This is a genomic window from Chryseobacterium sp. MYb7, from assembly GCF_002979455.1.
Lineage (GTDB): Bacteria > Bacteroidota > Bacteroidia > Flavobacteriales > Weeksellaceae > Chryseobacterium.
Genome location: NZ_PCOU01000017.1, coordinates 1 through 114,765, shown reverse-complemented (window position 1 = coordinate 114,765; position 114,765 = coordinate 1). Strand labels below are relative to the sequence as shown.

General features: G+C 35.1%; 108 protein-coding genes and 2 tRNA genes. 71 read left to right on the top strand and 39 right to left on the bottom strand.

The features are described 5' to 3' along the window. The first annotated feature begins 157 nt into the window (after window positions 1–157). From CQ046_RS14540 to CQ046_RS14485, 11 genes are all read left to right on the top strand, one after another. A complete protein-coding gene (locus tag CQ046_RS14540; protein WP_123906629.1) occupies window positions 158–1,573 on the top strand; it encodes a hypothetical protein in 1,416 nt (471 codons plus the stop codon). A gap of 17 nt (window positions 1,574–1,590) precedes the next feature. Continuing rightward, window positions 1,591–2,742, top strand: coding sequence for a hypothetical protein (locus CQ046_RS14535; protein ID WP_105702967.1), 1,152 nt, complete (start codon window positions 1,591–1,593; stop codon window positions 2,740–2,742). A gap of 46 nt (window positions 2,743–2,788) precedes the next feature. Then, the gene (locus CQ046_RS14530; RefSeq protein WP_165790528.1) at window positions 2,789–3,694 is read left to right on the top strand and encodes a hypothetical protein; all 906 of its coding nucleotides are present in this window, start codon (window positions 2,789–2,791) and stop codon (window positions 3,692–3,694) included. Window positions 3,695–4,311: 617 nt separating this feature from the next. After that, window positions 4,312–4,623 (top strand): XAC2610-related protein, encoded by a 312-nt coding sequence (locus tag CQ046_RS14520; RefSeq protein ID WP_105702964.1) that lies wholly within the window; start codon window positions 4,312–4,314, stop codon window positions 4,621–4,623. A 295-nt stretch (window positions 4,624–4,918) separates the two neighbouring features. Further along, window positions 4,919–5,953, top strand: a complete 1,035-nt coding sequence (gene mutY / locus CQ046_RS14515) for an A/G-specific adenine glycosylase (protein ID WP_105702963.1) — start codon at window positions 4,919–4,921, stop codon at window positions 5,951–5,953. Between the two features lie 44 nt (window positions 5,954–5,997). Continuing rightward, a complete protein-coding gene (gene gldD, locus CQ046_RS14510; protein ID WP_105702962.1) occupies window positions 5,998–6,555 on the top strand; it encodes a gliding motility lipoprotein GldD in 558 nt (185 codons plus the stop codon). Window positions 6,556–6,582: 27 nt separating this feature from the next. Further along, window positions 6,583–7,506: a PfkB family carbohydrate kinase gene (locus CQ046_RS14505; protein WP_105702961.1), complete on the top strand. Its 924-nt coding sequence runs from the start codon at window positions 6,583–6,585 to the stop codon at window positions 7,504–7,506. An 86-nt stretch (window positions 7,507–7,592) separates the two neighbouring features. After that, window positions 7,593–8,960: a peptidylprolyl isomerase gene (locus CQ046_RS14500; protein WP_105702960.1), complete on the top strand. Its 1,368-nt coding sequence runs from the start codon at window positions 7,593–7,595 to the stop codon at window positions 8,958–8,960. 63 nt (window positions 8,961–9,023) lie between these two features. Beyond that, a complete protein-coding gene (locus tag CQ046_RS14495; protein ID WP_105702959.1) occupies window positions 9,024–9,521 on the top strand; it encodes a hypothetical protein in 498 nt (165 codons plus the stop codon). A 72-nt stretch (window positions 9,522–9,593) separates the two neighbouring features. Beyond that, complete coding sequence (locus tag CQ046_RS14490; RefSeq protein WP_228406960.1) at window positions 9,594–10,583, top strand: NAD(P)H-dependent flavin oxidoreductase; 990 nt, start codon at window positions 9,594–9,596, stop codon at window positions 10,581–10,583. Between the two features lie 15 nt (window positions 10,584–10,598). Next, a complete protein-coding gene (locus tag CQ046_RS14485) occupies window positions 10,599–11,375 on the top strand; it encodes an alpha/beta fold hydrolase (RefSeq protein WP_105702958.1) in 777 nt (258 codons plus the stop codon). 83 nt (window positions 11,376–11,458) lie between these two features. Here CQ046_RS14485 and CQ046_RS14480 read toward each other — a convergent pair whose 3' ends face one another. Beyond that, the gene (locus CQ046_RS14480; RefSeq protein WP_105702957.1) at window positions 11,459–12,076 is read right to left on the bottom strand and encodes a hypothetical protein; all 618 of its coding nucleotides are present in this window, start codon (window positions 12,074–12,076) and stop codon (window positions 11,459–11,461) included. Window positions 12,077–12,104: 28 nt separating this feature from the next. Beyond that, on the bottom strand, window positions 12,105–12,404 hold the full coding sequence (locus tag CQ046_RS14475; protein WP_105702956.1) for a rhodanese-like domain-containing protein: 300 nt from the start codon (window positions 12,402–12,404) through the stop codon (window positions 12,105–12,107). Window positions 12,405–12,568: 164 nt separating this feature from the next. Between CQ046_RS14475 and queG the strand changes: the two genes are divergently transcribed. The 13 genes from queG to CQ046_RS14410 all read left to right on the top strand — a co-directional run bounded on the left by queG (window position 12,569) and on the right by CQ046_RS14410 (window position 29,295). Next, window positions 12,569–13,507 carry a tRNA epoxyqueuosine(34) reductase QueG gene (gene queG, locus CQ046_RS14470; RefSeq protein WP_105702955.1) on the top strand — a complete coding sequence of 313 codons (939 nt, stop codon included), beginning with the start codon at window positions 12,569–12,571 and terminating at the stop codon, window positions 13,505–13,507. Between the two features lie 360 nt (window positions 13,508–13,867). Next, on the top strand, window positions 13,868–14,551 hold the full coding sequence (locus CQ046_RS14465) for a TIGR02117 family protein (RefSeq protein ID WP_105702954.1): 684 nt from the start codon (window positions 13,868–13,870) through the stop codon (window positions 14,549–14,551). A gap of 3 nt (window positions 14,552–14,554) precedes the next feature. After that, window positions 14,555–15,202, top strand: coding sequence for a murein L,D-transpeptidase catalytic domain-containing protein (locus CQ046_RS14460; RefSeq protein ID WP_105702953.1), 648 nt, complete (start codon window positions 14,555–14,557; stop codon window positions 15,200–15,202). 39 nt (window positions 15,203–15,241) lie between these two features. Then, a complete protein-coding gene (locus CQ046_RS14455; RefSeq protein ID WP_105702952.1) occupies window positions 15,242–15,694 on the top strand; it encodes an SRPBCC family protein in 453 nt (150 codons plus the stop codon). Between the two features lie 872 nt (window positions 15,695–16,566). Then, the gene (locus CQ046_RS14450) at window positions 16,567–17,040 is read left to right on the top strand and encodes a hypothetical protein (RefSeq protein ID WP_228406959.1); all 474 of its coding nucleotides are present in this window, start codon (window positions 16,567–16,569) and stop codon (window positions 17,038–17,040) included. 5 nt (window positions 17,041–17,045) lie between these two features. Then, window positions 17,046–23,681, top strand: coding sequence for an RHS repeat-associated core domain-containing protein (locus CQ046_RS14445; protein ID WP_105702951.1), 6,636 nt, complete (start codon window positions 17,046–17,048; stop codon window positions 23,679–23,681). A gap of 5 nt (window positions 23,682–23,686) precedes the next feature. Continuing rightward, window positions 23,687–24,289 (top strand): hypothetical protein, encoded by a 603-nt coding sequence (locus CQ046_RS14440; RefSeq protein WP_105702950.1) that lies wholly within the window; start codon window positions 23,687–23,689, stop codon window positions 24,287–24,289. A gap of 520 nt (window positions 24,290–24,809) precedes the next feature. After that, window positions 24,810–25,337 (top strand): hypothetical protein, encoded by a 528-nt coding sequence (locus tag CQ046_RS14435; protein ID WP_105702949.1) that lies wholly within the window; start codon window positions 24,810–24,812, stop codon window positions 25,335–25,337. 7 nt (window positions 25,338–25,344) lie between these two features. Next, window positions 25,345–26,070 carry a hypothetical protein gene (locus CQ046_RS14430; RefSeq protein ID WP_123906628.1) on the top strand — a complete coding sequence of 242 codons (726 nt, stop codon included), beginning with the start codon at window positions 25,345–25,347 and terminating at the stop codon, window positions 26,068–26,070. A 73-nt stretch (window positions 26,071–26,143) separates the two neighbouring features. Beyond that, a complete protein-coding gene (locus CQ046_RS14425; RefSeq protein WP_123906627.1) occupies window positions 26,144–27,028 on the top strand; it encodes a hypothetical protein in 885 nt (294 codons plus the stop codon). A 10-nt stretch (window positions 27,029–27,038) separates the two neighbouring features. Then, the gene (locus CQ046_RS14420; protein ID WP_123906626.1) at window positions 27,039–27,743 is read left to right on the top strand and encodes a hypothetical protein; all 705 of its coding nucleotides are present in this window, start codon (window positions 27,039–27,041) and stop codon (window positions 27,741–27,743) included. Window positions 27,744–27,847: 104 nt separating this feature from the next. Continuing rightward, entirely contained in the window at window positions 27,848–28,699 is an 852-nt protein-coding gene (locus tag CQ046_RS14415) for a hypothetical protein (RefSeq protein WP_123906625.1), read from the top strand. Between the two features lie 86 nt (window positions 28,700–28,785). Then, a complete protein-coding gene (locus tag CQ046_RS14410) occupies window positions 28,786–29,295 on the top strand; it encodes a hypothetical protein (protein ID WP_123906624.1) in 510 nt (169 codons plus the stop codon). A gap of 18 nt (window positions 29,296–29,313) precedes the next feature. Here CQ046_RS14410 and CQ046_RS23620 read toward each other — a convergent pair whose 3' ends face one another. After that, window positions 29,314–29,469 (bottom strand): hypothetical protein, encoded by a 156-nt coding sequence (locus CQ046_RS23620; protein ID WP_165790527.1) that lies wholly within the window; start codon window positions 29,467–29,469, stop codon window positions 29,314–29,316. Window positions 29,470–29,533: 64 nt separating this feature from the next. Here CQ046_RS23620 and CQ046_RS14405 point away from each other — a divergent pair, with 64 nt between their 5' ends. The 9 genes from CQ046_RS14405 (at window position 29,534) to CQ046_RS14365 (ending at window position 38,732) form a co-directional block, all read left to right on the top strand. Then, window positions 29,534–30,190, top strand: a complete 657-nt coding sequence (locus CQ046_RS14405; protein ID WP_105702943.1) for a hypothetical protein — start codon at window positions 29,534–29,536, stop codon at window positions 30,188–30,190. Between the two features lie 9 nt (window positions 30,191–30,199). After that, complete coding sequence (locus CQ046_RS14400) at window positions 30,200–30,715, top strand: hypothetical protein (RefSeq protein WP_105702942.1); 516 nt, start codon at window positions 30,200–30,202, stop codon at window positions 30,713–30,715. A gap of 258 nt (window positions 30,716–30,973) precedes the next feature. Further along, the gene (locus CQ046_RS14395; RefSeq protein ID WP_105702941.1) at window positions 30,974–31,573 is read left to right on the top strand and encodes a hypothetical protein; all 600 of its coding nucleotides are present in this window, start codon (window positions 30,974–30,976) and stop codon (window positions 31,571–31,573) included. A gap of 297 nt (window positions 31,574–31,870) precedes the next feature. Then, the gene (locus tag CQ046_RS14390; RefSeq protein WP_105702940.1) at window positions 31,871–32,086 is read left to right on the top strand and encodes an EndoU domain-containing protein; all 216 of its coding nucleotides are present in this window, start codon (window positions 31,871–31,873) and stop codon (window positions 32,084–32,086) included. 4 nt (window positions 32,087–32,090) lie between these two features. Next, on the top strand, window positions 32,091–32,414 hold the full coding sequence (locus CQ046_RS14385; RefSeq protein ID WP_105702939.1) for a MafI family immunity protein: 324 nt from the start codon (window positions 32,091–32,093) through the stop codon (window positions 32,412–32,414). 253 nt (window positions 32,415–32,667) lie between these two features. Continuing rightward, on the top strand, window positions 32,668–33,000 hold the full coding sequence (locus tag CQ046_RS14380) for a hypothetical protein (protein ID WP_105702938.1): 333 nt from the start codon (window positions 32,668–32,670) through the stop codon (window positions 32,998–33,000). Between the two features lie 60 nt (window positions 33,001–33,060). Then, window positions 33,061–34,149, top strand: a complete 1,089-nt coding sequence (locus CQ046_RS14375) for an efflux RND transporter periplasmic adaptor subunit (RefSeq protein ID WP_105702937.1) — start codon at window positions 33,061–33,063, stop codon at window positions 34,147–34,149. 28 nt (window positions 34,150–34,177) lie between these two features. Continuing rightward, complete coding sequence (locus tag CQ046_RS14370) at window positions 34,178–37,300, top strand: efflux RND transporter permease subunit (protein ID WP_105702936.1); 3,123 nt, start codon at window positions 34,178–34,180, stop codon at window positions 37,298–37,300. Beyond that, the gene (locus CQ046_RS14365; RefSeq protein ID WP_105702935.1) at window positions 37,281–38,732 is read left to right on the top strand and encodes a TolC family protein; all 1,452 of its coding nucleotides are present in this window, start codon (window positions 37,281–37,283) and stop codon (window positions 38,730–38,732) included. Before CQ046_RS14370 ends, CQ046_RS14365 begins: the two co-directional genes overlap by 20 nt. A 370-nt stretch (window positions 38,733–39,102) precedes the next feature. Here CQ046_RS14365 and CQ046_RS14360 read toward each other — a convergent pair whose 3' ends face one another. Continuing rightward, on the bottom strand, window positions 39,103–39,525 hold the full coding sequence (locus CQ046_RS14360) for a cold shock domain-containing protein (protein ID WP_105702934.1): 423 nt from the start codon (window positions 39,523–39,525) through the stop codon (window positions 39,103–39,105). A 694-nt stretch (window positions 39,526–40,219) separates the two neighbouring features. Here CQ046_RS14360 and CQ046_RS14355 point away from each other — a divergent pair. Then, window positions 40,220–40,975, top strand: coding sequence for an SDR family oxidoreductase (locus tag CQ046_RS14355; protein WP_105702933.1), 756 nt, complete (start codon window positions 40,220–40,222; stop codon window positions 40,973–40,975). Window positions 40,976–41,053: 78 nt separating this feature from the next. Here CQ046_RS14355 and lgt read toward each other — a convergent pair whose 3' ends face one another. After that, the gene (lgt, locus tag CQ046_RS14350; RefSeq protein WP_105702932.1) at window positions 41,054–41,890 is read right to left on the bottom strand and encodes a prolipoprotein diacylglyceryl transferase; all 837 of its coding nucleotides are present in this window, start codon (window positions 41,888–41,890) and stop codon (window positions 41,054–41,056) included. A 248-nt stretch (window positions 41,891–42,138) separates the two neighbouring features. Between lgt and CQ046_RS14345 the strand changes: the two genes are divergently transcribed. Further along, window positions 42,139–42,456: a low affinity iron permease family protein gene (locus CQ046_RS14345; RefSeq protein ID WP_105702931.1), complete on the top strand. Its 318-nt coding sequence runs from the start codon at window positions 42,139–42,141 to the stop codon at window positions 42,454–42,456. A 15-nt stretch (window positions 42,457–42,471) separates the two neighbouring features. On the opposite strand, the gene CQ046_RS14340 is transcribed toward CQ046_RS14345, so the two are convergent. After that, complete coding sequence (locus tag CQ046_RS14340; protein WP_105702930.1) at window positions 42,472–43,476, bottom strand: LacI family DNA-binding transcriptional regulator; 1,005 nt, start codon at window positions 43,474–43,476, stop codon at window positions 42,472–42,474. Between the two features lie 163 nt (window positions 43,477–43,639). On the opposite strand from CQ046_RS14340, the gene CQ046_RS14335 reads away from it, so the two are divergent. The 18 genes from CQ046_RS14335 (at window position 43,640) to CQ046_RS14245 (ending at window position 62,965) form a co-directional block, all read left to right on the top strand. Further along, on the top strand, window positions 43,640–45,076 hold the full coding sequence (locus CQ046_RS14335; protein ID WP_105702929.1) for a mannitol dehydrogenase family protein: 1,437 nt from the start codon (window positions 43,640–43,642) through the stop codon (window positions 45,074–45,076). Between the two features lie 7 nt (window positions 45,077–45,083). Beyond that, window positions 45,084–46,430 carry an MFS transporter gene (locus CQ046_RS14330; protein WP_105702928.1) on the top strand — a complete coding sequence of 449 codons (1,347 nt, stop codon included), beginning with the start codon at window positions 45,084–45,086 and terminating at the stop codon, window positions 46,428–46,430. Window positions 46,431–46,516: 86 nt separating this feature from the next. Continuing rightward, a complete protein-coding gene (locus tag CQ046_RS14325) occupies window positions 46,517–47,242 on the top strand; it encodes a hypothetical protein (protein WP_105702927.1) in 726 nt (241 codons plus the stop codon). A gap of 60 nt (window positions 47,243–47,302) precedes the next feature. After that, window positions 47,303–48,223 carry a carbohydrate kinase family protein gene (locus CQ046_RS14320; RefSeq protein WP_105702926.1) on the top strand — a complete coding sequence of 307 codons (921 nt, stop codon included), beginning with the start codon at window positions 47,303–47,305 and terminating at the stop codon, window positions 48,221–48,223. An 80-nt stretch (window positions 48,224–48,303) separates the two neighbouring features. Next, the gene (locus tag CQ046_RS14315) at window positions 48,304–48,999 is read left to right on the top strand and encodes a VIT family protein (protein WP_105702925.1); all 696 of its coding nucleotides are present in this window, start codon (window positions 48,304–48,306) and stop codon (window positions 48,997–48,999) included. A gap of 245 nt (window positions 49,000–49,244) precedes the next feature. Continuing rightward, complete coding sequence (tssD, locus tag CQ046_RS14310) at window positions 49,245–49,658, top strand: type VI secretion system tube protein TssD (protein WP_105702924.1); 414 nt, start codon at window positions 49,245–49,247, stop codon at window positions 49,656–49,658. Between the two features lie 233 nt (window positions 49,659–49,891). Continuing rightward, window positions 49,892–51,751: a type VI secretion system Vgr family protein gene (locus tag CQ046_RS14305; RefSeq protein ID WP_123906623.1), complete on the top strand. Its 1,860-nt coding sequence runs from the start codon at window positions 49,892–49,894 to the stop codon at window positions 51,749–51,751. 333 nt (window positions 51,752–52,084) lie between these two features. Further along, window positions 52,085–53,200, top strand: coding sequence for a DUF2931 family protein (locus CQ046_RS14295; RefSeq protein ID WP_105702922.1), 1,116 nt, complete (start codon window positions 52,085–52,087; stop codon window positions 53,198–53,200). Window positions 53,201–53,222: 22 nt separating this feature from the next. After that, window positions 53,223–55,058, top strand: coding sequence for a phospholipase effector Tle1 domain-containing protein (locus CQ046_RS14290; RefSeq protein ID WP_105702921.1), 1,836 nt, complete (start codon window positions 53,223–53,225; stop codon window positions 55,056–55,058). A 5-nt stretch (window positions 55,059–55,063) separates the two neighbouring features. After that, complete coding sequence (locus CQ046_RS14285) at window positions 55,064–55,759, top strand: hypothetical protein (protein ID WP_105702920.1); 696 nt, start codon at window positions 55,064–55,066, stop codon at window positions 55,757–55,759. Beyond that, the gene (locus CQ046_RS14280) at window positions 55,747–57,060 is read left to right on the top strand and encodes a glycoside hydrolase family 19 protein (RefSeq protein WP_105702919.1); all 1,314 of its coding nucleotides are present in this window, start codon (window positions 55,747–55,749) and stop codon (window positions 57,058–57,060) included. The genes CQ046_RS14285 and CQ046_RS14280 overlap by 13 nt, the downstream gene beginning before the upstream one ends. Continuing rightward, complete coding sequence (locus tag CQ046_RS14275) at window positions 57,050–57,880, top strand: tetratricopeptide repeat protein (RefSeq protein ID WP_105702918.1); 831 nt, start codon at window positions 57,050–57,052, stop codon at window positions 57,878–57,880. Before CQ046_RS14280 ends, CQ046_RS14275 begins: the two co-directional genes overlap by 11 nt. Window positions 57,881–58,080: 200 nt before the next feature. Then, on the top strand, window positions 58,081–58,455 hold the full coding sequence (locus CQ046_RS14270) for a hypothetical protein (protein ID WP_105702917.1): 375 nt from the start codon (window positions 58,081–58,083) through the stop codon (window positions 58,453–58,455). Window positions 58,456–58,528: 73 nt separating this feature from the next. Further along, window positions 58,529–58,966: a hypothetical protein gene (locus CQ046_RS14265; RefSeq protein ID WP_105702916.1), complete on the top strand. Its 438-nt coding sequence runs from the start codon at window positions 58,529–58,531 to the stop codon at window positions 58,964–58,966. Window positions 58,967–59,033: 67 nt separating this feature from the next. After that, window positions 59,034–59,717, top strand: coding sequence for a hypothetical protein (locus CQ046_RS14260; protein WP_105702915.1), 684 nt, complete (start codon window positions 59,034–59,036; stop codon window positions 59,715–59,717). 104 nt (window positions 59,718–59,821) lie between these two features. Next, entirely contained in the window at window positions 59,822–60,766 is a 945-nt protein-coding gene (locus tag CQ046_RS14255) for a hypothetical protein (RefSeq protein ID WP_105702914.1), read from the top strand. Window positions 60,767–60,913: 147 nt separating this feature from the next. Continuing rightward, window positions 60,914–61,159, top strand: coding sequence for a hypothetical protein (locus CQ046_RS14250; protein ID WP_123906622.1), 246 nt, complete (start codon window positions 60,914–60,916; stop codon window positions 61,157–61,159). 90 nt (window positions 61,160–61,249) lie between these two features. Beyond that, complete coding sequence (locus CQ046_RS14245) at window positions 61,250–62,965, top strand: S41 family peptidase (RefSeq protein WP_105702912.1); 1,716 nt, start codon at window positions 61,250–61,252, stop codon at window positions 62,963–62,965. Window positions 62,966–63,002: 37 nt separating this feature from the next. Here the strand turns inward: CQ046_RS14245 and CQ046_RS14240 are convergent. Next, window positions 63,003–63,082: transfer RNA gene (locus CQ046_RS14240), tRNA-Leu, on the bottom strand. Window positions 63,083–63,175: 93 nt separating this feature from the next. Further along, window positions 63,176–63,943 (bottom strand): MBL fold metallo-hydrolase, encoded by a 768-nt coding sequence (locus CQ046_RS14235; protein WP_105702971.1) that lies wholly within the window; start codon window positions 63,941–63,943, stop codon window positions 63,176–63,178. Between the two features lie 54 nt (window positions 63,944–63,997). On the opposite strand from CQ046_RS14235, the gene CQ046_RS14230 reads away from it, so the two are divergent. Together CQ046_RS14230 and CQ046_RS14225 are read left to right on the top strand one after the other, a co-directional pair. After that, window positions 63,998–65,425, top strand: a complete 1,428-nt coding sequence (locus CQ046_RS14230) for a nicotinate-nucleotide adenylyltransferase (protein ID WP_105702911.1) — start codon at window positions 63,998–64,000, stop codon at window positions 65,423–65,425. A gap of 12 nt (window positions 65,426–65,437) precedes the next feature. After that, a complete protein-coding gene (locus tag CQ046_RS14225) occupies window positions 65,438–65,887 on the top strand; it encodes a GAF domain-containing protein (protein ID WP_089693849.1) in 450 nt (149 codons plus the stop codon). A 53-nt stretch (window positions 65,888–65,940) separates the two neighbouring features. On the opposite strand, the gene CQ046_RS14220 is transcribed toward CQ046_RS14225, so the two are convergent. From CQ046_RS14220 to CQ046_RS14205, 8 genes are all read right to left on the bottom strand, one after another. Beyond that, window positions 65,941–66,408, bottom strand: a complete 468-nt coding sequence (locus CQ046_RS14220; protein ID WP_105702910.1) for a cupin domain-containing protein — start codon at window positions 66,406–66,408, stop codon at window positions 65,941–65,943. 53 nt (window positions 66,409–66,461) lie between these two features. Continuing rightward, a complete protein-coding gene (locus CQ046_RS14215; protein WP_105702909.1) occupies window positions 66,462–67,202 on the bottom strand; it encodes an ABC transporter substrate-binding protein in 741 nt (246 codons plus the stop codon). A gap of 26 nt (window positions 67,203–67,228) precedes the next feature. Then, on the bottom strand, window positions 67,229–68,551 hold the full coding sequence (mgtE, locus tag CQ046_RS14210; protein ID WP_105702908.1) for a magnesium transporter: 1,323 nt from the start codon (window positions 68,549–68,551) through the stop codon (window positions 67,229–67,231). Window positions 68,552–68,715: 164 nt separating this feature from the next. Then, complete coding sequence (locus CQ046_RS23615) at window positions 68,716–68,877, bottom strand: hypothetical protein (RefSeq protein WP_165790525.1); 162 nt, start codon at window positions 68,875–68,877, stop codon at window positions 68,716–68,718. Between the two features lie 19 nt (window positions 68,878–68,896). Then, window positions 68,897–69,046 carry a bacteriocin-like protein gene (locus tag CQ046_RS23610; RefSeq protein ID WP_165790524.1) on the bottom strand — a complete coding sequence of 50 codons (150 nt, stop codon included), beginning with the start codon at window positions 69,044–69,046 and terminating at the stop codon, window positions 68,897–68,899. A gap of 148 nt (window positions 69,047–69,194) precedes the next feature. Further along, window positions 69,195–69,341: a bacteriocin-like protein gene (locus tag CQ046_RS23605; RefSeq protein WP_156106370.1), complete on the bottom strand. Its 147-nt coding sequence runs from the start codon at window positions 69,339–69,341 to the stop codon at window positions 69,195–69,197. A 30-nt stretch (window positions 69,342–69,371) separates the two neighbouring features. Beyond that, window positions 69,372–69,512 (bottom strand): bacteriocin-like protein, encoded by a 141-nt coding sequence (locus tag CQ046_RS23600; RefSeq protein WP_165790523.1) that lies wholly within the window; start codon window positions 69,510–69,512, stop codon window positions 69,372–69,374. 274 nt (window positions 69,513–69,786) lie between these two features. Next, window positions 69,787–70,335, bottom strand: coding sequence for a pyruvate decarboxylase (locus CQ046_RS14205; protein ID WP_105702907.1), 549 nt, complete (start codon window positions 70,333–70,335; stop codon window positions 69,787–69,789). A 173-nt stretch (window positions 70,336–70,508) separates the two neighbouring features. Between CQ046_RS14205 and rpsO the strand changes: the two genes are divergently transcribed. Then, the gene (gene rpsO, locus CQ046_RS14200; protein WP_034692246.1) at window positions 70,509–70,778 is read left to right on the top strand and encodes a 30S ribosomal protein S15; all 270 of its coding nucleotides are present in this window, start codon (window positions 70,509–70,511) and stop codon (window positions 70,776–70,778) included. Window positions 70,779–71,081: 303 nt separating this feature from the next. On the opposite strand, the gene CQ046_RS14195 is transcribed toward rpsO, so the two are convergent. Both CQ046_RS14195 and CQ046_RS14190 read right to left on the bottom strand, forming a co-directional pair. Next, window positions 71,082–71,441, bottom strand: a complete 360-nt coding sequence (locus tag CQ046_RS14195; protein WP_105702906.1) for a DUF4260 domain-containing protein — start codon at window positions 71,439–71,441, stop codon at window positions 71,082–71,084. Window positions 71,442–71,564: 123 nt separating this feature from the next. Beyond that, complete coding sequence (locus tag CQ046_RS14190; protein ID WP_105702970.1) at window positions 71,565–72,986, bottom strand: sugar MFS transporter; 1,422 nt, start codon at window positions 72,984–72,986, stop codon at window positions 71,565–71,567. A gap of 441 nt (window positions 72,987–73,427) precedes the next feature. Between CQ046_RS14190 and CQ046_RS14185 the strand changes: the two genes are divergently transcribed. After that, window positions 73,428–75,686, top strand: coding sequence for a polyribonucleotide nucleotidyltransferase (locus tag CQ046_RS14185; protein WP_105702905.1), 2,259 nt, complete (start codon window positions 73,428–73,430; stop codon window positions 75,684–75,686). 126 nt (window positions 75,687–75,812) lie between these two features. Here CQ046_RS14185 and CQ046_RS14180 read toward each other — a convergent pair whose 3' ends face one another. The 6 genes from CQ046_RS14180 to CQ046_RS14155 form a co-directional block, all read right to left on the bottom strand. Further along, window positions 75,813–78,230: a TonB-dependent receptor gene (locus tag CQ046_RS14180; protein WP_105702904.1), complete on the bottom strand. Its 2,418-nt coding sequence runs from the start codon at window positions 78,228–78,230 to the stop codon at window positions 75,813–75,815. A 6-nt stretch (window positions 78,231–78,236) separates the two neighbouring features. Beyond that, window positions 78,237–78,677 carry a MarR family winged helix-turn-helix transcriptional regulator gene (locus tag CQ046_RS14175; RefSeq protein ID WP_105702903.1) on the bottom strand — a complete coding sequence of 147 codons (441 nt, stop codon included), beginning with the start codon at window positions 78,675–78,677 and terminating at the stop codon, window positions 78,237–78,239. 119 nt (window positions 78,678–78,796) lie between these two features. Then, window positions 78,797–82,015: an ABC transporter permease/M1 family aminopeptidase gene (locus CQ046_RS14170; RefSeq protein WP_105702902.1), complete on the bottom strand. Its 3,219-nt coding sequence runs from the start codon at window positions 82,013–82,015 to the stop codon at window positions 78,797–78,799. 2 nt (window positions 82,016–82,017) lie between these two features. Further along, on the bottom strand, window positions 82,018–82,890 hold the full coding sequence (locus CQ046_RS14165) for an ABC transporter ATP-binding protein (protein WP_105702901.1): 873 nt from the start codon (window positions 82,888–82,890) through the stop codon (window positions 82,018–82,020). Between the two features lie 240 nt (window positions 82,891–83,130). Beyond that, window positions 83,131–83,334 (bottom strand): helix-turn-helix domain-containing protein, encoded by a 204-nt coding sequence (locus CQ046_RS14160; RefSeq protein ID WP_002980904.1) that lies wholly within the window; start codon window positions 83,332–83,334, stop codon window positions 83,131–83,133. 1 nt (window position 83,335) lies between these two features. Next, window positions 83,336–83,851: a DUF2975 domain-containing protein gene (locus tag CQ046_RS14155; protein WP_105702900.1), complete on the bottom strand. Its 516-nt coding sequence runs from the start codon at window positions 83,849–83,851 to the stop codon at window positions 83,336–83,338. A 341-nt stretch (window positions 83,852–84,192) separates the two neighbouring features. Here CQ046_RS14155 and CQ046_RS14150 point away from each other — a divergent pair, with 341 nt between their 5' ends. After that, the gene (locus CQ046_RS14150) at window positions 84,193–84,534 is read left to right on the top strand and encodes a TfoX/Sxy family protein (RefSeq protein WP_105702899.1); all 342 of its coding nucleotides are present in this window, start codon (window positions 84,193–84,195) and stop codon (window positions 84,532–84,534) included. A 203-nt stretch (window positions 84,535–84,737) separates the two neighbouring features. On the opposite strand, the gene CQ046_RS14140 is transcribed toward CQ046_RS14150, so the two are convergent. From CQ046_RS14140 to CQ046_RS14130, 3 genes are all read right to left on the bottom strand, one after another. Next, on the bottom strand, window positions 84,738–85,832 hold the full coding sequence (locus CQ046_RS14140; protein WP_105702969.1) for a DNA polymerase beta superfamily protein: 1,095 nt from the start codon (window positions 85,830–85,832) through the stop codon (window positions 84,738–84,740). 1 nt (window position 85,833) lies between these two features. Further along, window positions 85,834–88,815: a TrlF family AAA-like ATPase gene (locus CQ046_RS14135; protein WP_105702897.1), complete on the bottom strand. Its 2,982-nt coding sequence runs from the start codon at window positions 88,813–88,815 to the stop codon at window positions 85,834–85,836. Window positions 88,816–88,923: 108 nt separating this feature from the next. Beyond that, window positions 88,924–89,676 (bottom strand): DNA polymerase beta superfamily protein, encoded by a 753-nt coding sequence (locus CQ046_RS14130; RefSeq protein ID WP_105702896.1) that lies wholly within the window; start codon window positions 89,674–89,676, stop codon window positions 88,924–88,926. Window positions 89,677–90,093: 417 nt separating this feature from the next. Between CQ046_RS14130 and cobT the strand changes: the two genes are divergently transcribed. Next, on the top strand, window positions 90,094–91,101 hold the full coding sequence (gene cobT, locus CQ046_RS14125) for a nicotinate-nucleotide--dimethylbenzimidazole phosphoribosyltransferase (RefSeq protein WP_105702895.1): 1,008 nt from the start codon (window positions 90,094–90,096) through the stop codon (window positions 91,099–91,101). 59 nt (window positions 91,102–91,160) lie between these two features. Here the strand turns inward: cobT and CQ046_RS14120 are convergent, their stop codons facing one another. Next, window positions 91,161–92,144, bottom strand: coding sequence for a hypothetical protein (locus CQ046_RS14120; RefSeq protein ID WP_105702894.1), 984 nt, complete (start codon window positions 92,142–92,144; stop codon window positions 91,161–91,163). A gap of 178 nt (window positions 92,145–92,322) precedes the next feature. Between CQ046_RS14120 and CQ046_RS14115 the strand changes: the two genes are divergently transcribed. Further along, window positions 92,323–93,105 (top strand): adenosylcobinamide-GDP ribazoletransferase, encoded by a 783-nt coding sequence (locus tag CQ046_RS14115; RefSeq protein WP_105702893.1) that lies wholly within the window; start codon window positions 92,323–92,325, stop codon window positions 93,103–93,105. Next, window positions 93,090–93,644 (top strand): alpha-ribazole phosphatase, encoded by a 555-nt coding sequence (cobC, locus tag CQ046_RS14110; RefSeq protein ID WP_105702892.1) that lies wholly within the window; start codon window positions 93,090–93,092, stop codon window positions 93,642–93,644. Before CQ046_RS14115 ends, cobC begins: the two co-directional genes overlap by 16 nt. A 57-nt stretch (window positions 93,645–93,701) precedes the next feature. Here cobC and CQ046_RS14105 read toward each other — a convergent pair whose 3' ends face one another. The 4 genes from CQ046_RS14105 to CQ046_RS24055 all read right to left on the bottom strand — a co-directional run bounded on the left by CQ046_RS14105 (window position 93,702) and on the right by CQ046_RS24055 (window position 98,110). Next, window positions 93,702–94,907: a hypothetical protein gene (locus tag CQ046_RS14105; protein ID WP_105702891.1), complete on the bottom strand. Its 1,206-nt coding sequence runs from the start codon at window positions 94,905–94,907 to the stop codon at window positions 93,702–93,704. Window positions 94,908–95,058: 151 nt separating this feature from the next. Continuing rightward, window positions 95,059–96,813, bottom strand: a complete 1,755-nt coding sequence (locus CQ046_RS14100) for a hypothetical protein (RefSeq protein ID WP_105702890.1) — start codon at window positions 96,811–96,813, stop codon at window positions 95,059–95,061. 242 nt (window positions 96,814–97,055) lie between these two features. After that, window positions 97,056–97,164: transfer RNA gene (locus tag CQ046_RS23595), tRNA-OTHER, on the bottom strand. 145 nt (window positions 97,165–97,309) lie between these two features. Next, entirely contained in the window at window positions 97,310–98,110 is an 801-nt protein-coding gene (locus tag CQ046_RS24055; protein ID WP_410493418.1) for an RtcB family protein, read from the bottom strand. A 742-nt stretch (window positions 98,111–98,852) separates the two neighbouring features. Between CQ046_RS24055 and CQ046_RS14090 the strand changes: the two genes are divergently transcribed. The 3 genes from CQ046_RS14090 to CQ046_RS23590 all read left to right on the top strand — a co-directional run bounded on the left by CQ046_RS14090 (window position 98,853) and on the right by CQ046_RS23590 (window position 100,509). After that, window positions 98,853–99,188, top strand: coding sequence for a HopJ type III effector protein (locus tag CQ046_RS14090; protein WP_105702888.1), 336 nt, complete (start codon window positions 98,853–98,855; stop codon window positions 99,186–99,188). Between the two features lie 57 nt (window positions 99,189–99,245). Continuing rightward, complete coding sequence (locus tag CQ046_RS14085; protein WP_105702887.1) at window positions 99,246–100,265, top strand: helix-turn-helix transcriptional regulator; 1,020 nt, start codon at window positions 99,246–99,248, stop codon at window positions 100,263–100,265. 106 nt (window positions 100,266–100,371) lie between these two features. Continuing rightward, the gene (locus CQ046_RS23590; RefSeq protein ID WP_165790522.1) at window positions 100,372–100,509 is read left to right on the top strand and encodes a hypothetical protein; all 138 of its coding nucleotides are present in this window, start codon (window positions 100,372–100,374) and stop codon (window positions 100,507–100,509) included. A 318-nt stretch (window positions 100,510–100,827) separates the two neighbouring features. On the opposite strand, the gene CQ046_RS14080 is transcribed toward CQ046_RS23590, so the two are convergent. Then, the gene (locus CQ046_RS14080; RefSeq protein WP_105702886.1) at window positions 100,828–102,012 is read right to left on the bottom strand and encodes a DUF1501 domain-containing protein; all 1,185 of its coding nucleotides are present in this window, start codon (window positions 102,010–102,012) and stop codon (window positions 100,828–100,830) included. Window positions 102,013–102,204: 192 nt separating this feature from the next. Then, window positions 102,205–103,584, bottom strand: a complete 1,380-nt coding sequence (locus CQ046_RS14075; RefSeq protein ID WP_165790521.1) for a DUF1800 family protein — start codon at window positions 103,582–103,584, stop codon at window positions 102,205–102,207. A 382-nt stretch (window positions 103,585–103,966) separates the two neighbouring features. On the opposite strand from CQ046_RS14075, the gene CQ046_RS14070 reads away from it, so the two are divergent. The 6 genes from CQ046_RS14070 (at window position 103,967) to CQ046_RS14045 (ending at window position 109,325) form a co-directional block, all read left to right on the top strand. Continuing rightward, a complete protein-coding gene (locus tag CQ046_RS14070; RefSeq protein WP_105702884.1) occupies window positions 103,967–104,530 on the top strand; it encodes a hypothetical protein in 564 nt (187 codons plus the stop codon). A 116-nt stretch (window positions 104,531–104,646) separates the two neighbouring features. After that, window positions 104,647–105,696, top strand: coding sequence for a glucokinase (locus CQ046_RS14065; protein ID WP_105702883.1), 1,050 nt, complete (start codon window positions 104,647–104,649; stop codon window positions 105,694–105,696). Between the two features lie 143 nt (window positions 105,697–105,839). After that, on the top strand, window positions 105,840–106,406 hold the full coding sequence (locus tag CQ046_RS14060; protein WP_105702882.1) for a YceI family protein: 567 nt from the start codon (window positions 105,840–105,842) through the stop codon (window positions 106,404–106,406). 78 nt (window positions 106,407–106,484) lie between these two features. Beyond that, window positions 106,485–107,111, top strand: a complete 627-nt coding sequence (locus tag CQ046_RS14055) for a YceI family protein (protein WP_105702881.1) — start codon at window positions 106,485–106,487, stop codon at window positions 107,109–107,111. 121 nt (window positions 107,112–107,232) lie between these two features. Then, on the top strand, window positions 107,233–107,874 hold the full coding sequence (locus tag CQ046_RS14050; protein WP_105702880.1) for an alpha/beta hydrolase: 642 nt from the start codon (window positions 107,233–107,235) through the stop codon (window positions 107,872–107,874). A gap of 107 nt (window positions 107,875–107,981) precedes the next feature. Next, entirely contained in the window at window positions 107,982–109,325 is a 1,344-nt protein-coding gene (locus CQ046_RS14045; protein WP_105702968.1) for an ammonium transporter, read from the top strand. A 60-nt stretch (window positions 109,326–109,385) separates the two neighbouring features. On the opposite strand, the gene CQ046_RS14040 is transcribed toward CQ046_RS14045, so the two are convergent. Beyond that, window positions 109,386–110,009 carry an FMN-dependent NADH-azoreductase gene (locus CQ046_RS14040; protein WP_105702879.1) on the bottom strand — a complete coding sequence of 208 codons (624 nt, stop codon included), beginning with the start codon at window positions 110,007–110,009 and terminating at the stop codon, window positions 109,386–109,388. A gap of 60 nt (window positions 110,010–110,069) precedes the next feature. After that, window positions 110,070–110,648 carry a Crp/Fnr family transcriptional regulator gene (locus tag CQ046_RS14035; RefSeq protein WP_105702878.1) on the bottom strand — a complete coding sequence of 193 codons (579 nt, stop codon included), beginning with the start codon at window positions 110,646–110,648 and terminating at the stop codon, window positions 110,070–110,072. A gap of 181 nt (window positions 110,649–110,829) precedes the next feature. Here CQ046_RS14035 and CQ046_RS14030 point away from each other — a divergent pair, with 181 nt between their 5' ends. Further along, window positions 110,830–112,248: an L-serine ammonia-lyase gene (locus CQ046_RS14030; protein ID WP_105702877.1), complete on the top strand. Its 1,419-nt coding sequence runs from the start codon at window positions 110,830–110,832 to the stop codon at window positions 112,246–112,248. Window positions 112,249–112,359: 111 nt separating this feature from the next. Here the strand turns inward: CQ046_RS14030 and CQ046_RS14025 are convergent, their stop codons facing one another. The 3 genes from CQ046_RS14025 to CQ046_RS14015 form a co-directional block, all read right to left on the bottom strand. Further along, window positions 112,360–113,202 carry a prephenate dehydrogenase gene (locus CQ046_RS14025; RefSeq protein ID WP_105702876.1) on the bottom strand — a complete coding sequence of 281 codons (843 nt, stop codon included), beginning with the start codon at window positions 113,200–113,202 and terminating at the stop codon, window positions 112,360–112,362. Window positions 113,203–113,415: 213 nt separating this feature from the next. Continuing rightward, complete coding sequence (locus tag CQ046_RS14020; RefSeq protein ID WP_123906621.1) at window positions 113,416–113,997, bottom strand: hypothetical protein; 582 nt, start codon at window positions 113,995–113,997, stop codon at window positions 113,416–113,418. A 24-nt stretch (window positions 113,998–114,021) separates the two neighbouring features. Then, window positions 114,022–114,648 (bottom strand): hypothetical protein, encoded by a 627-nt coding sequence (locus CQ046_RS14015; protein WP_105702874.1) that lies wholly within the window; start codon window positions 114,646–114,648, stop codon window positions 114,022–114,024. Between the last annotated feature and the right edge of the window lie 117 nt (window positions 114,649–114,765).

Genomic DNA, 114,765 nt, shown 5'->3' with positions numbered 1-114,765 from the left:
AGAACTATCCGCAGAATCTCAGAAATTCGGGGTAAATTCGGAGGGCTTGATGGAAGTGGAGAAGGTGAAGAGTGCGGTGGGGGTGCAGAAAACACAAGCCCCAAAGCCGGAAACTGGAAAATGTCCGAATTGCGATAAAGATATTACATTAGATCAGATGAAAAAAATATTCCCTGACTGTAAAGATGAAACTAAACTTAAATCAGTCATGGAAGCATATAATAAGTATATGTCAAAATTTCAAATGAATACATGTTGGAATAAAGCTCACTTTTTTGCACAAACTAGGATAGAAGCAGGAACATCTTTACACATTAAAGATGAAGGATTGAATTATTCTGTCAAGAGATTAATTGAAGGTGATAGATATAAGGGTAAAAATTGGGTTAAGGGTGATCCTATCGAAAAAACAGGAGGTTATTATCTGGATGGAGAATTTAAGAGTCGACCTTTTTCATATTTTGACACTCATAAAGAAGATGCGAATAAATATGGTCGAAAAGACTTAAATAAAGCTAATGATAATGGTATACAAAAAGCTAATCAGGAAATGATAGCAAATTTAGTATATGATGATAAAAATCGTCCTGCTAAAGCAAAATTAGGAAATACAAAGCACGGGGATGGCTGGAGATATCGGGGAAGGGGATTCATTCAACTAACAGGTAGAAATAATTATACGGCAGCTAGTAAATACACTGAAAAATATGCTAATATTGAAATTATATCTGATGAAGGAGCTAATAAAGTTGGTACTAGCGCAGAGGTTGCAATGCTAGCTTGTATGGGATACTGGGTTACGGATGAAAGAACTATTCAGAAAAAAGCTAACGGAGAAAAAAATGTAAATTTAATTTCGAAATTAATCGGAACAGATGTAGATTGGAAAGGAAAGAAAAAATCATTCGATGAAATAACATCTATTTTATTTAAAGTAAATGAATGTATATATGGAAAGAAAAATAATGACACAGAAAAAGGAGATAAAAATCAATATGATATTAATGTAGATACTTTTGAAGTTAAAAAAATAACCACAAAATCTGATAGTAATGATTATGAATATAATATTTACAAATCAGGGCAAAAAATCAAAACCTATACTATTCAAAAAAATAGTCATAATCTTTTACCTTTTCCTGAAACAGGGCCTAATTGGGGTAGATTTGGGACAAGAGATAAAGCAGGAGATAATTGGGTAAATGAAAAAGTTTGTGCTGCATTATTAGGTTTCTTTTACTCTTTGCCACTAAATAAGTATTCAAAAGCATTATATTTTAATGATATTTCGGCTAACGATGGAAGAAATATTGGACATGCTGGCCATAACATAGCTGGAAATGACGTTGATATTAGATATCCTGGTAGCACAAATGGCGTACAAACACTTTGGAGGGATGCTATGAAAACATACAAAAATGAAGAGGCATTCATAAAAGAGTTGGAAAACATATTAGACGTAGCTGTCAAATGGAAATTTATAAAAAACTATGCATATAAAAAGGAAATAAAGAATACAACTGGAAAAGCGACCAGTGTTCATCAAGATCATTTTCATATTGGGTATAGATAATTTAGTAATAATAAAACATGAAAAAATTTGTAATAATTTTCTTTTCAGCAACAAGTCTTATTTGCTGTCAAAATAAAGAGAAAAACAAAACAGCCGAAAATATAAATAAAGATATAGATTTAATAAAAAAACATATGAAGCTTCAAGAAAAAATTGAGCTTTCTGAAAATGATACAAATACATTAAATCAGTATAAGCTAACAGATAAAGACCTAGAATTAGGTGGAGAATTAACTCTGCAAGGATTGAAAGAAAATGGCTATCAAGTCCCTGAAAACAGTTCTTTTTCAAAGCAAATTAAAGATGTTTTTGAAACCCAGGAAGATTGTTCGTGTACCTCAATAAAGGAGCATCAAAATTTCACTACCTATTTTGTCAATCCATCACAGGAACAAAATATTAAACAAACAGAATTTGATTATACTTATGACCATATATATGTTTATTCAAATCTTAAAATTTTATCTGATCTACCTCTTTTAAATGATATTGCGGAAATAAAAAATAATAATTTAAAAATAAATTTAAATCAAAATATTATTGCTAGAAACAAATATTTATTTAATAATAGTAAAGGAGACTTAGCTTGGTTATTAATTCATGATAAAGATTTCTTAAAAACATTACTTATAAATTTTGGTTTTGATAAAGAAGAAAAAATAAATGAAATAATTCTAAATGATTTATTTCAGGAATATTCCAAAGAAACACCGGAATCTTCTCAAAAAATAGGAAATATTTTATTTGTAAAAAATTGTGAAGGAAAACTAAGCATTAGAAAAAATTTACTTAAGTATATAGAAAAAAATACATCTAAAAATAATGATAAATACATCTCTGCTTTATCAAATTATGTAATTGATATACTTTATAATGATAGTATAAAATCTCCATTTTCACCTGATGAGAAGGCTGAGATTATAGCAAATATCTCCAATATAGAGATCCCTGCATTCAATCAATACAAAGGATTAAGCACAGATTCTTGGAATTCACAAGCTACTACCCTATTCTATCTTCAAAATAAAAACACTATGAATCACCCTGAAGTACTAGAGATTTTAAAAAAACACAACTATTTTGGTTATCCATTTTTAAAAAAATATATTGAAAGTGGTGATCTACAAAACGAGAGCACAACTCCGCCTCAAGATGATGATTATCAATAATATTATTTAAATTATTAATAGGTAATTTGTACTAGCAAACCAAATGATGAAAAGCTTTTTAATTCCAATATTGCTATTTTCCCTTAGTTGTAAAGAAAATAATACAAAAGCCATTAATGGTGATAAAATAAATTTAAAAGATTCAATGATAAAAGTATCTGATAAAAATTTTATTGATATATCAGGTAAATGGAAATATGTTAAAAAGGATCAAAATTCAACTGTTCCTGAAGAAATGTTTACATTAAATATAATTCAAACCGATAATAATATAAAAGCTCAATATTGCGCAATTGCAAATAGTGGTGGAAAAATAGATTGTGAAAATGACATAGAATATAATGTTAAAGGAACTGTAAATAGAGGAAAAATTATTGTTGATTTTTATAGTTTTTTCAGTAGTCAAAATGATAAGGGAAAAGCAGAAATTATAATTAATAATGACGGTACTTTAAAATGGAAAATTATTAAGTCTCCACAAGGACAATTTTATAGTCCTGATGAATGTATATTGCAAAGAGAAAGTAAGACAGAAAACGCGCAGACAAATTCAGCATCAAAACAACTACTACCATTTGATTATAAAGATATTGGGACTAAAATCCAATTAGAGGCAAAATCTGAAAAAAATATTGAGATATTATTTAAACAAAAATATCAGTTAGGTATAGATGCTATGACCAAACTTCCATCGAACGGTAACTATGACTTATATATCATAAGTAATATTAGTGGAGATAGTGAATTAATGTATCTAATTACAACAAAAAATGGCAAATTAATAGATGGCTTGGAAATAAGTAATAGCAATGGAGTTAGTGAAGAAGTTAAGGTCTTTTCTATTAATGAAAACTATGAAGTTTCTATTTATTCCGAAAAAAATAGCACTAAAAAATTAACAGAATTGTATCTTTTAAATGATAAGGGTGTTTTCAATAAAAAAACTAATTAGAATACTTCTGAGAGCAAATGATGAAAAACTTTCCAACATTACTACTTTTTATATTCTTCTTTTTCAATTGTAAAAGGGAAAACAAAGTTTTTAGCAGTGCTACTGCAAATAATAAAAGAAAGCTCCCTGAAGTGTGGCGCTGGAAGTCAGAAGACAAAAGTCAAGAGTTCACGTTGAAAATTCTGAAAATAACAAGACTCATTATTCGCACAATATTGTGCAGTATACAACAATGGGCAAAAACTTGACTGTGATTTCGAAGAAAACATTAATATAAATGCAGCTTTTAACAAGATCCAAGAAGCATATATTGGTAATTTTTAGAGTTTTTTTTCAATTCAGGAAAAGGAACATGTTTTATAAAAATATAAACCCAATCTTTTTATAATAGAAAAAAAATAGCAAGTATTGAAAATAAAACCTGTCAGCCAGACGCTAAATCATGCGAGTTCAAAAACCTATCAAATAAATATAAATTTATTTTAGAAGCCGAAGAATATAAAAATGAGAAGGAACAAAAATATTCAACTTCAGCGTGGATTATTGTAAAAAATAAAAAGAATGGTAAATCACAGGAGATTCATTATGAACCAAATTCATGGACATCTTATCAAGATTTGCCGTGTACCAACTTTTTTGTAAAAGATTTTAATTTTGACGGTTTAGAAGATTTTGCAATTGTTTGGGATCAGGGGGGCGTCGAAAAGTTATATGAATATTATCTTCAAGATAAAAACGGAAATTTTTCTGCTGTAGCATCTTTCCCTTTACAGCATGGAATTTTAGCAGAAAATATTGATTTAGTAAACAAAATAATTACAACACAAAGTATTATAGGATGTTGTCATGTTAATATAAATAAATATAAACTTAATTCTAATACTACTTGGGATATTTCTTCGGAACAGCAGGAACTAAAGAAAAAATAATTTATAATATATGAAATATGATTAGAAACTGATCAAATTCTTTTTGACTTTATGATTATTTATATTTTTCTATATTCAAGGAAGTAGGGAGAGATAAAAGCAAAAAAATATATAATAAAGGATTCACGGTCAGGACATTTTCTCCATAAATCTATTTTTTATGAAATAGGGGCAAAAATCTGTTTCCAAAATCAAAACAGGTAAAAAAATAAAATAAACCTATCTTTGCACATTGAAACAATGTTCAGGATGAAGAGAAAATCATCTCTTCAATGATTTAAAACAAGATTGGTTTTTGGAAAAAAATAAAACAGCCTCAGATTTTCTGCATATTGGCAGCAAAATCCTTGAGTGGTATAAAAATAATGCAAGAGATCTGCCTTTCAGACAGACCAAAGATCCGTACAAAATCTGGATCTGTGAAATCGTATTTCAGCAGACGAGAATCAATCAGGGATTAAATCATTATAATAATTTCATTAAAAGATTCCCTGATGTAAAAACGTTGGCAGAAGCTGAAGAAAATGAAGTTTTGCTTTATTGGAAAGGTTTGGGCTATTATTCAAGAGCCATCAATATTCATAAAGCTGCTCAACAGATCATGAACGATTATCTGGGTGTCTTTCCTGACCAATACGAAGAAATTCTAAAATTAAAAGGAGTTGGGAAGTATACTGCTGCAGCGGTGTCAAGTATCTGTTTTGGTGGAAGAATGCCTGCTGTTGACGGTAATTTCTACCGTGTTTTGAGCCGTCTTTTTGCTGATGACTTTGATATTTCGAACTCAAAAGCTTTTGCCTATTTCTCTGAGCTGGCTGCTTTGGTCATGCCGGAAAATGTTGGGGATTTTAATCAGGCGATGATGGATATTGGTTCAGAGATCTGTAAACCAAAAAATCCACTGTGTGGAAAATGTCCTCTGAATAAAGATTGTTTGGCATTTTCCACTCAAAAAGTCTCCGCTTATCCCATAAAAACAAAAAAAGTAAAAGCAGAAGATCTGGCTCTGACCTATTATTTTGTTCACAGAAACAGACAATTTTTGATCCGTCAGAGAGCAGATGACTTCATCTGGAAAAAATTATTTGAATTTCCTGATACCATTTCTTCAGATATGGAAACCTTTATTACAGGTTCAAAAACAGTTAATCATAAACTGACCCACAAGAACTTAAGTATTGAAATATTGAATGTTGAGGTCAATTCTGAGAAGATCTGGAATGATTTTATCACTGAAAATCAGTACGAGATTACAGATGTTGAGGGTTCTCATGAAAAATCGTTTCCCAAGCCTCTGGAAAATTACATTCAAAACTCTCTGAAAGACTGAAATTTGTCTTCCGAAATCTGAAATCTAATTTGTACTTTTGCAAAATGATTAAAAAAGTCATTTTTATTTTTGTATCACTGCTTTTAATTTCATGTGGAAAAGACCCTTCACCAAAACCTTATGGAGAACTGCGTCTTGAATATCCTGCACCGAAATACCAAAAGTTTGAAAACGATTGTGCCTATACCTTCGAATATTCGGAATTTGCATCAATAGCACCAGCAAAAAAGCCTTGCTGGTTCTATCTGAATTATCCTAAAATGAAGGCAAAGCTTTTCGTTACCTATTACCCTATACAAAACGACTTTGCAGATCACATCAAGGAAGCAGAAAAAATGGTATACGAACATACCATTAAAGCCAGCTCCATAGATACAAAATCCTTCGAATACCCTGAAAAGAAAGTATACGGGAACTTCTATGAGCTGAAAGGGCAGAGTGCTTCCAATCTTCAGTTTTACATTACAGACAGTACGAAACACTTCGTTACTGCTTACTTATACTTTAATACGAGACCGAAACCGGATTCTCTTGCCCCTGCAGTGAACTATATCAAAAATGATATGAAGCATCTGCTGGACACTTTTGAATGGAAAAAATAATTACTTTTAATATACATTGAAAAATATATGAAACTTTTAGTTGTAGGAAGTGTTGCATTTGATGCAATTGAAACACCATTTGGTAAAACGGACAAAATTTTAGGAGGTGCAGCCACTTATATCGGAATCACTTCATCAATTTTAGGCGTTAAATCCGGAATTGTTTCTGTAGTAGGAGGAGACTTTCCACAAGAACATCTTGATATGTTCACCAACAGAGATGTAAATATCGAAGGAATTGAAATCGTAAAAGAAGGAAAAACGTTCTTCTGGTCTGGAAAATACCATAATGACCTGAACACAAGAGATACTTTGGCTACAGAAGTAAATGTACTGGAGAATTTTGATCCGAAAATCCCGGATTCAATGCAGGATGCCGAAATTTTATTACTTGGAAACCTACATCCTGGAGTTCAGTTATCAGTCCTTGAAAAAATGAACAACCGTCCTAAACTGGTTATCCTTGATACCATGAATTTCTGGATGGATTCTGCATGGGATATCTTAATGGATATGATTGCTAAAACAGACGTTATTACCATCAATGATGAAGAAGCAAGACAGCTTTCAGGAGAATATTCTTTAGTAAAAGCTGCTAAGAAGATTCACACAATGGGTCCTGATTACGTAATCATCAAAAAAGGAGAACACGGAGCTTTACTTTTCCATGATAATAAAGTATTTGCTATTCCTGCACTTCCGTTGGAAGATGTTTTTGATCCAACAGGAGCTGGTGATACATTTGCAGGAGGATTTGCTGCATACCTTGCTAAAAAAGAGAAAATTGATTTCGAAACAATGAAATCTGCTCTTATCGTAGGATCTGCAATGGCTTCTTTCACCGTAGAAAAATTCGGAACAGAAAGAATAGAAGAAGTAAGCGAAGCAGATATGTTCAGCAGATTGAGACAATTCAAAGAATTGACCACTTTTGATATTGAACTGCAGTAAATAAGTCTTTTTAAGAAATATTTATAATAAAAAATTGAGTGAAATTCGTTAAGAATTCTAAATTTGCAACTTGTTAAAATAGTAAAATGACAAATAAACTAAAAATCACTTTTCTCCTTGGGATTTTCATCATGATATTCTCTTCAAATATGATGAATGCCCAGCTAAAACAAGGAGATTTGGTGGATGGTATTGCAGCTGTTATCGGGAATGAGATTGTTTTGGAATCTGATGTAAACGAGCAGATGAATTATGGAAAACAACAGGGAGCTGCAAATACAGACAAATGTGAGTTCCTGGAAAATCTTATCAGCAACAAGCTTCTTGTATACGAAGCAAAAAAAGATACCTTAATTGAAAACCGTTCTGCAGCAATCAAAGAACAGGCTAATGCAAAATATCGTCAGATGCTTTCTCAATTTCCGGATGAAAAGACAATGCTTGCAGCCTACAAATTCAGAAATGCGTATGAATTGAAAAATGCTATTGAAAAAATAGATACAGACGACTATTATGGGAAGTCAAAATACGGTATAGTTACTGCTAAAGCAGACGTAACTCCAAATGAGGTAACTGATTTTTATAATATGTATAAAACTCAGCTGCCACAGGTAAAAGACGAAGTTACCCTGGCTCAGATTATGATCTATCCTACATTAACGGAAGCTCATAAACAAGATCTGATCAACAGGTTGAAAAAAATCAAGAAAGATATTGAAGGAGGTGAAACTTTTGAAAGCCAGGCAAGAATTTATTCTGAAGATGAAGGGTCTGCTGCCAACGGAGGTTTATATAAGAATATCAACAAAGGACAGATGGTTAAGCCATTCGAAGCCGCTGCGCTGAACCTTCAGGAAAATGAAATTTCAGATCCTATCGAATCTGAATTCGGATTCCATATTATTCAATTGCTGAAAAGATCAGGTAAAGTATATGACGCAAGACACATCCTGTTGAAAGCTACCCCTACTGATGAAGAGATCAAAACTGCCAAAGCAAAATTAGACAGTATCAGAGGGCTTATCATGGATGGAAAGATCACATTTAAAGATGCTGCTTTTAAATTTTCAGATGACAAAAGAACAAAATTCAACGCAGGAGTAATTCCTGGTGCTGATGGTTCTGATAAAATTGAAAGAGAAAGTATTCCGGGAACAATCAGCTACGAATTAGCAGGATTGAACAAAGGAGACATCACTACCGCTTTCGAAGATGAAGAAAACAAAAGAAAGCAGATCAAGATCATTAAAATTGAAGAGGTGATTCCTTCTCACCAGATTACACTGGAAACAGATTTCAGTAGAATGAAGCAGATGGCACTGAACAAAAAGAAAAGTGAGATGCTTGAAAAGTTTGTCAATTCTAAGTTGCCAACCACTTTTATTTCAATCGACAAACGTTACGGGAGTTGTAACTTTAAGTCGAACTGGAACAAACAATCCATGGCAAAATAATAAAAAAAACCTTCAGAACTTCTGAAGGTTTTTTTTATTGATATATTTACAAAAACTGAGCATATGGATTATACTCTTTACCTTGAAAAATTTCATCTTGCTGCATCTGAAATTCCTGAAGAAACACTTAGTAAATACAGACTGAAATTATCTGTTGGTACCATTTTAGAATCTGTAGCACTTAAAGTTTATAAACCGGAATGGTCCGGAGATCTTTTGTCGCCTTTAGATGCCGAGGGACGAATTTTCTTTTCGGTTTGGGTAAATGATGAGACGATCCGGGAAAATAAGATCTATTATAACATTCATGCCCTTAAACTAAGAGCTTTGAAAGACTATAAAATACCCGCCAGAGATTTTGCTCAAAATTTCAGGAAAGAGTTTTTATTATACCAGAAAGACTGGCCTAATGTAAGTGTAGATTATGGCCCACTGACATTGATGCAGGGCTGGATAGAATTAAACATTGATGATATAGAAAAGAACATTCATGAACTTGCTCAAAAATTTTTCAAAATAAGTTTTATAATCGACAGCATTTTAGAGCGGTACAAAAAATAATAATGTGAGGTTTTCTGTATATTTTTTAATCATGAAAGGCTCTGGAAATCGTTGTTTTTATTATTTTTACACATGAGCAATTTTATAGATTTTAACGCTGCAAAAAAACTTCATGACATGGAGGCAACCCAAAATAGAATTTCACATCTTTTTAATATTAAATATCCAATTATCCAGGCAGGTATGATCTGGCACTCAGGATGGAGACTTGCTTCTGCTGTTTCCAACTGTGGTGGATTGGGGATCATAGGAGCAGGAAGTATGTATCCTGACATTTTGAGAGAAAATATCCGGAAATGTAAACTGGCAACTGATAAACCGTTTGGTGTAAATGTACCGATGTTGTATCCTAATATTGAGGAAATCATTCAGATCATTCTTGAAGAAGGAGTGAAAATTGTATTTACATCAGCAGGTAATCCAAAAACCTATACGGAAACCCTTCAGAAAGAAGGAATAAAAGTAGCTCACGTGGTTTCGTCTACCAAATTTGCTGTGAAATGCGAAGATGCAGGAGTAGATGCCATCGTTGCGGAAGGCTTCGAAGCAGGAGGTCATAACGGAAGAGATGAAACAACCACCTTCTGCCTTATTCCGAATGTAAAAAAACATATTTCTAAACCCTTAATTGCTGCAGGTGGAATTGCCTTAGGCTCACAGATGAAAGCCGCAATGATTCTTGGGGCAGACGGTGTACAGATTGGTTCCCGTTTTGCAGCTACTACAGAAGCAAGTGCCCATGAAAACTGGAAAAAGAAAATCACAGAATTACAGGAAGGCGATACCCATCTTACTTTGAAAGAACTGGCACCTGTAAGAATGGTTAAAAATAAATTTTTCAATGAGCTGGAAGATATTTATGTGACCGGAAGAGATAAAGAACCTTTGATTGCCTCTTTAGGAAGAGCTAGAGCAAAACGTGGAATGTTTGAAGGTGATATGGAAGATGGAGAGCTGGAGATAGGCCAGGTTTCTGCTTTAATTGATGAAATTCTTCCCGTAGAAACTGTTTTTAGCCACCTTTTAAAAGAATTCGAAGAAACAAAAATGCCCACTTTTTAAATATATTTTTATTCAATGGAAGGAAGAATAATTGATGTAAAGGGAAATAAATTATATATAGAACACCATACCCCGTTTGGGGGCAGACCAACCATTGTTTTTCTGCACGATTCACTCGGTTCAGTACAACTTTGGAGAGATTTTCCTGCTAAGCTGTCTGAAGTTACAGGATGCAATGTTTTGGTGTATGACAGGTTAGGATATGGAAAATCTTACCCTATGCTTACCCATGAAAGACCAGTAAATTACATGGAGCTGGAAGCAGATCTTTTGAATGAACTCTTGCTTGAAATTGAACCTGATATTGAGGATGTTATTTTATTTGGACATAGTGATGGAGGAACAATCGCCCTGATGATGGCAGCTGTTTATCCGGAATGGGTGAGAGCCGTTATTTGTGAAGCTGGACATATTTTTGTGGAAGACGTAACGTTGAAAGGAGTTTATGACGCATGGGATGCTTATAAAACTACTAATCTTCCGGAACGTTTACAGAAGTACCATGGGGATAAAGTAGAAATGCTTTTCAGAGCCTGGACGGAAACCTGGACGCGGGATGACTACAGAACCTGGAATATTGAACACCTTTTGAAACATATTACAGCTCCATTGTTATTTATTCAGGGAGAATCCGATGAATATGGAACATTAGACCAGGTCGAAAAAACAGTGACCCAAGTGAGCGGAAGTGCTGAAAAATATATCATTCCCGGAATAGGGCATACTCCTCATAAAGAAGCTCCAGAGCTTGTATTGAAGAAAGTAGCAGAATTTATCAGTAAATTTTTTTAATATAGAATGAGCGGTAACAATATTTATAAGACATCTTGCAATCAGGATGCCTTTATTTATAGGAAAGATGAGTGAATTTACATTTAAAGTAGCCTAAGCTCAGCGGCAATATTTTCCTTTGCCTGAGCTTCATATTTTCCCTTAAAATACTCTGTTTTAAAGATACTTTCAAGCTCCAGAAAATGCTTAAGCACTTTTTTTCTTCCCGGTTTATAGAGGAAGTCAGGATAAATAGAGTATTCTTTTCTGATATTCTGTGTGTATTCCAGATAGGTTTCAAAATCTTTCCCCAGTACAGAAAGATCAGCATCCAGGATATAATTAGTGTCTTGCTGATCAGAACGCTGATGAAATTTTGTAGCCAAAATCTGTGCAGAGATTATTGAAATTGTATCTTGATGAATATGAAGTTCTGCAAGCCTTTTTACCGCCTTAGCAGCACTTTTTTCTTCATTAGCTTTGGAAGTTGCATCATAGATCACATCATGATAGAATACAGAAAAAGAAAGAGCAGTAAAATCTGAGATATTTATTCTCACTTCTTCAAGCTCCCGGAACATATTTTCAAGATGGAGAAGGTTATGATAATGTCTGCCATTTTCAGAATATTTGGTTTCAATCTCCTTCCAAAGATTGGCGATTAATTGCCCATCTTCTGTAAAAGGAGAACAGAGCTCTTCAAATTGACTTTTCAGATTCATAGAAATAAGGGTATAAAAAAAGGAACTTTTAAAAAGTTCCCTGATTTGCTTCCAGAACAGCCTTCAGATCAGCCCATCCGCCGCCGTTATAACCGTCCTTTAATCCTTGAGCAGTAAGATAATCCAATGCTTTTCCGCTTCTGTTTCCACTTCTGCAGAATAAGATTACCGGTTTTTCAATAGATAGAATTTCATCCTGTCTATCTTCTACTTCACCTAGAGGAATATTCTTAGCACCATCTATATTACCGTCCATTTCAAGCTCCATTGGCTCGCGAACGTCAATTAATTCATAGTTTCCGGATTGTATTACTTCTATTAAAGACATAGTTGTAGAGTTTAAATATTAAATTAGAAACGAAATTACGTAATTTTTTTTTGAAAAAAATCCTAATGAAAACATAATTTTTCAGAAAAGAAACCTGTTGTGGTATGAAGTTCCTCCAAAAACAGAAGATTGGTAAAATAATCTTAATTTTGCAGTGTGAAATTATGAATGCAGGCGCTGAAAAATATTCCCAACTGATAAAATCCAAGGCAAAAAGTTTTGGGTTCCAGAATTGTGGAATTTCCAAGGCTGATTTTCTGGAAGAAGAAGCACCCCGTCTTGAAAAATGGTTGAAGAACAACTATAACGGCGAAATGAAATACATGGAAAATCATTTTGACAAAAGACTTGATCCACGGCTTTTGGTGGAAGGCTCCAAATCTGTCATTTCACTTTCCTACAACTACTTTCCTGAAGAAAAAATTTCAATATTAGAGAATTATAAAATCTCAAAATATGCTTATGCAGAAGACTATCACGAAGTTATCAAAGAAATACTCCGTGAAATGGTTGTCGAATTGCAGGAAGAAATAGGAGAGTTCGGATTCCGGGTTTTTGTAGATTCTGCACCGGTTTTAGAAAGAGCCTGGGCTAAAAAATCAGGAATAGGCTGGGTTGGGAAAAACGCCAATCTTATTACCAAACAAAGCGGTTCTTTTTATTTTCTGGCCGAAATTATCTGTGATCTGGAACTTATTCCCGATCATGCCACTACAGATCACTGCGGAAGCTGCAGAAAATGTATTGATGCATGTCCTACAGATGCCATTGTTTCTGAAAAAATTATAGATGGGAGCCGCTGTATTTCTTATGCAACCATAGAATTGAAAGATGAAATTCCAGCTCATTTCAAAGATAAAATGGAAGACTGGATGTTCGGCTGTGATATCTGCCAGGATGTTTGCCCCTGGAACCGCTTCTCAGCACCTAACAAACAGAGCCGTTTCCAACCCAATGAAGCCTTGAAAAACTTCAAAAAAGGAGAATGGAAAGAACTTACACAGGAAATTTTCTCCGAAATTTTCAGAAAATCACCTGTAAAAAGAACCAAATTTGCAGGGCTCAAGAGAAATATTGAATTTTTGGAGAAGTCTTCTGACTGATTTTTCCCTAAACTTTTGGTGACAATTCCTCCTTCGGAATTTTTGATAGTTCCAAACCAGAGCGGATAGTCGACCATTCCTTAAATTTTTAGCTTTAAGGAGGTAAAGATTTACATCAATAAGTTTCTTGAAAAGCCTTTCCTATAAAGAAAAATTGATCTTCAGGAGATTAAAATCTCACCGAAAATCAACGTTTTTTTTGTATTCTTTTAGGAGCAGTTTTTACTCTTACTTTAAATCTTTTTTGGGATTTAGTATTTTTACGCATATTTGTGAATATTTCGTAACTAAATATAGCCAATTTTTCGATTAAAACAAATACTTTTACTAAAAATTAAAGATTAAATTTTAGTAAAAAACATGACTGTGAAAACTGTATTAATGTATCTCCTGAAAGTCATAGGAATTATTTTGGGAATTGTGATTATTTATGTCATCCTTGGGTTGTTGATTCCCTATATTCCCGTGTCTGCAAAAGATGATGGACAGAAGAAAGAAATTCCAATTTATATTTATACCAACGGAGTGCATACTGATATCGTAATGCCTGTGAGAAATGACCTTCAGGACTGGAGTCAGAAAATTCCTTTTAGTAATACAAAATCAAAAAAGACAGATTATCAGTACATCGGAATAGGATGGGGAGATAAAGGATTCTACCTTGATACACCTACCTGGGCAGATCTGAAATTTTCAACAGCTGTAAAGGCTGCATTCTGGCTAAGTGATTCTGCGATGCACTGTACTTATTATAATACGATGAAAGAAGGAGACGACTGTAAAATGATCATGATCAGCAGAAGCCAGTACGAAAATCTTGTAAAGTATGTAGAAGATAAATTTGACAGAGATCAGAACGGAAACTTCATGCTGATCCCAACAAATGCTGTGTACAGTGATAATGACGCTTTTTACGATGCTAAAGGTACTTACAGCTTTCTGTATACATGCAATACCTGGTCAAATAACGCGTTAAAAGCTGCAGGACAGAAAGCAGCATTTTGGACCCCTTCAGATTTCGGAATTTTTCAACACTATAAATAATACATGAAGAGGATTTATCTGTTTTTCATTATCTTTTGGATATGTTCATGTTCTCAGGAAAGAAAAACCAATACAATAAATGCAGCAGTAACACCAGTCGTTGCAGAACAACGACCGGAAGCCGATCTTTCCAAGCTCAAAATAAAAGCAGAAGAAGCGTTGAAATTCTGTGCTTCAAAGAACCTTAATAAAGATTTCTGTATTCTGATTGATATGAGTCTTCATTCAGGGGTTAACCGTTTTTTTGTCTGGGATTTTAAAAATAATAAGGTTTCAAAAAAATATCTGGTAGGGCATGGCTGTGGTTCTAATGCCTGGAGTAAAGATGACTCCAAAGCAAATCCGGGATTCAGTAATGAAGATGGAAGCCACCTTTCATCCTTAGGAAAATATAAATTGGAAGGAAGAGGCTACAGCGATTGGGGAATCAATATCAAATATCTGATGCATGGCCTTGAAGAAACCAACAGCAATGCATTAAAAAGATTTATTGTTTTCCATTCCTGGAATATGATGAGTGATACTGAAACTTTCCCGAACGGATCTCCAGAAGGATGGGGGTGTCCCACCGTTTCCAATAATGCGATGAAAGAAATTGATCCGATGATTCAGAAATCAGGAAAACCTGTACTGATGTGGATCTATAATTAAATCTTTGTCATACATTTGTTTCATACAATCTTCGGACTTATGAAACATACCCTTTTCCGTGAACAACAGCTCAATTGTGATGTAGAAACTGCATGGAAATTCTTTTCCTCGGCCAACAATCTTTCAGAAATTACTCCGAAAGACATGGGCTTTATTGTATTAACGGAAATGGAAGATGATGAAATCTATGAAGGAATGACCATCGATTATTATGTTTCCCCATTATTCCGAATTAAAATGAAGTGGCAGACCGAAATAACTCAGGTTGATTTCCAGAAAAGTTTCACCGATTTTCAGAAAAAAGGCCCGTACAAACTATGGAACCACCACCATGAATTTATTCCCAATGCCGAAGGCGTTCTGATGAGAGACACTATAGATTATGAACTTCCCATGGGGTTTCTAGGTGAAATTGCCCACGGCCTTTTTGTAAGAAAAAAACTGGAACATATTTTTGATTATCGATTCAGAGTACTCAGTAAACTGTTCTAGATATTCAATAGAAACGGACCATTATCCTGAGCCTGGATGAAGGAAGTCCTGTTTAAAAACGATAATCAAAATTCCATTGGCTTTAGCCAAAATTTTTAATGATTTTACGGTTTCCCTCACTAGGGGTTGAAAAAATATTTATATATTCGCACCTAAGATTTTAACGAAATAAAAAAGCGTAAGCTATCAGATTGGTTAAAGAAAACTGCGAATCTTCTTTGACAACCAAATTTTGATAGGCTTACGCCCATGTTCTTATATGGGCACGGGCGGAGTCTTTCTGGTTGTCGGGTTCTTCGCAGTACCTCTTTAACGGATTGACTTCTGTCGCGTGCCTTTCTTATTTTTATAATTTCAAACAAAAAAAGTATTCTTAATTATAATACGACACAGTTTGTCGCTATAAAGGGATAGCTTTGTTATTAGAAAAAAGCAAATAAAAAAACACCAATACAAATAAAAAAAATATGAAACTACTTTATTTTATTTCCCCGCATCGAGATGTAAAATACCGTGATTTTACGGATTGTTTAAAAAACAGATAGTACCTAAGTTCGCTGTCAGAAAAACAATAACAAATGAGAGAAAAGAAATTATGTTCCCTAACTTAATTTCTTGTATGCACTGTATAAGGAAATTTTTCTTATTATTTCCGTGTAGGGCTTTAAAGCCTAAGGTCTTTGTGACTATATTAAACAAATCTTGATTTTTTAATCAGGTTATATCACCATTTTTAAAAATAAACCTATATGAAAACATTCTATTTATCAGGATAACTCTATTCTGTCGTACAAAATTGTATTAATAAATCCGGTATATCCCTTACCGAGATTAAATTTATTTTAAGCCAAAAAATACAAAATTTCAAATCAATGAAAAAAAATTACTTAAGTGCAATATTTTTATGCACTACACTGAGTACATTGTGTGCCCAGCAAACAGAAGTCTACTTCAAATATGACGAATCAGGAAGCCAACGTTACAGAGGTCCTGAAAATGACCCTAAGGAAAAAACAGAAGCCCTATCAAAAGCTATTTCAAAAAAATCATCAATAGCACAGACTCCGATTATGGATGAAGAAACATTCTGGAAGCAGATTCGTTTATATCCGGTTCCGGTAAATGATGTTCTTACCATCGACTGGACAGAAGAAACAGACAAATTGATAGAATCGGTCTCCTTATATCAACACAGTACAGTCCACTGGAAATTTCAGGAGCAAAATATTCCCGAGCTTAACAGGCAGCTTAAAATCAATATGACCGGATATGATTGGGGAGTTTACATTATTCGTTTTACTCTAAAAGACGGACGAATTTTTAGTAAAAACATCACTAAAAGATAATAGCTATGAAAAAGTACAATCATAAGAAAATACAGGTATTTTCATCATTCCTATTATCTCTTATATCTGTTCTAGGGTTTTCACAATCATGGATTCCACCGAAATTTCATGATACTAAAGGAAGTATAGACGTTACTGGGGCGGGACAACTTCAGTATACACTTCCTATTGATCTTCCTCCGGGCATTAAAAATGCAGCTCCCAATATCAGCCTTCTTTATACAAGTGGTGCGGCAAACGGGCTTGCAGGATATAGCTGGAATATTTCAGGAATCAATGCAATTTCAAGGGTGGGAAAAAATCTTGAAAAAGATGGTATCACAAAGGGGGTACAGCTTGACTACTCCGACTATTACAGCTTTAATGGACAAAGATTAATCTTAAAATCCGGAGAATATGGGAAAGATGGAGCAGAATATGTAACTGAAAAATATTCCAATATTAAAATTAAATCTGTAGGAAGCATTACCGGACAAAGCTGGCAAGGTCCTGAATATTGGGAAGTTACTTCACCAGACGGCTCACAGGTATGGTACGGGGCTTCAGCATCAGGCAATAGCTCTGCCAGAACTCCTGTAGATTATAATATTGTAAAGTCAAAAGATATTAATGGCAATTATGTGACTTACAATTATACTTCTGAAGGTAACGTATCGGTCATCAGCAGTGTTCAGTGGGGAGGAAATGAGGTGAAGGGAACCCAGCATATGAATAAAATTGATTTTAATTTTGTGGTAAGACCTTTTCAGGAAACCGCCTATATCAAAGGAGTTTTATTTACACAGTCTAAGCAGCTTGAATCCATTGTGGTTTCAACCCTGGGTGAACAATACAAGAAATATAAAATTTCTTACAGGGATCTGCCCCAAAACCAATACAGGTATTTGGAAAAGATTACAACGTTAAACAGTAATAATGAAGAGGCCAATCCGGTAGTATTTACTTATGAAGACTCTGCCTTTAAAAATAACAGATGGAGCCATAGCTATACGCTAAGGCCGAATCCGGATACCGATGTGGTGGGTGACTTTGATGGTGACAGTAATCTTGATATATTAAGGTATCATGCTCAGACATCAGCCAAAATACCACAGGTAGGATTATATCTTTACAGTAATTACGTTGATTTCTATAATCTAAGTGGGGCTTACTATAATGACGGGTTGCCCATATTTGTAGGAAATTCTGTATCGGGAGTTAAAGACGCTGTTGTTGTAAATTTAAAAAAGGGCAATCTTGTCCGTAACCGTCAGGGATTTGTACTTAAAAAAAAGATGCTCAATTCCTCCACTACCCCATCAGATCTTCAGCTCTCTTTCTATGGGCTTACAGAAGATAATCAGTTGGTTTTGGATTACACTAAAACGATTCCAGCCGCAGATTATGATAATACAATGGGAACTATAAGTAACGGTGTACAGACTACCGTTACAGGATTAAAAAGTGTTGACTTCAACGGGGATAGTCTCAACGAGCTTGTCCTGGTTCTCAATGATAAAGAATGTCATCCTACAGTAGATATTAGTACCACTGCTAGACCACCCCAGGAATGCAGCAGTACTAAAAGATATTATGTGGTAGATCCCGATGAGTCCATTCAGGGTAATGGATGGTATTATCCATTGGAGCTTTATCCTGACTATGATCAGATAGACAGCGATGTGTTTGCATTGTACAGAGCAGGAGATTTCAATGGTGATGGGATCTTTGATTTCATTAAATTAAGCCAGGACCAAAAACCTTTACTGATCTCTTTTAAGAAAAATGTACAAGGACAGTATGAATCATTTATAGCTCCTTTTAATCCGGCTAATGATGAAACAATAAAAGGATATTGGAAAGACAGCCTTGTAGGAGATTATAATGGTGATGGGCTAAGTGATTTAATGATGCCCGGAACCCCTACTTCCGCTATCTGGTATCTCTATACTTCCAAAGGAAATGCCTTTAAAGAAGAAACTAAAGTATTTTACCGTCCTGAACCAACCAGAAGAATTACTAAAGATGCCTATGAACATATCAATGTGGCAAATCCAAGAACTTTTGTAGCCTATGATATTAATAATGATGGGAAAACGGAGCTTGTTATGCTAGAAGGCGGCAGATATTACCGTAAGCAGGATACACAGGATAGCGGGCAGGGTGTAAAATACATAAAGAATTACACCGCAAAAGCTTATATATTCTCTGCTCTTTCAGGGGAATTACCATCAGTAGGGGGCGGTTATGGTCTATTAGATGAAGTCGTTTATCTCAATGGCAGCAATATTAATCAGGAACTTGCTCAAACCCGAAGAGATGTTATGGGACTTTCCGTTGATCAGTGGACAGGTGGTATGATAAGGCGTTTTGCAATGGTTTCTTTACAGGGTGAAACGTATGGTTTTGGGAACGAACAGGACCTCGCATCTAGTCCCTATATAGATGCAACAGGGGAAGCCCGTATTAAAAAAATAGTTCAGGGGGGAGTTACCACTGAAGTCACCTATTGGAAATTAAATAAAGCTGATGGCATCTATGATAAAGCTAAAACAGAAAATTATCCTTATGTAGAAATCAATCAGTCACACGGAATGTATGTGGTTTCAGAAATGACACAGACACAATGGAAGCCGGAAGATCCTTTATCAAATGTCAAATTAATACAAAATTTTAAATACAGAGGCCTTACTGCTAATATTCTGGGTAAGGGGATGGTAGGTTTTAGAAAAATGGCAAGATCTTCCTGGTATTCTAATGCGTTTGAAAATAACACCACCAATACCATCATATGGTCAGGAATAGAAATAGACCCTGTAAATGATGGTATTCCTTTGAAAGAATGGACTACCAAACAGTATGCAGCTATTTTTCCTGACGATCTTTCTGAAAATAACACCCAGCTAATAAGTTTAAAAACCAATACTTATCAAACCGTAAAGCTCTTGAACGGCCAGGTAGTCAATACAGTTTCCGATGCCGACAAGCCAAAAATCGTAACCGCTATTTTACCTGCAAAAAGCAGAACTAAAGACTTTTTAACAGGAACCATTGCAGAAAATAATATTATTTATGGACAGTATTACCTGCCTACCTTGTCTATTTCAAAGGTTAATGACTCCTATGGAATGACAACTTCCGGATTTGAGTATGAACATAATCCTTCAGGAACAGGAAGCGGATATTATATAGGCCGCCTGAAATCTAAGACCGTAACTCAGAAGGCCTACGGAGACAGCCAAACTGGTAAAGAGGAATATACCTACGAAAATAGCAGAATAAAAAGTCTAAAAAAATGGAACAGGAATAATACAGGCTATATTCTGGAAACCTATGCGTATGACGGGTTTGGAAACATAGCCGGGAAAACGCTTTCTAACAGTATAGATTCTCAGGTTCGTACAACCACATCACAGTATGACCCCACGGGAAGATTTATCATTAAGAAGACAGATCACTTAGGATTAGATACCCAGTTTTCTTATAATGACTGGGGACAGCTGACAGGTCAGACAGACCCATTAGGAAATACCCTTGAAAATAATTATGATAATTGGGGCAAGTTAATGGTCTCAACTAATAGTATTCAAGGAAAAACTATTTATAATTACGAGAGGGATACCAAAGACAATGTTACTGTAATAAAGACGAGTCCGGATGGTAATGTATCCAAAACATTTACCAACAAACTGGGGCAAGTATACAAAACAACGACTAAGGCTTTCGCGCAGGGTCAATTTGTATCCAAAGAAATCCAGTATGATGTTCTGGGAAGAAAGATTAAGGAGTCTGAACCTTATTTTGATGGGCAAACTGCGAATAAGTGGAACACAATCACGTATGATGATTCCGTATACCCTGCTAAGGTAAAGGCTACAGCATTTACAGGTAAACAGACCGAAACTGCTGTATCAGGCCTTACAACAACGGTAAAAGAAACCCATACTGATGATTATGGAAGAACCACAATCAAAACGGCAGATGCTTTAGGAAACACCATTGCTTCTACAGATAAGGGAGGAACCATAAAGTTTTCTTACAATGCAGCTGGAGAGCAGCTGAAAGCTCAGTATGCTGAAAATACCGTCACCACAGTGTATGATGTATGGGGAAGGAAATCTGAATTTAACGACCCTTCAAACGGATTGTATAAATATGAATATGACGGACTGGGACAGCCTAAGAAAACCATTAGCCCTAAAGGAACTAAAGAATATATTTACAATAATCTGGGGCAGCTGGTTTCTCAGAAAGAACTTTCTACTGGTGACGGAGGCGCTGCAACTAATAAAGATATTACTTTCACATATGATAGTAAAGGGTTGCTTATTAAAAAATCTGGTACAGCAAATGGCAATGCATTCAGTACAGAATATGAATATGACCCCCAGGGAAGGATTGTTTCTGCAATAGAGAACAGCAACGGGAGAACCTACGCCAATAAAGGCATTACATATGATGATAAAGGAAGGGAGATTTCTTATGTAAAGCAGCTGTCTTCCTCCGGGATGTTTACCGAAGTTCAGATAGAGAACGTTTATAATGATTGGAACGGGGAGCTTTACCAGATCAAAGATCAGCAGCAGGACAAGGTTCTTTGGGAACTTTTGGAAACTAATGCAAAAGCACAGGTTCTTGGAGAAAGGTTAGGATCTGCAAGTATTATTAATTCCTATAATGATGCTACAGGAATGCTTACGGAAATTAAACATAGTTCTTCCCAGCACCCATCTATCCTGAATATTCAATATGGTTTCAATGTCATCAGAAATGAGTTGAAATCCAGAAAAACATTCGGAGATTTTAATATCATTGAATCTTTTGAATATGATGACAATAACAGGCTTCTTAACTGGACAAATCCTGTAACTGGTCAGCTTTCCAAAAACGGGTATGATGAAAAAGGAAGGATCAGACAGAATGACCAGGTAGGCGAGATAAAATTTGATAATTCATCAAAAATTTATCAGCCTACAGGAATGAGCCTTAATAATAATGGAGTACAGAATTATACAGGTGATCTTATCCAGACTGTTGTTTATAATGAGAATAATGACCCGGTACAGATTCAGGGAGAAAAGGCTCAGATTAATTTCGGGTATGGGCTAGGCAATATGAGACAAAGAGTTGATATTGCAGAACAGACTGGGAACATAGATAAGCCTAACTGGGAAAATCGTTTCAGCAAATTTTATAATGAAGATGGCAGCTTTGAAATCGTAAAAAATTCATCTGCAGGTCAGGAAAAGCATATTATCTATATTGAGGGTACTCCTTATGAAAGTAATATTGTATATTTGAAAGACTTTGAACAGAGCAGCGGATCTTATAAATTTTTACACAAAGATTATTTGGGCAGTATACTGGCAATCTCTGATCAAGACGGTAAGAGACTGGAGCAGCGACATTATGATGCATGGGGTAACCTTACCCACCTGAAGATTGGAACCGGAGTGATTAACACTAACAAGGATGTCATCCTGAGCTTGTCGAAGGATCTTCTTGTAGACAGAGGATATACCGGACATGAGCATTTTATGAAAGTGGGAATTATTCACATGAATGGTAGATTGTATGATCCATTATTAAGAAGGTTCTTAAATGCTGATGAGAATATACAAGATCCTGCCAATACCCAAAACTATAACAAGTACGGGTATGTGATGAACAATCCACTGATGTACAATGATCCGAACGGGGAATTTTGGATGTGGCTTGCCGGAGCTTTTGCAGGTGGATATTTAAATGGTGTTGCAGCTAATAATGGTAACTGGAATCCCGGAAAATGGGACTGGCAGAAGTCATGGAGTGCTGTATTAGGCGGTGCTATTGGTGGAGCAGCAATCTCAGGAACCCTTGGGAATATTGCAAATAATGTAGGAGCCATTAAGTTTGTACTGCCAAGTATTGTTTCTGGAGGGTTAAACTCTGCGTTTACTGGATCTAATCTATTAGGTGGTGCTATTGGAGGATTATCTTATTCTGGGAATTTGTCTGGTAATAATATAACTTCTACAGACGGTATTAGCGCTGCTTATAAGTATATCATTTCTCCAGATTATGGTAACGATGAGGTGGCAGATGATTGGATAGCGCCATTTGGGAAAAAATTCAAAACAATTGATAACGTTTTGAAAGGTGATAAATTTGAATCTTATGAAGAAAATGGTAATGTTTGTTTTAGGGCAGCAAAAGCTCAAACAATCAATGGAGGCGGAAATCCTTCTGGTCCATTAGAAGCTTTGCAAACATTTATTGATAACCCTTACCAAGCAAAACATGGTGGAGATCAATTGAAGCTTTCATATGTGGTGGCTATTAATACTCTTATGAATGAGTTGAATAATAGCAGACCTATAACAATTGGTGTAACTTATGCTAGGAACGAAGTTGGAAATCATAACAGAATTACAGACCATTTTATTACTGTAGTTGGTATGGGATATGATTATAACGTAAATAGAAATTTTTTCTCTTTTTACGATAATGTTGGAAATACAACTAATCTCCAAATTAATAGATTGTATGTTTATCCAAACAGAACAGTAACAGGTCAAGGTTATGGTAATAATACATATTACATGACTGAGGTGAGACCCAATATGCCAAAACCAAATTTATTTAATTCAAAAAATATTTATTATTATAAACAATACCCTTAATTATTATGAAAATGTTAATTCTTATTTTATTGACCATAATATCATGCTCTAATAGCGAACAAAAGAAAGTTTTAAATAAAACATATAGTAAAGAAATGGAAACGTCCAAATTAAAAAGTTTTGATTTTGATAATATTGAAAATAATTTTGTAGACAAAACAAGTGATTTGAAAGATGATATTACTAAGATTAATAAGTCTGTATTGATCCCTTATGATGTTATTTCTAATAGATTCTTATATCCGGTAAATGAAACTATTTATGAGAAGTCTTATATAAAAAGCAAGTATTATGCTGGTTATAAGCTAAAGATTGCAGATAATATATGGATACTGTGTTACTTGCATCATTTCGATTTACATAGCGAAGAACTGATCTGGACAATTTATGATTCCAAGAATAAACAAGTCAAATCAAATCTAGTAATAGCAAGTTGGAATGAAAATACGGAAAAGAAAGTTAATTATTTTGATGGTAAAACAATCTCTATATCAACTACTTATAAAAGAAATTTTGAAAATGGTTTAGAGGGAGATACTAGCAAACCTCTTCAAGTAGTAGATAATTTTGAGATTGATAAAGATTCTAGATTTATACACAAAAAATAGTGAAAACAAGATTTTAATATCTACCATTACGTAATGATGGCAATCGTTTTTACATTCAATATGATTACCTTAAGCAAAAGCAGGAATTCCTGCTTTTGCTCTATTAATATAACAATCAATCCGCGTAAAATGGGACTGGAAAAAAATATAGAGTGCTGTATTAGGTAGTGCTATTGGCTGAGCAACGATTTCACGAACACTGGGAAATATTGCAAGCAACCCCGGAGCCATTAAGTTTGTACTGCCAAGTATCGTTTCAGGAGGACTGAACTCAGCTTTTGCAGGAGGTAATTTCTTAGGTGGTGCTGTTGGTGGGTTATCTTATACAGCTAACATAGCGGGTAATAGTATAACTTCTACAGATGGGATTAGTGTTGCGTATAGATATATTGCAGCTCCTGAAGAAGATTATTCTGGAGGAGGATGGGATGATTTAACGAAGAGCATATTACTCAATTATGTTAAAAATAATTTTTGTCCTGCTTGTTCTACTGGTGCATTACAGCAAAAAGCTGGAACAATGTTCGAAAATGCTTTTAATTCAATAATGGGTTCAGATTTAGCAGCATTTAATTATACAGGTAATGATCGGAAAATTGAGGGAATGTATAAAGGAAGACCTAGAAATACAATCCCTGATGGGGTATTTGATTTGGTAAGAGACAATTATTATTCATTAATAGTGGGCGCTTATGAAATACCAACACCATTCCCTAAGGACTCTAGAAGATATCCTGGCGTTCAGTTCGCAGAGGTTAAAGCAATGGACGGTACATTGTATACAAGCTCTAATCAAGGCCAGCTAGCCGCTATGATTAACTCTATGCATACTAATAGTGGTGTTAATAGATTTGGAGGTCAGTTTATAATAGGAACTACTTCTGATACTTTTATTTCTCCAAGTATTTATACATTAGGAGCCAGTTTTGGTAATAGCGCAATTAATATTGTCCATCTGAAAAGCCAATATAGAATGATCTCCGGAGCCATGCAGGTGAGGTTTTCCCAAGGATGGTTCGGTACAACTAGTGCAGCTTATATTAAATAACAATACAATGAAAAATATTTTTTTTTTAATTCTGATCTTAAAATTTAATAGTATGGTGAGCCAAAAATATATAACTATTGATAAAAATGAAATTTTTAATAAATTTTCTTTAGAAATATTAAGAAAGGTAGAGAAACAATCAGAATTTAATCTTGCAACAGCAACCAAGGTTGAAGATAACCTATATTTAATTGAGCCTATGCAGGGTGCACAAAGTATCTTAGTCTCAAACAGCGTGTATAAGGAAATGTTTTCAAATAATAGTTTCCCACTATTTCCAGAAAATGATACTCCATATTATAGATATAGGGAACTGATGAATAAAGAGGACTTTTCAAAAGAAAACATGTTGAAAATATTAAGTGAGTTAAATTTCAATTATCAAGAAGATACATTTTATGCAGATGCAGAAAAATTTGTAAAGGAGCTCTCTTTAGATAATAAAAAGAAGTTTTTTATTCCAGCACTATACTTTATTGGTGAAGATTTACACAAACTTTGTCCTAATGCAAAATGGGATTTTAATATTCTGTATTATTTTCAGCCATTTTCTGATGTAGGTCTTTATTATGAGAAACGAAATTTTTCATTTTATGATTTAAATTTATTATTAGAAGATAAACTGTTCAATAATAAGAATATAGCATTTAAACGCATTTATCAAAAAATTGAAAAAAAATTGAAAAAAGATAAAGAGTTATGGTGGGACTTTGGAAATGTTAAAGGTGATTAATCTCTTTTATACCATATAGTAAGCAAAAGCAGGGATTCCTGCTTTTGTTCTATTAACAATGAAGCCTTGTAAAATGGGACTGGCAGAAGTCGTGGAGCGCGGTATTGGTGGTATGGCTATTTCAGGAACACTGGGAACGATCGTCAGCAACCCCGGAGCCATTAAGTTTGTATTGCCAAGTATCGTGTCAGGAGGGCTGAACTCAGCTTTTGCAGGAGGTAATTTCTTGGGTGGTGCTGTTGGTGGGTTATCTTATACAGCTAACATAGCGGGTAATAATATAACTTCTACAGATGGAATTAGTAGTGCATATAAATATATTATTTCTCCTGGTTACAATGATATTGAAAATAGCCAAAACAATTGGGGAGATTATTTACCACTCACTAAAGAAATTTATGCACAATATATTTTAGGACGTGGAAGAGGTCAACTAACCCCGAATGATCAAATTTATTTAGGCTACTTATTTGAAAATCAATTTATAGAATGGGGTTCAAAGAATATCCATAATGGATTTGCAAAAAATAGTATCAAGTTCAATAATACAATTCCTGATGGTGTAGAAGCATATTCACTTACTAAGGAAGTTATTTTATCACCTTTTAGAGTAATACCAGCCTTAAACTTTTATGAGATGAAATGCAGTTTCAACAATATTGGTTGTGGTACAGCTCAGGTTAAAAAAGAAATAACTGGATTAAGACGAACAAATGTTAGTCTTGGGGTTCCTGACGAACCTTATGTGGGAAATATGTATATCGTAACTCCTTATAACGTTGGTCTAACAAAAGGATTGAAAAATTTTGCTGAACAGAATAATATTGATTTAATACAATACAAATCTGTTTATCAAATTCGTGGAAGTTCAATGTACATGAACTTTATATTGGATGGAAGGCCGATTAGTACTGCTTCATCTAATATACCAGTTCCAGTGTATAGAAGTGGTAATTAAAATATCAACTATGAGAAATTTTTTTTTAACTTTATTAATATTTTTAAACCTATCAGTAATGGGGCAAAAACCTTTAAAAATAATCGAATGGGATAGTGATGAGCATCATCCTAATGAATTTGCATTTTTTTCTTATAATGAAGGAACTTCTAGGACGTGCACAAAACATAAAACAAAGGAAATTTATTACGTGAGAACTTTGCTTGGAAGGTATGCTCTTTATGTTTATGACAAGGAAGAAGCACTGAAAATTGTGAATTCTAGTGAATCAATTGATTTAGGAGGTATTTTAGAAACGAATGCTCAGGAAGAAATTGAAAAAATAACTCCACAGAACATTGATCAAAAATCAGTAGAGTTTTTAGAACGTTTCAATAAAAATTTCAAATTGAATGTCAACTATACTCCTAGCGAGAAAGAGATGGATTTTATAGATGAGCGAATGAGGAAAACCGTTTGGAATAAAGAAAATGTTTTTCTATTGAACTTCTATTGGATGGAGGCTACTAGAAGAAAGTTTAATTTTAGTTGGACTTTTGATAAAGTAATGACTTTCAATCCCTTTTATATTCCTGAATACATAAATCGCGATGGCCTTGGAAGTTCATATTATACTTTCCTAAAACCTTCCGCGAAAAAATTTATATCAATAAAATGGGCATTAGGAATAATTACTTCAAAGGAAATGATGGATAATAATAGAATGCCTTTATAATATGATACAAAAGCAGGAAACTTCCTGCTTTTGTTCTATTACGCAATGAAACCCTGTGAAATGGGACTGGCAGAAGTCATGGAGTGCGGTATTAGGTGGGGCTATTGGAGGGAGCAGCGATCTCAGGAACACTGGGAAATATTGCCAGCAATCCAGGTGCTATAAAGTTTGTACTGCCAAGTATAGTCTCAGGAGGATTAAATTCTGCATTTACAGGATCTAATCTATTGGGTGGTGCTATTGGTGGAATATCCTATTCAGGAAACTTATTCGGTAATAGTATAACTTCTACTGATGGAATTAATGCAGCATATAAGTATATTATTTCTCCGGAGGAAGATAATTTTGCTGGCGGATGGGATGATTTGACAAAGAATATATTACTTAATTATGTTAAAAATGGCTTTTGCCAAGCTTGTTCTTATGGTCAATTACAGCAAAAAGCAGGTACAATGTTTGAAAATGCTTTTAACAGGATTATGGGAATAGATTACTCTTCATTGAATTACGAAAGTAATGACACTAAAATTGCAGGCAAGTATAAAGGGAAATTGAGAAATACAATTCCTGATGGGATTTTTGATTTAGTTATTGATGAATATTATTCTATATTTAAAGTACCAACACCATTTCCTAAAAGTTCAACAAGGTATCCTGGTGTTCAGTTTGCAGAGGTAAAAGCAATGGATGGAACTTTATATAGTGGTTCAAATCAAGGACAAATTTCATCCATGCTTTATGCAATGAGTATAAATAATGGAGTGAATCAATATGGAGGTCAATTTATTATAGGTACCACCTCGGACACAAAAATTTCACCTAATATTGTGGCTCAAGGATTACTACATAATATACAAGTTGTACATATAACAGCTCAGTATAGAATGATAAATAAGTTTATGGAAGTGAGATTATATAATGGTGGTGCAAGTCCCAGTACAACATTTATTAAATAAAATAAATAATGATTATTAATTATATGAAAAGTATTCTTATTGTAGGACTAACTTTTTTAAGTTTAATTTTATACAGTCAAAATAATATGAACGAGCAATTAAATAAGTTATTTTTAGACTTGGATCTTACGTCAAATCCCCAAGCTATGGCTAATAAATCATCGCTAAAGTTTGAACATGTAGTGAGAAAGGGAATCAGTTGGGGAAATACCGGAGGAAATATAAATAATTTTGTCGCCAGCTTTAGTAAACACCCATTAATTCAATCAAGAATAAAGGAAGGTCAAATTAGTATAATCCAGAAAGAGGAAGATGTACAATTTAGCAATTTTTCAGTTAATGAGAGAATCTCATTTAACGATGAAAAAGATATGATAAGTGAATATAAACAATTGACTGAATCTTTTGAAAAATTAGGATACAGAGTTAAAAGTTCAACAATTCAAAATGAAAATTTTGAAATAAAATCTGAAAATACTGAAATCTTAATGGAAGATAATTCTAATAAATCTAAATTAACTATTGGTTATTATACACCATCAAAAGATGAAAGGAATAAGGAATATTTTCTTGCATTAGTTTTTACTAATTATTAGATAAAATATAAATTTAAATTACAAAAGCAGGAGTTCCTGCATTTGTTCTATTACGCAGTGGAACCAAGGTAAATGGGACTGACAGAAGTCATGGAGTGCTGTATTAGGTGGTGCTATTGGTGGAGCAGCGATATCAGGAACACTTGGGAATATTGCAAATAATGTAGGAGCCATTAAGTTTGTACTGCCAAGTATTGTTTCAGGAGGACTGAACTCAGCTTTTGCAGGAGGTAATTTCTTGGGTGGTGCTGTTGGTGGGCTATCTTATACAGGGAACTTATTCGAGAATAAAGTAACATCTACAAACATTGTTAGTAATGGATATAGGTACATTATTTCCCCAGATTATAACAATGAAGGAGAGGAATCTTATAGTTTCAATCCCGAAGAGCCTGTTAGTTTCTTTGGGAAAGGAGACGAGGCCGTTTTTCATCAGGTATATAAACAAATGTATGAGATGTTTAAAAATACTAAAGGAGATGGAATCTTTAGAGCCTATGGACACGGTAATTTTGAAACATTATTTAATGGTGAGGAAAGAATAAGAGATGCTAAAACCTTTGATTCCGTAATGAGTTCAAAAAATAAAAATTGGAAGAATGTAGATAATATGAAAGATCCTATTTTAATCATATACGCTTGTTTATCGGGAACAGAGAACAATGGAAGATTAGTTCCTATGGGAAAACAAATATCTCAAGCACACCCTAAACTTACCGTTTTTGCATTTAATGGCTTTGTCACTTATGATGCAAGTGTAAGTGGTATAAAAAATAGTAATCTTAAACAAAATTCCGGAGATGGGAATGGAATTATTAAAGTGTATTATGGCGGTAAGGCCATTGCCGCATATCAATACAAAGAATTTCTTAAACATTATCCAGCATTTAAATAATAATAAAATATGAAAAATATAATATTTTTATCATTTTTTTTATTCCTAGCATGTAATAAGAATGTAGATAAAAAAAATGACTTAAAGGATAACCAAAAGTCTGAATTAGAAAATATTCTTGAGAAAGAAAATACTAATACAGAAGAGTACACACAATACAAAGACAACAAGTTTGATTTTAATGATAAACAACTTTATGAAAATTTAAAGAAGGCAATATATGAGGGGGATACTCTCGCATATAAATCAGCTTCTAAACATTATATCATTAACGGTCGATATAAAGAATTTTTATATTATGCAATACTCATGGCAGAAAAGAATAATTATAAAGAAGCCTATTGGGATATATCAAGTATTTTAGCCTCAGGACAGCATGAACTATACGCTAGTCAGTATGAAACTTATTCTTTACTAAAATCATATGAAATGGGCGATAAAGGTGCTAAACAATCCGTAAAAAATATCTATATAGATAAAGGTAAAAAAATACCTAAATCTAGCTCAATTTATTGCTCTAAATAAAAAATTGTGACATTTATATAAATTAAACTAATTCAACTCTCTTGGCTAAACTCAAGAGAGTTTCACGTTATATGGAATATATTATTTTTAGGGGGTGGCAAAAACTTAATCTAAACATGGAATCATTTAATACTGACGCATTTTATGATAAATCCCTGGAGGGTTTAATGAATAAAATAAATCCTATTTTTAATAATTATTTAAAAAATACCTTAAAATGATAAAATACATATATATATATATATATTAATTGGCTTTGTGCTTCTTTTCTCATGTAAAGAACAACATAAAAACACATTAAATTTAACGTATATAAAAAATAATCAGGAGATATGTCTTCAATTTAAAAATGATACAAGTAAAGATATTATATTCTTAGTACCAAATTCTTTAGAATTTGGTGATAAAAATTTTGCAAGTTATTCTACACGAGGAAGTAGGGAGGAGGATTATCCTCTAAATGTCTATGCTGTAATTGAACCAGGACAATTCTCGGAAAGTTTTCAGAAAAAATTAGATAGTATTCACGATAGCTATCTAGCTGAAATTGGCAATAGTGCTTTTATAGGAGGCGAAAGATCTAGTGACGGAAATTCTGCATTATATTTAAAAAGCAATGATATTATAAAAGTAAAATATAAGCTAACTGTCAAACAAACTCTCCCAATAGAAAAATATTCTTCAAAATTTAAACAAAATTATTATCCTTATGATAAAGTATTGAAAGGAAATTATCCTGAAGCAGAATATTTAAGGAGATTTTCAAAACTTAATTTCGGGAAAGCTAAATTTATAGCACAGCCTATAATAGAGGACAGTTTGTTTTTGAAAATCACAGAAAATGATGCTAATAAATAGCAATTACCTAAAATTGTAAAAATTTCTATTTTTGCCCCTACTATAAACGGTAGGGGCTTTTTTGAAAATGAGGTCTTTACACTCAAAATGGTACAAAATGCACATTTTTTACTTGTAACAAAATAGTTCTTTATATGCGATAAATTACCCTGATGGCGAATTCTCGATTTGGTTTGTATCAATTTAGAATGTTTCGGAAGAACTTTACATATTATAGCAGGATATGCTACTGACAATGGCACGTTTGGTTTGGGAGCTTAAAAAGTTTTTACTAATGGGATAGCTCGTGCTAAAAGTATGTTCCCTGCTACATGGAGTAATTCTAAAATTATGCATGCAGTATCTAATGTTGCAATAAACAATCAATGGGTACAGCAAACAGGTAGGGCTGGAGCAGCGCTTACAAGAAGTGGTCACCCAGTAAGGTTTGTTGTTGAAGGTATTTATGAAGGTACAAAAATTAGAGTAATAATGACACATACAGAAATTATAACAGCTTTTACAATAAGATAATAATATGAATAAACTTAATGACACCTTGAATAGATTAATTGAAATTTCTAAAGTTTTAGGGTTAAATGATATAGATTTAAATAGTGCTAGAGAATATGTGATGCATAATGAATATGGTTTAAGTTTTGATACTTTAATAACACAGTTGTATGAATATGACATTGAAATTAATATTGAATTTTACGAGTTATTAGTGCAAATTGGGAAAGTGTTAAACTTAGATGAGAATTCCTATTCTTTTATGAAAGAATTAATAAGAGATGGAAAAACTATTCCTAAGACTGTAAAAGATGAATTATCAATAGTTATAACAAGTTTGAAGAAATAGAATATAGAATTAGAAATATTTCAATAAATTCTTAAAAGAAGCAGGTAATCTAAATAGTTACCTGTTTTATTTTTGCCAATAAAAGGCACCTAAATGATGACTAAGACTTATGAATGTTCTTAAATTCCAATCAATAGAATCATTCCCCCATTGTTTAAGTTTTTTTAACAGTCCAATGACCCAATTTTCCAGTAGAAATCCCTATTTTTGCACCACTATCGTTTTTTACTGAAAAACTAATGTTCTGGTTGACATGGCAAGTCTGAGGTCATTTTTCTTATTTTATATCCTGTTGGTTTTTACCCTTTTCAATTCGAATTGGGCAGAAAAATCATGGGAGAATATTCCTCACGTTCCTCATGTAAACAACATTCACGTTCTGGATGTGTACGAAGAGGCAGATATGAATACGCATGCATTGCCTGCTGCTGCCAAAATTGTAAAACATTCAGTTAAGAAAAACGATCCTGCAATTGCAGATTTTTCAGGAATATTAAAAGCTATTCCGAAAATTACCCTTCCGGAGATTGCAGTCTCTACTATTTGTGGCGTTAAGTCATTCCTCCATCTCCTCCAGTTGTACTAGTTGTAAGATTCTGTAAACCAAATCATTTTAACGGAATTTTTATAACCTAAACATTTAAAAATGTATTTTAAAACTGTAATAATTTGCATAGTTGCAACATTATTCGCTGTGTCATGCAGTAAAGACAAGGAGAAAAACAATAAAAGAGATAAAGAAGTTCCCGTACTGGAAATCAAGGAAAAAGATACACTGGTGAGTAACCAGTTTGTTACCGATATTCAGGCTAAAAAGAATGTTGAAATGCGTTCCAGAATCGGAGGCATTATACAGCATATCTATGTCAACGAGGGACAGTTTGTGCATCAGGGACAGGCTTTATTCAAAATCAATGATGCTGAACTTCAGATGGAACTTCTGAAAGCGAATGCGACTTTAAAGCAGGCTGAGGCAGACGTTCGTATTGCAGAAGTAGAACTGAAACAGATTCAGAGTCTTCATGCTAAAAAATTTGTTGCCAATAACGAATTGGAAATGGTGAAGGCAAAACTTTCCTCTGCCAAAGCAAAACATGCATTTGCTGATGCAGAAAAAAGAACGGTTCTGCAGAAAATAAGCTTTACGAGAATCACTGCACCTTTTGATGGGGTAATTGACGTGATTCCCCATAAAGACGGGAGTTTGGTGGAAAATGGAACACTATTGACCACACTTTCCCAATTGAACGAAGTATATGCCTATTTCTCTATTCCTGAAAACTTATATTTTGAGCTTTTGGCCAATGATAAGATCGGAAGCCATCAGAAGATTGAACTGACACTTCCCAACGGAGTTAATTACCAGTTCAACGGAGCTTTGAAAACAGCAGAAGGAGAAATCGACAGAACTACTGGTTCCATCCGCTATAAAGTACTTTTCCCGAATCCTGACCATTTGATAAAGCACGGAACTTCCGGAAAACTTATTATTTCAGAACATCAGGCCAATGCGATCCTTATTCCACAGAAATCTACCTTCTCCATTCAGGATAAGACCTATGTTTTTGTCGTGAATAAGCAGAATAAAGTGAAAATGACCAGCATTAAGATCGGAACTACTTTAAGAGATTCTTATATGGTAGAAAGCGGTCTTAAAAAAGGAGATTTAATCATTTATGAAGGGACTCAGTCTTTGAAAGACGGTGATATTATCAAAATCAAAAAGAAGTATTAACCTTTCATAATCTTTAAATCAATTAACTATGGTAGAAATGTTTATAAGACGAAAGGTTCTTTCGTTGGTTATTTCCATATTGTTTGTTTTGCTGGGAATTATGGCTTTGTTGAAAATGCCGATCACTCAGTTTCCTGATATTGTACCGCCTTCAGTAACGGTAACTGCAAAATATACAGGAGCGAATGCCGAAGTATCCGCCAATGCGGTAGCGCTTCCTCTGGAACGTGCGATTAATGGAGTACCGGGAATGACTTATATGTCGACGGTAACCTCCAATGACGGTCTTACGCTTATTCAGGTTTTCTTTGAAGTAGGAACAGATCCTGATGTAGCAGCAGTAAATGTTCAGAACAGGGTAACTACGATTTTGGATGAGCTTCCTGAAGAGGTAATCAGAGCGGGTGTAACTACTGAAAAAGAGGTGAACAGTATGCTGATGTATCTTAATATCACAAGTACAGATCCGAGCCAGGATGAGCAGTTCATCTATAACTTTACGGATATTAACGTTCTTCAGGAGCTGAAACGTATTGAAGGAGTAGGACGTGCTGAAATTATGGGGCAGAAAGAATACTCAATGAGAGTTTGGCTGGATCCACAGAAAATGGCAGCCTACAATATCTCAGCGGATGAAGTCATTACTTCGCTTCAAAAGCAGAATATTTCCGCAGCACCCGGAAAAGTGGGAGAAACATCTGGAAAAACCTCCAGCCAACTTCAGTATGTCATCAAATATAAAGGGAAGTTTTTTGAGCCTAAACAATATGAAGAAGTTCCCATCAGATCTGATGTGGACGGAACTATTTTAAAGCTAAAGGATATTGCCAAAGTGGAATTTGGAGCGATGAACTACGGAATGGTTTCCAAAACAGACGGAAGACCTTCTGCATCGATCATGATGAAGCAGCGTCCTGGTTCCAACGCTTCCGAAGTGATTGAAAGTGTAAAGGCAAAAATGGAAGAATTAAAGGTCACTTCTTTCCCTCCCGGGATGGAATATAACATGGCTTATGATGTTTCCAGATTCCTGGATGCTTCCATCAGTGCGGTATTGACAACCCTTATTGAAGCCTTTATTCTGGTCGGAATTGTGGTATTTATCTTCCTTCAGGACTGGCGTTCCACATTGATTCCCGTACTGGCTGTACCGGTAGCGTTGGTAGGAACATTTGCCTTCATGAATATGCTGGATTTCTCCGTTAACCTTTTAACGTTGTTCGCTTTGGTTCTCGCCATCGGAATTGTGGTGGATAATGCCATTGTCGTCGTTGAAGCCGTCCATGTGAAAATGGAAGAAGGAATGAATGCCATGGATGCCACTATCAGTGCCACCAAAGAAATTGCAGGAGCAGTAGTAGCGATTACGATTGTAATGTCTGCCGTATTTATTCCAGTAGCGTTTCTGGATGGTCCTGTAGGAGTATTTTACCGCCAGTTTTCATTAACGCTGGCCATCAGTATCGTGATTTCCGGAGTAAATGCATTGACGCTTACTCCTGCACTTTGCGCCATTATTTTAAAGCCCCATAATCATGATAAAAAGAAAACCATTATCGACAGGGCTTTCCAGAGTTTCAATATTGGTTTTGAAAAACTGACCAATGGTTATGTCGGTATTTTATCAAAATTTGCGACAAGAACTACAGTGACTTTCGGATTGCTGTTTTTATTTGTCGGACTTACTTTTGTGACCAGTAAATTCCTGCCGACAGGTTTTATTCCGATGGAGGATCAGGGAATGGTATATGTAAGTGTAACCACTCCACAGGGAGCAACGGTAGAAAGAACAGAAAAAGTACTGGATGAGGTTACCGTTATTGCCAAGAAAATTAATGGAGTAGAAAATGTTACCACACTTGCAGGATACAGCATCGTAACAGAAATTGCAGGTTCTTCTTACGGAATGGCAATGATTAATCTTAAAGACTGGAAAGAAAGAAATATTTCAGTGAATGATCTCATTGCAGAGCTTTCTGATAAAACAAAAAGCATTGCAGATGCTCAGATTGAGATTTTTGCTCCGCCAACAGTTCCAGGTTTCGGTAATACCAGCGGCTTTGAATTGCGTTTGCTCGACAGAACCGGAGGAACCATCGAGAATACGGATAAGATCACGAAGGATTTTGTCAAAAAATTAAACGAAGCTCCGGAACTGCAGAACAACTTTACCAGCTTTGATGCTACTTTCCCGCAATATATGATCAATGTAGATTATGATATGGCAGCGAAGAAAGGAGTATCAGTAGACAATGCGATGTCTACACTACAAACTATGCTGGGATCTTATTACGCCACGAATTTTATCCGCTTTAGCCAGATGTATAAAGTGATGGTGCAGGCAAGTCCGGAACACAGAGATACCCCTGAAAGTATTCTGAATTTATATTTAAAAAATGACAAAGGCGAAATGGTGCCTTTCTCCACATTTATTACGATTGAAAAGGTATATGGACCTGAAGTTTTGACGAGGTATAATATGTATATGTCTGCTATGATCAACGGAGAGCCTGCAGATGGTTACAGTTCAGGAGACGCCATTACAGCTGTAGAACGTGTAGCCAAAGAAACACTGCCAAGAGGATTCGATATAGAATGGTCGGGGATGACAAGAGAAGAAATCTTATCCGGAAACCAGACGGTTTATATCTTCGCGATATGTCTTCTGTTCGTGTATCTTTTATTAGCAGCGCAATATGAAAGTTTCCTTCTTCCAATGCCAGTATTATTAAGCCTTCCGACAGGAATCTTCGGGTCTTACATTGCATTGGTAATAATGGGGCTGGACAATAATATCTATGCGCAGGTAGCATTAGTCATGCTGATCGGGCTTCTGGCCAAAAATGCCATTCTGATTGTAGAATTTGCCGTGGCAAGAAATAAACAGGGATATGATATTATTCCGGCCGCTATTGAAGGGGCAAGACAGCGTCTGAGACCTATTTTGATGACTTCTTTTGCATTTGTGGCAGGACTTATTCCGTTATGTATTGCATCAGGAGCGGGAGCAATTGGTAACCGTTCCATTGGTACCGCTGCAGCTGGAGGAATGCTGATTGGAACTATTTTCGGATTGGTGGTGATTCCCGGATTGTATATATTCTTTGCAAAACTTGAAAATAAGAAGAAAGATGAAAAGATTAAATCATAGAAATATATTGTATGGAATAGCTTCACTTGCCCTGGTTTCGTGTGCTGTTCCCAAAGTAACAGAGCTGAAAAAAGCTCAGGAATTACCGGAGGAGATCATCAAAGCTGATAAAAATAAATCTACTGATGAATTCCAACAGATTAATCTGAAGGCCTATTTTACAGATCCGAACCTGCTGGAACTTTTTGATAAAGTGGTTCAGGCTAATCCGGATTTCCAGATTGCCCAGCAAAGAGTAGAAATTGCCAACAGTTTCCTTCAAAGATCAAAAATGGACTTACTGCCTTCCCTTGAGGTAGGTGTTGAAGCTTCAGGAAACCGTTATGGGAAATATACGATGGAAGGCGTTGGAAACTATGATACCAATCTTTCGCCTAATATTACAGAAAATCAGAAAATCAACAGAGATTTTACGCCTAATTACTGGGTGGGAGCAAGAAGCAGCTGGGAAATTGATGCGTGGGGAAAACTGAAGAATAAGAAAATTGCTGCCCAGAAGAAATTTCTGGCTTCCGCAGAAGGACTGAGATTATTACAGGTAGAGCTTTTTACGGATATTGCCAATCTGTATTATCAGTTGGTTGCCCTGGATAATCGTCTTGCGATTTATCAGAAAAATTATAAGCTTCAGCAAAGAGCTTTTGAGATTGTTCTGGCACAACGTGAAGTAGGAAAAGCTACAGAATTGGCGGTTCAGCAGTTCAAAGCACAGAATAACAACTGGCTGGCAGAGATTGAACACATAAGAGTGGAAATTGTCACGGTAGAACAGGCGATTACAACATTAACAGGAAGCTACGGCGGAGATGTAAAACGCGGGAGAATCCTGATGCCCACCAATATGGAAGTGTTAAATAAAACCATTAATGTAGAAAATGTGATTCATTCCAGACCGGATGTTGCTGCCAATTATTATGTTTTGGAAGCTTCTCAGGCTGATGCAAAGGCTGCAAGAGCTGCTTTTTATCCCAAGATTGATTTGGGGGCCGGCTTTGGGCTGAATTCTTTTTCCGTTGAAACATTCTTTAAACCAAGTTCACTGGCCGGGCAATTGTTGGGTGGATTAATGGTTCCTGTTTTCAATAAAGGACAGCTGAAATATGAGTTTAAAGTAGCAAGTAAGGAGCAGGAAATTGCTTTTTTAAACTATCAAAAAAGTATTACCACTGCTTTTAATGAATTACAGTCGATTCTGAAACAGACCAAGATCTATGAACGTGTTTTGAAGCTGAAATCAGAAGAAGTAGCTTTCCTTGACCGTGGTGTAGAGGTTTCCAATGATCTCTATCTGACAGGATATGCTAATTATTTTGAACTGATCAATTCTCAGAAAAGCAAACTAACCGCTGAATTGGATTTATTGCAATTCCAGCACCAGAATACCAGAAACAACGTCCTGCTGTTTAAAGCACTGGGAGGCAAGCTGGATTAATTTTTACTTTTTTTACGATGAGAGGAGCCGTCTTTTTTTAAGACGGCTTCTTTTATGTTAAAAATTTCAAGTATGCGTTACGGGTTTCCGTAATGATAATTGAAATAATTCCAGGATCTTTACAATAAATAAAATAGCTAACCATGAAAACTCAGAAGAACATGTCAACAAAGCTCTGGCAGGAATAAAGCATGAAATATTGTGATCCTGGGCTTTAGTACAATTGCTCCTGAGTTTTGTACAAAAAATCTAACTTATTACAAGTTGAGATAGTTTTTTTATATGATTAAAAAAGAGACTGCCCGGAAGGACAGTCTCTTTCTGTATTATTTACAATATACCCGCCGTGTGGCAGTATATCTTATGCGTATTATTTAACAATCTGAATTTCAACCGCAGAAAATCCTTTAGGAGACTTCTCTTTTTCGAAAGATACTTTGTTTCCTTTTTTCACAGGCTCCGCACAGTTGTTGTTATGGAAGAAGATATTTTCTTTGTTATTGTCTTCAGTAATGAAGCCATATCCTTTTTCACTCAGGAAAGTAACAATTCCTGTTTTTCTTGGATCTTCCTCAATAATAGGAGCAGCACCCAGCTGAATATCATCAAGGTTTACTTCCTGTCTTTGTTCAGGTGGAGTAGAAGTTAATCTTCCGAATTCGTCTACATACATGAAGACATCCTCCGCTCCTTTGTTGTTGTTCGTTTTACGTTCTTCGCGTCTTAGCGCCTTTTCTTTTTGCTTTTGAATTTTTTTCTTGAAATTTTCCTTTTTAGAAAAAGAATCTGCCATAAATTATTTTTAGTATTTAGTTTCTATAAATTAATTGGTTCAATCTGGTCTTTTTTAGACCCCTATAAAGCCTGATAATGTTTTCTGTTTTGGAGTTTCTCCAATCATACAGAGCTTTAAAATTCCGACAAGTATTGTTCTTAATAGAAGAATAAAAGTTAAAAAGATGACTGCTCAAAAAGCAAAGACTGAATAAAAATATTCGGGTCGTTACAGAAAACAAAGTGGTGGCCTGATTAATAATGCACAAATATACAACAATAAAATGAATAATCCTGTTTTAAATGATTGATTATCAGAAATGGTTTTACAGTCTAAATGTAAGATGTACTAGAAAGCTTTAAAGGGGAATAAAAAAATCCTCAGAATGCTGAGGATTGTAAAAAAATATATTATAAAATGAAGTGGTGTATAATACGGGTGGGAGAGTATCAAATGTTATGCCTAAAATAGATGGCCATTAGTGAATTATATGGACATGTTTAATCAAAAAGCAGTATTTCAACCCGTATCTGGTTGGTAAATAGTATTCTATTGAAATGTACTGTTTGTATAAAAAAATAAATATTTCTGTTTTGATTTAAAGAGGAAATTGAAAATTTTGTTGAATTTTTATACAATTCCCGAAAATTTCACCATGCTTAGACGATTTTTATGAGCCATCTTTGCTTCATTAACATTTAAATATAAAAACATGTCAACACAAAATGTAAAAGGAAAAGTTGTTTTAATTGCAGGAGGAGGTAAAAACCTGGGAGGACTATTAAGCAGAGATTTTGCCGCAAAAGGAGCAAAACTGGCCATACACTATAACAGTGAAAGCTCAAAAGCAGACAGTGAAAAAACACTGGCTGAGGTACAGGCTTTAGGAGCAGAAGCATTCTTATTCCAGGGAGATCTTACCAAAGTAGACAATATCACTAAGTTTTTTGATGAAACCATTTCCCGCTTCGGAGGAGTGGATATTGCAATCAATACCGTAGGAATGGTCTTGAAAAAACCATTTGCTGAGACTACAGAAGAAGAATACGATACCATGTTCAATGTCAATTCCAAGTCGGCTTACTTCTTTTTGCAGGAAGCAGGTAAAAAACTGAACGATCAGGGAAAAATTTGTACGATTGTTACTTCATTGCTGGCAGCTTATACAGGTTTGTATTCTACTTATGCAGGAGCAAAAGCACCTGTAGAACATTTTACAAGAGCAGCTTCCAAAGAATTCGGAGCAAGAGGAATTTCCGTAACTGCTGTAGCACCTGGCCCAATGGATACACCTTTCTTTTACGGACAGGAAACGGATGATGCAGTCGCTTATCATAAATCTGCATCTGCATTGGGAGGACTTACAGATATTAAAGATATCGCTCCACTGGTAGAGTTTCTGGTAACAGAAGGCTGGTGGATTACCGGGCAGACCATTTTTGCCAATGGAGGTTATACAACAAGATAATCTATAACAGATCCATTAAAAAACAAACTCACTGAAAGTTACTTTCAGTGAGTTTTTATTTAAAAAGAAATCAAGGAGTTAAGCTGTTTTGGCCTTTCCTTTTTCCAATATACTTTTGATAATAAAGAATAACCCGAGAAGAACAAACGGAATACTCAGTAGCTGTCCCATATTCAGGCTCATCCCATGTTCAAATTCTACCTGGTCTACCTTGATAAACTCAATCAGAATTCTCATAATGAAGATCAACAGAATACTGGCACCTAAATAAAATCCTTTTCCGATCTTAAATATATTTTTTCTGTAAATAAAATACACCAGAAGGAAAATAATAAAATAAGAAATGGCTTCATAAAGCTGTGCAGGATGCCTTGGAAGATCATCTACCTGACGGAAAATAAAAGCCCACGGAACATTGGTGGGAGTTCCTATGATTTCAGAATTCATAAGATTGGCAAGCCTGATAAAAGTACCTCCCAACGGAAGCACAATTGCTATCGCATCCAAAACGGTCATAAACGGAATCGAATACTTTCTGGCATAAATAAGAAGCATAATCACCAATCCTATACCACCACCATGACTGGCAAGACCAGCAAATCCTGTGAAATGGTAAGCTCCATCCACATCTTTCTGAATAGGTAAAAATACCTCAATCGGATGCTGGGAATAATAATCAAAATCATAAAAGAGACAGTGCCCCAATCTGGCTCCCACTAAAATTCCTATTAAAGCATAGGAAAATAAAGCTTCGTGAGCTTGAGAACTAAGTCCTTCTTTTTTATAAATTCTTTTTAAAATGTTAAGTGATAAAACTAGTCCTGCAAGAAAAAGCAAGCCGTAATATTTTATGGGAAGTCCTAAGATATTGACGATTTCGGGGTTTACATCCCAGTTGATATATAATAAACTCATTGATATTGTTATCGAATTTCAGAATGCAAAGATAAGAAAACATAAAATTCTGAATGGGAAAGGCCTTTTTCTGGATTCTATGACTTGAATCATAAAGTGTTAGCGTATGATTGCTTATATTTGATAGTACGCCATTGTAAAAATAAAAATCTGAATTTTTTCCGTTTACTTAGGTTAAGCTTAAAAAAATGAGCGTAACAAAAGATTTGTATGGCTTTTTTTAATCCAATCACTTAAAATATAACATTATGATAAAAGATATTTTTGGCAAACTGACAGCCTGGCCCGGTTATTTTATGGGCAGTACTTTATTGGGAATTGCAGGACTTGCCGTAGTATTCGTAAAGAATGCACAAAACAGAGATCTCAAAGAACTTCAGGTTAAACTTGATGAATTGATTGCAACAAATAAAAGCTCAATAGATCCTCGGTTTCAGAAATTAACAGACGATGAACTGAAGCAGCTTCAAAATTTTTATAAAAATGTAGAAATCCAGCGGGAAAAAAATACAGATCAAAATAATGAAACTCCGGAAAGAGAGATTACCTACTATCGATATAAATAATTCAAAATCTATTCATTAAGTAGAAGCCCGGTAAACCAATTCTGCATCCATAAGAATAGATTGGCTTGGAGCTATACTATTTTTGATTTTTTCCAACGCCAGTTTTGCAGCTTCTTCTCCCATTTTTTCCAATGGCTGCTGTACGCTGGTGAGCTGAGGATATACCATCGTAGACAATTCTGTTCCGGAAAAGCTGGCGATAGCTACTTCATCAGGAATTCTTACTTTTTGTTCAAGAAGAAAATTCATTGCTCCCATGGCTAAGGTATCACTAAAAGCAAAAATACTGTCAAACTCTATATCCTTATTCAATAGCTGTTTGACCGCTTTTTTCCCATGCTCGAAAGTCATTCCATCTGTCTGAATAATCAGATTTTCGTCAAAAATATTGTATTTCATGAGAATACGTTTATAACCATTCACCCTTTCTACAGCATTTCGGATCGTAGAAGGCCCCATGATATGGACAATTCTTTTCCTTCCTGTCTTAATTAAATATTCCACCATCAATGAAGCTTTAATAGCATCATCAATAATCACCTTCGAGACATCCAGAGATTTATGAGGAATTCTGTCGAAAAATATCAAAGGAATTCCCTTATCCATAATACTCTGGTAGATGTCATTATTGTGGGTTTCATGGCAGAGATTAATAATAATGGCGTCTACATTAAATTCTTCCAGAAGCTGAAGATTTTGTCTTTCAATAAGAGGATCTTCATCAGACTGAGTGATGATGATACGGTATCCCAGAGGATATAAAATATTCTGAATTCCCTTCAAAACAGTGGAGGAAAAAGGCGTAATCATTTCCGGTACTACAAACCCTATTGTCCGCGATTGTCCGGACTTTAAATTCAAAGCGGTAAGGTTCGGCTTATAACCCAATTTCTCTGCCGCATCCAGCACTCTTTTTCTTGTTTCTTCATTCACATTTTTATCATGAAGCAGCGCTCTTGAGATGGTAGAGGTAGATAATGACAAAAATTTGGACAGATCTTTAATCGTAATACGTCTCATCAGCCTTGTTTTTTGCCTAAAAATAATAAAAAAATAGCCAATTGGGAACGTTCCCTGATTTTTGGGAACGTTCCCAATTTGAATTTTGTAAAAAAAATATCAGGTTAATCATTTGTTAATATAGTTTTAACGAATTGGTTAATATGATAACAATTTTACGCTTATGAGTATGATTTATTACAATTATGATGCATCGGAAATCCATACAGGAATTTTACATATCGGAGTAGGAAACTTTCACAGGGCTCACCAGCAATTTTATACTAATCTACTGCTTAATGACGAAGATCAGAAAGATTGGGGAATTTGTGGAGTCTGTCTGCTGCCGTCAGATGAGAAAATCGTAAAGAATTTAAGAGCTCAGAATCTTCAATACTCTCTTACTGTTTGTGGAAGAAACGGAAATGATGAGGTGTATAAAATAGGTTCTTTAAAAGAGTTGATCTGGGGAGTAGAAGATCCGGAGTCTGTAGTAAAAAAAATTGCAGACAGTTCTGTTAAGATCATCACGTTGACCATCACGGAAGGAGGCTACAATCTTAATAAAGAAACCGGAGAATTTATATTGGAGGATGAAAAAATACAACATGATCTGAAGAATTCTACCAGTCTTACTACTGTTTTTGGATTTGTAGCAGAAGGATTACGCCAGAGAAAAATGCATAGTGCAGGAGCAATCACGATACTTTCATGCGATAACCTTCAACACAACGGAAATACAGCAAAAAGAGCTTTTATGTCATTCATAGAAGCACAGGATGCAGAATTGGCAGCATGGGTAAAGGAAAATGTAACCTTCCCCAACAGTATGGTAGACCGTATTACTCCGGCCACAACTCCGGAAGATGTGGAAAGATTAAACAAACGAAACGGAACGGATGACAGTGCTCCCGTATACTGTGAAGACTTTACACAATGGGTGATAGAAGATGATTTTATTGCAGGAAGACCAGCCTGGGAAAGAGTAGGAGTAGAATTTACGAATGACGTAACTGCATTTGAAAATATGAAATTAAGCCTGCTGAATGCTTCCCACACCCTTTTATCTTATCCGGCTTTCTTAATGGGCTACCGCAAAGTAGATCAGGCGATGAAAGACAAAAATCTGGTAAAATTTATCAGGGATTTTATGGATACAGATATTACGCCTTTCGTTCCCGCGCCTGAAAATACAGATCTGGAAAAATATAAACAAACATTGATTGAAAGATTTGCCAATCACAGTGTAAGCGATCAGGTAAGCCGTTTGTGCTTCGACGGAATTTCAAAATTCCCGGTATATATCATTCCTAATCTTGATAAAATGATAAAAGGGGATAAAGACCTTGCCAGACAGGCTTTTCTTATTGCTTCCTATAGACATTATTTAAAATATAAAACAGATGATCAGGGGAATACATTTGAAACAGCAGAACCCTGGATGACAGAGAATGATCAAAAGTTTATTGCCAGTGAAAATCCACAGGACTTTCTGGAATTATCAGCTTTTAAAGGAGTTCAATTAAAAACCTCTGAACAGTTCATAAAACAGTACAACAGTTTTGTAGAAGATATAAAAAATTCAGGAACCGCCTCAGTTTTACAATCCATCATAAAATAATTAAGCCATGCAGATAAATCCAGGTATCACCACTTCAGACAATAAAACAAACAATGCTATACTGCCGTTTGCGATCATTACATTTATCTATTTTATTGTAGGTTTTCTAACGACAGTCAATGAACAGCTGCAGGCACCACTGAAATTTACTTTTCTGAGTCATGCGGGCAGTCTGAAAAATACGTTTACTACTCTGATTTCCTTTTTCTTCTTTTTAGGATATCTTCTGAATGGAACATTGGGAAGTAAATGGGTGAATGCCTTCGGATATAAGAATACGATTTTGCGCGGGCTTTTTTTTATGATTTCCGGCCTTTTTATGTATCTGTGCTCATCATGGGTTGGTGATCATTATCCTGATCTGAAATTTAGCATAAAAGATGCTGTTATTCCTGTTGGATTTATCGTTTTTGTTATAGGTTCTTATTTGATGGGAACATCAGCAGCCATCATTCAGGTGGTTGTAAATCCTTATGCTGCTTCGTATGAACTGAAAGGGACACAGCCTGTACAGCGTTTGAATATCCTGACGGCTATCAATTCTATCGGAACCACTTCTGCACCTTTCTTCGTAACGGTAGTTATGTTCAGTGGAATTTCCATTGAAAATATAGAAATCAGACAGCTTTTGCTTCCGCTATCTGTATTAATTGTCTGCATCCTTACAGTTATGATCATCACAAAAAGACTTCATCTTCCTGATTTGGCTCACACAAGAGTTGTGGGAGAGGAAAAATTGGAGAGAAGTATCTGGTCGTTCAGGCATTTTGTATTGGGAGTTTTAGCCATCTTTTTTTATGTAGGAACGGAAGTCGCTATAGGTGCTAACATTAATTTGTATGCTTTTGAGTTGATGGATTCCGGCCACCCAATCACATTTTTCGGAAAAACAGATATCATTGTCGGAGGAATGGATTTAGGAATTCATGCATTACTATCAACACTATATTGGGGAGGTTTTCTGGTAGGAAGAGCGATATCAAGTTTCTTCAGTAAGATTTCTGCAAGAACACAGTTGATTACGACCACAGTGCTGGCAACAGTACTGGCGTTGGTATCGATGATCACTCAGAACCTTTGGTTTCTTGTCGCTATCGGACTTCTCCATTCATCCATGTGGAGCTGTATTTATACGCTTTCCATTAAAGGGTTGAACAAATATACCTCAAAAGCATCTGGTATTTTCATTTCCGCTGTATTCGGTGGGGCTGTATTTACGCTTATTCAGGGAGGTTTAGCTGATATTTTAGGATCATGGAGATGGACATGGTGGCTTACTGTAATCTGCGAACTGCTTATGCTTACTTACGCCTTGTTCGGATCACGTATTAGAGAAAAAGACCTTATTCACTAATTATATATTTTCTTTTAACTAAAGTAATTATCCTTTAGACTGCTATTGGATGCAGGATAACTACTGCCTTAAAAAACACTTGAATCATGTTAAAAAACTACTTACTACTTGTTTCCTCTTTTTTAGGAGCCTGTTTAGGTGCACAGGAAGTGCATTCAGCATTGCAGCTTAGAAACAGCCATTTGTGGCGCGGAATTGAAGTCTCTGCGGGATTTATTTATACCGGAAATCTACGTCTTGATTGCAAAAATTTTTACGCAGGATTCTGGGCAGGTGGTAACTTTGATGGTTCTTATAAAGAATTCAATAACTATATAGGATATAAGAATAAGCATCTTACATTGGAATTATGGGACATCTATAACTTTTCACCTGGTGCCACTTATAATAATAAAGAGTTTTTTAATTATTCCGCGAAAGAAACCGGCCGTTTTTGGGATTTCAGATCTTATTATACCATAAGTGATCAGTTTCCTTTGGTGCTTAGTTGGAATACAGTTGTTTTCGGAAGAGACAGAAACAGGGAGAACACAGGAAATAAATATTCATCATTTGTTTCGGGAGAATATCCCGTTTACAAAAAAGATAATCTTGAAGTAAGAGGAAGAGTAGGCTATGCCTTTGCCTTAGACAGTCATGGAGAGAAAAATAATTTCTTTGCTAAAGATTCTGGTTTCAATGAGGTAAGTCTTATTGTTTCCAAAAGTTTTACCATTGAAGGTTATAAAATTCCTATAGGAATATGGGGAATGTGGAATCCGGTCAACAATAATGCGTTTCTTCAGTTCTCTGTGCAGGTTTATTCATTCTGAAACAAGGAAATACTATAGTAAATTTTTTACAAAATCAATACATTTAATTACTTTTATACAATGGAATACAAAAAAAATAAAGCAGTATGTTTTGGAGAGGTGCTTTGGGATATTTTTCCGGGAGAGCAGAAAAGAGTAGGGGGTGCACCTTTTAATGTAGCTTACCATCTTTCCAAAATGGGCGTAGAAGTCAATATGATAAGCAGTATCGGTAATGATCAGCTTGGGCATGACCTTTTGGATAAAATGAAAAACTGGAATATTCCTGCAGATTATATTCAGATCAATACGGAGTACCCAACAAGTACCGTAATTGCTACAGTAGATGAAAATAATGATGCTCATTATGATATTGTGGAAGGCGTAGCATGGGATTTTATTGAAACAACTCCGGAAAATCAGGAAATTCTTAAGACAACAAATGCATTGGTGTTTGGAACACTGGCTGCCAGAAATGAGAAATCCAAAAATACATTGTTTCAGTTGCTTGAAGTTAGTGATTATAATGTCTTTGATATCAATCTCAGAGAACCTTATTATGAGGTGAGAATGATTAAAGATCTGCTTCACAAAACCCATCTTGCTAAATTCAACAAAGCAGAAATGCGCATGATGCTTGATTTTTTAGGAAAAGAATACACCACGGAAGAAGATGGCATAAAATATCTGCAGGATCAGTTTGATCTTGAAGAAATTATTATTTCCAAAGGAAGCAAAGGGGCTCTTTATGCCTCTTGGGATAATTTTTATCTGTATCCCACCATACCGGTTACTGTAAAAGATACCGTAGGAAGCGGAGACTCATTCCTGGCAGGATTTCTTTCCAAAAAATTAGAAAAAGGAAGTACCATTCATGAAATTATGACTCAGGCTGTATCTCTGGGAGCATTTATTACCTCACAGGAAGGCGCATGCCCGGAATATTCATTAGAAGATTTTATCAGATTTAGAAACGAACATCCAGTATCAGTTTTAAGCTAAAATGGTAGAATCTCATGTTAATTTAAAATGATTCTTGATGAAACATTTGGTAACTTTATGCTGATACCAAAACAAAAGTTATGCATCATCAGCTGGAGAAGCATTATGTAAACAGAGTAGGCTGGCTTCGGGCGGCTGTATTAGGCGCAAATGATGGATTGTTATCCACTACAAGTATTGTCATCGGGGTTGCTGCAGCAGAACCGGAACGTCATATCATTATTCTTGCCGCTCTGGCAGGGATGATTGCCGGTGCCATGTCTATGGCTGCCGGAGAATATGTTTCCGTAAGTTCCCAGGAAGATACGGAAAAGGCAGATTTGGTTCGTGAGCAACGTGAACTGGAGCAAATGCCCGAAATAGAACTCGGAGAGCTAGCAAAAGTATATGAAAGAAGAGGTTGTACCAAAGAAACAGCCATGCAGGTTGCCATTGAACTTACAGAGCATGATGCACTTGGAGCACACGCCCGTGACGAGCTGGGAATAAATGAAATCACACAGGCAAAGCCTTTGCAGGCCGCTGTAGCATCTTTCGGTTCATTTGCAGTAGGAGCTTTATTGCCGTTTACCGTTTCTCTTTTAGCACCTCTTAAAGAAATGGTGTATTTCCAATATGGATTTTCAATTATATTTTTGATGCTTTTGGGAGCCGTTTCTGCCAGAGCGGGAGGTTCCAATATTAAAATAGCCGTGCTGAGGATCTGTTTCTGGGGAACCGTAGCCATGGGAATTACAGCATTGGTCGGTCATCTTTTTGGAGTCAATGTAGCCTGAAAAATTTGCAGTTTTCCTTTGAATTCTTACTGGAGGGCAGAACAACTTTACTATAGCTTTTTTTGCTGTGTTGCTGGTAATGGTCTGATTTATAGATTGAATCTCACCTAACGAGTGTTAGTCGTAAAAGTACTACACTTTTTCAGATTTATGCGTAAATTTTATTTTGTTATGATCAATACTTCTAAATTTGGTGATATAACAAACATCAAATCAAAAAGTATTAACGATTAAAATTTACAATCATGGCAGAAAGAAATTCAAGAGGAATCTTAAAATTCAACAACGGTGAAGGGCAAAAGTTATTAAAACTGAACTACAGCGTATCAAGAGCAACAGACGTTTCAGGACGTGTAGCATCAGACCCTTCCAATGCGCTTATCAAAATTACAGTAGAAGCTACTGAAAAATCAGACATCCTTGAAAGCTTGTTGAATGGAAAATACAAGCCTACCGTAGGAGAGGTAACTTTCAATAAGTCTCATGAAGAAGGAACTTTAACAACATTGAAATGGACAAACGGTTACGTCATTCAGCACGAAGTAGATTTCGATGCAGTAGATGAAAACAGTATGTACATCAGTTTTGTGATAAGTGCAGAGCAGATTGAGCTTGGTAACTCTTCTTATGACGGAGCTTGGCCTGGATCTCAGGGATAAGATCCTTTAACAGCTACAAACATAAAACAGAATAGTAGATCCGTTATCAGGGATCCTGTTCTGTTTTTTTGTCAGTAATCTTTTCCCTTGGAAAGGAGCATTATTTCACTAAGATTTAGAAAAATAAAGCTGATAATGTGAACTTTATATTGTGAAAAATTGATAACTTTATAAAAAGCTGTTTATTTTAGTTTTTTTCAAAAATAAAAAGCTCACCAAACACTCTACATCATATGAATAAAAATATCTCGAATTCCGAAAAGATTTCAGAGAATCATATTCCTGGAATTAACCGTGTGGTGAAACTGGATATTGTGATTGAAGGCAAAATGATTAAGCACTTCAAACATTTCCGTTTACAGCAGAGCGTAAAAAAACACCATTATTTTGAACTTACATTAGCCCATGATACTTTAGACGGAGTACAAAACCATGATCTGGAAGAAGCTCAGCAGTTTTTAGGAAAACGATTAACAGTCGTTTTTAAATATAAAGACGTTGAAGGAAGCCCGGAGAGAACCTTTGTAGGAGTCATTACAAAAGTAGGATTCAGCCAGGAGAATCATAGCCTGGGAAATATTGTACTGAAAGGATACAGCCCTACTATTTTGTTGGATGGCGCACCTCATACCCAAAGTTTTGGCGGGGATAAACCTGTGAATATGGGAATCATTGCCGAAGATGTCATCAAACAGGGCATAGAAAGCAGTAAATTTGATGTAAAAGTGAATGCAAAGGCTTCCTCTCAGATTCTTTACAGTGCCCAGTATAATGAAACCCATTATAATTATCTCTGCAGAATGGCAGAAGCTTATGGAGAACAGTTCTATTATGATGGTGAAGTATTGCATTTCGGAAATATGCCGCCTCAGAACAAATCACTGGAATTAATATACGGAAGCAATGTTTCTGATGTGAGTGTAGAATTAAAAGCCGTTCATATCAAACCTAATTTTTACGGATATAACAGCAGTTCCAATGCTAAACTTATTTCCGGGGAAACTCCCATAAAACACGTTGGTAATCTGGCTAAGACAGCGTATAAAAATAATGAGGGAATATTCAAAACTCCATCATTGCAGGTAGCTCCCATAAAAGCTGCAACCGATATGGATGTTGTTATTTCCCAAACGAGTACTGCCGGAAGCAAAGCGGTGGAAGTTTTTACCGTTTCCGGGGGAACTACTATACCGTTTTTATATCCGGGATGCGTTGCTGATATCAATATGAGAAAGACAGATACCAGTAAAACAGCCTATTTCACTAAACTGATGATGACGGAAGTTATTCATGAAATAGATACTCTCGGGCGTTACAAAGGAAGATTCGAGGCCATTGCCTCAGATACAGGATATATTCCAACGCCGGACTTTACGATGCCTATCGCACAGCCGCAGATTGCAACTGTAATTTCCAATACAGATCCGCTGGCACAGGGAAGAATTACCGTTAGATTCGACTGGCAGCTGCATGATACCACCAATTTTATCAGAATGATGGCTCCTGACGCAGGAGGTACAGACCAGATTACTCAAAACAGAGGCTATGTAGCCATACCAGAGGTTGGTGATCAGGTGATGGTAGGTTTTGTTCATAATCATCCCGACCGTCCTTTTGTGATGGGAGGAATGTTCCATGGAGGAACAGCTCTTGGAGGCGGAGTAGATAATCATTTAAAATCAATACAAACCAGAAGCGGAATCCGTATTTTAATGAATGATGCCGAAGGAAGTGTAAATATTATAGACCCAAGTGGGAATAACTATTTGATGGATGGTAAAGGGAATATCATCGTAACGGCTCCTAAAAATATGACTTTTAATGTAGGTGAAGATTTGGCAATCAACGTAGGAAAAGATATGAAGACCAGTGTAGGAAATGATAATGCCGTTAGTATCATCAATGATCATAAGTTTACCTCAAAAAATTATAAGCAGACCGTCAATGAAAATAAAACGATTAATGTGATAGGTGATCTTAAAGAAACTACTTCAACCACTACTCATAAAGCAAAAAACGGAGATATTTTACTACAGAGTTCAGGCGTAGCCAAGATGTTAGGTAAAATAGATGCTAAAGTAAATAAAGGGTAATATGTTAAAAAAATCGTTAATCTCTTTCTTTTCATCTTTGTTAGCAGTAGTGTTACTTGTCATTATTGAATTAAGTTTCATAGATATGACACAGTTTCGAAGTGGAGATTATGCATGGGTTGCCCTGTGGCTGATCCTGGCTTTTTTTCCGGTGCTGTTTGCACTGCCATTTTTCCTGACTTCCATCAAGAGGAAAAATGAAATAAGAGATTTTGTTTTGTACTGTTTTTATTCTTTTGGCATATGCTTTATCGTGATATCATTAATTTTAATAATTATTCTTCCTTTGATGGAATAAGAATAATTGTCACAAACAATTTTTAAGATTGCAACATGTTTATAATGAATAAAATAATAAAATACCTGCTAAGCTTTTTATTTTTCACTCAGATCTCGTGTCAGGAAAAAAAAGAAGACCAAAAAACTAAGACTATGACAAAATATGAATGGACAGAAGGAACTTCTGCAGCTTTAGGATATCCTATGGAAGTATACAAAGGAGGAATAGAATGTGAAGGAGGAGAATGGGTAGGTTTAAGTTTTGGAATTGTACCTGGGGATGGTTCTTGGGGTTTGATCAATCATGGTATGGGAAATGGTTTTAAGAGTCTTCCGACCCGATTGGATTTTGTCTGGATGTCATATATGGAAAACCAGTTTTACATGATTGATACCGAAATTGATATTGCTAAAATTAAAGAATATTTCAGTAAAGGCTATCAAGTAAAAGCAACCAGTGGAAGTGGTAATATTAAACATTTAAATTATAAAGATATTGGTGTGGGAATGGCTCCGGGAGGAGTGGTAGTGGTTTGGATTGCTGGTGTTGGGGTTCAGAAAGAAGTAGGCAGGTATCAGGGAAAAAAGGTAACAATTCCAGAATCAGAAATTGCTAAGCTTGATAGCCATGAAAACCGGTTTTGGCGGAAAGATTACCTTGATGAGGTTTTAAATAATGGTAAGGTTATCCCCACTGAAATAAAAGAAAAAAATAAAGGAAAATCTATCCCATTTGGATTATGGGATACCTACAGAATACGATATAGCTGGAAACCGATTTTTGAGTTACCGGAAAATGCAAAGCTCAATCCGTTGACAGATGTTGGAATATCAAATGTTAATGGCGAATGGGAACAGCTGGGAGCAGAAAAAAATCCTTTAACTGAGAGTGAATGGAGAGCAATACCAGCTACTATTTCATTTTCTTTGATGGGAGCAGATCAAATTAAATATGAAGCAGGATGTGATCTTGATGAAAAGTCTGCTTTTGACGCTTTTACTAAGGTCTTTGGTAATGATCCTAAATCAACTAAGGCAGCTATTTTTATTAAAGTGAATGAGGCATATAGTTTCTTTACTGTTTTATTGAAGGGAGAAAATGGAAAAGAAGCTTTTATTAAAACTGATAATTTAGAAATGTTCAAATCTAAAGTTAAGTATAAATACTAATTGATTATAAGAATGATTAGTTATGGGAAAAACATTAGTATACAACACAGGCAATGCTAAACCTCCTGTAGATGAATTGCATTTGGAAATAGGAGTGTTCTTTGATGGTACTTTGAATAATCTGAAAAATAGTGAATTAAGATTAAAGTACAGAGATGGAAAAAATAAAATGGAGAGCACAGACAATGATGAAGAAATATCGAAAAAAGAAAAAGCAATTGAAGATACAAGAGCATTACAGGAAAAGGAATATAAACAGCTTAAAAATAAAAATATAACAGATAATGATTCTGAGTATGAAAGATATCTCAAAGCCAGCCATAGGGAATGGCTGGACAAACAAGGTGTAGATAACAGTTTTAGTAACGATTATACAAATGTGGCAAGAATGTATAAATGCTGTAAACAGGTAACGTACGGAGTTTATGTAGAAGGGATTGGTACATTGAATAATACCAGAGATGTGGATGATGGGTTCCAATATGGTTCAGGTAAAACAGGAGTGCGAGGGAAAGTAAGAAAGGGATGTGAAATGGTTGCTGATAGGATTGATGTCTTAAAAAAGCAATTAATTAAGAAAAAAGCATTAACTAAAATCACCATTGATACTTTCGGATTCAGCCGTGGAGCCGCCGCCGCAAGAAATTTTGCCTACGAAATCAATGGGAAGAAAAGACCCGTTGATGTTGAGATAAAAAAATCTAGAAAGATAACAGGCTATACCCAAATGGATTCTCCTGAAGGACCCATTACAGTTCCGGAATATGGAGACATATGGATAGATAAAGATAAAATGGAGGTAGATCCTAATTACCTTGTGGATGGAAAACTTCCGAAATTTGGCTTTTTGGGATATTATCTTTTAAGTAAAGATATTATGAGCAAAGAAGAATTGGAAGATCTGGAACTGGATGTTCGCTTTATCGGGGTGTATGACACCGTATCATCTTATGAAGAATATGGTGATATGGGAACGTTGAAACGTGTAGGATGGGAAGGAATGAAGCATTCTACATTAGGATCCAGGTATAACTTCGGAGATGATGTAGAACAATTACAGCTGCTGAATCCAGGGTCTTACTTCAAAGCAGTTCATTTTACAGCAGGAAATGAACATCGGGAAAACTTCTCATTAACAAGGTTCCCGGGCAGCATAGAAAAAGAATTTCCAGGTGTTCACTGTGATATTGGGGGTGCTTATGAAAACGGAAAAGAAACAGTAGATGAAATAGAAACGTCTAATCATAAACCGGTTTGGTTTTTAAACAAGCGCAGGCAGCAATTGATTGATGAACATTGGTTTGATGAGGAGCAGATAACAATTAATAACAGCTTCCTGAATGTTCTAACAATGGGGGCAGTATATCGTAAGATTACAGGAATTCGTTTCCTCAGAAAAGAATACAGCTATATTCCGCTTCAGTTTATGGAAGAATTTGGAAAAAATCTGTATGATCATCAGTTGAACATAAAAACAGAAACCACCTATTCTATACAGCATGATAATTGTCTGAATCAAGCTAAAGATATTTTGCATCATTATGTCTTTGAGGACGGACAAAAATGGAATTTCAAAACAGATGAAGAAGTTAAAAAAGAAAAAGAGGAAAGAGCAAGAGAGAGATTAGAAAATCCGGAACCAGAACCGGTGCAGGAACCGATACCTGATGAGGTAGTTGATAAAGACGGTAATACCATTAAGACAAAGACGCTGCAGGAGGTGGTAGTTACTGCCTATCATCCTCAGACATTATTGAGAATTATGCGTAACAAATATCTTCATTGGTCGGCAAACAGAGACTGGATGGGAATGGATCCCAATAGTAATTATGAAAGAATAGTATATCCCCTGAAATAATTTTTATGCTGCTGGAAAATCTTCATCGGAAAACATATAGGCTTGAAACCATTGTTACAGAGCAGAGAAACCCGGTTTATGCCATTACAAAAAGCTATGCCCGGGAAATTGAAGTATATTATCTTGGGAAAATAAAAGAAGAACATCAATTTCAGATTCTGGTAGTTGAATTCGATTTTTCGGATAATGATACTGCTATGGGAAAATTGATAAGAAAGCTCAGCTATCTGTTTGATGAACTGGAACTCAGGGTAGATAGCGAAGGGAATATAACTGCCCTAGATAATCTGCTTTTCCTGCGTTTAAGATGGGGTAAAATTCAGTCTGAATTATCGAAAACCCATAAAGGTGATGCTATTGATAACTATTTCAGCCAGATCAGCAGCCTATTGGAAGATGAAACAAAACTGATTGATTTTTTGACAGGCTATAATATGTTTGGATTGCTCTTCAACGGTTTGCTGGATTCATTCGATACCAAAAGAAAAAGAATCTCTCCGGAAGGATTTACAGAAATCATGATTCCCGAAAAAAATGGAGAGAAAATGACTTTAAAAATCTCTGCTCAAAACCTGGAACATACAGAAATTGATGATTTCAGAGGAATATTTATCTGCAAAGGAAACCAGTATGAAGAAGGTTTTGTAGCCATTAAAAAACAGAATTCTCACTTAAAACATTCATTATTATGGATAGGTTAAAGAACAATGGAGAAGGAAATACTCCGGAAACTCAAACTCAGAATACAGCACAGGATAATGACAAAATGAAGACTGATAATAAGAAGAAGATGGATGATAAACGTGCCGAAAATGAGGAAAAAGATAAAACAGAGGAAGGTTTATTATTGGCCATAGACGGAGCCAAAATAAAATTCAATGCTCATTTGGGAACATTCAAAGTGTTGAATAATGTACCCACAACACAGGATAAACTTACAGGAACTATCGTAGAAAAACAAATTCCTAATTTTATCTTTGATGATGGTTTTCAGATGATTTCCCTTACAGAATGGCAGGATTTTGGAACTGCAAAAGTGCAGGAAAACTTTGTGCTGCTAAAAAAATCTACTTTACCAGGAACAGGAAAAATGCCGGGAAATATACCGCCAGAGTCAGGGAAAATAGAATTTGTAACCTCCGGACAGGTAAATGTGCCGGAAAAAATTGATCCGAAGGGAGCGCCGGTACCGGAGCAGGAAAAGAAAAAAAGCCCATGTTCAGACGATTTTACATTAGCACAAATAAAAAAAGTTTGGCCAGATGCTTCTAATCTTACTTGGATGCAAGGTATAGTGGATGAACTGAATAAATCATATACCGTAAAAGGAGAATCTAAAAAATTATATGAAATATTTGAACTTAATACATGTCTTAATAGGTCTCATTTTTTTGCCCAAGCATTTGTTGAAAGTAGTAGTGATTTATCGGGAGCGTTTAATGGAGAAAGCTTAAATTATTCAGTTGAAGCATTAAGGTCTGGTTATCCTTTTTCTGTTTTCAAAAACAATAAAAAATATTATGATTATGCAGACGAAATAGGGCGTAAAAGTGAAGTTGACCCCAAAACTAAAAAGAAGAAACTTGTACATGCTGCAGATCAGGAGAAAATTGCTAATATAGCTTATGATGATGACAATAGAGGAAAAGATTATAAACTAGGAAACGTAAAAGAAGGAGATGGATGGAAGTTTAGAGGACGTGGGCTAATGCAAATAACAGGAAGGAGCAATTATAAGAGTATTCAGGAAATAATTGATACTAGATTACCCGAATCAGGAATTGATTTATCATTAGGTAAATCAACATTTACAGCGAAGGAAGCGGTTTTTGCCGGATTAGGAGATTGGATTTTAAAAAAGGCTAACACGCTAACTAAGAATGGTGCAACACATGACGTTGTAAATTCAATAACGGCAAAAATAAATTATTCTACAAAATCATATAGTGACAGAAGAGATGCTTTTGATAGAACTGTTAAAATATTTAAAGATGATAAATAAAATTTCTTTATTACTTCTGCTTTCGGGGATCAGTTGTCATTCCCAATCGTCTAAAGTAGAGTCTTTATTAAAATCAAATGAAATTGTAGCTCAGCTCCATAATGACTTTAATAATGATGGAACTCGTGACGATTTATACGTTCTAACATTAAAAAATGCAAAAGAACCTGAGGAACCCACTCAAAGAAAGCTAATTATTGTTTTTAAGAATAAAAATAATACAGAATTATCTACTTATGAAAATGATATGATTTTTCCATGTAAAGAATGCAGTGGTAAATCCGATATGAATATTGACAATTTAAAGTTTGAAAATAATTTACTTTCTTATACAACTTGCATTGCTCCTGTTGCTTCGGATAAATATTCTGTTATTGATTTTACATTAAAATTTTCAAACAATAGTTTTAATCTTTATAAATACAAAGAAAGTTATTTTTCGGTTGAAGCAGATAACGATGCTGCAATACAATTAGAGGCGGCTGATTTTTCTAAGACAAAATTTAGCTATTATGATTGGGTTGCAGATAAAAGCTGGTTAGATTATGTTATTATTTCATCCCATAACATTACTAAAATAAATGATTTTGCTTTGAACCTTGAAAATATCAACCCAGCAGTATCGGTTAATGTATTGCAAAAGATAATTCAAAAATATCCAGATCGGGTTGTAGCTTATCTTAATATTGCAAACAGCTATTGGAACATAGGAAAAAAAGAGAAAGCTGCAGAAAATTATAAAACATACCTTTCTTTAATGAAATCCCAAAAAAAAGATCTTAATAAAGTTCCAAAATATGTGGAAGAAAGAATAAAATGATAAAATACCTATTCAATATATAATAAACACAAATGCCACAGGAAACATAATGGACATAAATTTCATTTTTTATGATGAGAAGAAAAGAACTAATAGCGGTTATCCTGAATATTCAGTTTCTTTTACACAGAAAGAAATTAATAAGCTTATTGCGCTGAAGTACAAAAGGCGTTTGATACAAAAAATAATATATCATCATCATGAAATTTAAGATGATCTATTCATTGATTTTTTTATTAATGGGAATTGTTAACAAAGCTCAAGAAATAAAAATTTGGAATAAAGCTTTAAATACCAATATTATAATTCATCAACAAGTACGAGAAGATAGTGTCTATTTATCAATCGACAAGAAAGATAATAAATGGTTGGGTAAAAATTTAAATATAAAAAAAGTTAATTATTGGAATAATGCCCCGATAGAAGTTACCGCTGATTGTTGTAAAAAGAATTTTTTAATTATCAAGAGAACTTTTCTAGGAAATAATATTGTTGGAGATAGACTTTATTTTAAAAGAAATAAACATAAATATTATTTCAAGATTCTTAAGGAATTTGAACAAAAGACAGATTAATCTACCACAAGTTCTTGATTAATTATTTATAAAATAAAATATATTTATTTAAGTATACTGAATTAAAAACGAAATGTTGAAAAAATTCTTCCTCATATTTTTATTATTAATTAATTATATAACCTATTCGCAGACGAAAAAGGATTTGCCTCTTATTTCTATTTCAAAATGTTGCAAATTAGGGTTTAATGGATATAATAAAGAATTTAATATGTATCAAGAACCTTTTATTCTGAAAAGTGGTAAAAAGTATAAAATAAAAGGTTATGATAATGCAAATTATTCTGGAGGACAAATTTTAAGTATTTCCCCAAATAAAAGATTTATAGTAATGGATTATATTTCTAAGGGATATGTGGAAGACGGAACCAACAAAACATTATACGAGAATTATTTATGTGTTATTGTTGATGTTCTTAATAGAAAGGTAGTGATGGAACTACAAACAGATTGTGGAGGGAAATGGAATAAAAAAAATAAATGGGTTAATGATGGTAAAGTAATATTTTGATAAGATTCTATTTGTATTCAATGGCAAGAGAAGAGATGCTTTTGGTGGACTATTTAAATATTAAAAAATGATAAAATACCTATTCAATATATTATTTATTTTTTTGTTTAGCCTGTCTTCATATGCTCAGGATGTATTTGTTTTAAAAGATTCAGTCTGTATTTCTAAGGAATGTTTTGAGTTGCAGGAATTAAAAATAGAAACTAAGAATACCGGAATTTATAAGAAAATTCAAAAAAGCTATGACCTTTTTAATGGTACTTTTTTTGACAGTCCCGAGAAAAGATTAAACGCCAAAAAAGATACTTTAAAAAACTTAATTTCAACAAATTCACTGCGTGATAACCAATATGGATTTGAAAATTATAAAATTTATCTGAATAAAAATGGATTGCTTAATGTATCAGTACATATTCAGTCTTATGGCTCCCCATGGGAAGCTACAGTCTTTTATTTCTTTGACGAAATGAATGATACAGAAGTTGGTGAAAACCTGTTCGTCAACAAAAAAATGCTTTTGCAGGTATGTCGTAAAAAATTAAAGACAGATAAAAGTATATCCTTTCCTATAAAGAATCTCAGTCAATATAAAATAAGCACCAATACCGCAGGAAACATAACAGGCATAGATTTCATTTTTTATGATGAAAAAAATAGAACCAATAGCGGTTATCCTGAATATTCAGTCTCTTTTACGTGGAAAGAAATTGAGAAATTTATTGCACCACAATATAGGAAGAGATTGATATAATAATAAGATTATATGTTTATTAAAAAAATTAGAGCAACCTATCTGCTGATTTTTATATTAATGGGAATTAAAATGGAAAAGTAAAATTGTCTCTATATTAAACAATGAGAAAATTAGCATACATACTATTCATTCTGGCGGTATTTCATACAAATGCCTGTGCACAAGCACCTAAATCATATATTGTTACTCATATTGTTAATAAAACTATTGACAAGGGAGAATATGTTGATGATAAAAGAATTGATAAAAAAGATAAGACAAGCACAAATAACCTTATTTATATATTCAGTCCGAAAAAAGACAGTATTGCTTTTTACAGATTTACAGACTCGCAGGCATCAGAAAAGAAAGTACCAGATGTATATACCTTAACAAAAAATGAAAATACTCTTTTGTTAACCTCTAAAAATGAAAGTTATACAAACAATCTTAAAATTGCTTTCAATGAAAATGATAAAACAATTTTAGTGGGAGACAAGGATGTATTTTATTTAAATGCTCCTTATTTCAGCTTTTTACAGAAAAACGTTGATGAGTATTTAAACATTCCAGATCTTATTGATTTTTTGGAAGACTTTCTGCCAGGATATAATCTTGGTGATTTAAAGTATATCTCTTCATATGAAAAGTACAAACATAAAGATTTTAAAATATTAAAAGGCTATATGGAATCCTATAGAACCCAGGCAAGTGATTATCTGGACAAATGGAATCTGAAGTTTTCATATGACGATAAAGGAATGCCAAAATATGTTTTAAAAGAATCTGTAGAAGGAGATCAGGAACTGGAGAAAAAAACGTTACCGTCCAATAAAGGATCTTTGAAATATTCCAAGCATATCAATATTGAAAGTAGGCTTGTTACTGACAGTGAAATCTTTATAGATCCAAACAAAAATATATATGATGAAAAAGTGACTTCAGTTCAGGTAGGATTAGGAAAAGAAACCCGATATGAAACAAAACAGCTTTCTTATAAAAGATTTCCAACAAATGTCTTTACGCTAAACTCAACGAGTATTTCTAAAATTATTTCATCAAAATAAAATATTTAAGTATAAAAGGTGATGAAAATAATAAAATCAATCTTCTTACTATTTTTATTGTTTCCATACTTTTTACATTCTCAAAGTATGTCGGGAGATTATTTCTCATATGGATCTAAATGTAAAATTTCTCTAAAAGTTGACAGTATGAAACATTTTGTTTTTAATGTTAAAAAAGGTAAGAAAATAAAAGGAATTGTAAGGGTAGATAAAGAAAATAATGCAACATATCTTTATTTTTTGGATGGTATTAGTGGATTGTTTTCGAATGATACAATTTCGATTCAAAATTCAGGGAATTCAAGGAATCCATATTGGCATTTTAAAGAATGTGATGAAAAATACATTCATTTAGTAAAGAAAAGAATTCCTGTAAGATCTAAAAAACTATAAAGTGCTTAATTCAACTATCTCCTTTAAAACCTAAAAATAAATATAGAAATACACTTTAAAAAGTGTATTTTACATCACAAATTCAACCAAATGAAGAATGTTTTTATTTTGTTTTTTGTGATGGCTTTCCATGCTACAGTTTGTGCTCAAAAGGGCAGCTACACTTATTTTATGAAGACCTGGAATTTCATAAAATATTACCATCCTGATTTTGCCGAAGGAAAAAAAGATACCGACAGTCTGTTTTTGGCAACGATTGGAAAAGTCAATGAAAAGACAGATGAAAATACAATCATTACTCTTCTCTCAAAAGGTCTGAGTAATACCTTTACCAGTGCTCCGGTAATTGATAACCCAAAAGATGTACTGGCGGTTAATCAAAACTTCAAATGGTATCAGAAAAATAAAAAGATCAGTTCAGAAAACAAGATACTATTAAATGATATTTACAATCATAGATTTGTTGCTGAAACTGAAAAGAAAGACAAACAATCTGATTCTAAAATCAACGAATTCAAAAAAGATGAAAATCTGTCTTTAGCACACCGTTTACTGGCACTAGCCAAATTACAGGGTGCTATCGATTATCTTTATCCGCACAAATATCTGATGGATAAAAATGCGGATGTTTATTTCTCAGATCTGGTAGATCAGACTATTCATTGCACTTCCAGAAAAGACTTTGAGATCATTCTGGCAAAAGTAGTTTCTAAAATGGAAGACACCCATTCATTCAGATTTTATAATGAGCTGAACTTCAAAAATGAAATTTTCCACAGATTATACTATCCGCCTTTCGATTATGTGATCATTAAAGATCATCTATTGGTAACCAAGCTTATTTTACCCGAAATCTGTTCCAAAGCCAATATTCATGTCGGAGATCAAATAACAGAGGTCAATGGTAAAAATATCCGTGAGATACTTAAAGAAAAGAAAGAACTGCTTTCTACCTCCAATCCCGAAACATTTTTGTACCTGATATCGGATTTTCAGAAAAACCTGATCTGGTCTGATAATCTGTCTCGCAAAAGCTTGAAAATACAGTCAAAAGATAAGAAAACCTATCTTGCAGAGACTGAATTTGTTAATTTTACTGATAAACAACAACTAGCCATCGTGACGCAATATATCCATAACAAAATCCGTCAGAAGCAGCAATATACAATAGATCATAAAGATATTGCCTATTTTAAAATCAATGATGCCTTTGCTTTCACAAATAATATCCCTGATGATAAGTTGGATGAGCATATGGATTCTATTTTCAGAGAAGCTTCCTCGAAAAAAGCAATTGTCTTTGATATGAGAGGATATCCGGACTGGGGAGGTTTTGTATTTCATTATGTTTACAAATATTTCTCTCCAGTAGAAAACCATTTTGGAGAATATTATAAACCCAATCCAAAAAATGTAGGAACGTATATTCCGATCAGCTATGACGAATTTGGAACTTATTACGCTGATATTAAAAATAAAACCACTCATCCTTACAAAGGAAAAGTTTTTATGATCGTTAATCCTGAAACTCTAAGCATGAGCGAATGGAACACGATGAATCTTCAGAATATCTTTCCTCAATCCAAAACCATTGGCCAAAGAACAGCTGGTGCTGACGGCGATATCAGAATAATAAAACTTCCTGGTGGCTACAATCTTGAATTTACAGGAAATGGTATTTTCTATTATGATGGTTCCCAAACCCAAAAGGTAGGCGTAAGAATCGATGAATTTATTGAGTATTCTGATGATGATATTATTCAGAAACGAGATCTGGAGCTTGACAGGATTTTGAAGGATCTGTAAAAAATAAAAACCTCTGAAAATTTTCAGAGGTTTTTTGTACCCAGGACCGGGATCGAACCGGTACTCCTAAGAACTGGTGTTTGAGACCAGCGCGTCTACCAATTCCGCCACCTGGGCTTGATGTTGAATCCAAACGTGATGTTTGTTTCAAATTGGTGTGCAAATATAGGAACTTTTTTCAATGTTCAAAAGCTTTTTGAAGAAAAAAATTTAAAAATTAAGTTCCAAACCATCGTAGGCAAGGTGCATTCCGGCCGGAAGCTGCTTATCTTCAATATTATGCAGCCCTAAATGATGACTGATATGCGTTAAAAATAATTGCTTCGGTTTTAGCTCTTCAAACAGCTTAATAACATCCGGAAGGATAAAATGGGCAGGATGGGGATCAAATTTCCTGATGCAGTTTAAGATCAGAATGTCCAGATCCTTCAGTTTTTCCTTTTCCGTTTCAGAAATAAATCCGGCATCCGTAATGTAGGCCAGCTTTTTAAATTTATATCCGAAAACCGTAATTTTATAGTGAATCACTTCCACAGGCGTGATTTCCGTATCCAGCACCTGGAAAGGTTTATTTTCAATTTCGTGAAGTTCAAAAGCGGGTGCACCGGGATATCTTACATCTGCAAAGGCGTAAGGAAATCTGTTTTTTATTTCATGAGCAACTCTTGAATAGCAGTACAGCGGAACATCTTTTCCACTTTTAAAAATCAATGGTCGCATATCATCCAGCCCAATCACGTGGTCATTGTGTTCATGGGTAATTAACGCAATGTCTACGTTATGTTCGTGGTTGGTAAGCATTTGCTGCCTGAAATCCGGACCGCAGTCGATCAGTATTTTTTTATTTTCCTCCGTAGTTATCATCACGGAAGAGCGTAAGCGATTGTCTTTGGGGTTTTCGGAAGTACACACTTCGCATGTACAGCCTATAACGGGTACACCTTGAGAAGTACCAGTTCCTAAAAATTTCAACTTCATTTTGTTTTGAGGTTGGTTTAATTTTGGTAAATTTACAAAAAATTTCATGTCCTAATGTATCAGAAACTAACTCCTAAACAAAAAGCATTAACAATTAATCTAGATCCTACTATTTATGGTACTTTCGCAGAAATTGGAGCAGGGCAGGAGACTGTTCGCCACTTTTTTAGAGCAGGGGGAGCTTCCGGTACGATTGCTAAGGCGATGTCTGCTTATGACAAAGATTTTAGTGATGCCATCTACGGAAAGGAAGTAAAAAACAGGTACGTTACCCAAAACAGGCTTCGCAAAATGCTTCGATATGAAGTAGCTTTGATTGAAGAGAGGATTTCGAGAGATAATAATCCGGATAGAAAATTCTTTTCTTATGCCAATACGGTAACTACCATCAATTTTGACAAGACTGTAAGAGGCCACGGCTGGGTAGGGATCCGTTTTCAAACAAAAGAAAATGAAGATTACAATGAGATCGTAATTCACGTAAAATTCAAAGAAAATGATGCCACTCTTCAGCAGGAAACCTTAGGGAATCTTGGAGTAAACCTTATTTTCGGAGCCTTCCATTATTTTGACAATCCAAGAACTTTAGTAGAATCTCTTTACGATGATATTGCAAAAGATAATCTGGAAATTGACATGATCGACTTTAGTGGACCCGCTTTTGCTTATGTTGATAACAGACTGATGTCTCTTCAATTGGTAAAAAATGGAATGACTGATGCCGTGATCTTCAATTCTGAAGGAAACAACATGCTTCCGGCAGATGTATTGTACAAGAAAAATATTTTCGCGGTAAGAGGAAGTTTCAGACCGGTAACGAAAGTGAACATTGATATGCTTAAAAACGGTATGGACATGTTTTTCAAAGATGCTACCTGTACTCACGAAGAAACAGAAGTTCTTATCGAAATCACCATTTCCAACCTGAGAGCAGACGGGGATATTGATGAAAGAGATTTCCTTGATAGAGTAGACATTCTCGGAAAACTGGGATACACCGTTATTATTTCAAATTTCTCTGAATATTACAGACTGATAGATTATTTTGCGTCTTACACAAGTGGAGACATCGGTGTAGCAATGGGTGTAAACAATATGTTGATGGTATTTGACGAGAAATATTATCAAAACCTTTCAGGAGGAATTCTGGAAGCATTCGGGAAGTTTTTCAGAAACGGAATGAGAGTATATCTGTATCCTTATAAAGATCCTGAAACACATCAATTACTGGATTCTTCAAACCTGAAAGTAGAAGAAAATCTGAAAGAATTATACAAATATTTCAAACACAACAACCGTATTGTAGATATTACCAATTATAATCCGGAATTCCTGGAAATTTATTCCAGAGAAATTTTGAGAAAAATAGCATGCTGTGTGAAAGGTTGGGAAACTCAGGTACCGGAAGGCGTAGCAGAAATGATCAAAGAACGCGGAATGTTCGGATACAAAGAAGAACTTTCCTTAAAACAATTCTCCTAAAAAATAAATACAATGTCAGAATTAAAGAAAAGGCTTTCCTCAATTCTTGAAAGTCCTAAACATAATACAGAAGAAAAACTTGAAAAAGTTTGTCACTTGTTGGATCAGGAAATTCCTTACTTCAACTGGACGGGTTTCTATTTCAAAAACGGAGACAAGGATGAGTTGATTTTAGGGCCTTACGTAGGAGCACCAACAGATCACACCATTATTCCTTACGGTAAAGGAATATGCGGGCAGGTAGCGGTTTCTAATGAAACATTTGTAGTTCCTGACGTACACGAAGAAAGCAACTATTTAAGCTGTTCTATCGATACAAAAGCAGAAATTGTAGTTCCGATTTTTAAAGATGGAAAAAATATAGGTCAGATTGATATTGATTCTCATACCATCGATCCTTTCACGAAAGAAGACCGTGAATTGTTAGAATGGCTTTGTAACGAAGTTTCTAAGGTTTTGTAATTGAAACTTAATACAATTAAAATATCAACTCCGGCTGTCTCAGCCGGAGTTTTTTATGGATTATTAGTGGTAATCACAAACATAATTAAAGGTTCATCACCCGTATTTTCAACAGAATGATATCCTATAGAACTGATGGCTGTAATATCACCTTTTTGAAGTATTTTCTTACGTATGGGTCCATCTGTTCCGGTTCTTTCTCTATATTCTCCGATTCCATGAAAGACCACATACAATTCTTGTTCATTTCTTACACTGTGGGTATGAAACCCGGATTCATCCCCTTTATTCAGTAAAACCATATATGCAGCTAAACGATTATTAGCCAGTTCTTCCTGATCAAACATTTGTATCATGTATACCGTTCCGTTTCCACCATACATATTTTTACGTTTTTCCAGCCGTGTAATAGTTCTTTCTTCCTTTTCAAAAGCCATCACATAAAGATTGATATGCTTTGAAACTTCGTGTATAACGTGATCGAATTCTTCTCCTTCAGATAATATAACGGTACCAGACATGTGAATTGAATATTTAAAGTTTAATGTTTTGGGTTTAAAGATAATGTTGAAAATTAGCTTTGCTGCATGGAATGAATTTCTGTAAGAAGTTCTTTAAAATAATGCTCACATTTCGCAATATGAGTTCCATACCAGGAAAACGCTTCTCCATCCACAATCATAATCTTTTTATCAGGGTAGAATGCCTGCAGTTCCTCAATATGTTTTTCTTTAAACGGAAATGGTTCAGAAGAAAGCATAATGACATCCGCATCTGCCAGATCTTCTGTTGTAATCTGAGGATAACGGGTTTTATTCTTAAAAATATTTTCAAAACCAATTTCAGATAAAATTCTGTGAATAAAAGTATCTGAACCAATGGTCATATAAGGATTATTCCAGATGAGATAAGCAGCTTTTACAGGAACATCCAGTTTGGCCTGATTCAGAATATCATAAATTTTAAGATTGAATAGCTGAGCTCTGTCTTCCTTTCCAAAAAGTTTTCCAAGATTTTTAAGCAGATAATAATTATCCTCAATCGTGTCAATATTGGTGACCATTACTTTATAATCGTCCATCAAAGCTTCTACCTGCTCTTTTACATTCTCTTCCTTATTAGCAAGAATAAGATCCGGCTGTAATGCTTTTATTTTTTCAATATTGATATTCTTAGTTCCTCCGATTACAGCTACATTTTTTATTTTATCCTGAGGATGAATACAGAATTTTGTTCTGCCTACAACGTCATTTTCGGTAAGTCCAAGGTCAAATAAAGCCTCAGTAATAGAAGGTACAAGTGAAACGATTTTCATATTGGCATGTTAGATGATGCCTAAAATTACAAAAGTTTTCCGGTTAAGAAAAGTCCGGCTACGGTAAAATAGATAATAAGTCCCGTTACATCCACTAAAGTTGCTACAAATGGAGCAGAAGAAGTAGCAGGGTCAAGATTAAGTTTCTTTAAAACAAACGGAATCATAGAACCCGATAATGTTCCCCACAACACAATGGCAATCAAAGAAACAGAAACACTCAGTCCTACGTATACCCAATACTGGCCATAATCAAAAAGACCTATCTGCTGCCAAAGCATGATTCTGATAAACCCGATAACTCCCAAAATTGCCCCAAGACATAATCCTGAAATAATTTCTTTTTTCATGACATACCACCAGTCCTTCAGACTAATCTCCTGAAGAGCCATCGCACGGATAATCAAAGTAGCAGCCTGTGACCCGGAATTTCCTCCACTGGAAATAATCAACGGAACAAATAGGGCAAGAACAACCGCTTTTTCAATTTCTTTATCAAAATACCCCATTGCGGAAGCCGTCAGCATTTCAGAAACAAATAGAATGATCAGCCAGGTAGCTCTTTTTTTGATCATCTCTGTCCATGAAGTTTGGATGTAAGGAAGATCCAATGCTTCCAATCCCCCAAATTTCTGGATATCTTCCGTATTCTGCTGTTCTATCTGGTCAAGGATGTCATCTATTGTTACAATACCTACTAGGACACCAGCTTCCGTAATAATAGGAAGAGCGCCACGGTCATACTTTTCAAAATAGGTTACCGCATCTTCTTTGGAAGTAGTGGTGGTAATGGCTACAAAATGATTGTCTGTAATATCTGAAACTAAAGTATCTTCTTCTTCCAATAATAAAGTTCCGATGGCAAGGTCATCAATCAGACGGTTTCTTTCATCCACCACATACAGGTAGTTCATGGTTTCCACTCTTTTTCCTACCTTTTTAATCTGCTGAAGACATCTTTTTACCGTCCATTCCTTACGGATCTGGATATAGTAAGGCGTCATCAGACGGGCAATAGAGTCTGAGTTGTACCCAAGAAGCTTTAAAGCAATTCTTCTTTCCTGTGGATTAAGGTGGTTGATGGAATACTTGATAAGCTCATCCGGAAAATCCTCAAACAGAGCAGTTCTGTCATCCGGAGTCATAGCATTCAGGATTTCGGAAACTTCATCGCTTCCGATACTTCTGATGGTATCCTCTTGAAAGTCAGGATCAAGATGTGAAAAAACTTCTGCTTTGTACTCTTTCGGAACCTTCAGGAACGCGAGAAGCCTCTCATCAGCATGAAGTTCGCTGAGAGTTTCGGCAATATCGGCAGGGTTGAAGATAAGTTCGTCTCTAGAATTCAAAACGTGAAATTTTTTGGATATGCAAAAATAATTCAAATTTTTAAGACTGGCCAATAAAGTGGCAAAATTAAGGATTAATTAAAGTTTAGTGCTTCAGTATAAGTACAAAAAAACACCCGCCGAAGCGGATGTTCAAAAAATTAAATTTTAAATTCCAATATTCTTTACATTGGTTCGCATTCTGAAGTAGGAATGTATGTACAGACAGCATTTGTACAACATTGGTATGGTCCGCAATCTGAGTTGTCACCACACTTTTTTATTCCGCTTCCTTTAATATTTTTTTGCTCTAGTCTGTTGAGCTTTTTAAGATTTGAATTTTTCATGATCATCGATATATTAAGATTAAGGTTCTATCATACAATCGTGATCAATACATTCTCCGTTACAGCAATATCCAACAGAACAAGGTCTTGTTATACTGCATCTGAACAGTCCGATACCGCCATTAATTTGTTTGGCAGCTTCTCGGCTGAGTTTCTTTAAGTTTTTCATATAGTTTTGATTTAATGTTCTACTAAAATAGTAAATATTTCTATATTTTTTATTTTTAAATGAAAATATTTTATTGTAAATCAATATTTTATTTAATATTTTAAATAAAAAAACACCTACTAATGCAGGTGTCTGTAATGATCATATATTATTCCAGAGGACATGGATTAACAACACAGATGTTGTGACAGCATGATCCGCCCGGACATTCGTAATGTTCTGTACATCTTTTGAAAGGTCCGCTGCCTTTGATTTCCTTTTGTACTTGTCTGCTGAGTTTTTTTAGATTTTTCATGAGATTTGATTTTTATAGTTAGTTTTATTTTTATTCAATACAAATGAAAGGTGAACAGGTTCCAAAACAACACCATCCAACGGAACATGGTCTTGTTTCACTGCATCTTTCGATAGATCCGCCATTGATCTGCTTTGCTTTTTCTCTGCTGAGTTTCTTTAAATTTTTCATGTGATTCAGGTTTTAATATTGAACTAAAATAGTAAAAAATATTTAATAATTCCTTATTTGGTGAAAATATTTAATTGTAAATCAATTATTTATGGTGTTGTTTATGTAAAAAGCACCTATTTATAATGTAAACAGGTGCTTTTTATATCTTGAAAACTTTTATTAAGTTATGAATGATGAATTTATCAGATAGCGGCATGAAAAAAATTCACAATTGACTTGCGAAGCAAAATTGACCATTGACAATAAAGGGTCATATATTACAATCTTAAACTCACAGCTCAGCCTCTGTCGGTTTAAGTTTTCTCAGTTTTTTGATAATTCCTTTGATCGCTCCTTCGGTTCCTATTTTAACAGAGTTGGTTGTAGAGCCTAGCAGGCGCATATTTTTTCGATAGGTGTCGTGATCTGTTTCGGTGACTAGGTTTCCGTCAGAACCAAAAAGTTTCATACTCACAACCACCTGATTAGAGAAAACATATTTTCCAAAACCTACTTTGAAATATCTCACTTTGGAAACAATAGCAAAATCAGCATCATTATTGAGACAATAGTCTACAATTGTTTGTTTGTCTATACTGTCAAAGGGAACCTGAACTTCTGCACGGAGCACTTTATTTCTTCTACCGCTGAAATTATCGGTAACTGCATCAAAGAAAGCATTGTTGGTAGGGTCTTTTATTTCGTCAATATCAGGCTCTACCTCGGGATTGAAGTAGAGAACTTTTTTTATTTTATCATCAGCATTTTTCTGGGCTTTTACCGAAGTAAGTCCGATGAATAAAAAAGTTGTAACAGCTGTGAAGAATATAATTTTTTTCATTTGTAATTCGAATGCAAAATTACTGCCTTTTCATTTGATTACATAGAATTTATTAAGAAATTTTTAACATTTTTTTCTATCAAATTTGATATATGAAATCAATAATGTTTGCAGAATCAAAAAATAGTCGTAATTTTGCACCCGTTACATAATAATCATTAAACAATATTGGAATGTACTTAACAACAGACAAAAAGCAGGAAATTTTCGCAAAACACGGAAAATCTGCACAAGACACAGGGAGTGCTGAAGGACAAATCGCTCTTTTCACTTTCAGAATCAACCACTTATCTCAACACCTGAAGGCTAACCGTCACGATTTCAACACAGAGAGATCTCTAGTGAAATTGGTAGGTAAGAGAAAAAGTTTATTAGATTACCTTAAAAACAAAGATATCGCAAGATATAGAGCAATTATTGCTGAACTAGGTTTAAGAAAATAATCTATAAAGATTTTCAAAATAAAAAGCAACTTCGAAAGAGGTTGCTTTTTTGTTTTTAAACTACAAGGGATTTTTCACCACAAAAGCCAGATTCCTACGGAATGACACAGTTGTAAAGATGGTTTATCCATGCAATTTGTCATTCCGTAGGAATCCAGGTACATTAACCAATGAGAAAATCATCAAAGGAAGTTACAATCCTGACAAAAATATCAACCGAAACTGTAAGAATTCCCCTCCCTCGGAGGGGGGCGAAAATTCAAAGAAATTTTTGACGGGATGGTTAGCCCTTTTCATAACAACTCATTCTGGATTCTTCCCAATCTTCCCCAAATGCGTATTCTGAAAACTATCCGGATATTTCAATCCATACCCTAAAATTCTGTCAAAAGCAGAATGGGAAAATAAAATTGCCCCAGCCACTTGCAAATAGGGCAGAGAAAGGGCTGTTCCTGACAAATAAACTATGATTGCCAGCCCCAAATGATGGAAGAGATTATAACAAAAGGCCCCCACTTTAGTATTAATTGTATACCCCAACATAGAAATATCCGGAGCAAAAAAAAGTCCGGCAAACCACCACCAGGAATATCCTGTTTGGGCAAAAGCATATATTCCTAATAGCAGAAATGCGGCATATTCAAGCTTTAACTGTATTTTCATAATAATTGTGTAATTTATAAGATAAGTTTCTTTTTCTAATGAAAAGTTACACCTTAAGATTGAAAAAAGAAAGCGGAACACCTTTGAGATATTCCGCTTTATATATTTTAAATAAGTTTTATTTTAATGACCAGATTTGGCCTCAGTACTTTCCACATGACCCAGATATTTGGTACAGTAAGCTCCAAAGATCAGAATAACCAGATAGCAGAATACAGGAATAATAAATGAATGCTGTACTCCAAACTGATCTGCAAGATATCCCTGGAAAATAGGAACAATAGCTCCTCCCAGAATAGCCATTACCACTAAGGAAGATCCCTGGCTGGTATATTTACCCAGCCCTGAAATAGCCAGTGTATAAATATTAGAGAACATAATAGAGTTAAATATCCCGATTCCTAAAATACTGTACATTGCAAGTTCCCCATGATTCACCATTGCAGAAATCAATAATACAACATTGATTGCGGCAAAGATGGATAATGTTCTTGCCGGAGCTGCTTTACCAACGAAAAAGGCAATGAAATTAAGAATGATGAATACAAGGAAAAAGCTGATCTGAGAGAAAGTAAGATTTACAATACTGAAGATCACAAGAAAAACAGCTCCTGCTGCTCCCAGCATATAAACAGCTTTTTTGCTTTGGCTTAAAGATTGATTCAAAGAGATTGCTCCAAGAAAACGACCGATCATTGCTCCACCCCAATACAGAGAAAGGTAATTCTTACTGATGATTTCATTAAAGCCCATAATTTGTGGCTGCTCAAGGAAACTGATGATAAAACTTCCCACAGCAACTTCCCCGCCTACGTAGCAAAACATGGCAAATACCCCAAATTTCAGATGGCTGAATTCTAGTGCTCCCCAGCCTTTTACCACTTCTTCTCCACCCGTCTGGAATGAAGGGAGTTTAACTCTTGAAATTAACAAGGCAACCAATAAAAGAATACCGGCAAAAATCAGGTAAGGAATTCTCGTTGCTACCGCACTGAATGATCCGTCCGGAGATGAGAAAAATTCAAAAATAAGATGGCCTCCAAGCACAGGAGCAATCGTTGTTCCGAATGCATTGAATGCTTGGGTCATATTCAGTCGGCTGGATGCAGATTCTTCACTTCCCAGCAATGAAACATAAGCATTGGCGGTAATCTGAAGTACTGTAAAACCCAGTCCCAGAATAAATAAAGCTCCTAAAAATAGAGGATAATACGAAAACGTAGCTGCCGGATAGAACAGGACACAGCCAAAAGCCGCCAGAAAAATTCCGAACAGAATCCCTTTTTTATATCCTAATTTATTGATAGGATCTCCTTTCGTGATAGAGATCATAAAATAAATCAGAGATCCAATGAAGTAAGCTCCAAAAAAACAGAACTGTACGAGCATGGATTCGAAAAAGGTAAGATTGAAAAGTTGTTTCAGATAGGGGATCAGGATGTCATTCATACAAGTGATGAACCCCCACATAAAAAACAGCAGGGTAATGGTAATCAACGGAACCGTATAATTCCTGCTTTGAGATTGTACTTCTTTATTAATCATAAACATTTATTTATCTGTATAAGGAAAATTCCTTAACTGTTTTAGCCTACAGCATTGTAATTGGTGAAGTAGGGCAAATATAGGGATCAGCCTATTGGTTTGCAATAATTTTAATCATTTTTAGAATGAAAAAGATACTTTTTTTCAGATTAAAGTATTATTTTCATTTTTTGAGACAATAATACAAAAACGATAGGATTTTACAAGGCATTATCTCCAAAAAAACGCTTTTTTATTTTCACAAATGATGAATAAATAGCAATTGCTGATACACATTTTTGAATCTTTCATCAATTGATAGCCAATTTTTTGTATTTTGACAGCCTATTTATGCAATTGAAAAATTTAATATATCATTATTATATAGTACCTTTGCACACGAAATTTAAAGAGTTTAAATATTAATTCATACTCAATACGGAGTATTAAGAAGACAAATTTATGAGTATACCTCAAGCGTTTACAGAGCTGATTACTCTTGCTGATGGCAGAGAAATCACTATTGAAACAGGGAAGTTGGCCAAGCAGGCTGATGGATCTGTGGTAGTAAAAATGGGTGGAACAATGCTTTTAGCAACTGTTGTAGCCAATAAAGAAGCAAATCCTGGTGTAGATTTTTTACCTTTAACAGTAGATTATAGAGAAAAATTCTATGCAGGTGGAAGAATTCCTGGAAACTTTTTCCGTAGAGAAGCAAGACCTTCTGATCAGGAAATTCTAACGATGCGTTTAGTAGACAGAGTTCTACGTCCGCTTTTCCCTGAAGATTTCCATGCGGAAGTTCAGGTGATGATTTCATTAATTTCTTATGACGGAAAAACAATTCCTGATGATTTAGCTGGTTTGGCAGCTTCTGCAGCCATTGCTATTACAGATATTCCTTTCAACGGACCTATGTCTGAAGTAAGAGTTGTAAGATTTGACGGAGTACTTTCTATCAATCCAAGCTACGAAGAATTGAAGAATTCTGAATTAGACATCATGGTTGGGGCTACTAAAGACTCCATCGTAATGGTAGAAGGAGAAATGAAAGAAATTTCTGAGCAGGAAATGTTAGAAGCTATTAATTTTGGTCATGCTGAAATTAAAAAGCAAATTGAAGCTCAGGAAAGATTAGCAGAAAAAGTAGGTAAGGCTTTCCCTAAGAGAGAATATTCTCACGAAACTCATGACGAAGAAATTCGTGAAAAAGTTTGGAAAGAAACTTACGATAAAGTATACGAAGTAGCAAGAACTCCATCTGGTAAAGAGGAGAGAGGAGATAAATTCAAGGCAGTTCGTGAAGAGTTTTTAGCTCAATATGCTGAAAACGAAGAAGAATTGGAAAGAGTAACTCCTTTCGTAAAAGTATATTACCATGACGTAGAGAAAGAAGCTATGCGTCAGATGATCCTTGAAGACAATATCCGTCTTGATGGTCGTGATCCTCAGACGATCCGTCCAATCTGGTCAGAAATTGATTACCTTCCGGGAGCTCACGGTTCTGCAATATTTACAAGAGGTGAAACTCAATCTCTAACAGCAGTAACTTTAGGTTCTGTGAAGGATGCCAACATGGTAGACAGCGTGATCACGCAACACGACGAAAAATTCTTTTTACATTATAACTTCCCTCCATTCTCTACAGGTGAAGCAAGACCTCTAAGAGGAACTTCAAGAAGAGAAGTAGGACACGGTAACCTTGCTCAGAGAGCATTACAGGCCGTAATTCCTGAAGAAAATCCATATACCATCAGAATTGTTTCTGATATCCTGGAATCAAACGGTTCATCTTCGATGGCGACAGTTTGTGCAGGAACATTAGCATTGATGGATGCAGGAGTACAGATTACAAAACCTGTTTCCGGTATTGCAATGGGATTGATTACAGATGCAAAATCAGGTAAATTCACTGTACTTTCTGATATCTTAGGAGATGAAGATCACCTTGGAGATATGGACTTTAAAGTAACAGGTACTGCAGATGGTATTACAGCTTGTCAGATGGATATTAAAATCCAGGGACTTTCTATGGATATCATGGAGAAAGCATTGATGCAGGCTAGAGACGGAAGATTACACATCTTAAATAAAATTACTGAAACAATCTCTGAACCAAGAGCAGACGTGAAGCCTCACGCTCCGAAAATGGTGGTAATGGAGATCTCTAAAGACTTCATTGGTGCTGTAATCGGGCCTGGTGGAAAAATCATTCAGCAGATGCAGAAAGATACGGATACCGTAATTGCTATTGAAGAAGTAGGTGAAATCGGACGTATCGAAATTGCAGGAACAGACAGAGAGAAAATCAATGCTGCTGTTGCTAAGATCAATGAAATTACTTTCGTACCAGTTATAGGTGAAGTTTACAAAGGTAAAGTAGTGAAAGTAATGGATTTCGGTGCATTCGTAGCAATTGCTAAAGGAACAGAAGGGCTTCTTCATATTTCTGAAATTGAATGGGCTCGTCTAGACAAAGTTCCTTATGCAGAAGGTGATGAAGTAGAAGTGAAGTTCATGGGTTACGATGACCGTAAGAAAATGAAACTTTCCCGTAAAGTTCTTTTACCAAGACCTCCAAGACCGGAAGGGCAAGGTAGACCAGAAGGGCAAAGAAGACCAGAAGGACAAGGAAGACCTGAGGGACAAAGAAGACCTGAAGGACAAAAGCCAGAAGGTGAAAGACCTGTGGAAAACGAAACTCCTTCTAACGAAGCTTAATAAGATTCATTCTTAAATATAAAAATCCCTCAATTTCGAGGGATTTTTGCTTTTATGTCATTGTGAAATGCAATATCGCTTTTGGAAATTATAAGATTGCTTCACCTTCGGCTCGCAATGATGTTATTACGTTCCAATTCTCTGTTTCAGATCCTCAGCACCTCCCGTTTTTCTGGGCTGTCCGTTTTTAGAGGAACCAAAATTATAGGTATAAGAGATTGTAGCGACACGCGTATCTCTTTTTACCGCAAAGTTTTCTATATAATCATTATAAACAGTCTGCCCTTTGATATTGCTGGTAAAGAAAACATCCGTAAATGAAAGCTTCAGTATGCTATTGTTCTTAAACTTCTTTTGTGCTCCGATATTCAGATACCAGTTCGGGCTCATATTCAGATAAGCATACACTTCTCTGGCTTTGTAATTTCCGGTAAGTTCAGCAGTGAAACCATTTCCTAACTTAAAGGAATTGATGCTGTTAATACTGAATGTAAAATTCCCTTTATTATTGATCTGTGTTCCTGAAACATTTCCAGTGTAAGAACCATAGTAGAAATTGGCACTGTTGTTTATATCCCACCATTTCGTCACTTTTATCGGAGCAATCAGGTTTAATCCAAAATAAGAAGCAGAACTTAGGTTTTCGATGGTCTGTACTGTTACCACCTGTCCGTTTTCTGTAACAGGTTTTAAGATATCTGTAATATTGTCAGAAGTCTTGCTGTAGCTTAATGTGGCGAAATATTTATTACTCAGACTGTAGGTCAGTTCATAATTCATTGTGATTTGTGGATTCAGGTCAGGATTTCCGGCTCTGAATGTTGTAGGATCAAGATAGAATTTAAAAGGATTCAGCTGGTTATAACTTGGTCTTGTGATCCTTCTGCTGAAATTGATTTCAAGGTTGCTCTTATCCGTAAGATCATAACTCAAAACAGCACTTGGGAACAGCTGGGTGTAATTTCTCTTATTAACCTGATTCGTTGTAATCTGAGTTCCTTTTACATTGGTGTTTTCAAGTCTTAAACCACCCGTAGCCTTGAATTTTTCCCATTTTTTGGAAACATTTCCGTAAACGGCATTGATGTTTTCTTCATAAATAAAATGATTGGTTTTCCCAAGATCCGGAATAGCAATACCAGAACTGGCGTTGAAGAATTTCAGATCGTTGTCTGTCTTCACAAAACTGGTTTTCACTCCGCTTTCCAGTTTCCAGTCGTTGCTGAAGTTTTTCGTAAGGTCAGATTTTAAAGAATAGATATTCAGTTTTCCGTCCATATCTCCTTTAATAATGTCAAGATTATCTGTACCAGTGGATATTTGATGCGTTCTTGTATCAAAACTCTGCAAAGATGTGTTGGCGTAATTGATGTAATCAAAATCCGTAGAAATATCAGAGCCCAGAGAATCAATTGTGTATTTATGATTAAGGTTGAATGAAAGATTCGTCCATCGGTCATTCGATCTGTTGACTGTCGTAAATGAGCTTTCAGGAAGATAGCTGCTGCCGAGCGTTACGTTGGAATTGTCTCCGTTCACATTGAATTTGTTGGAAACCAGTCCTACAGAAAATCCAAGGACATTCTTATCGTTCAGGTAATAATCCATTCCCGCTTTGGCCACATGACTGTTGAACTTGAATCTCAGATAATTGTCCTGTACATAAGCTTTTTTAAAGTTATTAGCTTCATAGAAATTCCTGTCCAGTACCAACCCATTGTAAGCTTCTCTGTACGCAAAGCTGTAATTTCCGAAGATATTGATCTTTTTATTTCTATGGTTGATGCTGAAACTGTTGTTGTTTTTTACATACTTGCCTGTTCCTAAAGAGGTGGAAATGCTTCCATTGGTTCCTTTTCTCTGCTCTTTTTTAAGTTTAATATTAATAATGGCAGATCCTGCAGCATCATATTTGGAAGAAGGGTTGGTGATAAATTCTATTTTTTCAATGGTAGAAGAGGGGATTCCTTTCAGATAGTTGGCAAGATCGGCTCCTGTCATGGGCGTATTTTTACCATCAATTTGAATCAATAGATTTCCTTTCCCGCGAAGGCTGATGTTATCGTTGTTATCAATATTCACTCCCGGTGCCTTTTCCAATACTTCAAAAGCGGAATTTCCGGTGCTGGCAATGCTGTTTTCAACATTCATAATCATCTTTCCGTCCTGTCTTTCAATAAGAGGTTTGGTTTTGGTGATCGTTACACCTTCAATAGATTTTATATTCAGGTCTATGGAAGGGAGAGTTGTATTTTCGGCCAATGAAATATTTTCTGAATGATAGACTTCAGTACCGTTTCTATTGATCTTTACCTGATAAGTTCCTTGTTTTAAATCATTAAAATTAAACTTACCATTACCATCAGCAATTTCTGTTTTGATTAACTGATGATCTGCATTAAAGAGATTGATCTCCATCTGCTCTGCTTTCCCGGATTGTATGTTTCCCGACAAAGACAAACTCTGTGTAGCCTGTTGTGCGGCCAGCCTGTTGTTGAACAGGATCAGCATCCAGACCGATAAGAGTAAAAATATTCTGGTCATAGCGTTTTACTTTTTAAGATTAAGACAGTTTTCTGAAATTTTCAGTAAAGCTGAATACATTATTTTCATTTCTTCATCACTGATTCCCTTTAAAGCTATTTTACGGTTCTTTTCTACGATATTCTGAACCTCTTTGATCACTTTTATCCCGGAATCTGTCACTTCCAGCTGGGTTTTTCTTCGGTCTTCAGGATGAACTTTTCTGATTATGTATTCGGATTTTACCATTAAATCAATAATTCTGGTCACAGAAGCATTGTCTTTAAAAACAAGATCACCAATCTCATTCTGGGTAATTCCCGGGTTTTCCAGAATCGCTTTAATGATAAGCCACTGATCAATTGTGATTATATAACCATGCGCTTTCAACTGCCGCTGGGCATAGTTTCTGTAGGCTCTTATTGCTTTGTCTATGTTGTAGAATATAATTGAATTTAATTTTTCCATATTTCAGATTTAAAATGATGTATCAATTATTGATATATCAATTAATTAGTAAATCATCATTTTATTTTGTTACAGTTCCTGAAAAATATTTTCAAAAAAAAGTAAAAGAGGCCTGCGAATTATTTCTGTTTTGTCTTTGCAGAGTCGTTTTTTGACCCTGAAGTAAAAGTTATATTATCTGTGGTTTTAAATAATCTATCGATTTGTTTTCTGGAATCCGGAGCAACATTATAAAACTCATTGATCAGATCTAATGAACCAGGTTTCTTCGGATACTGATTGTGAGTAAGGAAATTTTTCAATGCTTTGTTTACTCTGTCTTCACCTATCAGGTTACTCAATTCTACCATTGCTGCAGCCCCTTTAGAATAGGAAATATGGGGAACATCTCCCGTAGCTTTATAGATAGGTACATTTTCAGATAATCCTTTTTCATTGTCGTAGATCTGTTGATGAACTTGTACTCTTTCCATCATTTTTTCTTTGCCGTGCATTTTTTTGTAAAGCATCATTTCTGTGTACATTGCCAGTGTTTCGGTAAGCATCACAGAACCTTCTCTGTCATCAGGATTGATCTGGCTGTTTCCCCACCAAAGATGGGAAAGTTCGTGACCAGCCAGTTCATTAATGACATCCTGCTTTTTGTCAGCGTGAATATTGGCGTGAAAAACCATGTCTTCCGGCATAAAGACGGCAGAAGGATAAGCTGTAGCCGCAAAACCTTTGGTAAAGGAAGAAATCTCAGCAAAATTGATGGTTTTAAAAGGATATGGACCAAAATTCTGCTGACAGTAATCTAAAGTAAGTTTGGCATTTTCAAGAAGGTGATCCACATTTTCAAAATGTTTCTGATGATAAAAAATATTGATATCAATTCCTTTGTAATTCACACTTTTTATCTCATATTGTGCTGATGAAACGGCAAACCGGAAAGGAATTTGAACTGCTTTATACTCGAAATAATTGCGGCCGGATGTGGTCCATTTTTTTATTAAATCTCCGGTTCCGATAGCTGTCTGGTTCTTTTCCGTGGAAATAATCATACTCAAATTGATAAAATCCTTTTTTGCAACTTCAGGAGCTTCCGGTTTCTTCAGTTCAGTGAGTTTTCCAAGCTTGAATTGAATGCGTTGTTTTTCATCCTGAATTTCATAATCCTTTTGGTAACCAATCGTAGGATAATATCTGCTGATTCTCATAAAAGAACCGTTTTCAATAACAGCATTGAAAGACTGATGACCGTTTACGGCAAACCAATGATAAGAGAGTTTAAAATCAAGAGAAGCTGTTTTGCCTGGCAGAAGAGGCTTTTGTAATAAAACTTCCGTGATATTTTTATGAATCTTTGTCGTTTCATTACCTGTTGTTATGACAGCAGATTCCAGTTTTAAATCCTCATTAAAATTGATCAGAATCTTATGGATAGGCTGATCTGTTTGATTTTTAAGCGTATATTTTCCAATAATCTGATAAGCATTTTTTGAAGGATACAGTTTAATTTCTGTAGTAATATCGGTGATATCAGGTTGTGGAAGGGTTGAATATTTTCGATATTTTTTTTCATATGCTGCGGAACTTAAGATAGCTTGATCTTTATCTTTAGGAATATAACCTTTCATAAACGATACTCCGGCAAAGATTCCTGAGATTAGCAGAATAATACTGTAACAAGAGGAAATTATAGGAACTTTTTTAATTTTTATAATACTGTTGAAGATCCATAAAATACTGATAATACCGGCTCCGAAAAGAAGTCTTTGAGCAAAAGTTTTTTCATAGGTTCCATAGCCGTTAAAATCGCTGTAAGTACCTTTAAAATCAGAAAATATTCTGAAAAGAGGATAGGAGATCAATTTTCCGGAAACCGGGCCAGACAATATAAAAACGGCAAGAATGGAAAGCCCAAGGGCAATGAATTTATTGGGAATTCTGTCATTAATCAAAAGGATAAATCCGGAAAACAGCATTAATGGAAAAGTATTGAAAAGGAAAACATCCAGATACGCCTTCCAATCTATATGAAAATACTGATAAGCAGCCTGAAAAATAATCCCCTGAATAATTAAAATTCCGGTAAAGAAAAACAGAAGGAAACTGATGGAAATAAAATGTCCGGTTAATCTGTTTTTTGAAAGATAAGTGCTGTTTTCAATCAGAGAAAAGCCGGAAGTTTGGCTTCTCCAGTATACATCATTCAGAAAATAGGCAGAGATTAGAAGTCCCAGCAAGTGAAAGTTTTCAGAGATGGTTGTAGCCATAAGTCCTGAACTGGCATACTTTTGTGGAAGACGGATTCCTTTTTCAATTTCGGCATACATTTCCATTCCTACACAAAACAATAGTAGAATAGAAACTGCCGGAACAGCAACACTTTTGAAGAGATATGTAAGATCCATTTTAGCAAAAGAGAGTACAGACCAGAAAGAACTCCACCGATTAAATATTGGTGTAGCGATGGAATATTCTGTTTCATTTGTTTCAGATAATGTGAGCAAATTTCCTATTGTTTTTACTTTCCGTCCGGAAGTATTGGAGAAAGAAAATAATCTGAGGGAAAGCAGAAGAATTCCCACAGACATGAATAAAAATAGAAGTCTGTTGAACAAAAGATACCCTGAAAAAGGAACCATCTGAATATTTTTCTGTTGAGCAGCCAAATCACGAGCTTCCATAAAATAAGCGGACAATCCAAAAGGATCTATTAAAGCCGAAAATTGCTGTGTTTCCAATGATTGAGGAAGGCTTCCCGCCATGAATGGTGAGTTGGAAAACAATAAGATAATCATATAGAAAACATACAGTAGCAGTCCACCTACTACAACAAGGAGTTTTCTCTTTATAGTAAATGTAATGAGAAACAGAAAGCTACAGACAAGCAGACTATTGATAAAACCAAAGATCAATAAGGGATAGAGGTAATGTAAGATATTAAAACCTTCCTGCATTTCACTTCCGGTACGCATAATCTGACCTATGATAAATCCTGTCATTAAGAAAGAAAAGCTTAAAAAGGTCTGTAGAAAATAGGTGCAGAATTTTCCTTTCAGATAAGTAAATTTTGAGAAAGGAAATGAAAAAAGAATGCTGTCAAATTTTGAATCCTGATCTTTAAAAAGCAATTGCAATGCATAAACAGTCGCGAAAAAAATCACGGCAAGACTCAGCATTCCTGTCATAAAACCAATGGTGTAGGGTGAGTTTAAATAAATTCCTTCTCCTACTGAAAGATTAAACTGGTTTCCGCAAAAGATACCCATTCCTATTAAAATTAAGGTCACAAGATAGGTGAGCCAGTGCTTTGATGAGCGTCTGGCTTCGAATAAAAATATCGTATTCATGATTAAGGTTTTTGGGTGAGTGTGTGGAAGTAAACGTGCTCCAGCAAAGGCGTTACAGGGCTGAAGTCTTTCGGGGATTCTTCAGAAAATACAGTGATATGAAGTTCTCTTTCCAAAAGCTGTCTGCTAATTATTTCATAGCTGGAATGATAGCTTTCCAGTTCGTTTTTGTGAATAGGTTTTGACCAGATTCTGTTTTCCAGTTCTGCAATCAGTTTTCCCGGATTTCCTTTTCTGAGAATCTGCCCATGATTCATCACTGCCATTTCCGAACAGAGGTTTCTGACATCTTCAACGAGATGTGTAGACAGAATAACGATAACGTCCTGGCTGATATCATTGAGCAGGGAATTGAAACGGTTACGCTCTTCCGGATCCAATCCTGCGGTAGGTTCATCTACAATAATGATTTTCGGATCTCCCAATAAGGCCTGGGCAACGCCAAAACGCTGTTTCATTCCTCCTGAAAAAGTATGGACTTCTTTTTTAGCAAAATCAGAAAGATTGACTTTTTCCAGCAAACCCAGAATTTGTTTTTTACGTTCGCTTTTATCGGTAATCACTTTCAATACGGCGATATGTTCCAATAAATCATAGGCTGAAACTTTTGGATATACGCCGAAATCCTGTGGGAGAAACCCTAGATTCTGTTTGATATAATCAGGATTTTTAACAATATCCACTTCATTGAAAAGTAATGTTCCAGAGGTCGGTTTCTGAAGCCCGACAATGGTTTTCATTAAAGACGATTTTCCGGCTCCGTTCGGACCAAGCAGTCCAAACATTCCGTTGTTGATGTTCAGTGAAATGTTTTTAATAGCCTGGAAACCATTTTTGTAGGTAAGGCTGAGATCGTTGATGGTTAATGTGTTCATAACGTTGTGTTTGGAGAATAGAATGACAGGCAGCCTTTTCGGCAGCTGGTTTAGAAGTTCGATTTTAGTTGCTAGTTGCTAGTTGCTAGTTGCTAGTTGCTTGTTGCTGGATGATGGAAGATGGAAGTTCGAAGTTAGTTGCTAGATGCTGGAAGTTAGAAAAAAACTTTTATACTCCCACTTTCAAACGCTCTCATTCTCAAACTCTCCAACGCTCAAACCCCGAATCCCGCAACTCGTTTACTCTTTAAATTCAAGAATATCTCCCGGCTGGCATTCCAGGATTTTACAGATGGCTTCAAGGGTATCGAAGCGCACTCCTTTGGCTTTGCCGGTTTTCAGGATGGAGAGGTTTACGGGCGTGATACCCAGTTTTTCTGCCAATTCTTTACTCTGCATTTTTCGTTTGGCAAGCATCACATCTAAGTTGACTATAATTGGCATTTTAAATAAATAGGTCTTGTTCGTTTTGCAAATGTAGTCCTTGCTTAAAGATATTCGCAAGAAACAGACAGAAAATTCCAAGCATAAAGTGAATAAACACCAGTCCCCATATCATACTTTCCACTTCTACGAAGAAACTCGCGATAATCACCAGTGGAAGCGGGATGAAAATATTGTACAGGTAAAATCTCTTAAGCCGGATGATATTTTCCTGAGTAAATAGTTTCTGCTGGAAAAATACTTTGAAAACCCATGCAGATAACCAGAAAAATATTCCATAAGTAATAAGCACCAGCATAAAAGAAAATATCATATACGGGTAATTGTTTTCGATATTCAGAAACGGCTGTTCTGTAAACGGATAATTGATGTGAAGGAACTTTCCTTCTTTATAAGGCGTAACCGAAAATCCGGTGATCAAACAGAATAAGGCATACACAAAAGTGATTAAATATCCGGCCGAAAGTAGGGCACAGATATAAAATAAAATCCTTGAAATAATTTTGGTCTGGTTCATGGTACGAACTTTAATTGATATTGCAAATGTATAATTAATTATCGTAAAACAATAATTAATTTAAATAAAATTTTATTTTCTAAAATGGGAACCCATCAATAAATTGAAAGAAATAGTTTGATAATCAACGTTTTTGATTAATTTTAGTAATAAAAAAAGTTAACCGACTTATCCCTTTAATTAATACCCGAGCTTAAAGATTAACAAAGGTTTTCTGATTGATAGCCCTTCGACAGGCTCAGGGTGACCATTCGAATACTAACCGAAATTTTTAAGCATTGTCAGGCTGAGCCTGTCGAAGCTATTATTACTAAAAGGAATAGGTCAAAAAAAATGAAATCATGGCTTACAATATTGAACTTGCCGACCGTGTACGTGAACGGCTTTCCATGGAAAATAATATAGACATTGAAGAGAAGAAAATGTTCAGCGGACTATCTTTTCTGGTAAACGGAAAGATGTGCATCAACATCAGTCATGATAATCTGATGTGTCGTTATGATCCCGAACTGGAAGATGAAGTTTCGGAGAAGAAAGGCTTTCTGCCGATGATCATGAAAGGAAAACAGTTAAACGGATATTGCTACGTAGAACCCATCGGTTTTAAAAAAGCAGATGATTTTGAGTACTGGATTAGGATATGTCTTGAGTATAACCCGTTGGCGAAAGCGGCGAAGAAGTGAGTTTTGGGTTGGAGAGTTTGAGGGTGAGAGCGTTTGAGAATGAGAGGGTGTGGAGGAATGTTGAGAGAGTGGGAGAGTTTGGGTGCGCGGTTTTGAGTTTCGGGATTCAGGTGCGCGGTTTGAGAGTGAGAGAGTTTGAGGGTGAGAGCGTTGGAGAGTGGGAGTGCTGGAGTTCAACAGTCCCACCATTCATAACTTATCATTTATAATTCATCATTATTGTCGTACAGTTTTTTCCTGATCTGAATTAATATTTTTGTTGTTTTTTCCAGATCCGGAGAATCGGGTAGAGTGGAAGTAGAGTAATGATTTTCTATGGATTGTATCAGATTTTCTGCTTTTTGCATGACACTTTCATACGATTGGTTTCCTGCTTTGATGTCTAAGAGTTCGTCACGGTTTTCTACGCGGATCGTCAGTGAGTTGGTTTTAAAAATCTGTTCGCAGGACTGCAGCAGCCGGATGGTGTGCATCATATTCTTGCTGTCGTAATTCTGTCCGTGAGTCTGATTGACATTGTAACGGTCTTCATTGCGCTCAGCAACCCATTTCCAGTATTCCCTGTAATCTTTGCAATACACAGAGTAGGCATCCAGATTGCAAAATAGATAAGCAACGGGCTTTTCATCTTTAGGAATGGATGATACGGAAACCTGGTTCGCTTCTTCATTCTGAATAATTCCTTTATATCCCAGCGTTCCCGATTCATCATAAAATAACGAATACATTCCTTTTGTATGGTCAATATTTACCAATCCACATTTTTCCTGTGATAAACCACCCCGTTCTCCAGAGGAAGGGAATTCATGCAGCCATTTTTTCAATGGTACAGAACCTTGTCCATCAAGGATAAAACAGAAATCCAGGATTGATTTTCTTTCTTTATCAATAGGATTTAAAATCTTTTTGTTGAGACCTTTTGCTTTTTTAATCTGCGAAACAGCATATCCTGCAAAGGTGTCTTTGCATAGTTTTGACAGGAAATCCTCCGTTTTCAAAAGATCCATCAGTGGATGTTTATATTGAATACAATCTTCCGGACTTGCCAGAATTTCCAGAATATTAGGATTATTTTTCTGCAGCAGTTCTACAAACCTCCCGATTTCATAGTACGTAAGGTCATTCGTCTCATTGGAAATCTGTGGAATATAGTTCAGTCCAAAGAAATCTTCCTTCGGCAGATAATACACCCCGCGGATATCCGTATCAGAATTCTCCGTTGCTAGCCCAAAAGCCCTGCTTCCGGAGATGGCTTCGAAGAGGAGGAGTTTTTTATTTTTTAGGTCTTGGATGGTCATTTTAGAATCCATATTTTTCTTCACGTTTTTTGAAGGCTTCTTTTCCTCCTTCAAGAATATCCGCTATATGTTGTCTAATGCTCATAGATTTTAAAAAATTTCCATCAGGGTTATAGTTAGTTTCTTCGAGTGCCCCATTGATGTAATCAAAAGTATAAATACATTTATCTTTTGTATTATTCTCATCTTTTTGATTTGCAACTATTATATTTTCCGCATCTGCATTTACTACAATATTTGCATTATGAGTTACTAAAATAATTTGTCTTTTCAGTTTTTTATCTTTTAGATAATCAACGAGATCGGTAGAAATGGAACGATTGTCTAAATTATCTTCTGGTTGATCAATTAAAATTGGAGCTTCTGATTTACTCAATTTAATAATCAATTTAAGTAATATAAAGCTAGCTTTACCAGTAGACATATTGTGTATTGTGTCATTGCCTGATTTTACTTCCCAATGATCAAAAAAATGATTTTCCAACAATATTCTACAAGCTTCTTTTAAGCTAAAATCTTTGATTAATGGATAATTTTCTTCAAGAATAGAGTCAAATACATCTTTTAATTCACTTATAATATCATCTTTATTAATATCATCTTTATTAATATCAGATAAATTATTGAAATTGTCACTATATAAATAATTAAAAGGATTTTGAAATCTCAAAGTTCTTAAGTCACTTATACTGTTCATACTTTCTTTAAATTTCTTAAAATTAAATTTAGTAGACCCTTTAATATCAATTTGATCATTGTCTTTATTTTCAATGTCTTGTGTCCTCGGTTCTAAATCATGAACTAAGCTTTGATACTCATTAAAATTGATTTCAATATTATTAAAAATTTTTTCTTTTTGAATTATTAACTCATTTTGTAAATCTTTAATTTCATTTTCAATTTTAATTATACTATTTAATTTTTCTTGGTCTGTTCGAATTTCAGTTTGTAATAATTGTATTTTGTCTTGAGATTCTTTTTGACCAAGTAATGGTTTAATTTTTTCTTGTAATTCTCTTTTTATTTTGTTATTATTTATTAATTGCTTTTTAATAGAACTTTCATTGATCAGATTATTATTATCCAAAAGAAATAATTGTTCAATTTCATTTATTTTATTAATTGCTTGCTGTATAAAATCATACTGTTCTGTAAATTCAGATTTTATCTCAATATTTTCTAATGTATTTAATAAACTATTTTTATCATTTTGTATTTTTTCTAAAGATGCTTTTATATTTTGGTTTAGAGTTTTAAGTTTACGATAATCTGAAATGATCTTTTCATTTTCATTTATAAGGATTTGTATTTCGGTGTTGTACTTATTATAAAGATTTTTGTTTTCCTCTGAAATATCTTTTTGTAAAGTTATTATTTCATTTTGTCTAGAAGTGATACTTGTGGTGAGAATATCTTTACTCCCTTTATCTTGTATGTCTTTTTTTAATCCTTTTATTTTATCTTGAAAATCAAAGAAAGCATCAATTTCTCTTAGTTTTTCAGAATTATTAGAATCTCTATTATCTTCAAATAATTTATACCTTTCATTTGCAAAGGGATCTTCTAAAATAAGCTCTTTTATAAGCTCTTTTAAAGTACTACCATTTTTTTTACTTCTGTCTACGAGATTAGATAAATGATTTTGTGGGATATATTTAATTTCAGGAAGGATGCTAGGCTCTGGATTATCCCTATCTGAAGATTGTTCTAAGCCAGATGCTAGTTTAACTTTAACAATAAAATCAGATTCATTTTGTAAATCGTCATAAAAGTACTTAAAACGATTATCAGTAGTATCAAAATATTTTAAGACTCCTTCGTCGCTTCTATCTTTATATAGTGCTTTTGCAATATTATACAATAAGATAGATTTTCCTGAAGATTTTCCACCAATAATTACATTTAAATTATCATTAAAATAAATTATTTTAGGTGTAAAAAGATTATTGGAGCTTACAAACGAAGCTTGAGAAATTATTAATTTTTTATCCTTTTCATTCGGAATATTTTCTTGAATAATCACTCTTTGTTCTGGTTCATGCAGAATTTGTTTTAAACCTTCAAAAGTAAGATGGGATTTAATCCATGTAAAACGGCTAAAAATATCAGTTTCTGTATGTGCATCACAACCTACAATACATGCTTTTAAATGGCCTTGCTCTTCTATTACACGTTTTCTTTCATTATTTTTTTCTTCAAAAGTTATATCCTTTTTGTTATCAAGTCTTTTACCTAAAAAGTATTGAGTATCCTTTTCTTGATTTGAAAAAATTGCCTGTGATAATTTGTAGATATTCTTTCTAATTCCGTCTAGGCTTCCTGTTTCGTTTTCAAATAAATCATAATGTTTCTGTAAACCAGAATTACCGTCATTGTTTGAGTTACTTACTATAATTAAAATATTATCTTTTAATTCTAAATTTTTATCTATTACCTCTTTTAATGTTTTAGGGTCTATTGTATACCTATTTAAACCTTCTTTAAAAAGTTTATTATCATCTCCAGTTTGTCCAAGTGATTTAGCATAGTCTATAAAGCCAGCATGGTTCATTTTGAACCTACCTTCATTTTCTAAAGTATTAAATAATGCATTATTAAGCTTTGGTACATAATCAGGATTTATTAGACAGTGAATATTTATAAGCCTAGATTTGTCAGTTGTTGGTAACATCCTGAGTTCTATGTTTGGAAGTAAAAAAATATTTGTAATAAATTCTTTCTCTTCATCTGAAAATATTGGATTATCTTGATCATCAACTTTAGATTGTATTTCACCTATAAACTTTAATGCATCAAGATATCTGTCAATTGTAAAATAATCAGTTATTCCTATACATGCAATGTTTTCTCGATAGGCTTTTTTAAACAAATAAATAAAGTATTCATCTAATGATTTTGACGTAAATTGATCATTTTTATTTGTATTCTTTGTGTGTACATGCAAATCCCATTTTCTCCATTCTGAACCTCTGTTTATTTTCATAATTTTTAGTTTTTCCTAATATATTAATTTCTATCTAATTAAGTAGTTTTCCACAACCTACAAATATATTCCCAATCCATAAAAAAAGACTACGGCTTCCCGTAATCCTTAACATTTTTCCAATATCTCCCTAAAAACGCTCTCCATCTCACCTTTATCCGCCTTTCCTCCTGATAAACCTTTCGATTTTTCCTCATTCTCAGCGACTGTTCTCTCCAGAAAATCAAACAGTTCCCAATCATTCGGGTGGTAGTAAGATTCTCCTTTGGTTGCTTTTAGAGCAACAAGATCTTCTATTTTTCGTCTGGTGTTATCATCCGTCAAAACAAGCAAATCACTGAAAAGTATAGGAGGAACCGTTCCTTTCTCTATGATCCACTTTCCTGTTAATGTTGTTCGTAAGCAATAAAAGTAACTTTTTAATTTTACTTCATCATGTCTGCAGGCTTCCAGATATTTCTTGCTCATACTCAGATAGTGATAAGAAACCGCTACCGGAGAAAAGCAGGTATCAGCCAAAGGTTTAAAGAGTTCTACAAACTTTTCATCCGCTTTATAAACTATAGGAGAATAGAACCAGCTCAGCAAAGCCGCATTTGACTTCAGTAAAAGATGAAAAGTCTTTCGCAGATCCCAACCGCAGCCGTCCAGATCATCTTCTGTCATAAATTCTATCGTTTCATCCTTATCCCAGGGAGAAAGATACCAGTCTTTTTCATGACGATAGATAAAACGTATATCATAATCACTGTCAGGAGACGCAAAACCCCAGGCTCTGCTTCCTGATTCTACGGCAAGAAGGACTTCTACACCTTTTGCAGTCTCAACTTCTTTTATTTTTTTAAGTATTTTTGGTGTCATTGTTTTGTTATTTATGAAGCAAAGTAAATGGTGTTGTACGTAATGTACTTGCGTAGCTATTTTAAATTTCGAGATTCGGGTTTCTTGGGGACGAGTTTTAGGGTTTGAGTGTGGGAGAGTTTGAGAATAAGTGAATACTGCAGGCTAAAATTTTTTTTGACTTTTGAAAATTGGGCTTAAAAAAAATAAATTGTGTGAACGTTAAGAAAATTCTCCTGTCTGAGTGCGACAAATACATTGATATAAAAAAGTAATAACGAATTCGCACGAGTTGAGAATTTTTAGAGAACACATTTTATTTTTAGCTCAATTTTCAAGGTCTTGACCTTTTGTTTATTTTGTGTCAAGACAAAAGAAAAAGACTCATTGAATTTTACTAATATTGCACTTTTCCATTTAACATAACTATCAACATCCATGTTATCATCAGAATTACAGCATAAAATTGATTTTAAAACAAAACCATTAGGTGCATTAGGACACCTTGAACATATTGCTCACAAAATTGGAATGGTTCAGAAAACCACTTCACCGCAGTTATTGAATCCTCACATGGTGGTTTTTGCGGCCGACCATGGGATTGCTACAGCAGGGGTAAGTGCCTATCCACAGGAAGTAACCTATCAGATGGTGATGAATTTCCTTGGCGGAGGGGCTGCCATCAATGTTTTTTGCAGACAGAATGATATTAAGATTAATATTGTAGATGCAGGTGTCAATTTTGATTTTCCGGAAGGGTTGAATCTGTTGGATAAAAAAGTCAGAAAATCCAGCCGCAATATTTTGGAAGAACCTGCTATGACTCCTGAAGAATATCAGCAGGCACTTAAAAACGGAAAAGCTGTGGTTGCTGAGATTGCAGGAAAAGGATGTAATATTATTGGTTTCGGTGAAATGGGAATCGGGAATACTTCTGCTTCTTCTCTGATGATGAGCAAACTCTTTGATATTCCGATTACCAACTGTGTCGGACGCGGAACAGGATTGAATGATCACCAGTTGGATAATAAGATCAGTATTTTAAAAGAAGCTATTGAAAAATATCCGGTTGAAATGACCGAGGATGAAATAGCCCAAAACTTTGGCGGATTAGAAATAGCCCAGATGATCGGCGCAATAGAAGAAGCTTATCATTATAACATGCTGATCATGGTAGATGGATTTATTGCCACTGTAGCAGTAGCCACCGTCTGGAAAAAGAACCCTGAAGTCCTGAACAACTGTATTTTCTGTCATGTAAGCAATGAAAATGCTCATCCTCAGCTGTTGGGACTGATGAGAGAGCAGGCTATCCTAAATCTGAATCTGCGCCTTGGAGAAGGAACAGGCTGTGCATTAGCTTATCCGATTATTCAAAGTGCTGTTAATTTCCTGAATGAAATGTCGAGCTTTGAAGATGCCCATATTTCCAATAAATCATCTTAAATTATAGATAAAAATAAAGGGGCAATAAAGCCCCTTTAATGTATTTTAAATACAATCTATTAGTAAGTTTTAACGATATCCTTACCTGTAAACATCATACGGACAGGTTTGCGTTCAATAGAACTTTCTTTGAATCTGTATGAATTAAATATCTGCGTAGTAGGAATATATCTGTATAATCCATCATCTACCATATATATTTTCCCGTCATTGGTATTTTGTACAAGTTTGGCTGATGAAGTGATATCAGGTCCTCTTTCCCCAGTAAGGTCTTCATCTATATTTCTTTTAAAAACATAAAGAGGTGAGAACAGATTATTCATAACAGCTGAAGATTCAATACGTCTTAGAGTGCTCTCAAACACAACATACAAAGCTCCCGTATTATTATCCTGGAAAAATTCTCCGTCACGAAGTCGGAACGCTTTAGGCTCAGAATCTTTTAAATAGAAAGCTATTCCTTCATAAGCATAGCCGTCTTTTCCATCTCCCAGCTCATTCTTGTCTCTGGTATAGAAGTGCGTCTTTTTATCACCATTGAAATACCTGTAAATCGGAAAGCTTCCTGGCTCATCACCATTGTAGCTGGTTCCCAGATCTCTTTTTTCCCAGTTACTTTGACCTGCAAGTTCATTAGGATTAGTCGTTAATACCAGATCATTACTTCCTGTATGAAACCATCTTGTAATGACAGGACCCGGCCCATCAGCAGAACCTAATAATCTCTCCTGAAAATAATAGCTTAACCCGGGATAGGATTTAGGAAGCTCGGAGGGTAAAGGAGAGGTATTGTACAGATGCTTTTTGGTAAGATCACTGTAGAAACCGTAAATAGGGTTGGTTAAGTAAAAAGATTTGGACCAGATTCCTGCAGGTGGAGGAGTTGGGGTATCCGGATTATCTCTGAAGCCTCCTTTTGCTAATTGGTTAGGAGCAGATCCGTTAAGAGTTTGTGACTCATTTAAACTTTCCAGTTCATCACCCGGAGCTGAACAGCCAGCCAGGGATATAGCACATAATGCAATGAAATAAGATTTTTTCATTTGATTTTTTTCGTGGTTATTACGGTGCAAAAGTATAAATACTCCCGAATTTAAAGGAGAAATCTAAGGTGATAAGATTCATGTTTCTTATTTTTTTAATCGATCTCTTTACCATTGTTAAAAGCTTTCCTAATTTTACGGAAATTGATTAATCCAGTTTTATATTAAAAAAGAACAGATGAAAGTCCTCAAAAATGAACTGATCTACTTTGCAACAGCACTTATGTTTTTTACAAGAATTCCGGTTCCGTTTACTATTCCTTACTCTAATGAGATTATGAATAAATCTCAAAAATACTTTTCATGGGTTGGGTTGGTGATAGGGCTGATCAATGCAGTAATTCTTTATCTTTCCACAATGCTTTTTAACCTTGAAATAGGGATTGTTTTAATGATGATTTCCAGTGTTTTGCTGACGGGAGCTTTTCATGAAGATGGTTTTACAGATATGTGCGACAGTTTCGGAGGCGGATATGGAAAAGAGAAAATCCTGACCATTATGAAAGACAGCAGAGTAGGAGCATATGGAACGATAGGGATTATCCTTCTTTTTGCTTTAAAATTTTACAGTATTCAAGCCTTGGGAGTGGCTGCACCAATGAAGGTTTTAGGTATTGTTATTGTAGCCCATACAGCAAGCCGTTTTATTTCAGGAACGATGATTTATACCCATCAATATGTGACTGATATTGATGTCAGCAAGTCGAAACCTTTGGCCAATAAACCATTGGATAAAACGGCTTTAATAGTTGGTTTCATCAGTGTTTTAATTGCTTTTACCTTGATTCCGGACTGGCGTTTGATTTTAGCTTTCGCACTGGCGTATCTTGGGAAAGTGTATATGGGCTGGTATTTTAAAAAACATATCGGAGGCTATACAGGCGATTGTCTGGGATCTGTGCAGCAGGTTTGTGAAGTTTTATTTTATTTAGGAACAATCATCACATGGAAATTCATTTAATTCGCCACACGGCTGTAGAAAATCCTGAAAACCTGTGTTACGGTTTTGCCGAAATGCCTTTAAGGAAAGATTATATTGAAGATTTTAAAACATTGAATATAGATAAGGATTATGATAAAATTATTTCAAGCCCTTCCAAGCGATGCCGCCTCTTAGCGGATTATTTTACATTGGATTATCATACAGATGAAAGACTTCGTGAAATGAATTTCGGGAGTTGGGAGATGAAAAAATGGACTGATATTCCGGAAGAAGAAATCAATCCGTGGTACAAAGATTTTATTCATGTAAAAGCCTCGGGAGGAGAAAGTCTTTTAGAGATGCAAACCCGCGTTCTCACTTTCTGGCAGGAATTAATTCAGAAAAAAGATATCAAAAAAGCTTTAATTGTTACCCATGCCGGAGTTATTCGTCTGATTATTCAGTCTGTGCTTCAGTTTCCGCTGGAAAATATGTTCAGTATTCAGATTGATTACGGGAGAAAAGTGGTTATTAATTGGAATGACGGACTATTTTCTGTTAAAAAAGTGAATGTTTAAAATCATTCTATATTCTCATTACAATAAAAAAACCGCTAAGATTAGCGGTTTTATATTTTAGAATCTTCTGAAAGGTCTTACCCTTACCATGTTGTAATCTTTGTTATATTCCCACATATAACCAGCATATCCGTCCAGAATTCTTGCTGAGTTACCACCCGGTATTTCGGTAGAACTCCAATAATACTTTTGAGATACATCATTCCATGGGTTGGATGCAATATTGTAAACATTCTTGGAACTTTTATAAAATGCCATCAGTTCTTCTTCAGATGGTAAAAACCAGTTACCAATACCATTCACAGTGTAATTAGCACATAATCTGGCCGCGCAGTTGGCATCCGAACATTGGGAAATAATTCTTGTGGTATTAGCAGGTCCTGATCCCATTACAGCCTGAGTCTGGTTGATGATATTAAATGTACATCCCCATTTGATCTTATCAGAACCATTATAAGTAAGGTTGGCAGGCGCAGCTTCCAGATATCTCCAGCCGTCCGTAAACTCTCCCTTATCATAAAAGACATATCCCCCTGAAGCACCAATGGCACCAGCTGTTTTAAATGTTTTTTCGTCCGAATAATATACTTGTGCACCTTCTTTTACATAAGATCTTACATAATATGTGGTGTTCGGAAGTAATGCCGTAGCTTCCAGTTCGTACGCTGAATAATTATTAGGATTTGATATTTTGATGATTTGACCGTTTGAGATATTCACTCCGGCACTCGTTCTGTAGCAGAATCCTTTTTCATCAGGAGAGAATGCTTCAAGATAATTTACCGTAATATCATCCGTGCTTAAAGTTGCTGAAGTAGTATATATTGCTTTAGCCATTTTGAATGTAATATCCATCTTTGCAGGCGTAACGAATATTACGTTATCTCCATAAATAATATCACCATTATTAGCTGCAACATATGCTCTTACATAATAAGTAGTTGATTTTTCAAAATCAGTACTGTAAGTTGCCATAAGCTGATAATCTCCTGTAGTGTTAGTATACTCTTCAATCATTTTGGAATTGCTGATGGTAGGATTAATATTCTTTGCCCAGCAGAATCCACGTCTTGAATATCCCGATCCGGAAGAGGTTACTGTTCCTGCAAATTTGAACTGTGCATTGCTGAAAGTAGGTTTACCGGTTACCACTTTTGGAGAAGCATTGACATTGTTGGTTGTACCGTTTTCATCATCTCTGCCGCCGTCTGAACCACATGATGCCAGCGTAAGGGATAAGAATAGAAATAATAATTTCTTCATGATTATGTTATTAGTTTTTAATTAAGTCGGCAAATATATAGAAAAAGATGATTACTTTTTTAAAAAAATAATTTGCCTGTCATTGAGACTGTTGCAATAGATATAATCCAAAAACGCCACCCAATATAACAATCAGATGGCGTAATGGAATTTATTTAAAAATTCTGATAAAACTATCTTTTTCCAGGCTTTCCAGCGAGAAATCAAAATCAGCTTCCGCCTTTTCTGTTGTGATCTCTGCTCCAAGCTCTTTTAAAAGCTCATTGAAAGACATTGCTTCGTACCACTGCTGGTACAAGGCACTGGTTGCCATTACAGAAACTTCATTATTTCCTGAAACATGAGAATGTCCAGCTCCGAAATTCAATAGTACGAAACATTGTTTTTCGTTCTTTGTCGTCAGCATTCCCAGAATCATTTGCTTTTGTACAGAATTACATCTGGCTTCAGCAAAAAGATGGTTAGGATTCATCATATAATCGTAAGAAATATTATCTCCTTTTCCGATCACGATTTTATATCCGCAATTAGCATCTCCACTGAAAACGTTATTCATGACAAGCGTTGGCGCACAATGTCCTTTATTGGCGTAAAGATATTCAACAGCGCCGTTGGGAGCAGAAGTCATATCTCCGGAATACATCAATTGTCCGTCACCATGATTATAAGCTGCATTCCAACCTATTTTTCCGGCTATATTCAATCCCGAAAGGTCAAGGTCTCGGGCACCCCACTGATCTTCCCAATAAATACCCACAGCTAGTCTATCACCATAAAAACGCGTTCCGGTAGGAATATTTCCCACAAACATTTTTTCAGAAGTTGGCAATGCAAATTCTACATTCTCCGGGAAATAGAATTTCTTTCCGGAAAGGCTCTCATATTTCAATTTCAAAAAGTCCAGAATAAAATCATAATTGAACTGATTCACGTAAGTTTCCTTACCTTTTTTAGTCCATGATTTTCCGTTTCTCACTCTGTAAACAAAGGTATCCTGACCATACATTCTTGAGTAACATGCTGACAATGCCTTGAATAACGCAAATGGTGTCGCATTTTCCAGCCAATGCCAATCGCTGTTTTCCAGTAATGTGTTTGTAGCATCATTCAAAGGATTTGATATCAATGGTTTATGATGAACCTTTGATAACTTTGATATTTTATTGATCGCTTTTGGTGCTCTGTTTTTATAAGCAAGGAATAAAGGCTTAAATCTGTTAAAAATTTCTGCCAGTTTTTCAACTCCAAAGCTTTCAAACAGATACGTTGGGTTGAAGTTACTTTGCTTAATCAAATTAATCAAATCATCATTTTTGATTAAAAGTGTTGTAGTGGTTGTTTTATAAATAACATATCGGAAAAACTCAACCGGATTTTCAGGATAGATATCATAAAGATCAGCTATTTTTATAACCGCTTCTTTATTTCTGATGTTTTCTTTTCCTGTAAAGTCATATTCAAGCTCCGTATGTAAAATAGAAAGCAAATCATCAATGGTTTCTTCTTTTAAAGCAATTCCTGATCTTAACAAAGAAAGACATTTTTCCTGCATTTCTTCTACAGAATAAGCTTTGATGACTTTAAAAACCATCTTTATATCAGGAACATTCAGTATTTCGTCAGGAATATAGATTTCACTTTGGAAATTGCTTCCATACGTTGAAATATAATGACTGATCTGTTCAAAAAATAAATCAATTCTGGAAGTATTCTTTATTTTCTCCCAGGATTTATGAAAGGTTTTGTTCAAGTCATTTCCATTCAGTTTTTCCTTTGCATAATAAGAGATAATTTCATTTTTCGCCCATAAAGCATCTGGTTCAATGATGAAACCATCATTAGAAATAAATGGTTTTTCATCAGATTTTCTGGCCAATACTGCATTGAATAATTGTAGTGTTTTCATTGTTTTAAGTTTAAAAAATAAGTGAGGAGTAGATTCATTAAAAGTGAAGGGTATAGGAACTCCTTTTACCTATAGTTTATAAAAAGCGGGGAGTATTTTTCCAAAAAATATAGGAACTCCCTTTGCCTTATAATTTGTAAAAAGGCGGAAAGTAATTCTGAATTATAGGAACTTTCTTTGCCTTTAATTTTTTTAATAATGAAAATGTCTGATACATGAATATACACATTTTCTTCATTTTGAGGAGCAGACAGGACTCGAACCTGTGACACACAATTGGGATTCATAGGAACTTTAGTTGCCTGCAGCGAAAAGTAATTTTGTTGCTCTAACCATCTGAGCTACTGCCCCTGCCGTTATAATTTAGTTTTCATGAACCTTATAGGCTTTTACACCTGTAAGGTTGAGTTATTAGTTTTTTAATATTTTTATTAAACCTTATAGGTTTCAAAAACCTATAAGGTTTTGATTATAATCAAGATTTAAATAATTAAAATCATGCTTTTCTGAATTTCTTCTTTTTCTTCCAAGGAGCGTTCTTCTGAACATCTCCAGCCATGATACATCCGTAGGGCATCACTTCATCCAGAACTTCACAAAGTCCGTATTCTTCAATCTGAGCTCTTACATTCTTTGCACTTTTATAAGCGCTTGGAAGTTCAGAAATATCAACCTCATTGGAGTAGAAACGGATATCTAATCCTGCTGTTTCCTCATTGAAGATTTCCTCTGTCGTTTTATGAGCTAAAGATCTCTTATGCTGGCTTCTGCTGAAATTTCTTCCTGCTCCATGCGGCGCAAAACCTAAGTTTCTTTCATTCGTTTTTCCCTGAACAATCAATACCGGTTCTGCCATATTCAACGGTATCAGTCTTGGTCCCGTAATATCCGGCATGAATTTATCATCCAGTGGAGTAGCTCCTTTTGCATGATAGAAGAGATCTCCATCTTTAAAAACGAAGTTATGTTCGTTCCAATATCTGTTTTCTTTCTCCATTTCCAGCTTGTTTAGCACAGCATCATGAAGAGAAGTATGGTTTTCCTTTGTCCATTGTCTTATCAACTGCAGTGCTTCCCAATAAGATTTACCTTCTTCGGTATCATAAGGAATCCAGGCATTTTCCCTCAGGGTTTCTGGAGAAATTTCCTGTCTGAAACGGTTAGCGATTTTCATTCCTTTATCGTATAAAGCAGCTCCCGGAGCTCTTGATCCGTGATGGGTTACCATCATGGTATTTCCTGTATTTTTGGAAATTCCTACAAAAAGGAAGTGGTTTCCGTCTCCCTGAGTTCCCATATGAGAACGGGCAATGCTGATCAGTTTTTCATCATTTAAGAATTCATTTTCTCTGAAAGCATCCATCAATTCCTGAGACATCGGCATCTGCTCACCTCTTGGTCTTCCACCATATCCGAAATGAGTAATCGCATGTGCAGCATCCAAAACCTCTTTAGGATTGGTTTTCCCAAAATCTGTTAACATTACAGAACAGCAGATATCAGCACTATGGAATCCTGGGTGAATAGCATTTTTGGCAACCACCACGCCTCCAACAGGAATCTGACCTTCAGGACCTGTAGGACAGGCGTCCGGCATTAAAGCTCCACCAATCAGCGTGGGGGTTTTCATCAGAACTTCCATCGTTTTGATTACTTTTTCCACATTATCATTCTCACTTTCGTGTTCTGCGCGGATGTTGATCATAAAATCTTTAGCCGTTTCGTGGAGTAGAATAAGATCCGGCTGTTTGAACTGTACCAGATATTCTGCAATCTGGTGTTCATCCAGATTATTCTCGTTGATATAGCTAATGGCATCTTTAAACCATTTTGCGGGTCTATATCCTAATTCGATTAAATGATTTCCATTAAATTCCATTTTGTTTCATTTTGATGAGGCAAAGTAATACCCTTATTGCGCAATAGTTTTGCGTAGGTAAAGAAATTTTAATTATTTTTACAAAAAGTTTATCAGAAATACGAAAAAGTAGATTTACAGATTCGTAAAAGCAATATATAATTTAAAAAAAACAAGGCTCATGGTATTATTAGAACAATTAAAACATTTCCCGGAAACGATCCAGTTCAATGATGTGATTGCTCACATTGATGAAAATTACGAATTTACCCCTACCGCTTTTCAAAATGGTGATACGACCAATCAGGCAGGACAGAATAACGGCTCTTGTAAAGTGTTCAGCTTCGCAAGCATTCAGGATCTGACAAAAGAAGAAACACTTTGGCTTTTTGGTGAGTTTTACAGAGAAGATGTTTTGAAAAACCCGAATGGAACTGATCATCAGAATATTCGAAACTTTATGAAATCTGGTTGGGAAGGGATTACTTTTGACGAAAATGCTTTGAAAGAGAAATAATTTCAAGAACAAAAGTAAACTTGCCTATAAAAACACCAAATCATTAAACACTAAGGAATGTCATCTAATAAAAATGCACTCATCCGGTATAAAACATTGGATAAGTGCCTTAAAAACAAATACAGAAAATATACCCTTGAAGATCTCATTGATGAATGTTCGGAAGCATTATTTGAATTTGAAGGAAAAGAATCTTTTGTAAGCAAGCGGACGGTTCAGCTTGATCTTCAGAATATGCGGAGTGAAAAATTCGGATATGAAGCTCCTATTGAAGTCTACGAAAGAAAATACTATCGTTACAGTGATCCTGAATACAGTATTCATAACATCTCTGTGAATGATAGTGATCTGAAGGCGATGAATAATGCCGTTCAGATTCTCAAACAGTTCAAAGACTTTTCCATGTTCAAGGAGATGAATGGGGTGATCCAGAAGCTGGAAGATTCAATTCACTCAACCAGTCAGAAATCGATTATTCATTTAGATAAAAATGAACAGTTGAAAGGCTTGGAGCATATTGATATTCTGTATGAAAGTATCGCGAATAAAAGAGTACTGAAGATTCTCTACAAAAGCTTTACAGCAAGAGAATCCAATATTTTTACGGTACATCCACAGCTATTGAAGGAGTTCAACAACCGTTGGTTTCTGATCTGTCTTTACAAACAGAAAATGTACAATCTGGCATTGGACAGAATGGAAAGTATTGAAACAGATGAAAGTCTTCAGTATATTGACAAAGATCTGGATGGAGATGAATACTTTAAAGATATTGTAGGAGTAACCGTTGCAGAATCAATGGATCCAAGAAATGTAGTTTTTTGGGTAGATGCAGGAAATGCTCCTTATGTAAAAACCAAGCCGCTGCATAAAAGTCAGGAAATTATAAGAGAAGATGATAACGGAACTCTTTTTAAAATATGTGTTCAGATCAATTTTGAATTAGAAAGACTGCTGCTTGGATTTGGTGACAGTTTAATTGTTCATAAACCCCGTAAATTAAGAATTAAAATGGAAGAGAAATTTAAAACAGGAAGCAAAAATTATCAGAATCTGATTGTTCCTGATGAAAACTAAACTGTTTTAAAAGCATTACCAGTAAAGGATTACAGGAAATATTTTATTTTCTTATTTTATCTTGGCTTGGAAATTGTATTAATAAACCAATAATACCAAGTTAATTATGAAATCAAGAATATTTAAAGCATTAATTGCGATCCTAGCACCCATAGCGATAGAATATATTGTTAAAAAAATATCTGAGAAACTTGATAAAAAAGAAGATCAGACAGAAAAAGAACCAAAGCAGATTACGGCTTAAACGTAAAGTAGTTAAAATTTAAAATTATTAAAAAGAGACTGACATGAGTATGTACAGTCTCTTTTTTTGTTGATGAGTGTTAAAGGAAATGTTATTTTGGCCACCCCCGTCAAAAATTCTTTGAATTTCGCCACCCCTCCAAGGGAGGGGAATTTTCACGTCTTCAGTTCAGGCATTGGTTAGAGTTACATTTTTTATGGTTAAAGAAGGCTGGATTCCTACGGAATGACAAACTGTATGGATAAGCTATCATTCCAATTGTGTCATTCCGCAGGAATCTAAACATATTTATTATTCATTGTTTAAATTAAAGTTTCCCTATACAAAATCATAAATCCCATCTTTCCAGCCCAATACCTTGGAGGAATCCGCTTTGAGCCAGTTTTTTAGAATGGTAGCATATACTTTTCTGAAATCTTCTTTGTAAATAAGATCGCCTTCATTCAGATTTTGTAGATCAGGAAGTGCATTCAGTATGCCTTTTCTCTTAAGGTTTCCACTGATAAAGAACATCTGGTTGGCTGTTCCGTGATCTGTTCCGTTGCTTGCATTTTGTGCTACACGACGGCCAAACTCTGAAAATGTCATTAATAGTATATTTTTGAAAAGTCCATTACTTTTCATATCAGCCACAAATGATTTTACCGATTCATTGATATCATCGAATAGCTTTTTCTGTCTGTCATTCTGGTTAACATGCGTATCAAAACTTCCTACAGAAAGATAATACACCTGGGTATTGATGTCAGATTTAATCAAAGAAGCTACTGTTTTAAAGTCTTTTCCTAGCTGAGAATTGGGGTAAACCTGTTCCGTCTTTTTCGCTTTGCTTTTTTCAAAAATATAACCGGCATTATTGATGGTAGAACCTAAAGTCTGATAAAGATAAGACACTGTTTCATCATCATGATGATGGTCGTAGAGAGATTTAAAATATTTTTCCTGACTGGTTTGATAAAGTCTTTTAGGATCTTTAAAGGCGAAAGCTTTATTATTTTCACCTTTTAAGGCAAGACTTAGCATATCGTCTACTTCCAACGCCTGAGTTGGATGATCGCAACGATAGCATTCTTCATCCAGAAAACGCCCCAGCCAGCCCGTTTCCAGAAACTGATCGCTTCTGCTTGCTGATTGCCAGATATCCATGCTTCGGAAATGAGATTTGTCCGGATTAGGATAGCCTACATTATTCATCACGGAAAGCTCCCCATTATCAAAAAGTTCTTTAAAATAGGAGAGTGACGGATTAATTCCTGCCTCATCTGTCAGCGGCATAGAATCCTGAATGGCTAGTGTCTTCCTTTCCCTGAAGTAAATATCATTTTTAGCGGGAATAATCGTATTCAAACCATCATTTCCTCCTGTAAACTGAAGAACTACCAGAATATTTTGATTAGGATTCAGAGCCTCATCCAGTGTCATGGCTTTTAAAAAATTCGGCATCAGCATAGAAGCGGTGGCTAGTGAACTTATTTTAAGGAATTCTCTTCTTTTGATTAACATAATTTTGTTTTTAAGGTGAAGGTTTTAGGTAGCAGGTAATAGATGATAGGTAGCAGGTTATAGGTTGCTGGTAGTAGGGCTGGACGACATTTTTACTGGCAATTATTTTTATACTGGTAAAAGATAAATAAATGGCAATTAAGCTATATTTTGACAGCTATTACCTGCAACCTGCTACCTAAAAACTGCAACCTACATCAACTGGTATTCCGGGGTAGACATCAGGTTGATGACATTCATTTTTATGCTCTTGTCAGAAAAGTTCTTTACAGAGCTCATATCCAGGCTTTGCGTATTTTGCAGAAGATAGTCTTCACAGTTTTTATTAGCGAAAAGCTTTTCTATACGATCCCAGTCGATGGTAATATTCGGGTTTTTAAAGTTTTTATTTAAAGCTGTTTCACGGGATTTCATTCCCATGTCTATGTCATCATCCTGTCGGGGACTGTATTCCAAAGGGCGAAGCCCGGACCATATCTGTGGTACCTGAAGCCTAAGCATCAGAGTAGAGCTGTCAATCCATGATTTTCCGTTAGGCCATCCAGCTACATTGGGTGGATACAGCAGCATTTGCCCTAATAACTTCTGATAAACGATAAGGTTTTCAGGATTCTGAATTTGCATAGGAAGAATTCTCATGATACCTGCCATCAGTTCTACAGGGGACTTTATACGGTTTCCTATATTCTTTTGATCATAAAACCATGAACTGGAAAATATCTCAGTCATCAATTTCTTGATGTCATATCCGGAATTGTAGAAATTGGTACTGAGCTTACTGACAATCTCCTGATCTGGCTTTTCATTAACGAAGAATTTGTAAATCTTAGTAGTAATGAATTGTGCCGTAGTCTTTTGCTCAAGAATAATATTGAGTACATCGCTTCCATCAAAGTTGCCTGTTTTTCCTAAAAAAGTTTTACTTCCTTCATCATGGAGGTTTTTTCTTCCTTTAAAATTCCCTTCCTTATCATAGCTCCATCCCGTAAAGGCTCTGGCACCTTCTCGTACATCTTTTTCCGTGTAATTTCCTCTGCCCATGGTAAATAATTCCATGACTTCACGGGCGAAATTTTCATTAGGATGATCCTTTTTATTCTGTTGATTATTCAAAAAATTAAGCATCGCCGGCGACTGGCTTACCTCAAAAAGCAGATCTTTGAAATTTCCCAGTGCATTTTTCCTGATCGTATTTAAAAGCTGTTTGTTAAACCTTGGATTTTGTACTCTTGATGCAAAATGTCCATGCCAGAAAAATGCCATCTTTTCTCTCATCTGTTCCTTACTGTTAACGATGGAGTTCAGGAAATTCAGATTCAGTTCGTTGTTTTGTTCCCTGTTGATCCGCTGCATTTTTTTCCTCTTTTCAGCAGGAGCTGTACTGTTCATATAATCTGCTGCCAAATCAGGATCTGGAGTATCATAAGCAATTTCTTTGAAACCGCCTTCTTTCAATAATTCATTCATTAACGTTTTAATGTTTTTATTTTTCAAATCGTCAATTTGATTAACTCCAACACCAAATCCTGCGCGCCAAAGAAGATGCTTGTTTTTTAATAATGAATCAGCCATCATGGGAGAATTTATTTTTTTGATGGATTTCAAAGATAAAGGTTAAAATAATAAAAGGGTTAAGGTTTGTTAATATTGTAGAGAGGGCTGGAGGCAGGAAGCGGGAAGCTTGAGGCTAAAGGCAAAAAGTTTTGTATCATAGAAATAGAATTGGTTTTATAGAAGTATATTTCTTCCAACCCCCGACTTCATTTCCTCCTTAATTCACTTTTTACTATCACTTTTTTGATAATTTTTGTTAAACAAACATTTAAATTTTGTTAAAATTAATATATTGGTAATCATTATTTTATGGATTTTTTGAGTGTTAAAGTTGAAGAAAAACCCTTGCTTGGCATGATTTTTACATCCTCTTGTTTAGTAAAATTTAAAAATTAGAGTTATGAAAATGTTTAAACAAGCAATAGTACTGGCTGGTATTTTAACAGCAGGTATAGCAAGTGCCCAAAGTTCTCAGATGAATAATATGATTAAAGTAGGCGCAAATGTTGGTTTAGCAGTTCCCTCAGATAATCTTTCTGCAGCAGTAGGAGTGGATGTAGCTTACCAGAACCTGATTACACCAGGATTTGGACTAGGTATCGCATCCGGATATACTCACTATTTTGGAAAAGAGAACAACGGATATAAAAATAATGATGTAGGAGTAGTTCCTGTAGCGGCTTTAATCAGAATTTATCCAAAACAAACAGGTTTCTATTTCGGAACTGATTTAGGATACGGATTGCTGGTTGGAGATAAAACAGTTGCTTCAAATACCAATGTCGAAAGAGCAAACGGAGGTTTTTACATCAAACCGGAGATCGGATACCACAACAGAGACTGGAATTTCTTCGTACAATACCAAAAGGTTTTTGTAGGAACGAAGGGAGATTTGCCAGGTCAGGACTATAATGTGGGGAATATCGGTGTAGGATTCGGTTACAATATTCCATTAGGAAAGTAGTTAGATTTAATATATAAACAATTATTAACCAAAACCTTTTCACGAAAGTGGAAAGGTTTTTTTGTTCTGTGCAGGATTTACAAAAACAATTATTATATTTGGTAAAATTTGAGGTTATGATTCTGAATCCAAAATTTCCACTTTATTTACCAGGAGTAGAGAACAGTAATAATGATAATGTTTCTATCATTGGGGCAAGTCTCCGTGAAGATATAACAATCTTAGGCTATTTCGTTTCCGGGAACGGAGGTCTTGAGATACAAGTACAAAATACATATGCTACCAAAGAATATGCTTCTTTTTCAGATATATTGAAGAAGTTTATTCAGGACAATCAGCTGCAAAATGTAAAACGTTTGGGGATGGCAGTACCGGGTCCTGTATTGGACGGAAAAAGTAGTCCTGTAAGGTTGGGCTGGCATTTAGATGTTGCTGAATATGCCCGTGATTTCGGGTTTGAGAAAGTAGACATGCTGAATGACCTTGAAGCTTCTGCTTACGGAATGGCTCTTCTTGAAGATAATGATCTTGAAGCTATTTATACAAGCGGACATCTTGAAAAAGGAAATGTAGCGGTTCTTGCTCCCGGAAATGGTTTGGGGGAAGCCGGATATTTCTTTGACGGAAAATACCTGAGACCTTTTGCAACAGAAGGAGGACACTCAGAATTTTCACCAAGAACTAACGTAGAAGTTGAGTTTTACCAGTTTTTAAATAATATCTATGGTATTGTAAGCTGGGAAAATGTACTTTCGAAGTCAGGATTATTCAATATATACAGATTCTTAAGAGATGTAAAAAGACATCCTGAGCCGGAATGGTTAGGAGAGCGTCTTGCACAAGGGAATTTTGTAGAGGAATTATATAAAGCTGCTGTAGAGGAAAATGTTTTGATCTGCAAAATTGCTTTAGATACTTTCCTTGAGTTTCTGGCAAGAGAAGCCAATAACCTTACATTAAAGCTTAAAGCTACAGGAGGGTTGCTTATTGCCGGAGATATTCCTCAGATTGTAAGAGAATATATAGACAAGGCGAAATTCTATGAGAAGTTCAAGATCAGTGATAAAATGGAGGAAATGCTTAGAAGCACTCCAATCTATCTGGTCAAGCAAAATCATACAGCATTAAATGGTATAGCACTTTATACAGCATACTACCAACTATAAAATACAACTCCGGATTTTCCCGGAGTTTTTTTATGGGATGATATTATTCATGAAAATAATAATTTTTATTGATATACATCAATGAAATCTATTGAATAAGATACTTACATTTGTATCGTTAAATAAGTAAACAACTCTATTCAATGAAAAAAATATTTTTATTAGCAGTTTTAGCTGGTGGATTAGCTTTCGGACAGTCAAAAAAAGTAGTAGCGTCTGACGTACACTGGTGGGGATATAAAGTAGCAAAATCTGAGGCTAGTTCTCACGACGGTACTGTAAAAGTAAAGTCTGGAGACATGGTGATGAAAGGAAACCAATTGGTAGGCGGAAGCTTCGTTTTAGATATGACTTCAATCAGCTCTACTGACCTTACAGGTGAATATCAACAAAAACTGAACGGGCACCTTAAGAATGGTGACTTCTTTGAAGTTGAAAAATTCCCAACTGCAAGCTTCAAAATTACTGGAGTAAAGAAAAACAATGATAAAGTTTACAACTCTCTTGTAACAGGTAACCTTACTGTAAAAGGAAAAACAAGCCCAATCTCTTTCCCTGCTAAGATTTCTTACAGCAAAGGGGTAGTAAGTTTAGTATCAAACAAATTCTCTTTCGACAGACAAAAATTTGATGTAGCTTATAAGTCTACTATGCAGGATGTTTTTGTGAAAGATGATATTGAAATGCTTGTAAAGGTAACTGCTCAATAAATTAATCAAAAAAAGATTATTAAAAGTGTAGAAGTTCTACACTTTTTTTTATTTTTGTTGAATTGTAAATAAAAAAGAATGAAAAGATTACTATTGTTTGCTATGATGTGCGCAAGTATATCATTTGTTTCTGCCCAAAAGAAATTTGATAAGGTTGCAAAAGTGACTTCATCAGAGATCAGATGGTGGGGGTATAAGGTGGTGAAAACTGAAGCTTCTTCCCACTCAGGAACGGTAAAGCTAAAAAGCGGAAAATTCAATTTTGACCATACGGTTCTGGTAGATGGAGAGTTTGTAATAGATATGAGAAGTATGATGGCGGGAGATGTTTCTGATGAAGATCAGATCAAGCTTACCAACGACCTGAAAAGTACCAACTTCTTTGAAGTAAAAAAATTCCCTGTTGCGAAATTCCATTTGACTAAAATTATTCCTTTAGCAAACAGTGAATACAATTCTACAGTATACGGTGATCTTACCCTTAAAGGAGTGAGAAAGACCATCTCTTTCCCTGCGAATGTATACGTTACTCAGTTTACAACATCTATTGAGTCTGCAAAGTTCTCTCTGAACAGAAGAGACTTTAAAGTATTCTATCAGTCTTCATTGAAAGATTATTTCATTAAGAACGAAATGGACATTCAATTCAAAGTTACCACAGAAATGCTGGATAATGAGAACAGAATTCCGAAGAAGAAAAAATAAGATATATAATCAATATAGAAGTGAGCCGTTCATCAGAACGGCTCATTTTTTTATGACTTTATTCAATAAAGATTTGTGAAAGCTATTCTCTGTTTCTCTGTATTTTTTATAAATTAGTGGTATGAAAATTTATATTGTAAGTGGTCTGGGAGCAGACTTTAAAGTCCTTGAAAGAATAGAGTTTCCCGAACACTATGAATTGATTTTTATAGATTGGCTCATCCCCGAAAAAAATGAACCTTTTGAGGCTTATGTTAAAAGAATGGCAGAAAAAGTAGATGATTCTGAGCCGTTCTGCCTGTTGGGATATTCTTTTGGAGGAATTATGGTGCAGGAGATCAATCAATTGAAACCTGCGGAGAAAGTAGTGATTCTGGGAAGTATAAAATCTGATAAAGAAAAGTCTAAATTTATTAAGACCGGTGAGGTTACCAAAATTCCAAGAATACTACCTGTAGGCTTATTCAACGATAAAGCAGCCAATGTGTATGCTGTTGTCCGAAAACTTTTTGATCCAAGAAATCCCAAACTTTTACAATATTTTAAAGTCAGAGATCCTTACTATCTGAAATGGTCTGTAGAAAAGGTTTCCGAATGGAAGTTTGAAGAAAATCCTAATGTGATTCAGATCCTGGGAGATAAAGACATTGTTTTTCCAATTCGTTATTCCAATCCTGATTATGTGGTGAAAGGAGGAACTCATCTTTTCCCGGCTACAAAATCCAAAGAAGTTTCCAAAATACTGAAGGAGGTATTTTCTTAGAAATAATAAATATTATTGATTAAATAGTTTTTTTAAGGGGTGTCTGTTTTGAAAATATAGTTTTTATGAAATTTATGTTTAAATTTGATGGGGTTAAATATAAATTTATGAAAGTAGGATTAAAATGGATCGTTTCATTCTCTGTTATTTCATTTGTAGCCATCGGAGGTTTATTCTGGAATCCGGCTGCAGTTATTCCTGATACGAGAGAGTTTTTAAGCGAAGATAAAATTGTAGGCGCTGATGTAGCCTGGATTTTGGCTGCAGCAGGACTTGTTCTGCTCATGACACCGGGACTTTCCTTCTTTTATGGAGGAATGGTCGGGAAAAAAAATGTAATTTCTACCATGCTTCAGAGCTTTATTGCTTTAGGAGTCATTTCTATGGTTTGGGTCGTAGTAGGTTTTTCTTTGTCATTTGGTGAATCTCTGGGAATTACCATTGCCGGGAAACATTATGGGATCATTGGAAATCCATTAAGTTATCGCTTCTTTAACGGGGTAGGAAATCTTCCTCATAAGCTGATGGCACCTACGATACCATTTATCCTGTTTGCCTTATTTCAGATGAAATTTGCCGTTATTACTCCCGCCATTATTACCGGATCTTTTGCAGAAAGAGTTCGTTTTATTTCTTATTTACTATTTATCGTTCTCTTCAGTATCTTTATTTATACTCCTCTTTGTCATATGGTATGGCATCCTGACGGTCTTTTGAATAAATATTTTGGAGTAAAAGACTTTGCAGGAGGAACCGTAGTGCATATGAGTGCTGGTTTTGCAGCACTTGCCGGAGCCATGGTGGTTGGAAACAGAAAAAATCCACATCATGAGCCTTCCAATATTCCGTATGTGCTTCTGGGAACAGGAATGCTATGGTTCGGATGGTTTGGTTTTAATGCAGGATCTGCACTGAGCGCTTCTGCGTCTGCTGCTACCGCTTTTGGAACAACTACTATTGCTTCTGCTTCTGCGATGATGACCTGGATCTTTTTTGACAGAATCAATGGAAGAAGTGTTTCGGCTCTGGGGGCATGTATTGGAGCAGTTGTTGGGCTTGTGGCGATTACTCCCGGATGTGGTTTTGTAAGCATTCAGGAAAGTCTTTTTATAGGATTTATTACAGCGATTGTTTCCAATGTGATGGTGAACTGGAAAGGGTTAAAGAAAATAGATGATACGCTGGATGTTTTTGCCTGCCATGGAGTAGGGGGAATTATGGGAATGATTCTTACCGCCATCTTTGCACATGGTGAAAAAGCGAGCCTGCTTCATGGAGGACTTGATGTTTTTCTTCATCATATGGCCGCATTGGTTTTGGTTTCTGTTTTTACATTCTTCGGTTCGCTGCTTTTATATAAGATTACCAATTCTATTATTACGCTCAGAGTTTCTGAAGAGTCTGAAAATAAAGGGCTTGACCTGTCTCAGCATGAGGAAAGTTTCAGTTAACAAAAGGACATTAAGTTATACCTAATGTCCTGAATGATATTAATTAAAATCAAAAATAATTTATTGAATGGATTCAATCGCTTCAAAGATTTTATTTTTTGAATTTTCAAAGACTTCACCGCCAAATTCTTCATTATCTAAGGAATGAATGGTGACATCATTTACACCCATGATCCCGAAAATATGTTTCAGATATGTCGTTTGAAAATTGATGTGGCCGTTCTTTTCATTTTCTCCATATCCGGTATCACCGCGGGTTGAGAGAATAAAAAGCTTTTTGTTTTCAAGAAGCCCTAAATAATCACCATCTGGAACTCCGGATCTGAATTTCCAGGTTTCATTAATCCGCATCACCTGATCAATATAAGCTTTTAATCCGGATGGAATAGACCAGTTGTACATGGGAGTTCCAATTACATACACATCATGTTCCTTGAGTTCTTTGACGAGTTCATTACTGAGCTGTAAAGGCTTTTGGTTTTCTTCGGTTTTGTCTGAAGATTTTTTGAATGCTCCTGCAATCCAGGATTCATCAATATTGGGAATAATATCAGTTCCTGCTTCTCTGTAGGTAAAAGTGTCAAGAGGGTATTTGATTGTCCAGTTTTCAACGAAAAGCTGGGTCAGTTTTCTGCTGTAAGATCTTTTATTTCTTACACTGGCATTAATAATCAGTATTTTCATTTGTTAAGAATTTATACCAGCAAAATTCCTGATTATTTAATCCTGAAAAATTGATCTAGTTCAAGAGGATTTATTTTTTTTCCTGATTCGGCTGATAAATTCTGCAGAAACTCCCAAATAGGATGCAATCAGATACTGAGGAACTCTCGATGAAATATCAGGATAAGTATCCAGGAAATCATAATACTTTTGTTCGGCTTTGTACATGTGATTGAATACAACTCTTTTTTCCAGCGTTCCAAGATAGCTTTCCAGAATAATTCTGAAGTATTTTTCTAAGGCTGGAATTTCCTTTAGCATTTTTTGAAAAGAATGGTGACTGATCTGTAAGAGCTTTGTTTTTTCTACCGCCTGAATATTATAAATGGAAGGTTTTTGTTTTGAAAAACTGGCAATATCAGTTGCCCACCAATGATCAATAGCTAAAAAAAGAATTTCTTCATTTCCGTTTTCTTCATTGATGCAGAAAGCTTTTAAAACACCTGAAATGATATAACTGTCATGGCGGCATATTTCTCCATTTCTCAATAGAAAATCACCTTTTTCCAATGTTTTTTCTGTCCAGAAACTTTTACAGGCCGCTATTTCTTCAGGACTTAATTGTACATGCTGTAAAATGCTTTTAATTAATGTTTCCATTTAAAAAAATGATTAAAAAGAAAAAATATAGAGATGGATCTGGCTGACATTCATACAACCTGCTTATTTACAAAAATACTTATTTTATGGACTGTCAAAACCAAATAAATCTGGGATTTTGCTATGCATATATTAGGATTTATCATGTATCTTTGTTTTTGAGGAAAATGACGAATCATTTATGGAATCAATATCGGTTTTTGAGATTATTAAAGTAGGAATAGGCCCGTCCAGTTCGCATACGATGGGACCTTGGAATGCAGCAGCTGCATTTATCAGGATTATAAAAAGAGAAAGATCAATCGAAGAAGTTAAAGAGGTTTTTCTTGAATTTTTTGGCTCACTCGCCAAAACGGGGATTGGGCACGGAACTGATATTGCCGGAATGCTTGGATTGAATGGAGAAGATTTTAAAACCATCAACACCTCAAAAATTGATGAGAAGATAGAATATATCAAAAGCACACAAACCCTTAATCTGGGAGGGGAGAAAATTATTCCATTTGTTTACGGACATCACTTGATTTTAAATATGAAAAAGAGCCTTGATTTTCATCCGAACGGAATGATTTTCAGAGCTGTTTTCGAAGATGGGACAGAGTTGGTGCAGGATTTTTATTCTGTAGGAGGCGGTTTCATTGCGAGCCAGGAAAAAAACTCAATTCAAAAGCAGTGTGTTCGTACATTATACCCTTGTCATAAGGCTTCGGATATTGCAAAATATTGTGAAAAGCTGGGATTTGATAAAATTTCAGATTTGATTTTCATGAATGAAGAAAGCTGGAGAACCCAGGACGAAACAAGACAGGAAGCGCTTTATATCTGGCAGCAGATCAAAGAATGTATTTATAAAGGAGTCAATAAAGAAGGAATCCTTCCAGGCGGACTGAATGTTACCCGAAGAGCAGCAGGAATCAACAGAAAGCTGTTAGGAGACAAAATTTATAAAAATAAAGATGAATGGTTCCAGCAGGTGGTAGATGCTGAAGAGAACTTCACCAATATCAACAAATGGATTGCCTGCTTTGCACTGGCAGTGAATGAAGAGAATGCAAGTTTCGGAAGAATTATTACGGCACCTACCAATGGAGCGAGTGGGGTTATTCCGGCAGTATTGATGTATTCTCAGGCATTTACACCGTTTACCAATGAAGATGATATTGTAAGATTCTTACTTGTGGCAGGAGAAATCGGAACATTATTCAAGAAAAATGCAACCATTTCTGCAGCAATGGGAGGCTGTCAGGCTGAAATCGGGGTGTCTTCTGCAATGGCAGCAGCCGGACTTACAGAAATTTTGGGTGGAAGTGTCGGACAGGTATTGATGGCAGCAGAAATTGCAATGGAACATCATCTTGGATTGACATGTGACCCAATTAAAGGTCTTGTGCAGATTCCATGTATTGAAAGAAATACAATGGGAGCAATGAAAGCAATTACCGCAGCGAATATTGCTCTGGAAAGTGATCCTACTAAAGCAAAAGTAACATTAGATGAGGTTATTCTGACGATGTGGGAAACTGCTCAATCAATGAGTGACCGTTTTAAAGAAACTTCGGAAGGTGGATTAGCCATTGCGGTGAACGTTCCGGAATGTTAATAGAAATAACACTGTTTTAAAAATATAAAACCCTTAGGCATTACTGACTAAGGGTTTCTTAATAAAATAAAAGTAAAAACCACTGGGCTTTTAGTATTGTATAAAGAGATTTTATCTTAAAATTCCTCTGATCCTGTTGGCATTGGTGATCAGTTCTTCAAGGTATTCATAATTCTCTTTTTCAAGGGCAGCTTTGAATTTTCTGAGCTGGGAGATATGTTCGTTCAGTACATCCAGCACATTTTCTTTGTTTTGTTTAAAGATGGGAACCCACATTTCAGGATGCGATTTGGCAAGACGTACCGTACTTGAAAAACCGGAGCTCGCAAGCTGAAAAATAGTTTCTTCCTCACGTTCTTTTTCCAGTACAGTATTGGCAAGCGCATATGACGTTATGTGGGAAATATGGGAAATATAAGCAGTATGAACGTCGTGATCTTGTGCATCCATGTAAATCATGTGCATATCAAGGGCGTTAACCACTTGTTCAACAATATTCAGCGCATCTTCTGCGGATTCTTCTTTGTTGCATATTACACCTGCTTTTCCGGAGAAACTTTCTGCAATGGCAGATTTCGGACCATTGTTTTCTGTTCCCCACATCGGGTGAAATGCCACAAACCTTGAGCGTTTCGGATGGTCTTTCACAGTATTTACAATTCCCGCTTTGGTAGAACCGGCATCCATTACGGTCTGCTGATCAGACACAAGGTCTAAAACAGTTGGTAACAGTTTTCTGGCGGCATCTACAGGAATAGCAAGAATAATCAGATCCGAATTTTTAATTCCATGTTCCAGATCTACTCCGGCATCAATGATTTTCAGGTCTAATGCGTCACTGATATGCTGTGTATTGTTATCGATTCCGTAGATGAAGTTGGCGATATTTTTCTGTTTTAACTTCAATGCCATTGAACCTCCGATTAATCCTACTCCAATAATACTTATTTTCATCTTTTTCTATTTTTTAAAATAAAAAAACCTCGTCCCTAGGACGAGGTTTTAAATTATATTCATAAGAATCCCTATCCCAGAGCTGAGGTAAAAATTCTATAATAATATGTTCCGTTGTTAAAATTCACAAGGCAAAGGTAGAAATATTTTTCAAATGAAACGAAATTTCTTTTCTAAATTATATATAGATGATGTGAATCGGGAGTTGGAAGTCTAGATTTTAGCCTTGTTATTTGGGGTTAACAGCTCATCTTTTATTAACTTGAGTTTGAAATTTCTGAACAAGGTTGGTTTCGACAATAAAATATTTTCTGGAATTTTCGAAGTCTCAATTTCTCCTATTTGTTTCCATTTATTCTTTTCATATAAATAGAACGTTGTTTTTGCATTTTGTTTTGGTTCAAATTCTCCATCTTCTCCACCTGTATAAGTGATGAATTCACTAGGTAAATAAGAAGCAACTACATAATAATCATTTTCTTTAATGAGGTTTTTTATGGCTTTTGAATTTTGGGCATCATTTTCAGGATTAGTAGATTTAGAAAAAAAACCTTTCGAATTATTAGGGCTCCAAAAATATTGAGTTTCATTACTTTTCCCGATAAAATCTACACTGAAAACACCCATTTTTTTATCCGAATAAGTGTATGTTGGATAGGGATTGGAGATATCTGGAATGAAAAAACCGGTTGACTGATATTTAGTATCCAGAAAATTTATGTAATCATTTTTCTCTTTTTGACCTTTACAGCCATAAAAGAAAAGTATTAGAATTAATAAAAAAAAGGGTTTCATCATTGTGTTTTTGTTTATAAATTTTTATTCAATTTCATTTCCGTATAATGAAAGTTTACCGATAAAATCACTATTCCAATTTTCTATATATATGTTTTGAAGTTCTAAAGCCCAACCAGATGTCTCTTCTTTTTTACCATCAAAGGATGATGAAGAATAAAACTTACCTGTAATAAAATTAAATGTTTTGGAGTATTTTTTTCTAGCTTTTGTATAGTTTAGATCATATCCAATAACCTGTATTTTTTTGTTTTTAGAATCATATCTAAATTTTATTTTTTCAATTAGATTTTTTCTTTCTCCAGAAATATTTGGTTTTGTAACTAAATCTGCATAATCTACTCGAATGGTAATGATTTTATTTTTAATAATAGGATCACTTAAATAATAATCTGATTCAGCATTGTTATATAGGATACTATTGTTTATAATGGGGATTTCAACCGTTTTGTTCAAAGAAGATAAATAGATGGATAAAATAAAACTTGAGAGTTCTGCATTTTGTTTCGCCCTAACTTCCGCTTTGTCCCCAATATTATCATCATCAAAGTATAATGTTTCATATTGTGATTCAATAGTATCGATAGCTTTTACATTATTCTCTTTGCAGTTAATAAAGAAAAGTAAGGATAATAGAATTATTTTTTTCATTTATTCTAATAGGATTTTATCCAAATCAAGTTGTTTAAGGGATGTTTTTTCAGAAATCTCTTTTTGTATCCACTCTTCCTCGCCTGTTTTAGCACTCGTTCCCAAAGTTGCAATGAA

What these genes read in the sequence shown, in the direction of transcription:
- CQ046_RS14160 (WP_002980904.1), bottom strand. Translation starts at nt 83,334, where the DNA reads ATGCCAATTATAGTCAACTTAGATGTGATGCTTGCCAAACGAAAAATG.
- cobC (WP_105702892.1), top strand. Translation starts at nt 93,090, where the DNA reads ATGGAAATTCATTTAATTCGCCACACGGCTGTAGAAAATCCTGAAAAC.
- CQ046_RS14305 (WP_123906623.1), top strand. Translation starts at nt 49,892, where the DNA reads ATGAATAAAAATATCTCGAATTCCGAAAAGATTTCAGAGAATCATATT.
- CQ046_RS14420 (WP_123906626.1), top strand. Translation starts at nt 27,039, where the DNA reads ATGAGAAATTTTTTTTTAACTTTATTAATATTTTTAAACCTATCAGTA.
- CQ046_RS14375 (WP_105702937.1), top strand. Translation starts at nt 33,061, where the DNA reads ATGTATTTTAAAACTGTAATAATTTGCATAGTTGCAACATTATTCGCT.
- CQ046_RS23590 (WP_165790522.1), top strand. Translation starts at nt 100,372, where the DNA reads ATGAAATCAAGAATATTTAAAGCATTAATTGCGATCCTAGCACCCATA.
- CQ046_RS14320 (WP_105702926.1), top strand. Translation starts at nt 47,303, where the DNA reads ATGGAATACAAAAAAAATAAAGCAGTATGTTTTGGAGAGGTGCTTTGG.
- CQ046_RS14140 (WP_105702969.1), bottom strand. Translation starts at nt 85,832, where the DNA reads ATGACCATCCAAGACCTAAAAAATAAAAAACTCCTCCTCTTCGAAGCC.
- CQ046_RS14045 (WP_105702968.1), top strand. Translation starts at nt 107,982, where the DNA reads ATGAAAGTAGGATTAAAATGGATCGTTTCATTCTCTGTTATTTCATTT.
- rpsO (WP_034692246.1), top strand. Translation starts at nt 70,509, where the DNA reads ATGTACTTAACAACAGACAAAAAGCAGGAAATTTTCGCAAAACACGGA.
- CQ046_RS14100 (WP_105702890.1), bottom strand. Translation starts at nt 96,813, where the DNA reads ATGAAAACACTACAATTATTCAATGCAGTATTGGCCAGAAAATCTGAT.
- CQ046_RS14410 (WP_123906624.1), top strand. Translation starts at nt 28,786, where the DNA reads ATGAACGAGCAATTAAATAAGTTATTTTTAGACTTGGATCTTACGTCA.
- CQ046_RS14150 (WP_105702899.1), top strand. Translation starts at nt 84,193, where the DNA reads ATGGCTTACAATATTGAACTTGCCGACCGTGTACGTGAACGGCTTTCC.
- CQ046_RS14345 (WP_105702931.1), top strand. Translation starts at nt 42,139, where the DNA reads ATGATAAAAGATATTTTTGGCAAACTGACAGCCTGGCCCGGTTATTTT.
- CQ046_RS23600 (WP_165790523.1), bottom strand. Translation starts at nt 69,512, where the DNA reads ATGAAAAATTTAAAGAAACTCAGCAGAGAAAAAGCAAAGCAGATCAAT.
- CQ046_RS14070 (WP_105702884.1), top strand. Translation starts at nt 103,967, where the DNA reads ATGAAAATGTTTAAACAAGCAATAGTACTGGCTGGTATTTTAACAGCA.
- CQ046_RS23605 (WP_156106370.1), bottom strand. Translation starts at nt 69,341, where the DNA reads ATGAAAAATCTAAAAAAACTCAGCAGACAAGTACAAAAGGAAATCAAA.
- CQ046_RS14365 (WP_105702935.1), top strand. Translation starts at nt 37,281, where the DNA reads ATGAAAAGATTAAATCATAGAAATATATTGTATGGAATAGCTTCACTT.
- CQ046_RS14025 (WP_105702876.1), bottom strand. Translation starts at nt 113,202, where the DNA reads ATGAAAATAAGTATTATTGGAGTAGGATTAATCGGAGGTTCAATGGCA.
- CQ046_RS14230 (WP_105702911.1), top strand. Translation starts at nt 63,998, where the DNA reads ATGTATCAGAAACTAACTCCTAAACAAAAAGCATTAACAATTAATCTA.
- CQ046_RS14105 (WP_105702891.1), bottom strand. Translation starts at nt 94,907, where the DNA reads ATGAAGAAATTATTATTTCTATTCTTATCCCTTACGCTGGCATCATGT.
- CQ046_RS14180 (WP_105702904.1), bottom strand. Translation starts at nt 78,230, where the DNA reads ATGACCAGAATATTTTTACTCTTATCGGTCTGGATGCTGATCCTGTTC.
- CQ046_RS14235 (WP_105702971.1), bottom strand. Translation starts at nt 63,943, where the DNA reads ATGAAGTTGAAATTTTTAGGAACTGGTACTTCTCAAGGTGTACCCGTT.
- cobT (WP_105702895.1), top strand. Translation starts at nt 90,094, where the DNA reads ATGTTATCATCAGAATTACAGCATAAAATTGATTTTAAAACAAAACCA.
- CQ046_RS14370 (WP_105702936.1), top strand. Translation starts at nt 34,178, where the DNA reads ATGGTAGAAATGTTTATAAGACGAAAGGTTCTTTCGTTGGTTATTTCC.
- CQ046_RS14155 (WP_105702900.1), bottom strand. Translation starts at nt 83,851, where the DNA reads ATGAACCAGACCAAAATTATTTCAAGGATTTTATTTTATATCTGTGCC.
- CQ046_RS14060 (WP_105702882.1), top strand. Translation starts at nt 105,840, where the DNA reads ATGAAAAAAATATTTTTATTAGCAGTTTTAGCTGGTGGATTAGCTTTC.
- CQ046_RS14245 (WP_105702912.1), top strand. Translation starts at nt 61,250, where the DNA reads ATGAAGAATGTTTTTATTTTGTTTTTTGTGATGGCTTTCCATGCTACA.
- CQ046_RS14295 (WP_105702922.1), top strand. Translation starts at nt 52,085, where the DNA reads ATGTTTATAATGAATAAAATAATAAAATACCTGCTAAGCTTTTTATTT.
- CQ046_RS14435 (WP_105702949.1), top strand. Translation starts at nt 24,810, where the DNA reads ATGTTCGAAAATGCTTTTAATTCAATAATGGGTTCAGATTTAGCAGCA.
- CQ046_RS14475 (WP_105702956.1), bottom strand. Translation starts at nt 12,404, where the DNA reads ATGTCTTTAATAGAAGTAATACAATCCGGAAACTATGAATTAATTGAC.
- CQ046_RS23610 (WP_165790524.1), bottom strand. Translation starts at nt 69,046, where the DNA reads ATGAAAAACTTAAAGAAACTCAGCCGAGAAGCTGCCAAACAAATTAAT.
- CQ046_RS14165 (WP_105702901.1), bottom strand. Translation starts at nt 82,890, where the DNA reads ATGAACACATTAACCATCAACGATCTCAGCCTTACCTACAAAAATGGT.
- CQ046_RS14480 (WP_105702957.1), bottom strand. Translation starts at nt 12,076, where the DNA reads ATGAATCTGAAAAGTCAATTTGAAGAGCTCTGTTCTCCTTTTACAGAA.
- CQ046_RS14315 (WP_105702925.1), top strand. Translation starts at nt 48,304, where the DNA reads ATGCATCATCAGCTGGAGAAGCATTATGTAAACAGAGTAGGCTGGCTT.
- CQ046_RS14250 (WP_123906622.1), top strand. Translation starts at nt 60,914, where the DNA reads ATGAAACATTTTGTTTTTAATGTTAAAAAAGGTAAGAAAATAAAAGGA.
- CQ046_RS14215 (WP_105702909.1), bottom strand. Translation starts at nt 67,202, where the DNA reads ATGAAAATCGTTTCACTTGTACCTTCTATTACTGAGGCTTTATTTGAC.
- CQ046_RS14020 (WP_123906621.1), bottom strand. Translation starts at nt 113,997, where the DNA reads ATGAAACCCTTTTTTTTATTAATTCTAATACTTTTCTTTTATGGCTGT.
- CQ046_RS14030 (WP_105702877.1), top strand. Translation starts at nt 110,830, where the DNA reads ATGGAATCAATATCGGTTTTTGAGATTATTAAAGTAGGAATAGGCCCG.
- CQ046_RS14135 (WP_105702897.1), bottom strand. Translation starts at nt 88,815, where the DNA reads ATGAAAATAAACAGAGGTTCAGAATGGAGAAAATGGGATTTGCATGTA.
- CQ046_RS14495 (WP_105702959.1), top strand. Translation starts at nt 9,024, where the DNA reads ATGGATTATACTCTTTACCTTGAAAAATTTCATCTTGCTGCATCTGAA.
- CQ046_RS14425 (WP_123906627.1), top strand. Translation starts at nt 26,144, where the DNA reads ATGGGACTGGCAGAAGTCGTGGAGCGCGGTATTGGTGGTATGGCTATT.
- CQ046_RS14455 (WP_105702952.1), top strand. Translation starts at nt 15,242, where the DNA reads ATGAAACATACCCTTTTCCGTGAACAACAGCTCAATTGTGATGTAGAA.
- CQ046_RS14275 (WP_105702918.1), top strand. Translation starts at nt 57,050, where the DNA reads ATGATAAATAAAATTTCTTTATTACTTCTGCTTTCGGGGATCAGTTGT.
- CQ046_RS14390 (WP_105702940.1), top strand. Translation starts at nt 31,871, where the DNA reads ATGTTCCCTGCTACATGGAGTAATTCTAAAATTATGCATGCAGTATCT.
- CQ046_RS14225 (WP_089693849.1), top strand. Translation starts at nt 65,438, where the DNA reads ATGTCAGAATTAAAGAAAAGGCTTTCCTCAATTCTTGAAAGTCCTAAA.
- CQ046_RS14220 (WP_105702910.1), bottom strand. Translation starts at nt 66,408, where the DNA reads ATGTCTGGTACCGTTATATTATCTGAAGGAGAAGAATTCGATCACGTT.
- CQ046_RS14260 (WP_105702915.1), top strand. Translation starts at nt 59,034, where the DNA reads ATGATAAAATACCTATTCAATATATTATTTATTTTTTTGTTTAGCCTG.
- CQ046_RS14490 (WP_228406960.1), top strand. Translation starts at nt 9,594, where the DNA reads ATGAGCAATTTTATAGATTTTAACGCTGCAAAAAAACTTCATGACATG.
- CQ046_RS14270 (WP_105702917.1), top strand. Translation starts at nt 58,081, where the DNA reads ATGAAATTTAAGATGATCTATTCATTGATTTTTTTATTAATGGGAATT.
- CQ046_RS14055 (WP_105702881.1), top strand. Translation starts at nt 106,485, where the DNA reads ATGAAAAGATTACTATTGTTTGCTATGATGTGCGCAAGTATATCATTT.
- CQ046_RS14265 (WP_105702916.1), top strand. Translation starts at nt 58,529, where the DNA reads ATGTTGAAAAAATTCTTCCTCATATTTTTATTATTAATTAATTATATA.
- CQ046_RS14120 (WP_105702894.1), bottom strand. Translation starts at nt 92,144, where the DNA reads ATGAAAAAATCTTATTTCATTGCATTATGTGCTATATCCCTGGCTGGC.
- CQ046_RS14445 (WP_105702951.1), top strand. Translation starts at nt 17,046, where the DNA reads ATGAAAAAGTACAATCATAAGAAAATACAGGTATTTTCATCATTCCTA.
- CQ046_RS14290 (WP_105702921.1), top strand. Translation starts at nt 53,223, where the DNA reads ATGGGAAAAACATTAGTATACAACACAGGCAATGCTAAACCTCCTGTA.
- CQ046_RS14330 (WP_105702928.1), top strand. Translation starts at nt 45,084, where the DNA reads ATGCAGATAAATCCAGGTATCACCACTTCAGACAATAAAACAAACAAT.
- CQ046_RS14500 (WP_105702960.1), top strand. Translation starts at nt 7,593, where the DNA reads ATGACAAATAAACTAAAAATCACTTTTCTCCTTGGGATTTTCATCATG.
- CQ046_RS14065 (WP_105702883.1), top strand. Translation starts at nt 104,647, where the DNA reads ATGATTCTGAATCCAAAATTTCCACTTTATTTACCAGGAGTAGAGAAC.
- CQ046_RS14460 (WP_105702953.1), top strand. Translation starts at nt 14,555, where the DNA reads ATGAAGAGGATTTATCTGTTTTTCATTATCTTTTGGATATGTTCATGT.
- CQ046_RS14205 (WP_105702907.1), bottom strand. Translation starts at nt 70,335, where the DNA reads ATGAAAAAAATTATATTCTTCACAGCTGTTACAACTTTTTTATTCATC.
- CQ046_RS14195 (WP_105702906.1), bottom strand. Translation starts at nt 71,441, where the DNA reads ATGAAAATACAGTTAAAGCTTGAATATGCCGCATTTCTGCTATTAGGA.
- CQ046_RS14430 (WP_123906628.1), top strand. Translation starts at nt 25,345, where the DNA reads ATGAAAAATATTTTTTTTTTAATTCTGATCTTAAAATTTAATAGTATG.
- CQ046_RS14130 (WP_105702896.1), bottom strand. Translation starts at nt 89,676, where the DNA reads ATGACACCAAAAATACTTAAAAAAATAAAAGAAGTTGAGACTGCAAAA.
- CQ046_RS14360 (WP_105702934.1), bottom strand. Translation starts at nt 39,525, where the DNA reads ATGGCAGATTCTTTTTCTAAAAAGGAAAATTTCAAGAAAAAAATTCAA.
- CQ046_RS14355 (WP_105702933.1), top strand. Translation starts at nt 40,220, where the DNA reads ATGTCAACACAAAATGTAAAAGGAAAAGTTGTTTTAATTGCAGGAGGA.
- CQ046_RS14170 (WP_105702902.1), bottom strand. Translation starts at nt 82,015, where the DNA reads ATGAATACGATATTTTTATTCGAAGCCAGACGCTCATCAAAGCACTGG.
- CQ046_RS14530 (WP_165790528.1), top strand. Translation starts at nt 2,789, where the DNA reads ATGAAAAGCTTTTTAATTCCAATATTGCTATTTTCCCTTAGTTGTAAA.
- CQ046_RS14285 (WP_105702920.1), top strand. Translation starts at nt 55,064, where the DNA reads ATGCTGCTGGAAAATCTTCATCGGAAAACATATAGGCTTGAAACCATT.
- CQ046_RS14535 (WP_105702967.1), top strand. Translation starts at nt 1,591, where the DNA reads ATGAAAAAATTTGTAATAATTTTCTTTTCAGCAACAAGTCTTATTTGC.
- CQ046_RS14255 (WP_105702914.1), top strand. Translation starts at nt 59,822, where the DNA reads ATGAGAAAATTAGCATACATACTATTCATTCTGGCGGTATTTCATACA.
- CQ046_RS14325 (WP_105702927.1), top strand. Translation starts at nt 46,517, where the DNA reads ATGTTAAAAAACTACTTACTACTTGTTTCCTCTTTTTTAGGAGCCTGT.
- tssD (WP_105702924.1), top strand. Translation starts at nt 49,245, where the DNA reads ATGGCAGAAAGAAATTCAAGAGGAATCTTAAAATTCAACAACGGTGAA.
- CQ046_RS14335 (WP_105702929.1), top strand. Translation starts at nt 43,640, where the DNA reads ATGAGTATGATTTATTACAATTATGATGCATCGGAAATCCATACAGGA.
- CQ046_RS14465 (WP_105702954.1), top strand. Translation starts at nt 13,868, where the DNA reads ATGACTGTGAAAACTGTATTAATGTATCTCCTGAAAGTCATAGGAATT.
- CQ046_RS14040 (WP_105702879.1), bottom strand. Translation starts at nt 110,009, where the DNA reads ATGAAAATACTGATTATTAATGCCAGTGTAAGAAATAAAAGATCTTAC.
- CQ046_RS14090 (WP_105702888.1), top strand. Translation starts at nt 98,853, where the DNA reads ATGGTATTATTAGAACAATTAAAACATTTCCCGGAAACGATCCAGTTC.
- CQ046_RS14115 (WP_105702893.1), top strand. Translation starts at nt 92,323, where the DNA reads ATGAAAGTCCTCAAAAATGAACTGATCTACTTTGCAACAGCACTTATG.
- CQ046_RS14340 (WP_105702930.1), bottom strand. Translation starts at nt 43,476, where the DNA reads ATGAGACGTATTACGATTAAAGATCTGTCCAAATTTTTGTCATTATCT.
- CQ046_RS23615 (WP_165790525.1), bottom strand. Translation starts at nt 68,877, where the DNA reads ATGAAAAATTCAAATCTTAAAAAGCTCAACAGACTAGAGCAAAAAAAT.
- CQ046_RS14185 (WP_105702905.1), top strand. Translation starts at nt 73,428, where the DNA reads ATGAGTATACCTCAAGCGTTTACAGAGCTGATTACTCTTGCTGATGGC.
- CQ046_RS14015 (WP_105702874.1), bottom strand. Translation starts at nt 114,648, where the DNA reads ATGAAAAAAATAATTCTATTATCCTTACTTTTCTTTATTAACTGCAAA.
- lgt (WP_105702932.1), bottom strand. Translation starts at nt 41,890, where the DNA reads ATGAGTTTATTATATATCAACTGGGATGTAAACCCCGAAATCGTCAAT.
- CQ046_RS14035 (WP_105702878.1), bottom strand. Translation starts at nt 110,648, where the DNA reads ATGGAAACATTAATTAAAAGCATTTTACAGCATGTACAATTAAGTCCT.
- CQ046_RS14440 (WP_105702950.1), top strand. Translation starts at nt 23,687, where the DNA reads ATGAAAATGTTAATTCTTATTTTATTGACCATAATATCATGCTCTAAT.
- CQ046_RS14385 (WP_105702939.1), top strand. Translation starts at nt 32,091, where the DNA reads ATGAATAAACTTAATGACACCTTGAATAGATTAATTGAAATTTCTAAA.
- CQ046_RS14280 (WP_105702919.1), top strand. Translation starts at nt 55,747, where the DNA reads ATGGATAGGTTAAAGAACAATGGAGAAGGAAATACTCCGGAAACTCAA.
- CQ046_RS14075 (WP_165790521.1), bottom strand. Translation starts at nt 103,584, where the DNA reads ATGGCTGATTCATTATTAAAAAACAAGCATCTTCTTTGGCGCGCAGGA.
- CQ046_RS14080 (WP_105702886.1), bottom strand. Translation starts at nt 102,012, where the DNA reads ATGTTAATCAAAAGAAGAGAATTCCTTAAAATAAGTTCACTAGCCACC.
- CQ046_RS14380 (WP_105702938.1), top strand. Translation starts at nt 32,668, where the DNA reads ATGGCAAGTCTGAGGTCATTTTTCTTATTTTATATCCTGTTGGTTTTT.
- CQ046_RS14505 (WP_105702961.1), top strand. Translation starts at nt 6,583, where the DNA reads ATGAAACTTTTAGTTGTAGGAAGTGTTGCATTTGATGCAATTGAAACA.
- CQ046_RS14050 (WP_105702880.1), top strand. Translation starts at nt 107,233, where the DNA reads ATGAAAATTTATATTGTAAGTGGTCTGGGAGCAGACTTTAAAGTCCTT.
- CQ046_RS14450 (WP_228406959.1), top strand. Translation starts at nt 16,567, where the DNA reads ATGAAAAAAAATTACTTAAGTGCAATATTTTTATGCACTACACTGAGT.
- CQ046_RS14190 (WP_105702970.1), bottom strand. Translation starts at nt 72,986, where the DNA reads ATGATTAATAAAGAAGTACAATCTCAAAGCAGGAATTATACGGTTCCG.
- gldD (WP_105702962.1), top strand. Translation starts at nt 5,998, where the DNA reads ATGATTAAAAAAGTCATTTTTATTTTTGTATCACTGCTTTTAATTTCA.
- CQ046_RS24055 (WP_410493418.1), bottom strand. Translation starts at nt 98,110, where the DNA reads ATGGGAACTCAGGGAGACGGAAACCACTTCCTTTTTGTAGGAATTTCC.
- CQ046_RS14085 (WP_105702887.1), top strand. Translation starts at nt 99,246, where the DNA reads ATGTCATCTAATAAAAATGCACTCATCCGGTATAAAACATTGGATAAG.
- queG (WP_105702955.1), top strand. Translation starts at nt 12,569, where the DNA reads ATGAATGCAGGCGCTGAAAAATATTCCCAACTGATAAAATCCAAGGCA.
- CQ046_RS23620 (WP_165790527.1), bottom strand. Translation starts at nt 29,469, where the DNA reads ATGGCTCCTACATTATTTGCAATATTCCCAAGTGTTCCTGATATCGCT.
- CQ046_RS14400 (WP_105702942.1), top strand. Translation starts at nt 30,200, where the DNA reads ATGAAAAATATAATATTTTTATCATTTTTTTTATTCCTAGCATGTAAT.
- CQ046_RS14540 (WP_123906629.1), top strand. Translation starts at nt 158, where the DNA reads ATGAAAAAAATATTCCCTGACTGTAAAGATGAAACTAAACTTAAATCA.
- CQ046_RS14175 (WP_105702903.1), bottom strand. Translation starts at nt 78,677, where the DNA reads ATGGAAAAATTAAATTCAATTATATTCTACAACATAGACAAAGCAATA.
- CQ046_RS14485 (WP_105702958.1), top strand. Translation starts at nt 10,599, where the DNA reads ATGGAAGGAAGAATAATTGATGTAAAGGGAAATAAATTATATATAGAA.